At 72.5% G+C, this 113538-nt stretch carries 103 protein-coding genes, 1 tRNA gene and 1 pseudogene (2 of these 105 running past the window's edge); 48 read left to right on the forward strand and 57 right to left on the reverse strand.

Going from position 1 to position 113538, the window contains the following annotated elements; translation table 11 throughout:
* Positions 1 to 577, forward strand: partial view of a hypothetical protein gene (locus tag CXR44_RS00740; protein ID WP_101782876.1) — the 3' portion only. Its footprint begins 86 nt before the window's first position; the window shows 577 of its 663 coding nt (coding positions 87-663); its start codon lies off the left edge, out of view; it ends in the stop codon at positions 575 to 577.
* On the opposite strand, the gene CXR44_RS00745 is transcribed toward CXR44_RS00740, so the two are convergent.
* Positions 574 to 1638, reverse strand: a complete 1065-nt coding sequence (locus CXR44_RS00745; protein WP_101782877.1) for a PucR family transcriptional regulator — start codon at positions 1636 to 1638, stop codon at positions 574 to 576. The two genes, CXR44_RS00740 and CXR44_RS00745, sit on opposite strands and share 4 nt — an antisense overlap.
* Before the next feature lie 75 nt (positions 1639 to 1713).
* On the opposite strand from CXR44_RS00745, the gene CXR44_RS00750 reads away from it, so the two are divergent.
* Both CXR44_RS00750 and pruA read left to right on the forward strand, forming a co-directional pair.
* Positions 1714 to 2631, forward strand: coding sequence for a proline dehydrogenase family protein (locus CXR44_RS00750; RefSeq protein WP_101782878.1), 918 nt, complete (start codon positions 1714 to 1716; stop codon positions 2629 to 2631).
* 1 nt (position 2632) lies between these two features.
* Positions 2633 to 4306, forward strand: a complete 1674-nt coding sequence (gene pruA / locus CXR44_RS00755) for an L-glutamate gamma-semialdehyde dehydrogenase (protein WP_101782879.1) — start codon at positions 2633 to 2635, stop codon at positions 4304 to 4306.
* Between the two features lie 290 nt (positions 4307 to 4596).
* On the opposite strand, the gene CXR44_RS00760 is transcribed toward pruA, so the two are convergent.
* On the reverse strand, positions 4597 to 5025 hold the full coding sequence (locus tag CXR44_RS00760) for a YybH family protein (protein WP_101782880.1): 429 nt from the start codon (positions 5023 to 5025) through the stop codon (positions 4597 to 4599).
* A 211-nt stretch (positions 5026 to 5236) separates the two neighbouring features.
* On the opposite strand from CXR44_RS00760, the gene CXR44_RS00765 reads away from it, so the two are divergent.
* Entirely contained in the window at positions 5237 to 5731 is a 495-nt protein-coding gene (locus tag CXR44_RS00765) for a cupin domain-containing protein (protein WP_101782881.1), read from the forward strand.
* 78 nt (positions 5732 to 5809) lie between these two features.
* Here CXR44_RS00765 and CXR44_RS00770 read toward each other — a convergent pair whose 3' ends face one another.
* The 7 genes from CXR44_RS00770 to CXR44_RS00800 all read right to left on the reverse strand — a co-directional run bounded on the left by CXR44_RS00770 (position 5810) and on the right by CXR44_RS00800 (position 10508).
* Positions 5810 to 6232 carry a hypothetical protein gene (locus tag CXR44_RS00770; RefSeq protein ID WP_101782882.1) on the reverse strand — a complete coding sequence of 141 codons (423 nt, stop codon included), beginning with the start codon at positions 6230 to 6232 and terminating at the stop codon, positions 5810 to 5812.
* Between the two features lie 372 nt (positions 6233 to 6604).
* Positions 6605 to 7852, reverse strand: coding sequence for a formamidase (fmdA, locus tag CXR44_RS00775; RefSeq protein ID WP_101782883.1), 1248 nt, complete (start codon positions 7850 to 7852; stop codon positions 6605 to 6607).
* An 81-nt stretch (positions 7853 to 7933) separates the two neighbouring features.
* Positions 7934 to 8602 (reverse strand): AmiS/UreI family transporter, encoded by a 669-nt coding sequence (locus CXR44_RS00780; protein WP_101782884.1) that lies wholly within the window; start codon positions 8600 to 8602, stop codon positions 7934 to 7936.
* Positions 8603 to 8761: 159 nt separating this feature from the next.
* Positions 8762 to 9037, reverse strand: coding sequence for an FmdB family zinc ribbon protein (locus CXR44_RS00785; RefSeq protein WP_101782885.1), 276 nt, complete (start codon positions 9035 to 9037; stop codon positions 8762 to 8764).
* 291 nt (positions 9038 to 9328) lie between these two features.
* A complete protein-coding gene (gene crcB / locus CXR44_RS00790; RefSeq protein WP_101782886.1) occupies positions 9329 to 9703 on the reverse strand; it encodes a fluoride efflux transporter CrcB in 375 nt (124 codons plus the stop codon).
* Positions 9700 to 10044, reverse strand: coding sequence for a DUF190 domain-containing protein (locus tag CXR44_RS00795; protein WP_101782887.1), 345 nt, complete (start codon positions 10042 to 10044; stop codon positions 9700 to 9702). The genes crcB and CXR44_RS00795 overlap by 4 nt, the downstream gene beginning before the upstream one ends.
* Positions 10041 to 10508, reverse strand: coding sequence for a FluC/FEX family fluoride channel (locus CXR44_RS00800; RefSeq protein WP_101782888.1), 468 nt, complete (start codon positions 10506 to 10508; stop codon positions 10041 to 10043). Before CXR44_RS00800 ends, CXR44_RS00795 begins: the two co-directional genes overlap by 4 nt.
* Positions 10509 to 10744: 236 nt before the next feature.
* Between CXR44_RS00800 and CXR44_RS00805 the strand changes: the two genes are divergently transcribed.
* Entirely contained in the window at positions 10745 to 11890 is a 1146-nt protein-coding gene (locus CXR44_RS00805; protein ID WP_101782889.1) for a DUF418 domain-containing protein, read from the forward strand.
* Between the two features lie 53 nt (positions 11891 to 11943).
* Here the strand turns inward: CXR44_RS00805 and bla are convergent, their stop codons facing one another.
* Together bla and CXR44_RS00815 are read right to left on the reverse strand one after the other, a co-directional pair.
* Positions 11944 to 12933 (reverse strand): class A beta-lactamase, encoded by a 990-nt coding sequence (gene bla, locus CXR44_RS00810; protein ID WP_101782890.1) that lies wholly within the window; start codon positions 12931 to 12933, stop codon positions 11944 to 11946.
* 103 nt (positions 12934 to 13036) lie between these two features.
* A complete protein-coding gene (locus CXR44_RS00815) occupies positions 13037 to 13648 on the reverse strand; it encodes a TetR/AcrR family transcriptional regulator (RefSeq protein ID WP_101782891.1) in 612 nt (203 codons plus the stop codon).
* Between the two features lie 89 nt (positions 13649 to 13737).
* On the opposite strand from CXR44_RS00815, the gene CXR44_RS00820 reads away from it, so the two are divergent.
* On the forward strand, positions 13738 to 14691 hold the full coding sequence (locus CXR44_RS00820) for an oxidoreductase (RefSeq protein WP_101782892.1): 954 nt from the start codon (positions 13738 to 13740) through the stop codon (positions 14689 to 14691).
* On the opposite strand, the gene CXR44_RS00825 is transcribed toward CXR44_RS00820, so the two are convergent.
* On the reverse strand, positions 14657 to 15280 hold the full coding sequence (locus CXR44_RS00825) for an ArsR/SmtB family transcription factor (RefSeq protein ID WP_101782893.1): 624 nt from the start codon (positions 15278 to 15280) through the stop codon (positions 14657 to 14659). The genes CXR44_RS00820 and CXR44_RS00825 overlap by 35 nt on opposite strands.
* Before the next feature lie 74 nt (positions 15281 to 15354).
* Between CXR44_RS00825 and CXR44_RS00830 the strand changes: the two genes are divergently transcribed.
* Entirely contained in the window at positions 15355 to 16623 is a 1269-nt protein-coding gene (locus tag CXR44_RS00830) for an MFS transporter (RefSeq protein WP_101782894.1), read from the forward strand.
* Between the two features lie 46 nt (positions 16624 to 16669).
* The gene (locus CXR44_RS00835; RefSeq protein ID WP_101782895.1) at positions 16670 to 17476 is read left to right on the forward strand and encodes a serine/threonine-protein kinase; all 807 of its coding nucleotides are present in this window, start codon (positions 16670 to 16672) and stop codon (positions 17474 to 17476) included.
* Positions 17477 to 17481: 5 nt separating this feature from the next.
* Here the strand turns inward: CXR44_RS00835 and CXR44_RS00840 are convergent, their stop codons facing one another.
* The gene (locus CXR44_RS00840) at positions 17482 to 18246 is read right to left on the reverse strand and encodes a lysophospholipid acyltransferase family protein (RefSeq protein ID WP_101782896.1); all 765 of its coding nucleotides are present in this window, start codon (positions 18244 to 18246) and stop codon (positions 17482 to 17484) included.
* A 115-nt stretch (positions 18247 to 18361) separates the two neighbouring features.
* Here CXR44_RS00840 and dhaK point away from each other — a divergent pair, with 115 nt between their 5' ends.
* From dhaK to dhaM, 3 genes are read left to right on the forward strand one after another with little or no spacing between them, the layout of a single operon-like run.
* Positions 18362 to 19342, forward strand: coding sequence for a dihydroxyacetone kinase subunit DhaK (gene dhaK, locus CXR44_RS00845; protein ID WP_101783451.1), 981 nt, complete (start codon positions 18362 to 18364; stop codon positions 19340 to 19342).
* The gene (gene dhaL / locus CXR44_RS00850; protein ID WP_180903137.1) at positions 19342 to 19983 is read left to right on the forward strand and encodes a dihydroxyacetone kinase subunit DhaL; all 642 of its coding nucleotides are present in this window, start codon (positions 19342 to 19344) and stop codon (positions 19981 to 19983) included. Before dhaK ends, dhaL begins: the two co-directional genes overlap by 1 nt.
* Positions 19983 to 20360, forward strand: a complete 378-nt coding sequence (gene dhaM / locus CXR44_RS00855) for a dihydroxyacetone kinase phosphoryl donor subunit DhaM (protein WP_101782897.1) — start codon at positions 19983 to 19985, stop codon at positions 20358 to 20360. The genes dhaL and dhaM overlap by 1 nt, the downstream gene beginning before the upstream one ends.
* A 6-nt stretch (positions 20361 to 20366) precedes the next feature.
* Here dhaM and CXR44_RS00860 read toward each other — a convergent pair whose 3' ends face one another.
* From CXR44_RS00860 to CXR44_RS00880, 5 genes are all read right to left on the reverse strand, one after another.
* Positions 20367 to 22028, reverse strand: a complete 1662-nt coding sequence (locus CXR44_RS00860; protein WP_101782898.1) for a thiamine pyrophosphate-binding protein — start codon at positions 22026 to 22028, stop codon at positions 20367 to 20369.
* A gap of 16 nt (positions 22029 to 22044) precedes the next feature.
* Positions 22045 to 22818, reverse strand: coding sequence for a cyclase family protein (locus CXR44_RS00865; protein WP_101782899.1), 774 nt, complete (start codon positions 22816 to 22818; stop codon positions 22045 to 22047).
* 69 nt (positions 22819 to 22887) lie between these two features.
* The gene (locus CXR44_RS00870; protein ID WP_219601621.1) at positions 22888 to 23808 is read right to left on the reverse strand and encodes an endo alpha-1,4 polygalactosaminidase; all 921 of its coding nucleotides are present in this window, start codon (positions 23806 to 23808) and stop codon (positions 22888 to 22890) included.
* Positions 23809 to 23863: 55 nt separating this feature from the next.
* A complete protein-coding gene (locus CXR44_RS00875) occupies positions 23864 to 24475 on the reverse strand; it encodes an Rv1352/Rv1906c domain-containing protein (RefSeq protein ID WP_101782900.1) in 612 nt (203 codons plus the stop codon).
* 57 nt (positions 24476 to 24532) lie between these two features.
* Positions 24533 to 24961 carry a CBS domain-containing protein gene (locus CXR44_RS00880; RefSeq protein WP_101783454.1) on the reverse strand — a complete coding sequence of 143 codons (429 nt, stop codon included), beginning with the start codon at positions 24959 to 24961 and terminating at the stop codon, positions 24533 to 24535.
* Positions 24962 to 25117: 156 nt separating this feature from the next.
* Here CXR44_RS00880 and CXR44_RS00885 point away from each other — a divergent pair, with 156 nt between their 5' ends.
* From CXR44_RS00885 to CXR44_RS00905, 6 genes are all read left to right on the forward strand, one after another.
* Entirely contained in the window at positions 25118 to 26512 is a 1395-nt protein-coding gene (locus CXR44_RS00885; protein WP_101782901.1) for an aminopeptidase P family protein, read from the forward strand.
* A 101-nt stretch (positions 26513 to 26613) separates the two neighbouring features.
* Positions 26614 to 27216, forward strand: a complete 603-nt coding sequence (locus tag CXR44_RS00890; protein WP_101782902.1) for a 4'-phosphopantetheinyl transferase family protein — start codon at positions 26614 to 26616, stop codon at positions 27214 to 27216.
* A gap of 9 nt (positions 27217 to 27225) precedes the next feature.
* Positions 27226 to 27402, forward strand: coding sequence for a hypothetical protein (locus tag CXR44_RS39215; protein ID WP_180903138.1), 177 nt, complete (start codon positions 27226 to 27228; stop codon positions 27400 to 27402).
* 35 nt (positions 27403 to 27437) lie between these two features.
* Positions 27438 to 27896 carry a MarR family winged helix-turn-helix transcriptional regulator gene (locus CXR44_RS00895; RefSeq protein WP_180903139.1) on the forward strand — a complete coding sequence of 153 codons (459 nt, stop codon included), beginning with the start codon at positions 27438 to 27440 and terminating at the stop codon, positions 27894 to 27896.
* A gap of 59 nt (positions 27897 to 27955) precedes the next feature.
* Positions 27956 to 28606, forward strand: a complete 651-nt coding sequence (locus CXR44_RS00900; RefSeq protein ID WP_101782904.1) for an LppX_LprAFG lipoprotein — start codon at positions 27956 to 27958, stop codon at positions 28604 to 28606.
* Positions 28603 to 30129 (forward strand): MFS transporter, encoded by a 1527-nt coding sequence (locus CXR44_RS00905; RefSeq protein ID WP_101782905.1) that lies wholly within the window; start codon positions 28603 to 28605, stop codon positions 30127 to 30129. The genes CXR44_RS00900 and CXR44_RS00905 overlap by 4 nt, the downstream gene beginning before the upstream one ends.
* Here CXR44_RS00905 and aspS read toward each other — a convergent pair.
* Positions 30126 to 31388 (reverse strand): aspartate--tRNA(Asn) ligase, encoded by a 1263-nt coding sequence (gene aspS, locus CXR44_RS00910; RefSeq protein WP_101782906.1) that lies wholly within the window; start codon positions 31386 to 31388, stop codon positions 30126 to 30128. The genes CXR44_RS00905 and aspS overlap by 4 nt on opposite strands.
* 435 nt (positions 31389 to 31823) lie before the next feature.
* Here aspS and CXR44_RS00915 point away from each other — a divergent pair, with 435 nt between their 5' ends.
* Both CXR44_RS00915 and CXR44_RS00920 read left to right on the forward strand, forming a co-directional pair.
* Positions 31824 to 32549: an ABC transporter ATP-binding protein gene (locus CXR44_RS00915; RefSeq protein WP_101782907.1), complete on the forward strand. Its 726-nt coding sequence runs from the start codon at positions 31824 to 31826 to the stop codon at positions 32547 to 32549.
* Complete coding sequence (locus CXR44_RS00920; RefSeq protein ID WP_101782908.1) at positions 32546 to 33862, forward strand: ABC transporter permease; 1317 nt, start codon at positions 32546 to 32548, stop codon at positions 33860 to 33862. Before CXR44_RS00915 ends, CXR44_RS00920 begins: the two co-directional genes overlap by 4 nt.
* A 60-nt stretch (positions 33863 to 33922) precedes the next feature.
* Here the strand turns inward: CXR44_RS00920 and der are convergent, their stop codons facing one another.
* Positions 33923 to 35329: a ribosome biogenesis GTPase Der gene (gene der / locus CXR44_RS00925; RefSeq protein WP_101782909.1), complete on the reverse strand. Its 1407-nt coding sequence runs from the start codon at positions 35327 to 35329 to the stop codon at positions 33923 to 33925.
* A 33-nt stretch (positions 35330 to 35362) separates the two neighbouring features.
* Positions 35363 to 35998 (reverse strand): (d)CMP kinase, encoded by a 636-nt coding sequence (gene cmk, locus CXR44_RS00930; protein ID WP_101783455.1) that lies wholly within the window; start codon positions 35996 to 35998, stop codon positions 35363 to 35365.
* Between the two features lie 183 nt (positions 35999 to 36181).
* On the opposite strand from cmk, the gene CXR44_RS00935 reads away from it, so the two are divergent.
* Positions 36182 to 37024 carry a glycosyltransferase family 2 protein gene (locus CXR44_RS00935; RefSeq protein WP_219601622.1) on the forward strand — a complete coding sequence of 281 codons (843 nt, stop codon included), beginning with the start codon at positions 36182 to 36184 and terminating at the stop codon, positions 37022 to 37024.
* A gap of 4 nt (positions 37025 to 37028) precedes the next feature.
* Positions 37029 to 37949 (forward strand): glycosyltransferase family 2 protein, encoded by a 921-nt coding sequence (locus tag CXR44_RS00940; RefSeq protein ID WP_101782910.1) that lies wholly within the window; start codon positions 37029 to 37031, stop codon positions 37947 to 37949.
* Between the two features lie 53 nt (positions 37950 to 38002).
* Here CXR44_RS00940 and CXR44_RS00945 read toward each other — a convergent pair whose 3' ends face one another.
* The 9 genes from CXR44_RS00945 to CXR44_RS00985 form a co-directional block, all read right to left on the reverse strand.
* Positions 38003 to 39118 carry a prephenate dehydrogenase gene (locus CXR44_RS00945; protein ID WP_101782911.1) on the reverse strand — a complete coding sequence of 372 codons (1116 nt, stop codon included), beginning with the start codon at positions 39116 to 39118 and terminating at the stop codon, positions 38003 to 38005.
* A 61-nt stretch (positions 39119 to 39179) separates the two neighbouring features.
* Positions 39180 to 39539 (reverse strand): chorismate mutase, encoded by a 360-nt coding sequence (gene aroH / locus CXR44_RS00950; protein ID WP_101782912.1) that lies wholly within the window; start codon positions 39537 to 39539, stop codon positions 39180 to 39182.
* A 71-nt stretch (positions 39540 to 39610) separates the two neighbouring features.
* Entirely contained in the window at positions 39611 to 41629 is a 2019-nt protein-coding gene (locus CXR44_RS00955) for a pseudouridine synthase (RefSeq protein WP_245898716.1), read from the reverse strand.
* Entirely contained in the window at positions 41626 to 42240 is a 615-nt protein-coding gene (gene scpB, locus CXR44_RS00960; protein WP_397021931.1) for an SMC-Scp complex subunit ScpB, read from the reverse strand. Before scpB ends, CXR44_RS00955 begins: the two co-directional genes overlap by 4 nt.
* A 268-nt stretch (positions 42241 to 42508) precedes the next feature.
* Positions 42509 to 43330, reverse strand: a complete 822-nt coding sequence (locus tag CXR44_RS00965) for a segregation and condensation protein A (RefSeq protein ID WP_101782913.1) — start codon at positions 43328 to 43330, stop codon at positions 42509 to 42511.
* Complete coding sequence (locus CXR44_RS00970) at positions 43327 to 44268, reverse strand: ParA family protein (protein ID WP_101782914.1); 942 nt, start codon at positions 44266 to 44268, stop codon at positions 43327 to 43329. The genes CXR44_RS00965 and CXR44_RS00970 overlap by 4 nt, the downstream gene beginning before the upstream one ends.
* A gap of 117 nt (positions 44269 to 44385) precedes the next feature.
* Positions 44386 to 45291, reverse strand: coding sequence for a site-specific tyrosine recombinase XerD (locus CXR44_RS00975; protein ID WP_101782915.1), 906 nt, complete (start codon positions 45289 to 45291; stop codon positions 44386 to 44388).
* A 15-nt stretch (positions 45292 to 45306) separates the two neighbouring features.
* Positions 45307 to 45918 carry an NUDIX domain-containing protein gene (locus CXR44_RS00980; protein WP_101782916.1) on the reverse strand — a complete coding sequence of 204 codons (612 nt, stop codon included), beginning with the start codon at positions 45916 to 45918 and terminating at the stop codon, positions 45307 to 45309.
* Positions 45915 to 47618: a CTP synthase gene (locus CXR44_RS00985; protein WP_101782917.1), complete on the reverse strand. Its 1704-nt coding sequence runs from the start codon at positions 47616 to 47618 to the stop codon at positions 45915 to 45917. The genes CXR44_RS00980 and CXR44_RS00985 overlap by 4 nt, the downstream gene beginning before the upstream one ends.
* A 110-nt stretch (positions 47619 to 47728) precedes the next feature.
* On the opposite strand from CXR44_RS00985, the gene CXR44_RS00990 reads away from it, so the two are divergent.
* The 5 genes from CXR44_RS00990 to CXR44_RS01010 all read left to right on the forward strand — a co-directional run bounded on the left by CXR44_RS00990 (position 47729) and on the right by CXR44_RS01010 (position 52085).
* Positions 47729 to 48394 (forward strand): acyltransferase, encoded by a 666-nt coding sequence (locus CXR44_RS00990; RefSeq protein WP_245898718.1) that lies wholly within the window; start codon positions 47729 to 47731, stop codon positions 48392 to 48394.
* A gap of 55 nt (positions 48395 to 48449) precedes the next feature.
* Entirely contained in the window at positions 48450 to 49691 is a 1242-nt protein-coding gene (locus tag CXR44_RS40480) for an NAD(P)H-dependent flavin oxidoreductase (protein ID WP_101782919.1), read from the forward strand.
* Between the two features lie 155 nt (positions 49692 to 49846).
* Entirely contained in the window at positions 49847 to 50467 is a 621-nt protein-coding gene (locus CXR44_RS01000; RefSeq protein ID WP_101783459.1) for a DUF4126 domain-containing protein, read from the forward strand.
* 381 nt (positions 50468 to 50848) lie between these two features.
* Complete coding sequence (locus tag CXR44_RS01005) at positions 50849 to 51454, forward strand: hypothetical protein (RefSeq protein WP_101782920.1); 606 nt, start codon at positions 50849 to 50851, stop codon at positions 51452 to 51454.
* Positions 51455 to 51512: 58 nt separating this feature from the next.
* Positions 51513 to 52085 carry a Uma2 family endonuclease gene (locus CXR44_RS01010; RefSeq protein WP_101782921.1) on the forward strand — a complete coding sequence of 191 codons (573 nt, stop codon included), beginning with the start codon at positions 51513 to 51515 and terminating at the stop codon, positions 52083 to 52085.
* Here CXR44_RS01010 and CXR44_RS01015 read toward each other — a convergent pair whose 3' ends face one another.
* The 3 genes from CXR44_RS01015 to uvrB form a co-directional block, all read right to left on the reverse strand.
* A complete protein-coding gene (locus CXR44_RS01015) occupies positions 52086 to 52574 on the reverse strand; it encodes a hypothetical protein (protein WP_101783460.1) in 489 nt (162 codons plus the stop codon).
* A 215-nt stretch (positions 52575 to 52789) separates the two neighbouring features.
* Positions 52790 to 53524 (reverse strand): phosphotransferase, encoded by a 735-nt coding sequence (locus CXR44_RS01020; RefSeq protein WP_101782922.1) that lies wholly within the window; start codon positions 53522 to 53524, stop codon positions 52790 to 52792.
* Between the two features lie 32 nt (positions 53525 to 53556).
* Positions 53557 to 55665, reverse strand: a complete 2109-nt coding sequence (uvrB, locus tag CXR44_RS01025) for an excinuclease ABC subunit UvrB (protein ID WP_101782923.1) — start codon at positions 55663 to 55665, stop codon at positions 53557 to 53559.
* A 160-nt stretch (positions 55666 to 55825) separates the two neighbouring features.
* Here uvrB and CXR44_RS01030 point away from each other — a divergent pair, with 160 nt between their 5' ends.
* From CXR44_RS01030 to CXR44_RS01055, 6 genes are all read left to right on the forward strand, one after another.
* The gene (locus CXR44_RS01030; RefSeq protein WP_245898720.1) at positions 55826 to 57541 is read left to right on the forward strand and encodes an SPFH domain-containing protein; all 1716 of its coding nucleotides are present in this window, start codon (positions 55826 to 55828) and stop codon (positions 57539 to 57541) included.
* Positions 57538 to 58785 carry an SPFH domain-containing protein gene (locus CXR44_RS01035; protein WP_101782924.1) on the forward strand — a complete coding sequence of 416 codons (1248 nt, stop codon included), beginning with the start codon at positions 57538 to 57540 and terminating at the stop codon, positions 58783 to 58785. The genes CXR44_RS01030 and CXR44_RS01035 overlap by 4 nt, the downstream gene beginning before the upstream one ends.
* Positions 58786 to 58799: 14 nt before the next feature.
* Complete coding sequence (locus CXR44_RS01040; protein ID WP_101782925.1) at positions 58800 to 59573, forward strand: sporulation protein; 774 nt, start codon at positions 58800 to 58802, stop codon at positions 59571 to 59573.
* Positions 59574 to 59781: 208 nt separating this feature from the next.
* Positions 59782 to 60822 (forward strand): hypothetical protein, encoded by a 1041-nt coding sequence (locus tag CXR44_RS01045; RefSeq protein ID WP_245898721.1) that lies wholly within the window; start codon positions 59782 to 59784, stop codon positions 60820 to 60822.
* Complete coding sequence (locus tag CXR44_RS01050; protein WP_101782926.1) at positions 60819 to 61433, forward strand: hypothetical protein; 615 nt, start codon at positions 60819 to 60821, stop codon at positions 61431 to 61433. The genes CXR44_RS01045 and CXR44_RS01050 overlap by 4 nt, the downstream gene beginning before the upstream one ends.
* 14 nt (positions 61434 to 61447) lie before the next feature.
* Positions 61448 to 62248 carry an inositol monophosphatase family protein gene (locus CXR44_RS01055; RefSeq protein WP_101782927.1) on the forward strand — a complete coding sequence of 267 codons (801 nt, stop codon included), beginning with the start codon at positions 61448 to 61450 and terminating at the stop codon, positions 62246 to 62248.
* On the opposite strand, the gene CXR44_RS39220 is transcribed toward CXR44_RS01055, so the two are convergent.
* Positions 62249 to 62722 carry a hypothetical protein gene (locus CXR44_RS39220; protein WP_180903140.1) on the reverse strand — a complete coding sequence of 158 codons (474 nt, stop codon included), beginning with the start codon at positions 62720 to 62722 and terminating at the stop codon, positions 62249 to 62251.
* A gap of 31 nt (positions 62723 to 62753) precedes the next feature.
* A complete protein-coding gene (locus CXR44_RS40485) occupies positions 62754 to 64793 on the reverse strand; it encodes an RNA-guided endonuclease TnpB family protein (RefSeq protein ID WP_245898723.1) in 2040 nt (679 codons plus the stop codon).
* A 395-nt stretch (positions 64794 to 65188) separates the two neighbouring features.
* On the opposite strand from CXR44_RS40485, the gene CXR44_RS01075 reads away from it, so the two are divergent.
* Positions 65189 to 70804, forward strand: a complete 5616-nt coding sequence (locus CXR44_RS01075; RefSeq protein WP_245898724.1) for a WD40 domain-containing protein — start codon at positions 65189 to 65191, stop codon at positions 70802 to 70804.
* Here the strand turns inward: CXR44_RS01075 and CXR44_RS01080 are convergent.
* The 7 genes from CXR44_RS01080 to polA all read right to left on the reverse strand — a co-directional run bounded on the left by CXR44_RS01080 (position 70756) and on the right by polA (position 80333).
* Positions 70756 to 71835, reverse strand: a complete 1080-nt coding sequence (locus tag CXR44_RS01080; RefSeq protein ID WP_101783463.1) for a pentapeptide repeat-containing protein — start codon at positions 71833 to 71835, stop codon at positions 70756 to 70758. The two genes, CXR44_RS01075 and CXR44_RS01080, sit on opposite strands and share 49 nt — an antisense overlap.
* A gap of 115 nt (positions 71836 to 71950) precedes the next feature.
* Entirely contained in the window at positions 71951 to 72553 is a 603-nt protein-coding gene (gene coaE, locus CXR44_RS01085; RefSeq protein WP_101782930.1) for a dephospho-CoA kinase, read from the reverse strand.
* Positions 72554 to 72562: 9 nt separating this feature from the next.
* Positions 72563 to 73030, reverse strand: coding sequence for a GNAT family N-acetyltransferase (locus CXR44_RS01090; protein WP_397021959.1), 468 nt, complete (start codon positions 73028 to 73030; stop codon positions 72563 to 72565).
* A gap of 78 nt (positions 73031 to 73108) precedes the next feature.
* Positions 73109 to 74245 carry an epoxide hydrolase family protein gene (locus tag CXR44_RS01095; protein WP_245898726.1) on the reverse strand — a complete coding sequence of 379 codons (1137 nt, stop codon included), beginning with the start codon at positions 74243 to 74245 and terminating at the stop codon, positions 73109 to 73111.
* 133 nt (positions 74246 to 74378) lie between these two features.
* Complete coding sequence (rpsA, locus tag CXR44_RS01100) at positions 74379 to 75863, reverse strand: 30S ribosomal protein S1 (protein WP_101782932.1); 1485 nt, start codon at positions 75861 to 75863, stop codon at positions 74379 to 74381.
* 212 nt (positions 75864 to 76075) lie between these two features.
* Positions 76076 to 77185, reverse strand: coding sequence for a polysaccharide deacetylase family protein (locus CXR44_RS01105; RefSeq protein ID WP_101782933.1), 1110 nt, complete (start codon positions 77183 to 77185; stop codon positions 76076 to 76078).
* Positions 77186 to 77642: 457 nt separating this feature from the next.
* Positions 77643 to 80333 (reverse strand): DNA polymerase I, encoded by a 2691-nt coding sequence (polA, locus tag CXR44_RS01110; RefSeq protein ID WP_101782934.1) that lies wholly within the window; start codon positions 80331 to 80333, stop codon positions 77643 to 77645.
* A gap of 104 nt (positions 80334 to 80437) precedes the next feature.
* Here polA and CXR44_RS01115 point away from each other — a divergent pair, with 104 nt between their 5' ends.
* The 5 genes from CXR44_RS01115 (at position 80438) to CXR44_RS01135 (ending at position 85469) form a co-directional block, all read left to right on the forward strand.
* Positions 80438 to 80809 (forward strand): PaaI family thioesterase, encoded by a 372-nt coding sequence (locus CXR44_RS01115; RefSeq protein WP_101783465.1) that lies wholly within the window; start codon positions 80438 to 80440, stop codon positions 80807 to 80809.
* Between the two features lie 650 nt (positions 80810 to 81459).
* Positions 81460 to 82734 carry a branched-chain amino acid ABC transporter permease gene (locus CXR44_RS01120; protein WP_245898727.1) on the forward strand — a complete coding sequence of 425 codons (1275 nt, stop codon included), beginning with the start codon at positions 81460 to 81462 and terminating at the stop codon, positions 82732 to 82734.
* An 11-nt stretch (positions 82735 to 82745) separates the two neighbouring features.
* On the forward strand, positions 82746 to 83732 hold the full coding sequence (locus tag CXR44_RS01125; protein WP_101782936.1) for a branched-chain amino acid ABC transporter permease: 987 nt from the start codon (positions 82746 to 82748) through the stop codon (positions 83730 to 83732).
* A complete protein-coding gene (locus CXR44_RS01130) occupies positions 83722 to 84660 on the forward strand; it encodes an ABC transporter ATP-binding protein (protein ID WP_101782937.1) in 939 nt (312 codons plus the stop codon). Before CXR44_RS01125 ends, CXR44_RS01130 begins: the two co-directional genes overlap by 11 nt.
* A complete protein-coding gene (locus tag CXR44_RS01135; RefSeq protein ID WP_101782938.1) occupies positions 84657 to 85469 on the forward strand; it encodes an ABC transporter ATP-binding protein in 813 nt (270 codons plus the stop codon). The genes CXR44_RS01130 and CXR44_RS01135 overlap by 4 nt, the downstream gene beginning before the upstream one ends.
* A 364-nt stretch (positions 85470 to 85833) precedes the next feature.
* On the opposite strand, the gene CXR44_RS01140 is transcribed toward CXR44_RS01135, so the two are convergent.
* Positions 85834 to 87126 carry an ABC transporter substrate-binding protein gene (locus tag CXR44_RS01140; RefSeq protein ID WP_101782939.1) on the reverse strand — a complete coding sequence of 431 codons (1293 nt, stop codon included), beginning with the start codon at positions 87124 to 87126 and terminating at the stop codon, positions 85834 to 85836.
* A gap of 185 nt (positions 87127 to 87311) precedes the next feature.
* Between CXR44_RS01140 and CXR44_RS01145 the strand changes: the two genes are divergently transcribed.
* Complete coding sequence (locus CXR44_RS01145) at positions 87312 to 88172, forward strand: hypothetical protein (protein WP_144069825.1); 861 nt, start codon at positions 87312 to 87314, stop codon at positions 88170 to 88172.
* A 132-nt stretch (positions 88173 to 88304) separates the two neighbouring features.
* Here CXR44_RS01145 and CXR44_RS01150 read toward each other — a convergent pair whose 3' ends face one another.
* Positions 88305 to 88889, reverse strand: a complete 585-nt coding sequence (locus tag CXR44_RS01150; protein ID WP_281260230.1) for an ANTAR domain-containing response regulator — start codon at positions 88887 to 88889, stop codon at positions 88305 to 88307.
* A gap of 90 nt (positions 88890 to 88979) precedes the next feature.
* On the opposite strand from CXR44_RS01150, the gene CXR44_RS01155 reads away from it, so the two are divergent.
* From CXR44_RS01155 to dapD, 5 genes and pseudogenes are all read left to right on the forward strand, one after another.
* A tRNA-Leu gene (locus CXR44_RS01155) sits at positions 88980 to 89053 on the forward strand.
* A 62-nt stretch (positions 89054 to 89115) separates the two neighbouring features.
* Positions 89116 to 89184, forward strand: a pseudogene (locus CXR44_RS40490) (hypothetical protein); the annotation flags it as partial.
* A gap of 10 nt (positions 89185 to 89194) precedes the next feature.
* Positions 89195 to 89869: a transcriptional regulator gene (locus CXR44_RS01160; RefSeq protein ID WP_245898730.1), complete on the forward strand. Its 675-nt coding sequence runs from the start codon at positions 89195 to 89197 to the stop codon at positions 89867 to 89869.
* 104 nt (positions 89870 to 89973) lie between these two features.
* Entirely contained in the window at positions 89974 to 90393 is a 420-nt protein-coding gene (locus CXR44_RS01165; protein WP_101782942.1) for a pyridoxamine 5'-phosphate oxidase family protein, read from the forward strand.
* Between the two features lie 181 nt (positions 90394 to 90574).
* Positions 90575 to 91537, forward strand: a complete 963-nt coding sequence (gene dapD / locus CXR44_RS01170; RefSeq protein WP_101782943.1) for a 2,3,4,5-tetrahydropyridine-2,6-dicarboxylate N-succinyltransferase — start codon at positions 90575 to 90577, stop codon at positions 91535 to 91537.
* 198 nt (positions 91538 to 91735) lie between these two features.
* On the opposite strand, the gene CXR44_RS01175 is transcribed toward dapD, so the two are convergent.
* Together CXR44_RS01175 and CXR44_RS01180 are read right to left on the reverse strand one after the other, a co-directional pair.
* On the reverse strand, positions 91736 to 92962 hold the full coding sequence (locus CXR44_RS01175) for a globin domain-containing protein (RefSeq protein ID WP_101782944.1): 1227 nt from the start codon (positions 92960 to 92962) through the stop codon (positions 91736 to 91738).
* 65 nt (positions 92963 to 93027) lie between these two features.
* Positions 93028 to 93510 (reverse strand): RrF2 family transcriptional regulator, encoded by a 483-nt coding sequence (locus CXR44_RS01180; RefSeq protein WP_101782945.1) that lies wholly within the window; start codon positions 93508 to 93510, stop codon positions 93028 to 93030.
* A gap of 173 nt (positions 93511 to 93683) precedes the next feature.
* On the opposite strand from CXR44_RS01180, the gene CXR44_RS01185 reads away from it, so the two are divergent.
* Positions 93684 to 95147, forward strand: a complete 1464-nt coding sequence (locus CXR44_RS01185; protein WP_245898731.1) for a nitronate monooxygenase — start codon at positions 93684 to 93686, stop codon at positions 95145 to 95147.
* A 296-nt stretch (positions 95148 to 95443) separates the two neighbouring features.
* Here the strand turns inward: CXR44_RS01185 and CXR44_RS39225 are convergent, their stop codons facing one another.
* From CXR44_RS39225 to gltB, 7 genes are all read right to left on the reverse strand, one after another.
* A complete protein-coding gene (locus tag CXR44_RS39225) occupies positions 95444 to 95596 on the reverse strand; it encodes a hypothetical protein (RefSeq protein WP_180903141.1) in 153 nt (50 codons plus the stop codon).
* 59 nt (positions 95597 to 95655) lie between these two features.
* Positions 95656 to 97086 (reverse strand): pyruvate kinase, encoded by a 1431-nt coding sequence (pyk, locus tag CXR44_RS01190; RefSeq protein WP_101782946.1) that lies wholly within the window; start codon positions 97084 to 97086, stop codon positions 95656 to 95658.
* Between the two features lie 155 nt (positions 97087 to 97241).
* Complete coding sequence (locus CXR44_RS01195; protein ID WP_101782947.1) at positions 97242 to 98927, reverse strand: S8 family peptidase; 1686 nt, start codon at positions 98925 to 98927, stop codon at positions 97242 to 97244.
* 66 nt (positions 98928 to 98993) lie between these two features.
* Entirely contained in the window at positions 98994 to 100205 is a 1212-nt protein-coding gene (locus tag CXR44_RS01200; RefSeq protein ID WP_245898733.1) for a cytochrome P450, read from the reverse strand.
* 240 nt (positions 100206 to 100445) lie between these two features.
* Complete coding sequence (locus CXR44_RS01205) at positions 100446 to 101459, reverse strand: DUF8094 domain-containing protein (RefSeq protein WP_101782948.1); 1014 nt, start codon at positions 101457 to 101459, stop codon at positions 100446 to 100448.
* Between the two features lie 136 nt (positions 101460 to 101595).
* Positions 101596 to 103074 (reverse strand): glutamate synthase subunit beta, encoded by a 1479-nt coding sequence (locus CXR44_RS01210; RefSeq protein ID WP_101782949.1) that lies wholly within the window; start codon positions 103072 to 103074, stop codon positions 101596 to 101598.
* 14 nt (positions 103075 to 103088) lie between these two features.
* The gene (gltB, locus tag CXR44_RS01215) at positions 103089 to 107603 is read right to left on the reverse strand and encodes a glutamate synthase large subunit (RefSeq protein ID WP_101782950.1); all 4515 of its coding nucleotides are present in this window, start codon (positions 107601 to 107603) and stop codon (positions 103089 to 103091) included.
* A 277-nt stretch (positions 107604 to 107880) separates the two neighbouring features.
* Between gltB and CXR44_RS01220 the strand changes: the two genes are divergently transcribed.
* The 3 genes from CXR44_RS01220 to CXR44_RS01230 are packed head-to-tail and all read left to right on the forward strand — an operon-like array spanning position 107881 to position 111064.
* Positions 107881 to 108435 (forward strand): ABC transporter ATP-binding protein, encoded by a 555-nt coding sequence (locus CXR44_RS01220; protein ID WP_219601624.1) that lies wholly within the window; start codon positions 107881 to 107883, stop codon positions 108433 to 108435.
* 8 nt (positions 108436 to 108443) lie between these two features.
* A complete protein-coding gene (locus tag CXR44_RS01225) occupies positions 108444 to 110501 on the forward strand; it encodes a YhgE/Pip family protein (RefSeq protein ID WP_245898735.1) in 2058 nt (685 codons plus the stop codon).
* Entirely contained in the window at positions 110498 to 111064 is a 567-nt protein-coding gene (locus CXR44_RS01230; protein WP_101782953.1) for a TetR/AcrR family transcriptional regulator, read from the forward strand. The genes CXR44_RS01225 and CXR44_RS01230 overlap by 4 nt, the downstream gene beginning before the upstream one ends.
* 100 nt (positions 111065 to 111164) lie before the next feature.
* Here the strand turns inward: CXR44_RS01230 and CXR44_RS01235 are convergent, their stop codons facing one another.
* The 4 genes in view from CXR44_RS01235 to lgt are tightly spaced (each overlapping or abutting the next) and all read right to left on the reverse strand, a layout consistent with a single transcriptional unit that may run on beyond the window.
* Entirely contained in the window at positions 111165 to 111758 is a 594-nt protein-coding gene (locus CXR44_RS01235) for a hypothetical protein (RefSeq protein ID WP_101782954.1), read from the reverse strand.
* A complete protein-coding gene (locus tag CXR44_RS01240; RefSeq protein WP_101782955.1) occupies positions 111758 to 112594 on the reverse strand; it encodes a hypothetical protein in 837 nt (278 codons plus the stop codon). Before CXR44_RS01240 ends, CXR44_RS01235 begins: the two co-directional genes overlap by 1 nt.
* Positions 112591 to 113295 carry a VIT1/CCC1 transporter family protein gene (locus tag CXR44_RS01245; RefSeq protein ID WP_101782956.1) on the reverse strand — a complete coding sequence of 235 codons (705 nt, stop codon included), beginning with the start codon at positions 113293 to 113295 and terminating at the stop codon, positions 112591 to 112593. The genes CXR44_RS01240 and CXR44_RS01245 overlap by 4 nt, the downstream gene beginning before the upstream one ends.
* Positions 113292 to 113538: the end of a prolipoprotein diacylglyceryl transferase gene (gene lgt, locus CXR44_RS01250; protein WP_101782957.1), read on the reverse strand. Its footprint extends 881 nt past the window's final position; only the last 247 of its 1128 coding nucleotides appear in the window; its start codon lies beyond the right edge, outside the window; the stop codon is at positions 113292 to 113294. Before lgt ends, CXR44_RS01245 begins: the two co-directional genes overlap by 4 nt.

Genomic DNA, 113538 nt, shown 5'->3' on the forward strand with positions numbered 1-113538 from the left:
CGCCCTGCTGCTGTTGTCGCTGCTCCCCAGCGTGCCGTCCGAGGCGGTCGCGATGGCGGCGTGGGTCGAACGCGGGTACCCGCTCCTGTCGTGGAGCGACGAGCTGCTGTTCTTCGCGGTCGTCTGCTGGGGAGCCGGTGCCCGGGGCCTCTTCGGCGCGCGCCAGGCCGAACCGTCGGTGCGGGTCAACGTGGGGGTGGCCGCTCTCGCGGTCGCCCTCGTCGCCCTCGTCGTCCTGCTGCTCGCGGTGGGACGTCTGGTCTATCCGGTGTTCGAGATCCAGCTGTCGGCCGAGGGTCTGGCACTGCTCGTCAGCTCGTCGTTCGGCGCCCTGCATCTGGCGTTCCTGGGCTTCGCCGTCGCCGCGGTCGCGCTCAGCTGGTCGACACGCGCCGGACTGGCCGGGCGGGCGGGCGGCATCCTCGCCGCGGCCGCGTTCGTCGTCGGCTCCTTCCCCTGGCTGACACCGAACTGGTGGAACTCCCTGGTCGCGGTGCTGGTCGCCGTGTGGGGCGTGCTCCTCGCCCTCGCCACCGTGACCCGCACCGGCAGTCCCGGCGACAAGGGCGGGATCTAGCGCAGCCGGGCCGCCTTGAGTCCCAGGTGGACGGCGAGGCGGGCGTCGCCGTCGGACAGGTCGCGGCCCAGCAGCCGCTCGGCCTTGCCGAGCCGGTAGTAGAGCGTCTGGCGGTGGATGCCCAGCTCGGCCGCCGCCTTCTGGGCGTGGCCGCCGAGGTCGAGGTAGGTCTCCACGGTGTGGGCCAGCTCGGCGTCGAGCGCGGCCGTCTCGTCGGCCAGCTCCCGCAGGTCGGCCTGGCCGAGCCTGGCCAGCAGGCGGTGCACGCCGAGGTCGTCCCAGCGGGCCACGGGCGCGAAGCGGGGGAAGTGCTCGGCGATGCGCAGCGCCTGGCGCGCCTCCCGCCAGCTCTGCCACGCCTCGCCGGGGTCGTCGCGGGCGGCGCCGAGGCCGGCCGCGGTGCCGTACGCTCCCTGCACGCTCCGCGCGACCTCGGCGGCCAGGTGGGCGGGGGCGAGCAGGGCGACCGGCGAGCCGGAGCGGGCGAGCACGCCGCGCGGCAGCGTCCACAGGGCGGCGACGCGGTCGTGCGCCTCCCGCACGGCGATGGCGACGACGGGACCCCGCAGCTCGCCGTACAGCTCCTGGGAGACCTCGGCGCGCTCGTCGGGGTCGGCCGACAGCAGCGCCCGCAGGCCGTGTCCGACGTCGCGGCGCGAGCGCGCCTCGCGGGCGAGCGCGGCGGCGGCGCGCGCGACGAGCGGCTCGGCCCGCCGCAGCGCGTCGTCGGTGAGGCTGCCGGAGTCGAGCAGCCACAGGTAGCCGTAGGTCACGTCCTGGTGCCGCAGCGGCCAGCAGACGCGGGCCAGCACCTTCAGGTCGGCGTCGGCCGGGATGCGCACGGGATGGCCGGCGCGGGCGATGCCGTAGCGCTCGAAGTAGTCGCGCACCTCGGGGGTGGCGCGGCGGCGCAGGATCGACTCCTGGCGCACGGTGTCGATGTCGCCGTGCTGGGCGCCGTACGCGAGCAGCCGGAAGGTACGGTCCTCCAGCGTCGCGGACGCCCCGAGCACGCGGGCGATCTCGTCGACGGTCTCCTGCAGATCAGCGGAATTGTCCATGTGTATGACAGCCTGCCACACCGGGCGTTACGCGCGTCGATGGCCCGGTCTGAGCTGCGGTTTTAGGCTGGACGCATGCTGGGTCAACTGCTACTCGCCACATCCCGGAGCGCCCTGGTGCGCCGCTCCGTGACGGGGTTCCCGCTCACCCGCAAGGTGGTCGACCGGTTCGTCGCCGGTGAGACCGCCGGGCAGGCGCGCGACGCCGTCGAACGGCTCAGCGACATGAAGCTGGCCGTCACCGTCGACCATCTCGGTGAGGAGACGCTCGACGCCGGCGCCGCCGCGGCCACCGCGAAGGCGTACGTGACACTGCTGGAGGAGCTGCGCCCGCTGCGCCTGGGCGACCGGGCCGAGGTGTCGGTGAAGCTGTCGGCCGTCGGCCAGCGGCTCGACGAGGCGATGGCGCTCGGGCACGCCCGCGAGATCTGCGCGGCCGCCGCGGCGGGCGGCTCGTCGGTGACGCTCGACATGGAGGACCACACGACGGTCGACTCGACGCTGCGCATCCTGCGCGCGCTGCGCGAGGACCACCCGTCGACCGGCGTGGCGATCCAGGCGTACCTGCTGCGCAGCGAGGACGACTGCCGCGAGCTGGCCGGCGAGGGCAGCCGGGTACGGCTGGTGAAGGGCGCCTACCGCGAGCCCGCCTCGGTCGCCCACCAGAGCAAGGCGGCCGTCGACCGGGCGTACGTGCGATGCCTGCGGATCCTCATGGCGGGGAAGGGGTATCCCATGGTGGCGACGCACGACGACCGGCTCATCGCGGTCACCGAACTCCTCGCCGACCGCTTCGGCCGCGCGATCGGCGACTACGAGTACCAGATGCTGTACGGCATCCGGACCGACCGGCAGCAGGCCCTGGCCGGGGCCGGCCACACGGTCCGCGTCTACGTTCCCTACGGCGACGACTGGTACGGCTACTTCATGCGCCGGCTGGCCGAGCGCCCCGCCAACGTCGCCTTCTTCCTTCGTGCCCTTGGGGGTAAGTGAAATGGACGCCATCAGCAACGTGCCCGCCCCCGCCAACGAGCGGGTGTACTCCTACGGGCCGGGCAGCCCCGAACGAGCCGCGCTGGAGGGCCGGATCAAGGAGCTGGCCGGGGCCTCGATCGACCTCACCATGACCATCGGGGGCCGGCAGCGGATGGGTGGCGGCACGCCCATCGACGTGGTGCAGCCGCACAACAAGGCGGCCGTGCTCGGCCGCACGCACGACGCCTCCGCCCAGGACGTCCAGGAGGCGATCGACGCGGCGCTGGCGGCGGCTCCGGCCTGGCGGGCGCTGTCCTTCGACGAGCGGGCCGCGGTCTTCCTCAAGGCGGCGGAGCTGCTGGCCGGGCCGTGGCGGGCGACGCTGAACGCCGCGACCATGCTGGGGCAGTCGAAGACCGCGCAGCAGGCGGAGATCGACTCGGCGTGCGAGCTGATCGACTTCTTCCGGTTCAACGTGGCGTACGCGCGCCAGCTCTACGCCGACCAGCCGATGTCGTCGCCCGGGGTGTGGAACCGGATGGAGTACCGGCCCCTGGAGGGGTTCGTGCTGGCGATCACGCCGTTCAACTTCACCGCCATCGCCGGAAATCTGCCGACATCTGCCGCTCTCATGGGCAATGTCGTCGTCTGGAAGCCGTCGCCGACCCAGCAGTTCGCCGCGCACTTCACGATGCGGCTGCTGGAGGAGGCCGGCCTGCCGCCGGGCGTCATCAACATGGTCACGGGCAGCGGGCAGGCCGTCTCCGAGGTGGCCCTGGCCCACCCCGAGCTGGCGGGGATCCACTTCACCGGTTCGACGGCGACGTTCCAGCACCTGTGGCGCACCGTCGGCACCAACATCGCCTCCTACCGCGGCTACCCGCGTCTGGTCGGCGAGACCGGCGGCAAGGACTTCGTGCTCGCCCACCCGTCGGCCGACGCCGGCGTGCTGTCCACGGCGCTGCTGCGGGGCGCCTTCGAGTACCAGGGCCAGAAGTGCTCGGCCGCCTCGCGCGCCTACGTGCCGCGGTCGATCTGGTCGCGCATGCGCGACGACTTCGTGTCGACGGCCGAGTCGCTGACCGTGGGCGACGTGACCGCCGACCTGTCGACGTTCATGGGCGCCGTCATCGACGGGCGGGCGTTCGCCAAGCACAAGGAGGCCATCGACCGGGCCCGGCAGGCGCCGGGCGTGGATCTCCTCACCGGTTCCTACGACGACTCGGCGGGCTACTTCGTCCGGCCGACCGTCCTGGAGGTGGCGGACCCGGCCGACGAGGTGTTCGTCAAGGAGTACTTCGGGCCGATCCTGGCGGTGCACGTCTACGACGACGGCGACTTCGACGCGGTGCTGGACCAGATGGAGGGCATCGCGCCGTACGCGCTGACCGGCTCCATCATCGCCCAGGACCGTTACGCCATCGCCTCGGCCTCCGACCGGCTGCGCTTCGCGGCGGGCAACTTCTACGTCAACGACAAGCCGACGGGAGCGGTCGTGGGCCAGCAGCCGTTCGGCGGCGCCCGCGCCTCGGGCACCAACGACAAGGCCGGCTCGATCTACAACCTGATCCGCTGGGTGAACGCCCGCACGATCAAGGAGACGTTCGCGCCCCCGGTCGTCACGCCCCCGTACAGGGGCGACATTCCCCAGGCCGGGTTCGAGCAGCCGGACCTGAAGAAGCTCGGCTACTAGCAGAACCCCGCACCGGACGAGACACCCCGGGGCTCCTCATGAGCCCCGGGGTGTCTCGTCCGTCCGGCGTCGTCCGTCCGGCGAGGAGGTGCCGCCGATGTTCTCGCCGGTCCCGCCGGCGCGAGCGTCCGGGACCCGCCGCCCGGCCCGCCTCAGGGCGGGATGAACACCTGGCCGGTCGAGCCCAGCGTGAGGCGGAACAGCTCCTGCTGGCCGGGCGCGAGCCGCGACTCGCGTTCGGGGCCGTGCCGGTGGCGGGCGCGCGGATCGCCGTCAGCGGGCCGTACGGCTCACGCCACCGGCGCGAACCAGGCCTGCATGGTCCGGGGGTCGATCGGCACGGAGATGTGCTCGTGCGTGATCAGCCACCTGTCACCTGACCGCCGGCAACAAACGGTGGACCGTACCCAGATCGCGGCATGGACGCCGTTCTTACGCGTTCCGCTGTCCAGATGCAGCATGTGCGCGTACGCGACGTCTCCACTCGTCACCAGGGTGAGGTGGTGCGTTTCGAGGCCGATGGGGCCCTCGTACTCGTCGAACCACCGCACGAAGTTGCCGCGGACCTCGTCGAGTCCCGCGAACTGGAGAGGGGGGACGACATCGTCGTACACGATGTCGGGAGAGTAGTGGGACATGAGGCGATCGATGTCCTTGGCCCGGCAGGCCTCGACTCGGCTGTCCAAGAGCGCCCTGACCTCGGCGTCGTGCGACGTCATCGCATCCTCCGTTCAGTGTTCGACCGCGGCCGGCTCACCCGGCGGCGGCCTCTCCGGTTCCGGTGGTCCGACGACGCGGCCCGCGGGAATGTGAGGTGCCGCAGGGGCATTGGCTCCATCGAACAGGCAGGAATTGGATCTCCCCACGCGACCGCCGCCGCCCGTAGGGTCATGCCGCCCCGCAACGACCCACTCCGAGGAGCGACCCACGATGTCCTACCCGCCGCCGCGATACGTGCAGGATCACGGGATCGTCAGCGCGACCTACCGGCCGGCCGACACGCCGCCCGACCTCACGATCGGAGTCAAGTCCCGGGTCGGCTACCTGGCGACCGGCGCGAGCACCGACGGCCGGTTCGGTCTCTACCGCTGGGACATGGCCGCGATCCCGAACGGTCCCGGCGCCCACTTCCACCGGACCTTCTCCGAGTCGTTCTTCGTCCTGGAGGGCACCGTCTCGCTGTACGACGGCGAGCGATGGCGGGACGCGACCCCGGGCGACTTCCTGTACGTGCCGCCGGGCGGCGTCCACGCCTTCAGCAACGACTCCGACGCGCCGGCTTCCATGCTGGTGCTGTTCGCGCCGGGGGCGCCCCGGGAGGCGTACTTCGAGGAGCTCGCCGAGATCGTCGCCTCCGGCCGCCGGCTCACCGACGAGGAATGGACGGAGCTGTACGCCAGGCACGACCAGTACGCCGCACCGTGAACCACGGGCGACCCCCGAGCCCGGCGGGGAACGGAGACGCCCCGGGGCACGAGGAGAGCCCCGGGGCGTGCGCGCCGCTCAGCCGCCGATGGCGCACGCCTGGCACGGGGGCTGTCCGCACGTGCACTGCATGATGGCGTCGAGGACGTCGTGATCGTGGTACAGGCACTGGTCCTTGCAGGTGTGGCGCGGGACGAACCCCGGCTGGATCTCGTCGGGCCACGGCTCCCGTCCGTCACGGCACCGGACGAACTGCGCGGGGTCCGTCGAGTGCAGGTCGCGCATGCGGGCGCGTGCCTGGTCCTCCAGGGTCCGCGCCTCGGTCGTCATGGCCTTCAGCTGAGCGGCGAGATCGGAATACTGGTCGTTGCCGGTTCGCACGTGTGCGGCGCGGAGCGCCATCATCGCGTTGCTCAGGAATCGGACAGCGTCCTGGAGGTCTGTCGTGTGGTGCATCTGGATGCCGGTCACGCCTCGGACCCACACGGCGTCGTTGTACATTGAATGATCAACCTTTCGAAGCGGCGGGGGTTTCACGCCGGTCCCGGGCACGGCTCGGCGGAGACGTCTGCATTCGGGGTTACAACAAATATAACGCTATATTTACGGTATGGGCATGAGGTCGAGGTTGCCGCCCGACGGTCGGCGCTCAGCCGAAACCGGCCCTTGACCTGGGCATGGGACGGGAAGCGGCGCGCCCGCCCACGCCGTCTCCCCCATGGCGGCCCCCGCCGATTTTGCCGAAAAATTAATCGGCGGCCTCTTTCGTCCGTCGGCAGAGAAATCCTCTCTTCGCGAACTGCCGAGGTCGCCGGGACGCTTTGTCCCGGAAACCCCGGCAGTCACTTCGGTGTTCGACTATGTCCTTTCGGCTCAGCTCGTCACGGCGCACCGGCCGCGGTCCTCGCTGACGGGCCCCTGCATGTTCGGGCGTACGTCGAAGTCGAAGATCGCGGTGGGCAGGTAGAGCGAGCAGCACGCGTTCGGGATGTCGACGATCCCGCTGACCCGCCCTTCGATGGGCGCCGAACCGAGGAGCAGGTACGCCTGCTCACCGCTGTAGCCCCACCTCTTGAGATACTCCACGGCGTTCAGGCAGGCCCTGCGGTAGGCCACCGTCGCGTCGAGGTAGTAGTTGGTGTCGGTGTCGTGATCGACCGAGATCCCGATGAAGGTGAGGAACTCGGAGTAGCGCGGCTCGACGTTGCCCGGCATGAAGATCGGGTTGGTGGTGACGCCGTACTTCTCCATGCCTCCCTTGATGAGGTCGACATGGAAGTCGATGAAACCGCCCATCTCGATCGCGCCGCAGAAGGTGATCTCGCCGTCACCCTGGCTGAAGTGCAGGTCGCCCCCCGACAGTTTGGCGTCGTTGACGTGGACCGGGTAGAAGACCCGGGACCCTCGGGTGAAGTTCTTGATGTCGTGGTTGCCGCCGTTCTCCCTCGCGGGCACCGTTCGCGCCCCCTCGGCGGCGATCCGCTGCGCCAGGTCGCCGGTCGCCGTGCCGGCGAGGGCCCTGTCGGACAGCGGCGGCAGGCCGAGCGGCGGGACGCGTTGCGGGTCGGTGTCGATGAGCGCCTGTTCCCGGCGGTTCCAGGAGCTGAGCAGCTCGGCCGAGGGCGCTGTCCCGAAGAGGCCGGGGTGGGTGATGCCCGTGTACCGGACTCCCGGCAGGTGACGTGACGTCGCCACCTGGCCGTGGAAATCCCAGATCGCCTTGTAGGAATCGGGGAAGTAGTCGGTCAGGAACCCGCCGCCGTTCTCCTTGGCGAAGATTCCGGTGTATCCCCATCCCTGGCCGGGCGCGTCCCCGACCTCCTGGGGAACCGGCCCCAGGTCGAGGATGTCGACGACGAGGAGGTCTCCGGGCTCGGCGCCTTCGACCCCGATGGGCCCGCTCAGCACGTGGGCGACGGTCAGGTCGACATCCCGTACGTCGTTCGCCGAGTCGTTGTTACCGATCTGGGCGTCCGTCCATTCGCGGCATTCGACGCGGAACTCGTCTCCTGGCCTTACCATCTCGGCAACCGGAATATCCGGGTGCCACCGGTTGTGTCCTGGGGTCGCCTGATCGCTCATCGACTTCGACTGGTCGATACTGAATACCACTTTCGGCATGACATATGCCTTTCTTTGATAGATGACTCCCTTCGTGGACAACCGTTGCCCCTCACCTCTTTTCCAGCTCGGCCTGGCACGTCACGTCCAGCGGGGGCGGTGACGCGTGCCTTCTCCCGCCCTCCGGGGTTCCTCGCTCGTGCTCGGCGTCGCGCCGGCGGGTTCCCTGCCCCGGGTGAGCGGCCACAGGGCGACGAACGCCACCACGCCGAACACCGCGAGGACGATCGCGATGAGGCCGGTGTTGCGCCAGAAGCCGGCAAGGATCATGAATGCCGGGATCGCGGCCGTCACCCACCCCTGGATCGCCGTGACCCAGCCGGTGTACCTGGTGATCTGGGCGCGCTTCAGCCCCAGCAGCACGAAGAACAGACCCCACAGGAACGACCAGTAGAGCCAGATGACCCCGAAGGCCGGATCGCCGAGGATCTGGAAGTTGGCGTAGGAGTATCCGAGCGCCATGACGGCCACGAAGAGCGAGAAGTAGCCGACCCCTGTCGTGTCGAAACCGCCGAGCAGGTTGATCCCCACGTAGAGATAGGTGAACCCGAACAGGTAGATCCCCGAAGCGCCGAGGATCGTGGCCGTGTCGTCCAGAGCGGAGATGATCAGCACCGTGGGCGTGACCACCTGCAGGGCCCCGACGAAGAGATTGAAGACCCCTGCCGCGCGGGCTTCGACCTTTCCCAGCAGCATCAGACCGTTGAGGAAGAGCACCGCACCCACGTACAGCAGTCCAACGGCTCCCATCAACGACACACCTCCTCATGCCCGGGACGGGCGGTGTGGTCCGCGGTACGCACGTGGTGCAGGCGGTGAAGTGGTCACCGTGGCCGGCGGCCCGCAGGCTGCCTCGCCGGTCACGGGCCGAGACCGGTCCGAGTGCCCGCGAACGCGATGTTATGTTGATCAAGGCCGAGGCAGGCGCGACAGCGCCGGATGGGGCGGGCTCTGCCGCCTCCTGGGAAGCGCGCTCGTGACCACCTCGGGTGCTTCCCGGCTCTTCTCCTCGCGGGTGAGTGCCGCGGACATCGCCGGGGACAGCCGGCTGAGGTGCGGCGCGGTGAACAGCCGTCGTGACGCGCCCCGGCACACCGGACAGTCGCGCACCGCCTCGGCGGTCCCGATGGGCAGGCGCACCTCGAACTCCCCGCAGTCCTGACAGCGGTACGCGTAGGTGGCCATCGGCATCCCCCGTGAACGTCGAGCGACATTCCCCGCGCCACAACACCGCACTCATCCTGATATGCGGCGATATGAGCCTTACTTTCAAGGCAACGCCTCAGGCAATCATCATGTCAAGACAAGAGCGCGGAACGTGCGCGGCGGGTAAAGGCCGCCGAACAGGGCATGCGGAAACAACGCCAAAGCTCTCCATGAGTCAATATCCGCGTTCTTTACGGTGGCGGCTCGGGACATGCGACGGAGCGTGACAGCTTGCCCAAGGCTTGATGCGCCGGCAGCCAGGAGAATCCCTTATCCGAAGACGGCCTGGGAGATCGTCAGGCCGACGAACACCGCGCCGAGTCCGGCGACGACCGAGGCGACGACGTTCGCCGCGGCGAGGAAGACCGCCCCCGTCTCGGCCAGCCGCAGAGTCTCGTACGAGAACGTCGAGTACGTGGTCAGCGCCCCGCAGAGACCGGTGCCCACCAGCAGTTGCAGGCCGCCGCCGGCCGCCTGGGCGAGCGCCGCCCCGGTCAGCGCCCCCAGCACCAGCGAACCGATCATGTTGGCGGCGAAGGTTCCCCAGGGGAAGACCGTGTCGTGGCGGGCCTGCACGGCCCGGTCGGTCAGATACCGCAACGGCGCGCCGATCGCGCCCCCGGCCAGCACCAGCAGCCAGTTCATCCCGTCACCTGCCGGCCGCGGCAGGGCACGACCTCCACCTGGTCGAGGACGGCCAGACCCTCGATGGACAGCTCCTCGAGCCGGGGCAGGAACGCGCGGATCTTCTCCTCGGCGTCGACGATGACGACGGCGACCGGAAGGTCGTCGGCCATCGACAGCAGGCGGGTGGTGTGCACGACCTGACCGGCGCCGAAGCCCTCCATCCCGCGGAAGACCGACGCCCCCGCCAGACCGGCGGCGTGGGCCCGGTGCACGATCTCGGTGAACATGGGGCGGTGGTGCCAGGTGTCGGTGTCGTCGACGAGGATCGTCAGGCGCACGGCCCGCCCGGACAACGTCATCTCGTGCCCCTTTCCGTCGTCGTCCGCAGCAGCCGGCGGGTGACCCACACGCCGGCCGTCACCGCGGCCAGCGCCGCGACGACCGTCGCCGCCAGGTAGGCCAGTGCCGGACCGGCCCGGCCGGCGGACACCAGGCGTTCGATGTCCGCGCAGTAGGTGGAGAAGGTGGTGAACCCGCCCAGCACGCCGGTGGCGAAGAACGGCCGCACCCACGCCGGCGCGGTCCACGCCTCGGTCAGCACCACGAGAAGGATCCCGATCAGCAGGCACCCGGAGGCGTTGACGTACAGCGTGGTCCACGGGAAGGCGGTGGCCGGGACGGGCCACACCAGGGCCGCCCCGTAGCGGGCGCCCGTGCCGATCGCGCCACCGGCGGCGATGACGGCGAGCACACCGTAGTGCCCGCGGCGTGCTTCCCGGCGCGCGCCGGCGCCGGTCGCGGACCTCGTCTGACCCGGACGCATCTCTCCCCTTGCGCGCCCATGCCCGACAGGCGTGGGCGTGGGCCGTCATGGGCGTCACCTCTCACCTTAACGTGACGCCGGTCCGCGTGACGTCGGGAGGCGCCGGGGCCGGGCGGCCGACGGGAGCGCTCGTCCGGTGGGAGCGCGCGTCCGGTGGGACGGACCGTCTTTGGTCGCGGGAACGCAGACCAAGGGGCGATGCCGGCGGACGGCCGCCACGCCTAGCGTCGGGCGTCATGACGCACGTCCAGACACCGCAGGCAGCCCGGGTGCACGAGATCGACGCGTTGCGCGGCTTCGCGCTGGCGGGCATCCTCGTCGCGAACATCGGCTTCTTCGCCCACCCGGGGTACGCCCTGGCCGGCGGCCTCCCCATGCACGACGGCCCGGTGGCGTACGCGATCTCCGCCCTGGTCCTGACGAAGTTCTACATCCTGTTCTCGTTCCTGTTCGGCTACTCGTTCACGCTCCAGATGCGGGCGGCGGAGCGGGCCGGCGCCAGCGTCCGGGCACGGACGGCACGGCGCTGTCTGGGGCTGTTCGCGCTCGGGCTGGCGCAGGGGCTGCTGCTGTGGATCGGCGACATCCTCACCCTGTACGCCGCGCTGGGGCTGATCCTGCTGGCCTTACGCGGGATCCGCCCCCGCACGGCGGTGATCGTCGCGGCGGCCGTCATCGGCACGCTGACCCTCGTGTGGCTCGCCCTGGCCGCGCTGGCGACCCTCGACCCCGGCGCCGGCGCCGCGGCGGCGGACCCCGCGGAGGCCGCCCGGATCATGTCCCTGGCCACCGGCGGGCCGCTCGACGTGCTGCGCATGCAGCTGGAGCTCTATCCGCCGCTCGCCGCCTCCATCTGGCTCTTCCAGGGCCCGACGGCGCTGGCCATGTTCCTGCTCGGGCTGGCCGCGGGCAAGAGGAGGCTGCTGGAGGAGCCCGGCCGATGGTGGCACCTGCTCGGCCGGGTCCAGTGGGCCGGTTTCGGCGTCGGCCTGCCCGGCGGGGTCTTCTTCGCCCTGACGAGCGGCTCCGGCGGCCCTGCCGAGGTGCTGGGGCTGGCGGTGAACACGGTCACCTCGCCGTTGCTCACCGCCGCGTACGTGGCGACGCTGCTGCGGGCGGTGCGGCGCCACCCGGCGGTGGGACGCGCGCTGGCCCCGGCGGGGCGGATGGCCGCCTCGAACTACATCGGGCAGTCGCTGGTCGCCTGTCTGGTCTTCACCGGGTACGGGCTCGCCCTCGCCGGGCGGCTGGAGCCGATCGCCGTCATGGGGGTCGCGGCGGCCGTCTACACGGCCCTGCTGGCGCTGAGCGCGTGGTGGCTGCGCTCGCACCGGTGGGGGCCCGTGGAGTACGGCCTGCGCCGCCTGACGAACTGGACCTGATGCGGGCCGCGGCCCGGCGCGTGGCCGCGGGTCGCACCGTGGGCCGGCAGGGGTCAGGAGGTGTGGCCCAGCCCGCGCACCAGCAGGGACGTGGCCTTGGCGATGGTGCCGTTGTCGACCTGGGCGTCCGCGACGCCGCGCCGGACGTAGACGGCGATGATCACCGGCGCGCCGGACGGCGGCCAGGCGATCGCGAGGTCGCTGGCGGTGCCGTAGACGCCCCCGGTCCCCGTCTTGTCGCCGACGGTCCAGCCCTTGGGCAGGCCCGCGAGGATGCGCTCGCGGCCGGTGGTGCTGTCCTTCATCCAGCCGATCAGCCGGCTCCGGTCCTCGGGGACGAGGGCCTTGCCCACGGTCAGCTTCTGCAGGTCACGGGCCATGAACGCGGGCATGATGGTGTCGCGCCGCTCCCCCGGCTTCCAGTCGTTGAGCTCGGTCTCGTAGCGGTCCAGCCGGCCGACCGGGTCGCCGAGCGAGCGGTAGTAACGGGTCATCCCGGCCGGGCCGCCGATCTGCTTGAGCAGCACGTTGGCGGCGGTGTTGTCGCTGGTGGTGATGGTCGCGTGGCAGAGCCGCTCCGGGGTCAGCCCGTTCTCGATGTTCTCCTTGACCCCGGTCACCGGGGAGTGGGCCACCACGTCCGTGGCCTTCCACTTCAGGGTCCGCTCCATCAGGCCGGGGTCGGTGGTGCGGGCCTTGTGCAGGATGGCGCCGCACAGGATCGCCTTGAAGGTGGAGTTGCTGGGGAAGCGCTCGTGGGCGCGGTTGCCGACGGTCCTGCCGGTGCCGGTGTCGATCGCGTACGCGCCGATGTGGCCCTGGTAGGCGGTCTCCAGCTTGCGGAACTCCGCCCGGATGTCGATCTTCGCGTCGGGCGCGGCCTTCGTGACGGCGGCCGTGCCGGCCACGCCGGCCACGCCGGCGACACCGGCCGAGGCCGGGGTGGCGGTCCAGGCGGCTCCGGTGATCGCGGTGGAGACAGCGAGTACGGAGGCCCCCAGCTTGCTGGCGATGCTCCGCGTCCTACGGGGGTGGTGCTGCATGACGGACTCCCTGTTCGCGTTGATGATCGGCGACGGGAGACGAGGAGATCAGAGAGCTCCGGGTCATGTCCAATAGTGATATCGGGATGCGGATTATCGCGGATCAGGTATGGACGCAGGTGAGGGCGCCCGAGCGGGCGGCGGCGAGCGTGACGCGGACCGCCTGGTCGGCCGTCGTCCCGTCCACGGGCTCGGCCGTCATGAGCAGCCGGAAGTAGATCGGAGCGGCGAGGGTCCGCAGGAGTTCGTCGGGGTCGGTGCCGGCGGGCAGCTCGCCCCGCTCGATCGCGCGGGTCACCACGGGACGGGCGCGCCGGAGCCGGTCGCCGAAGACGTGGTGCCGCGCCTCGGCGATCTCCGGAAGCGCCGCGCCGCCGGAGAACATCGCGGCCAGGAGCGCGGGCCCGCTCCCGGCCGTCACCATGGCCACCAGGGAGCGCGCCAGCGCCCGCAGGTCGTCCTCGACGGAGCCGGTGTCGGGCACGGGGACGTCGGCCGCGGCCTGGCCGGTGAGCGCGTCCACGACGAGGCTCTCCCGGTCCTTCCAGCGCCGGTAGACGGTCGTCTTGTGCACGCCGGCGCGGGCGGCGACGGCCTCGACGGTCAGCGCGGCGTACCCCTTGTCCACCAGCTCGGCGAGCGTGGCGGCGTGGACCGCGGCGCTGACCTTCGCGCCGCGGCCCACCGGCCGGTCGGGTGAGGAGGCGGACTTCATTGCAACTCCAAGTTGCGATATCGGCGGATCGGATGCCACGATCGTATCGCAACTTGAAGTTGCGATACGTCTTTCCGAAAGGCACCGCCATGCGTTCCTGGACCTTCGACTCGATCCCCGACCAGTCCGGCCGGCTCGTGGTCGTGACCGGCGCCAACAGCGGCATCGGCTACGTGACCGCCCGCGAGCTGGCCCACCGTGGCGCCCACGTCGTGCTGGCCTGCCGCAGCGCCGAGCGCGGCCGGGCGGCGCTGGCGCGCCTGCGCGCCGAGACCCCCGGCGCGCGGGCCGAGCTGCGCCCGCTGAACCTCGCCTCGCTGGAGTCGATCCGCGCCTTCGCCGCCGGGTGGGATCACGACCGGCTCGACCTGCTGGTGAACAACGCGGGCGTGGCGATGGTGCCCTTCGCGCGCACCGCCGACGGGTTCGAGTCGCACATCGGCGTCAACCATCTGGGCACGTTCGCGCTGACCGGGCTGCTGCTGCCCGCCCTGGCCTCGGCGCCGGCCGCCCGGGTGGTGACCGTCAGCAGCGAGGGGCAGCGCTTCGCCCGGTTCGACCTCGCCCGGTTCGACCGGGACCGGCTCGGCACCGACCGGGGCTACAGCGCGCCGTTCGCGTACGTGGCCTCCAAGCGGGCCAACCTGTACTTCGCCGCGGAGCTGCACCGCCGGGCCGCGGCGGCCGGGCTGCCGCTGCGCAGCGTGGCGGTGGCGCCCGGGCTCACCCGCACCAACGTGCTCACCGGCGGCGCCAACGCGGCCCGCGGGCCGCTCTACCGGTCGGCGACGGCGCTGCTGGTGCGGCTCGCCTTCCGGCCGACGGCCGAGGGCGCCAAGACGTCCCTGTACGCCGCGACGGCGGACGACGCGCCCGGCGGCGGCTACGTGGCCCCGGACGGCTTCCTGGAGCTGCGGGGCGAGCCCACGACCGGGCGCCGGCCCCGCGCCCTGACCGACACCGTCACCGCCCGCCGCCTGTGGGAGCTGTCGGAGGAGCTGACGGGCGTCAGTCTCGCGCTGCCGGCCGCCCGTCCCCGGTGACGCCCACGGGCAGGACGTCGAAGTGGACGACCACGCGCCCCAGGGAGGGGTCCGGCTCGCGGCGCGGCTCGCGGGCCCGCCGGTCGGCCAGGGCGCGATAACGTTCCAGCACCTCGAAGACCTCGTCGCGCATCCGCTCGGTCTCCTGCGCGGTGAGCAGCAGGGACCGGCGGCCGAGCCCACTGGCCCGGATCCACTCCTCGGGCGTGCTCGCCTCCTCCTCCCTCCAGCGCGCCAGCTCCGCTCCGCGCCGCCGGAGGAGGTCGTCCATCAGGGTCTCCAGGGCGCTCGCCGCCTCCTCGTCCCCCGGCGGCGTCTCGCCGTAGGAGAAGCCGCCCGACACGATCCGCCAGTACTTCTCCTTGCCCCGGCCCAGCTCCGGAGCCTCCTCGATCATGCCGTGCCTGGCCAGCTCCCTGAGGTGGTAGCTGGTCGCCCCGGTGTTGTGCCCGAGCAGCCCGGCCAGCCTGGTGGCCGTGGAGGGGCCGTGCTCCTCCAGCAGCTCGTACAGGCTCAGCCGCAGCGGATGGGCGAACGACTTCAGGGCGTGCGTGTCGAGGGTGCGGGCGGAAAAGGGCTTGCGTGGCATTCTGTGCACACCTATCTTTGCAAAGGAATCTATGCACACTTTTCTTTACATATCCTAACCGGAAGGCGGCGACCATGGCAGGTCTCGGACGGTCGTTCACGTACCTGTGGTCCTCGGCCGCGCTGTCCAACCTCGGCGACGGCGTGCTCAAGGTCGGCGCACCGCTGCTGGCCGTCACGATGACGCGCTCCCCCGCCCAGGTCGCGATGGTGGGGGCGGCGGCGACACTGCCGTGGCTGCTGCTCGCCCTGCCGGCGGGCGCGGTCGCCGACCGGATGGACCGCCGACGCGTCATGGCGCTGGCGAACGCCGGCCGCGCCGGCGGGCTCGCGGCGGCCGGCGCCCTGGCCGCGTCCGGCGTGCTCAACCTCTGGCTCATGCTGCTCGCCGTGCTGGTCGCCGGCGTGGCGGAGGTGTTCGCCGACACGGCCGCGCAGGCGGTCCTGCCGATGACGGTGCCCCCCGACCGCCTGGCGGCGGCCAACGGCCGCGTGGTGGGCGCGCAGACGGTCGGCAACGACTTCGCCGGCGCCCCGCTCGCCGGGGTCCTGGTCACGCTCCTGCCCGCCGCCGTCCTCGCCGGCCCCGCCCTGCTGTACGGCGCCGCCGCGCTGTCCCTGGCGGGCATGCGCGGCCGGTTCCGGGCCACCCGGCCCCCCTCGGCCGGGCGGGGGGCGGGCGCCATGCGGCGGGAGATCGGCGAGGCGCTGCGCTACCTGTGGGGGCACCGGTTCCTGCGCACGCTGGCGGTGTCCGCCGGCGTGCTCAACGCCGCCAGCGCGGCCTACTTCGGCGTGCTCGTGCTGTGGCTGGTCGGCGAGGGGTCGCGGGTCGGCCTGGAGCCCGGCGGCTACGGGCTGATGATGACGGCGCTGGCCGCCGGCGCCGTCGCCGGCTCGCTGGTCTCGGAGCGCGCCGTCCGCCTGCTCGGCGAGGGCAGGACCCTGGTGGTCATGTGGATGATCAGTGCCCTGCTGTACCTCGTCCCCGTGCTGCTGCCCGTCGCCTGGCTGCTCTACCCCACCGCCGTCGTGTGGGGCGTGGCCGGCGCCACCGCGAACGTACTCGTGATCTCCACCCGGCAGCGGCTGATCCCGGCCGAGCTGCTGGGCCGGGTCAACTCCGCCTACCGGCTGATCGGGATGGGCGGGATGCCCGTGGGCGCGGCGCTCGGGGGCGTCGTCGCCGAGGTGGCCGGGCTGCCCGTCGTGTTCCTGGGCTCCGCGGCGGCCGCCGTCGCCGCCGTCTGCCTCATCTGGCGTGTCGCACCTGTGCGAATTTCGGGGCCCTTGACCAGCGATCATACAGTTGATCCCACACCCGGATCACTTTCGGCACACTAGATCTGTGGTGAGATGACATGATTACCCCGGGCGACGAGGGGATGGCATGCGGGAGATCGGCGGACGGTACCTTCTCAACGAGGAGGCCGGTCGTGGGGGTATGGGAGTCGTCTGGCGCGCGTTCGACCAGCTGCTCCACCGTGAGGTCGCGCTCAAGGAGCTGACGCTCACCGGCGAGGCCGAGATGGTGCGGCGCCGGGTGCTCCGCGAGGCGCGGATGGCCGCCCGGCTCACACATCCCAACATCATCACGGTCCACGACCTCATCGAGGAGGGCGGCAAGCTCTGGATCGTGATGGAGTACCTCGACGGGCTGTCCCTGCACCAGCTGCTGTCGCAGGTGGGCACCCTGCCCGCGCAGTCGGTCGCCGCGATCGGCCAGCACCTGCTGGCCGCGCTGCGCACCGCCCACCAGGCCGGGGTGCTGCACCGCGACGTGAAGCCCGCCAACGTCATGCTCACCGGCGACCGCGTCGTGCTCACCGACTTCGGCATCGCCACCGCCGAGGGCGACATCCGGATGACCACCTCGCGCCGGCTGCGCGGCACGCCCGCGTTCATGGCCCCCGAACGCCTGCACGGCGGCCCCGCCAGCAAGGAAGCCGACATGTGGTCGTTCGGCGCCACCCTCTACAGCGCCGTGGAAGGCCAGCCGCCCTACCCCGGCCAGGACGCGGCGACCGTGCTCGCCATGGCCCGCAGCGGCGGCTACCCGACGCCGCGCCGCGCCGGGGTGATGCGCCCGCTCATCGAGGGCCTGCTGCACCCCGACCCGGTGCGCCGCTTCACCCTGGAGCAGACCGCGGGGCTGCTGGCGGGCATGCGCGCCAGCAGCTACCAGGCCGCGATCTAGCCCCCTTACAGGTCGCCGGCCCCGGCCTGCCGCTTCGCGCGGGCCTCGGCCTCGGCGGCGTCCATGGCGGCGGCCTCCTCCGGTGTCGGCGCCGTGCCGCCCAGGTGGGCGGGCTGCCACCAGACGCCGGGCGGGATCTCCGGGTAGGTCCGCTGCGCCCGGTCCACCAGCGCCGTCAGCCGCTCGTGCAGGTCGGTCGTGTGCTTGTCGACGTCCTCGCCGCGCTTGGGATGCATGGGCTCGCCCACGATGATCGTGATGGGCACGTGCCGCTGCGTCAGCGCCTTCGGCCTGCCCTTGGTCCACAGCCGCTGGCTGCCCCACAGCGCCACCGGGATGATCGGGGTGTTGGTGGCCTGCGCCATGCGGATGGCGCCGTTCTTGATCTCCTTGACCGTGAAGGACCGGCTGATCGTGGCCTCGGCGAAGACGCCCACCACCTCGCCGGCCTTCAGCATCCGCAGCGCCGTCGCGTACGAGCCCGCCCCGGCGCCCCGGTCGACCGGGATGTGCTTCATGCCGCGCATCAGCGGCCCCGAGACGCGGTGGTCGAAGACGTCCTGCTTGGCCATGAAGCGCACCAGGCGCCGGGCGGGCAGCGCGGCGAACCCCGCGAAGATGAAGTCGAGGTAGCTGATGTGGTTGCTCACCAGCACCGCTCCCCCGGTCCGCGGCACGTGCTCGGTCCCCTCGAGATGGAAGCGGTAGTCGAGCACGCGAAAGAGGGTCCGCGCGGCGGCGATCACCGGCGGGTACACGATCTCAGCCATGTGCTGAAGGTAGCCTAGGTCGCGCCGTGCTGGGCAGTCCGGCCGTTCCGCCGACCTCGCCTTCCCTGTCCGGACGAGGCTTGCGAACCGGCCGGAAGGGGCAGATGTTGTGACCATGAAGAAGCTCATCAACACGGCGCAGTCCGTGGTCGAGGACGCCTTGAGCGGCATGGCGGCGGCCCACCCGTCGCTGCGGGTGCGTGAGCGGGTCGTCTACCGCGCGTCGGGGCCGCGCGCGGGCAAGGTCGGGCTGGTCTCCGGCGGCGGGTCCGGGCACGAGCCGCTGCACGCCGGGTTCGTCGGGTACGGCATGCTGGACGCCGCGTGTCCCGGTGAGGTCTTCACCTCTCCCGTGCCCGACCAGATCATCGAGGCCACCCGGGCGGTCGACGGCGGCGCGGGGGTGCTGCACATCGTCAAGAACTACACCGGCGACGTGCTCAACTTCGAGCTGGCCGCCGAGCTGTGCGACGACGTCCAGGTGGCGAGCGTGCTGGTCGACGACGACGTGGCCGTCGAGGACTCCCTCTACACCGCGGGCCGGCGCGGCACCGGCGCGACCCTGTTCGTGGAGAAGATCGCCGGCGCGCTCGCCGAGCAGGGGGCGCCGCTGGCCGAGGTGGCGCGCGTGGCGGCCGACGTGGACGAGCGCAGCCGCTCCTTCGGCATCGCGCTGACCTCGTGCACGACTCCGGCGGCCGGCAAGCCGACGTTCGAGTTGCCGGACACTCAGGTGGAGCTGGGGATCGGCATCCACGGTGAGCCGGGACGCAGGCGGGTGCCGATGGCCTCGGCGCGTGAGCTGGCCGCGGTCGCCATGGAGGCCGTCCACGGCGACCTGCCGCTCACGGGCGACCTGCTCGTGATGGTCAACGGCATGGGCGGCACCCCGCTGATGGAGCTGTACGTGGTGTTCGCCGAGGTGGAGGCGTTCATCCGCGGCAAGGGGGCGCGGGTGAGCCGGTCGCTGGTGGGCAACTACGTGACGAGCCTCGACATGCAGGGCTTCTCCGTCACGGTGTGCCGGCTGGACGGCGAGCTGACCCGCCTGTGGGACGCGCCCGTCGACACGCCCGGACTGCGCTGGGGGCGCTGATGGACACCGGTTTCTTCGTCACCTGGCTGAGGGACGCGGCCACGCGGATCAGGCTGCAGCGCGACCGGCTGACCGAGCTGGACGCCGCCATCGGCGACGCCGACCACGGGGCCAACCTCGACCGCGGCTTCACCGAGGTGTGCAAGGCGCTGGAGGACTGGCCGCCCACGGCCCCCGCGCAGGCGCTGCTGACGGCGGGCACGACGCTGATCCGCCGCGTCGGCGGCGCCTCGGGCCCCCTGTACGGCTCGGCGTTCCGGGCGATGGGCAAGGCGCTGCAGGACCCGGTGACGCTGCCCGGGTTCGCCGCGGCGTTCGAGGCGGGCGTGGTCGCGGTCGAACGGCTCGGCAAGGCCGCGCCGGGCGACAAGACCATGATCGACGCGCTGGCTCCGGCGTCGCGGGCGCTGACGGCGGCCGTGGAGAAGGGGCTGACCCCGTACGAGGCGTTCCACCGGGCGGCGGTCGCGGCCGAGGAGGGGTCGAGGGCGACGATCCCGATGCGCGCCCGCAAGGGCCGCGCCAGCTACCTCGGCGAGCGGAGCGTCGGCCATGAGGACCCCGGGGCGGCGTCGTCGGCGCTCATCCTCGGGGCGCTGGCCGGGGTGGCGGTCAAGGAGGCGACGAAGGAGGTGGACTGATGGTCGGGATCGTGCTGGTGTCGCACAGCGCCGGGCTGGCCGCGGAGACCGCCGCGCTGGCCCGGAGCATCGCCGGCGACGACGTGCCCGTCGCGGCGGCCGGCGGCACCGGGGACGGCGGGCTCGGCGCCAGCGTCGACCTCGTCGAGCAGGCGATCCGCGCGGCCGACCAGGGCGACGGCGTGCTGCTCGTGGCCGACCTCGGCAGCTCGGTGCTGACGGCCCGGCTGGTGGAGGAGCCGGGCCGGGTCGTGCTGGCCGACGTGCCGTTCGTGGAGGGCACGATCGCCGCCGCGGTGACGGCGGGCGCGGGAGCGCCGCTGGGCCAGGTGCTCGCCGCCGCCGACGAGGCCCGGGGCTTCCGCAAGTGCACCTGACGCCCCTCAGTGGCCCTTGAACGCCTCCTCCAGCCACCAGGACGGGCGGTCACGGGTGACCTTGGCGTGCACCAGCAGGGGCCGGTCACGCGGACCCCTGAGCCAGGCGGCGACCCCGGCCACCTCCTCCGGGCGCGTGACGGTCACCGCGTCGAAGCCGTGGCCGCGGGCGATGGCCGCGAGGTCCGCCGGCGGGAAGCGCACCAGGTCGAGCGGGTGCCCGTGCGGGCCGAAGTGGTGCACCTCCGCGCCGTACGCCTCGTCGTCGTAGACCACGACCACCATCGGCAGGCCCAGCCGGACGACGGTCTCCAGCTCCGCGGCGCTCATCAGCGCCCCGCCGTCGCCGAGGGCGGCCACCGGCAGCCGGTCGGGGCGGGCCACGGCCGCGCCGATCGCGGTGGCCAGGCCGAGGCCGATCGACTGGAACGCCTGGGTGAAGCAGAAGCCCTGCTCGTCGGGCACGTCGAGGAACATCGACGGGTAGCCCATGAAGTTGCCCGAGTCGACGGCCACGATCCGCTCGACGGGCAGCAGGTCGTCCAGGGCGATGGTGAGGGTTCTCGGGTCGATCCGCCCGCCGCCGCTCTCGTCGGCGTACGGCACGTCGCGCCACCGGCCCTCCGCCGAGATCCGCCGGGCCAGCTCGGGTGTCCGCCGGCCGGGCCGGGGGCCTGCCTCCAGGGCGCCGGCGACCGCGCGGGCCGTGGCGGCGCTGTCGCCCACGACCCCCAGCGCGACCTGCCGGTGCGCCCCGATGGCCGGCTCCTCCAGGTCCACCTGGACGACCGTGGCCCGCTCGCCGATCAGGGTGCCGTGGCGGGTGGTCCACATGTTCAGCGCGCAGCCCCAGCCGACCACCAGGTCGGCGGCGCGGATCAGCTCGGCGGCCAGCGGCGTGGCGAACCCGCCGCTCACGTCGAGGTCCCACGGGCTGCCGCGGAACAGGCCGCGCGCGACGGCCGAGGTGGCGAGCAGCGCGCCGGTGCGGCCGGCCAGGTCCTCCAGCTCGCGGCGCGCGTGCCGGGCGCCGCGCCCCGCGACGAACACCGGGCTGCGCGCGCCGTCCAGCAGCCGCGCCAGCCGGGCGACGTCCGCCTCCGCCGGCGGCGCCTGGCCGGACGCTGCGTCGACCGGGTGCTCCTCGACGCGGCCGAGGTCGTCGCCGGGCTCCTCGCGCGGCTCGACCGGGGCGGCCTGGACGTCGAGGGGCAGGTTGAGCAGCACCGTGCGCCGCTCGTGCCGGGCGGTGCGGAACGCGGCTGCGGTGTCCTCGGCCGCGTCGGCGGCCGAGGTGACGCGCATGGGCACCGCCCCGACCGCGCGGGCCAGGGCGTCCTGGTCCACGTGGAAGTTGGAGCGGGCGTCGGTCGCCTCCCCGGCGAGGACGACGAGCGGCGTACGGCTCTTGGCCGCCTCGGCGAGTCCGGTCATGGCGTTGGTGAGTCCGGGCCCCTGGTGCACCGACAGGACGGCCACCGTGCCGCTGACCCTGGCGTACGCGTCGGCCATGGTCGCCGCGCCGCCCTCGTGCCGCGCGGCGACGAAGCGTGCGCCGTGCGCCACGAGGGCGTTGGTGACGTGGAAGTTGCCGCTGCCCACCACGCCGAACACGCCCCGCACGCCCAGCGCGGCCAGGGTCCGCCCGACGGTCTCGGCCACGTTCATCGCGACGCCCCCGCTCCTACCGCTCCACCAGGGCGAGCACGCGGACCGGGCTGCCGGAGCCGCCGACGATGGGCAGCGGCGGGGCGAGCACCACCGCGCCGGACGCCGGCAGGCGGTCGAGGTTGCGCAGCTGGGTCAGGCCGTACTTGCCGGCGCCCAGCAGGAACGAGTGACACGGGAAGGCCGGCTCGAAGGAGTGCGCGGCGCCCGCGTCCGTGCCGACCGTCTCGACGCCGAGCCCGATGATGGGCGTCTCCTCGGCCAGCCAGCGGGCGCACTCGACGGAGACCCCCGGCGTGTGCGGGCCGGTCTCGTCGGCGTTCAGGAACGCCTCCTGGTCGCCCGACCTGGTGTCCCAGCCGGTGCGGTAGAGCAGCCAGCCGCCGTCGGGCAGCGGCCCGTGGGTCCGCTCCCACTCCTTGACGTGGTCGATCTGGAGGAGGAAGTCGGCATCCTTGCCCGCCTCGGCCGCGAAGTCGAGCACGACGGCCGGGGCGAGCAGGCTGGCGGGCGGCACCTGCGAGACGTCCTGGCCGTCGCGGGCCGTCACCCAGTGGACGGGGGCGTCGAAGTGGGTGCCGGTGTGCTCGCCGGTGTGGATGTCGTTCCAGTACCAGGCGGGGCCGCGGTCGTCGTAACGGCTGATCTCCTCCAGCCGGAACGGGATCGTGTTGCCGAACGGCTCCGGCAGCCGGAGGATCGGGGTCCGCGACGACAGGGGCGCCGTCAGGTCGATCACCTCGATCGCGCCGTCACGCACGCTCTGGACGAGGCTCCGCAGCACCGACATGTCATCCTCCTCGATGGCCCTGGACGCATCCTCCTACGCCGGCGCCGGGCGCCGCCAGACGTCAGGCGTTCACTTGCCCCGGCACGGCGTCCGCTTGGCGTCGAGGTCCCAGTTCTTCACCAGCGAGTTGAAGTTCTGGGCGTTCGAGCGGGCGCAGAAGCGGGAGGCGGGCAGCTCGTACTCCACCTGGAACACCGCCTTGCCGGCCTTGACGAACTGGTCGTAGCCGTAGTCCTCGTTCTGCGCGGTGGTGCACTCGTCGTGGGACCAGCACTCCTCGTTCAGCGCGAAGTCGTAGTACGGCAGGAGCTGGGGGATCTGCTCGACGTCGTTCTTCAGCGCGATCGACATGCCGCGCTCGTGCGCCTCGTTGGCCAGCCAGACGTTGTAGGCGAGCTGGTCGGCCCCGGTCAGCGGGAAGCCCGTGTCGTTGGTGAAGCCGTCGATGAGGTCCGGCTCCACCGCGTCGAACCCGGCCTTGTCGCACATGTCGAGCCGGGCTTCCATGATCTTGCCGAGCTGGCCCTTGTACTGCCTGATGTCGAGCCAGCGCTCGCCCGGCCAGCCCTCCACCTTCTTGCCGAGGACGGAGGCGGGGAAGCTCTTGGCGTCCGGGCGCCAGTCCTCGTAGGAGCCCGCGCTGATGTAGCAGACCACGCCCCGGCCGGGCTTGGCGGCCTTGAGCGCCTTGACGACGGCGCCGTCCCGCGCCTCGAAGCCGTCGATGTCGTACATCTGCACGTCGAGGAACGGCTTGGTGGGCGGGGCGGCGAGCTGCCACTGCCAGCTGGTGTTGAGCGCGGGCCGCCAGCAGCCCTTGCACGGCACCGGGGCGGGCAACGCGGCTGCCGCGCTGTTCGCGGCAGTTTGTACCGCTTCTGCTGCTCTGAGGGTCTGTGTCGATTCGGCCTGCGCGGCCTGGGCCGGTGCGGGCACGAGGGCGGTGAGAAGGGCGGCGGCCGTGACCGCCGCCGAGAAGATCTTGTACACGAGGGGCAACCTTCCCGCGTCCCCCGGCCCGTTTCAAGCGATTCGGGAAGATCTGTCAGACCTTGGTCCACTCGGCGCAGCCGCCGGTCTGGAACGCCTTGTCCGTCGGGGCGATGGTGACGGTGGCGGCGCCCCTCGGCATGTCGGCCGCGATGATGTCGGCGGCCTGCGGGACCGTGCTCTTCAGCCGGGCCCAGTAGCACATCGGCTGCCCGGTGGCGGGCCCGGCGGTCCGGTAGGTGCCCGGGTGGATGTCGACGCCGACCACCAGCGTGCGGTTGCCGGCGGGCGCCGTGACGCCGTTCGTGCCGCCCGTCGTGGTGACGCCGGGAGCGGTGGCGGCGGGGGCGGTCCCTGCCGGAGCGGTGGCGGCGGGGGCCGTGGCGGCCGGAGCGGTCCCGGCCGGGTCCCCCGGGCCGGGCGGCGTCGCGGCCGGGTCCCCTCCGGCCGACGGGGTGACGGCCGGGCCCGAGGACTCCGGATCGACCGGCTCCTCCATCGTCACCGTGATGCGAGGGGCCGCGGGCGCGGCGACCGACTCACCCGAGCCGAGCCCGATCACGTACCCCAGCAGGAACCCCACCGCGCACGTCAGCCCCGACACGAGCACGATGACGCTCGCGCTGCCGGTCGCCCGAGGCCGCTCGGGCGAAGGTCCGTAGATCACGTGACCAGCGTCCCACCCCTGTCAACGGCGCCGTCTACGGCCCGGTCAACGGCGTCGTCAACGGTGCAGGTAGTCGACCAGCGACGCCTTCTCCGTCTCCAGCTCCTCGATGGCGCTCTTGACCACGTCGCCGATGCTGACGATGCCGACGAGCCGGCCGTCCTCGACCACGGGCATGTGCCGCACCCGGTGCGTGGTCATCATCTTGCGCAACTCGTCGACGCGGTCGCCCAGGCCGACGGTGCGCACCTCGGCCGTCATGATCGCCGAGACCGGCCCGTCGAGCACCCCGGCGCCGTGCTCGTGCAGGTGCCGCACGACGTCACGCTCGGAGACGATGCCGGTGATCGTGGTCCCGTCGGAGGAGACGACCACGGCTCCGATGTTGTGCTCCGCCAGCCGGGCCAGCAGCTCGCGCACCGTCGCCTCGGGCGGCACGGTCGTCACGTCGCTGCCCTTGGCCCGCAGGATCGTCCCGATGAGCATGTGCACCACCTCGGCTTTCAGGTACCCGGGGCGCGGACCGGCCAATCGCCGCCGCCGGGTGCTCTCCAGGCAAGCAACCGGCGGGCCGGACGTCAACCCTCGGGGGCGTAGGCTGCTCGCCGTACCCCACCGCCGACCCACCCAGGACGCGCCACGATGACCGAGCGGCTCAACACCGGAAGCCACGACCTGCCCATCACCGACGAGCTGGCCGCGTTCATGCGGACAGGCTGGGCCGACACGCGGCGTGCCGACGTGTCGGCGTTGCCGATCGCCCCGTGGGCGGCCAAGCGGCGCGCCACGCTGGCGGCGCGGTTCCCCGGCGAGCGGCTGGTCGTCCCGTCCGGCACGCTGAAGGTGCGCAGCAACGACTGGGACTACCCGTTCCGGCCGCACAGCGCCTTCTCCTACCTGACGGGCGCGGGCGAGCCGGGCGAGGTGCTGGTCATCGAGCCGTCCGGCGAGGCCAGGCTGTACGTCCGGCCGCGCTCGCCACGCGAGGAGGGCCAGGAGTTCTACCGCGACCGGCGCTACGGCGAGTTCTGGGTGGGCCGCAGGCCCGACCTGGCCGAGGCCGCCGAGCTGTACCAGGTGGAGGTCGCGCACCTGCGCGACCTGCGTCTGAAGGGTCCCGCCCGGGTGCTGCGCGGTGTCGACCCCGAGGTGGACGCCATGGTCGAGCCGGGCGGCGGCGACGCGGAGCTGGAGTGCTTCCTGTCGGAGACGCGCCTGGTCAAGGACGAGTGGGAGGTCGCCGAGCTGCAGTCGGCCGTCGACTCGACGGTGCGCGGCTTCGAGGACGTGGTGCGCGCCATCCCGGCCGCGCTCGGCCACCCGCGCGGCGAACGCCACCTGGAGGGCGTCTTCGGGCTGCGGTCGCGGCTGGAGGGCAACACGGTCGGCTACGACAGCATCGTCGCCTCCGGCGCCCACGCCTGCGTACTGCACTGGATCCGCAACGACGGGGCGCTGCGCCCCGGCGACCTGGTGCTGCTCGACGCGGGCGTCGAGACCGACACCCTCTACACGGCCGACGTCACGCGCACGCTGCCGCTGTCCGGCCGCTTCGGCTCCGTGCAGCGGCAGGTCTACGAGCTGGTGTACGAGGCGCAGACGGCCGCCATCGCGACCCTGCGGCCGGGCGCCCGCTTCCGCGACTTCCACCGGGCGGCGATGCGGGTCATCTGCGAGGGCCTGCACGCGTGGGGACTGCTGAAGGACTCACCCGACGCGCTGATGGAGTCGGGCCTCTACCGCCGCTACACACTGTGCAGCAGCGGCCACATGCTGGGCCTGGACGTGCACGACTGCGCCCGCTCGCGCGCCGAGGTCTACCTCGACGGCGTGCTGGAGGAGGGCCAGGTGCTGACGGTCGAGCCGGGCCTGTACCTGCAGCCGGACGACCTGACGCTGCCGGAGGAGTTCCGCGGCCTGGGCGTGCGCATCGAGGACGACCTGGTGATCACGGCGGACGGGGCGCGGCTGATGTCCGGCGCCCTCCCCCGCCACCCGGACGAGGTGGAGTCCTGGATGGCCGGCCTGCTGCGCTGACCGTCCCGGGTGGGACGGCTGCTGCGCCGGCCGTCCCGCTCGCCTAAGATCGCGGCGAACGTCCGTGCCGAGCGAGAGGACCGACGATCGGACCCGTGGCGATGGGCGGGCGCCCCGACGAGGTGCGCGCCCCCGAGGAGTGGCTCACCCCCGCCGAGCGGGAGCGCGCGGCCCGGTTCGTCTTCGACGCCGACCGGCACGCGTTCGTCGCGGCCCACCTGCTGGCCCGGCTGTGCGCTGCGGCCGTCCTCGGCGCCGAGCCGTGGGAGCTCACCCTGCTGCAGCACTGCGAGGTGCACGGCCCCGGCCACGGCCGGCCGTACCTCGAACAGGCCCCGCTGCTCGGCGTCAGCTTCAGCCACACGCGCGGCTACGTGTGCGCGGCGGCCGGTCACGGGCTGGTCGGAGCCGACGCCGAGCGGGTCCCCTCCGGCCCGCTGGACCGGGGGCTGGCCGAACGCGCGCTCACCCCGCGCGAGCGGGCGGTGGTGACCGGCAACGACGCGCTGATCCGGCACTGGACGCGCAAGGAGGCGCTGATCAAGCGCGGCGAGCTGACCCTCGACCGGCTGGACACGCACGACCCCGACTGGACGGGCCGCCACCTGCTCGAATGGACCGAGCCGGGCACCGGCGGGCAGGGCCCCGTCATGGTGGCCGTTGTCACGGACACCCCAGCGGTGAGGCGACCGGTCCCCGGATAGACTGAAAACATGTTCTACCGCAAGCCGCTGGAAGAGCGCATCGCCGATCGTGTCGCCGCGCGCAAGCCGCTCGAAGAGGGCAAGACCTTCGAGCACGGCCCCGCCAAGTTCGTGTTCGTCTCGCTCATCGTCGCGGTCGTCCTCATGCACGTCGTGGGGGTCGCCATCGTCATGGCGTTCGCCTGACGCCGGCCCACATCGCGTGCACTAGATTGGAGATCATGAGCGCGCCTCGCTGGCTGTCCCCTGCTGAGCAGCGTGCCTGGCGAACCCACCTGGCGCTGCACAAGCTCCTCATGCACCGGCTCGACCGTGAGCTGCAGGAGCATTCGCTCTCCGTGAACGACTACGAGATCCTGGTCAACCTCTCGGAGAGCCCCGGGCGCCGGATGCGCATGAGCGACCTGGCCGACGCGACGATCCAGTCACGCAGCCGCCTGTCCCACCAGATCTCCCGTATGGAGGCCAAGGGCCTGGTCATCCGGGAGGACTGCCCCGACGACCGGCGCGGCACGTTCGCGGTGCTCACCGGCGAGGGCTGGGACACCATCCAGCGGGTGGCTCCCGACCACGTGACCAGCGTGCGCGAGCACTTCATCGACCGGCTCACCGACGAGCAGCTCCACACGATCGAGGCCGCCTACCAGCCGATCGTCGACCACCTGAAGAAGCTGCGCTGACACCCAACCGATATCGGCGACCGCTCACGACGGCCCCCGGCGCTGGCTACGATCCCCGCATGGTCCGAAAGATCCTGGTGGTGCTCCTCGCCACGCTCGTCACGGCCTGCTCGTCGGGCGGCGGCGCCGAGCTGCCCGACGGTCCCGGCCTCATGAAGAAGGCGGCCGAGGCGATGAGGACGGTCAAGTCCGCCGCCTTCTCCATCTCCACCGACGGCAAGCCGAAGGTCCCGGTGCACAAGGCCGACGGCAGGCTGACCGCCGCGGGCGACGCCGACGGCACGATCACGCTCGACGTGCTCGGCAGCCTCCAGGAGATCACCTTCGCGCTGGTCGGCGACACCGTCCACTTCAAGGGCCCGACGGGCGGCTTCCAGAAGCTCACCCGCAAGGACCTGGCGCAGTTCTACGACCCCTCGGCCATCCTCGACCCCGCCCGTGGCATCCCGGCGTTGCTGGCCGGCGCCACGGACCCGCGCGTCGAGGCCGTCGAGGGCGAGGCCTACCGGGTCGCGACGACGTTCTCCGGCCAGTCGCTGACCTCGCTGCTGCCCGGCGTGACGCAGGGCGTCAACGGCAAGGTCTGGATCGACCGGGCGTCGAGCAGGCTGGCCAAGGTGGAGCTGCCGCTGCAGGACGGCACGGTGACGGTGTCGTTCGCCGACTACGACGCGCCGGTCACGATCACGCCGCCGCCCGCGGCCGGATGAGCCGCCCCGCGCGCGCGGGCGGCGCCCGGCGGGTCGCGCTCGGCGTGGGCGGCGCGGTGGTGCTGCTCGCGGCGCTCGACGCCTACGTGGTGGTGACCGTCCTCATCGACATCGCCGAGGACGTGGGCATCCCGGTCAACCGGCTCGAACGGGCCACGCCCATGGTGACCGGGTTCCTGCTCGGCTACGTCGCGGCGATGCCGCTGCTCGGCCAGCTCTCCGACCGCTACGGCCGCCGCCCGCTGATCCACGCCTGCCTGGCGGCGTTCGCGCTCGGGTCCGTGCTGACGGCGCTGGCGGCCGGTGAGGCCATGGTGGTGGCGGGGCGCGCCGTCCAGGGCGTCGCCGGGGGCGCGCTGCTGCCCATCACGATGGCGCTCATCGGCGACCTGTGGGACGAGCGGGAGCGGCCGGTGGCCCTCGGCGCCGTCGGCGCGGCGCAGGAGCTGGGCAGCGCGCTCGGCCCGCTGTACGGGGGCATGCTGGTGCTGGTGCCGGCCACCACGGTGCTGGGGGTGGAGCTGGGCGGCTGGCACGCGATCTTCTGGCTCAACGTCCCGCTGGCCGCGCTGGCCGCCGTCGCCGTCCACTTCACCGTGCCCGGAGGGCCGGCCGCCCGGCCGGGGGCGCGTGGTCGCGTCCGCGTGGACGGGGTGGGGGGCGCGCTGCTGGCCCTGGCCCTGGCGCTCCTGGTGGCCGGCCTGTACAACCCCGAGCCGGCCGCGTCCGTGCTGCCGCCGTGGGGGCTGCCGCTGATCGGCGCCGGCGTGCTGGCCGGGGCGGCGTTCGTGTGGTGGGAGATCCGTTCCCCCGTGCGCCTGCTCGACCTGTCCACCACCCGCAAGGGCCCCCTGCTCGCCACCCTGGCCGTCAGCTTCCTGACCGGGGCGGCCCTCCTGGTCACCATGGTCTTCGTGCAGATCGCCGCGCAGACCCTGCTCGAACTGGAGGCGCGGGAGGCGGCGCTGGTGCTCGGCCGGTTCCTCGTCGCCCTGGTCGCGGGCGCCGTGCTGGGCGGCCTGCTGGCCCGCCGCGCGGGCGACCGGGCCGTCTCCGTGGCGGGGATGGCCGTCGCCGCGGCCGGTTACGGGCTGATGAGCCGGTGGCCGCAGGACCTGGCGGGGGCGCGGCTGGAGATGGACCTGACCCTGGCCGTGGCGGGGCTCGGGCTCGGGCTGGTCGTCGCGCCCGTGTCGGCCGCGGTGCTGCGGGTGACGCCCGCAGCCCAGCACGGGGTGGCCTCCGCGGCGGTCGTCGTGGCCCGCATGATGGGCATGCTGATCGGCATCGCGGGCGTGTCGGCGTGGGGCTTCTACCGCTTCCAGTCGCTGACCGCGCACCTCGACACGCCCCTGCCGTTCGGCGTCGACCCGGCCGAGCACGCCCGCAGGCTGGCCCGCTACCTGGCCGAGGTCGACGCCGCCCTGCACACCGAGTACACCGAGATGTTCCTCGTCACCGCGGTGCTGTGCGCGATCGGCGCGGCCGCCGCGCTCCTCATGCCGCGGCGGGCCGCCCCCTAGGGTGAGAGCCGGTGCAGGTCGCGGGGGAACAGCGCGGCCTCACGGATGTTGGCCGCTCCCGTGAGGCGGGCGGTCCAGCGTTCGAGGCCGATCGCGAACCCGCCGTGCGGCGGCATGCCGTGCGCGAACGCCCGCAGATAGCCCTCGTACGGCCCGACGGGCTCGCCCCGCGCGGCCAGCGCCGCCAGGTAGTCGCCGTGGCGGTGCAGCCGCTGCCCGCCGGTCACCAGCTCCAGCCCCCGGAACAGCAGGTCGAACCCGTTGGAGCAGTCCGGCCTGGCGGGGTCGGGATGGGTGTAGAAGGGCCGCTTGGCCATGGGGTAGCCGGTCACGAACAGGAACTCCGAGCCGTGCTCCCGCAACGCCCACTCCGACAGCCACCGCTCCTGCGCCGGCGACAGGTCCGGCTCGTCCTCGCCGGTCATCCGCTGCGCCTCGGTGAAGTGGACGGCCGGGATCTCGGCCGGCACCCCGGGCAGCGTGAGGCCGAGGGTCTCGACGGCGGTCGCGGCGCGGCGCCGTACCGACTCCAGCATCCCGGCCAGGACCTCGCGCAGCACGGCCATCACGTCACGGTGGTCGCGCACGAAACCCAGCTCGGCGTCGAGGCTGGTGTACTGGGCGAGGTGGCGCGCGGTGTCGTGCGGCTCGGCCCGGAACGCCGGCCCCACCTCGTAGACCCGCTCGAACACGCCGACCATCGCCTGCTTGAAGAACTGCGGCGACTGGGCGAGGTAGGCCGGGCGGCCGAAGTAGTCGAGGGCGAAGACGTTCGCGCCCGACTCGGTGGCCGATTCGACGATCTTCGGCGTGTGGATCTCGGTGAAGCCGAGCCGGTCGAGCGTCTCGCGGAACCCGGCGACGCTCGCCGCCGAGATCTCCAGCGGCGCCCTGAGCCGCGGGTGCCGCAGCGCGACGGGCGCGTGGTCGAGAATCGTCGGCAGGGTGGCGGGCACGACGGGCCGGTAGAGGTCGAACGGCGGCGCCTCGACCGGCTCCGACAGCACCTCGACGCGCGGCTCGGTGATCTCGGCGCCGCCTGGCGCCTGCGGGTTGGCCCTCACGAGGCCGGTGACCCGGACGACGCTCTCCTCGGCCGGCAGCGGCGCCGACGTGACCGCCTGGGCCAGCCCCGCACGGTCGCGGACGACGAGGAAGGACACGGATTTCAGCCGCCGGCGGCGATGGACCCAGCCGGCGATCGTCACTCTCCGGCCGACGTGCTCCGCGAGCTCCGCCGACATGACACGAGAGATCATCACAGCTCCTGGTGGGACGTGCGTGATCCCTTGGGAGTGCGGGGGAGAAGGGAGCTCCCGGTGCCACCGCACTTTCGCCACCCCGGACGGGGCGGCCTCGAGGACCCGTTGACGGGGGTCGGACCGGCGGGGCATTTCCTCCCCGCACTCGGGAGTGTCTTCGCCAGGAGGCGCGAGGCCGCCTTCGCAGCTGCCGGCGGCTCTCTTGACCCGCGCGGGTCTCCTGGGTACTCGTCTCCGTCTGCGTTTGGTGGTGGATCGTAGCCTCCGGAACCGGAGGAGGCAACCGAGATTCCCACCGGCGCTTCGGCCCGGAACGGGACGACGGCGGCGGCCTCTCAGGGGCGTGGCGTCAGGGTGAGGTCAAGATCGTCAGGGACCGGTCAGGGAGGTGCCCGATGGCGGCGCCGGGCGCGTTTCGCCACGCTGCTCCTCATGAACGATCATGCGGTCCTGATGGAGAACGTGACCAGGACCTACGGAAAGGGCGCCACCGAGGTGGCCGCGCTGCGGCAGGTCAGCGTCGCCTTCCCCCGAGGTGGCTTCACCGCCGTGATGGGCCCGTCGGGATCGGGCAAGAGCACGCTGCTGCAGTGCGCGTCGGGGCTGGACCGGCCGGATTCGGGGACGGTCCGTGTCGCCGGGCAGGACATCACCCGCCTCGGCGAGAAGGAGCTGGCGGTGCTGCGCCGCGACCGGGTCGGCGTCATCTTCCAGTCGTTCAACCTGGTGGCGTCGCTGACCGCCTGGCAGAACGTGATCCTGCCCAGCAGGCTGGCCCGGCGGCGGCCGGACCCGCGACGGGTGCGTGAGGTGCTGCACCGGGTCGGCCTGGCCGGGCGGGAGGGGCATCGCCCGGCGCAGCTGTCCGGCGGGCAGCAGCAGCGGGTGGCCGTCGCCCGTGCCCTGCTCGACAGGCCGGAGGTGCTGTTCGCCGACGAGCCGACCGGGGCGCTGGATCGCCGCGCGGGGCGCGAGGTGCTGGCGCTGCTGCGGGAGGCGGCCGACGCGTTCGGGCAGACGGTGGTGATGGTCACGCACGACCCGGAGGCGGCGGCCCTGGCGGACAGGGTGCTGTTCCTGGTCGACGGCCGCATCGCGGACGTCCTGGAGCGGCCCGCGGCCGAGCGGATCGCCCTGCGGCTGGGTGGCCTCCGGTGACGCTCGTCCTCGCCTGGAACAACGTCCGGGCCAACCGGACGAGCTTCGCCGCCTCGTTCGCGGCGGTACTCCTCGCCGTGACGCTGGTGGCCGGCAGCGGCCTGGTCGTCGTCGGCGCGGGCGCGCGCGACGAGCTGAACGGCGTCATGGGGCTGCTGGTGCTGTCGGCCGCGGTGTCGGCGTTCGTGTCGATCTTCACGGTCGCCGGCCTGCTGAGCTTGCACGTGCTGCGTCAGCGCAGGACCTGGGCGCTGCTGCGGTCGGTCGGCATGACGCCGCGGCAGGTGAGCCGGCTGATCACGGCGGAGGCGATGGTCGTGTCCGTGACGGCGAGCCTGGCGGGCTGCGCGCTGGCCGTGCCGTACGCCACGCTGATGGCGGCGCTCGTGCGGCTGGCCGGGCTGGCTCCTGCGGGCGTCCCGGTGCAGGTCACACCCGCCCCGTTCGTCGTGGCGCTGGTGGTCGGTCCGGCGGTGACGCTGCTGGCCGCCAGGGCCGCGGCACGCAAGGCGGCCGGCGTGGGCCCGCTGGAGGTCCTGCGGGAGAGCGCGGCGCAGCGGCGGTCGCTGCCCTGGCCCCGGGCGGTCGTCGGGGCGGCGGCCCTGGCCGGCGGCATCGCGCTGTTGTCGCTGGTGCCGCGGGTCGAGGCGAAGTCTGCGGTACCGGCCGGGCTGGGGGCGACGATGGCGCTCTGCGTGGCCGCGTCGGCGCTCGGGCCCGTCGCGCTGAGCGTGATCGGCCGGCTGCTCGGCGCGGTGGTGACGCGGCTCGACCCCGGCTCCGGAACGCCCGCCATGGCCTCGCTGGTCACCCAGCCCCGCCGGGCGATGTCGGCCGCGTCCCCCGTGATGCTGACCGTGGCGCTCGGGTGCACCTTCCTGTTCGCGGTCGCGACCGGCGACGCCGCGGCGGGCGTCGCCCGTACCGGGGCGGCCGCGTGGGTCGCCCCGCTGCTGGTGGGGTCGGCGATGATCCACACCGTGATCTCGGTGCTGAACGCGACGGCCATGACGATGTCCGAGCGCGCCGGGGAGATCCGGCTGTTGCGCACCCTGGGGGCCGCTCCGCGGCAGCTCACCAGGGCGGTGTGCTACGAGACGCTGATCGTGACGGGCGCCGGGGCCCTGCTCGGCACGGCCATCGCCGCCGCCTCGCTCACCGCGCTCGGCACCGCCTTGACCGGCCGGCCGTGGTTCGCCTACTCCCTGCCGCAGTACGCGGGGCTGGTGCTGGTCTGCGCGGCGAGCGGACTCGCCGCCGGACTGGCCGCCACCCGCCGGGCACGGCGAGGCTCGCTGCTGCCCGACCGCTGACGCCGCGGCACGTGAGCGAGGTGCCCCTCGCCCACGTGCCGGCCGCTCCGGGAGGCGGCGTCACTTCTTCGGCTGGGCGCCGCCCTTGCGCTTCTCGCGGATCTTCATGGTGACCTCGATCGGCGAGCCGGCGAAGCCGAACTCCTCCCGGATGCGCCGCTCGATGAAGCGCCGGTAGGTCTCCTCCAGCCACCCGGAGGTGAACAGCACGAACTTCGGCGGCTCCACCGACGCCTGCGTGGCGAAGAGGATCTTCGGCTGCTTGCCGCCCCGGACCGGCGGGGGCGTCTGCTGCACCAGCTCGGTCAGGAACGCGTTGAGCCGCGACGTCGGCACCCGCGTCGACCAGGAGTCGAGCGCCTTCTCCAGGGCCGGGACGAGCCGGTCCATGTGGCGGCCGGTCCTGGCGGAGATGTTGACCCGCAGCGCCCACGGGGTGCGGACGAGCTGCCGGTCGATCTCCTTCTCCAGGTAGTAGCGGCGGTCCTCGTCGACCAGGTCCCACTTGTTGAACGCCACCACCATGGCCCGGCCCGACTCGGTGACCAGACCGATGATGCGCAGGTCCTGCTCGGTGAGCGGCTCGCTGGCGTCGATCAGCACGATCGCCACCTCCGAACGCTCCAGCGCCGCGCGGGTGCGCATGGCCGCGTAGAAGTCGGCGCCCTGCAGCTCGCGGTCGCGGCGCCGGATGCCGGCCGTGTCGACGAATCGCCAGGTGCGCCCGCCCAGCTCGATCAGCTCGTCCACCGGGTCGCGGGTGGTGCCCGCCATCGGGTCGACGAGCACGCGCTCCTCGCCCGCCAGCTTGTTGAGCAGCGACGACTTGCCGACGTTGGGCTTGCCGAGCAGCGCCACCCGGGCCGGGCCGCGCTCGGTGCCGAACGTCTGCTGCGGCGTCTCGGGCAGCGCGGCGAGCATCTCGTCGAGCAGGTCGCCGCTGGAGCGGCCGTGCAGGGCGGACACCGGGTGCGGCTCACCCAGGCCGAGCGACCACAGCGCGGCGGCCTCCAGCTCCAGCTGCTGGTTGTCGACCTTGTTGGCGGCCAGGATGACCGGCTTGCCCGACTGGCGCAGCACCGCGCCGACGACCTCGTCGGAGTCGGTCGCGCCCACGGTCGCGTCGACCACGAACACGATCACGTCGGCCAGCTCGACGGCCACCTGCGCCTGCTCGGCGATGCGCAGTCCCATGCCGGTGGCGTCGGGGTCCCAGCCGCCGGTGTCGACGACGGTGAAGCGCCGGCCGCGCCAGTTGGCCTCGTAGGTGACCCGGTCGCGCGTCACGCCGGGGACGTCTTCGACGACCGCCTCACGGCGGCCGATGATGCGGTTGACCAGCGTGGACTTGCCCACGTTGGGCCGGCCGACGATGGCCACGACGGGCAGCGGGACGCTGTCGTCGCCGTGGTCGCCGGGCACTTCGAGGTCGTCGAGTTCAGCCTCGACCCAGTCCCCCGTTGTCACGATTTTTCATCCTTAATGAGTCCCGCACCTTGGTCAGGTGCGCTCCTTGACCAGTCTCAGCACCTCCGCGATGACCTCGTCGAGGTTCAGCGCGGTGGTGTCGAGCTCGACGGCGCCAGCCGCCATCGAGAGTGGATCGGTCTTGCGTGTCGAGTCGAGCCTGTCACGCCGGGCCAGCGCGGCCTGCTGCGCCTCCACCGTGCTGCCGGCCACCTCGGCGTTGCGCCGGGCGGCGCGGGCCTCGGCGCTGGCCGTCAGGTAGACCTTGAGCGTCGCGTCGGGCGCGACCACGGTGCCGATGTCGCGGCCCTCGACGACGATGTCGCCGTCGCCGATGATCTGACGCTGCATCGCCACCAGGCGGGCCCGCACCTCGGCGACCGCCGCGACGGCCGAGACGGCGCCGGTGACGGCGTCACCCCTGATCGGCCCGGCCACGTCGACGCCGTCGACGTGGATGGAAGGGCTGTCCGGGTCGGTGCCGGAGGAGATCTCGGGCTCGGCGGCGCGGGCAGCGACGGTGCCGGCGTCCGCCGGGTCGACGCCGTGCTCCAGCATCCACCAGGTCATCGCGCGGTACATCGCCCCGGTGTCCAGGTAGCGCAGCCCGAGAGCCTTGGCCACCCCACGCGAAGCGCTCGACTTGCCCGACCCCGAGGGGCCGTCCATCGCGACGACCAGACCGGTCACAGCCTCTCCCTCTGCACGTTCCACACCCAACCTGAAGAGGCTACCGCCTCGCGGGCGCCCCTCCGCCGCCGAACTCCGCCTCGCGGGCGCCCCTCCGCCGCCGAACTCCGCCCGCGTCGCGCCCGAGGAGTAAGGCCGCCCCCTCCGGAAAGGGACACCACCGTGGTGGAACAGGTGACGGTGGTCGTGGCCACCAGGAACCGGCGGCGCGCGCTGGCGGGTTCGCTCCCGCGGCACCCGCACCCGGTCATCCTCGTGGACAACGGCTCCACCGACGGGACCGTCGGCTTCGTCCGGCGGCACTTCCCGGACGTCGAGGTCGTGGAGGCGGGCCGCAACCTGGGCGCGCCCGCCCGCAACGTCGGCGTGCGGATGGCCCGGACCCCCTACGTGGCGTTCGCCGACGACGACTCGTGGTGGGCGCCGGGGGCGCTGGAGCGGGCCGCCGCCGTGCTGGACGCGCACCCCCGGCTGGCGGTGCTGGCCGCCCGCGTGCTGGTCGGCCCCGAGGAGCGGCCCGACCCCGTGTGCGGCGAGATGGCCGCCTCCCCTCTGGGACGCGAGGGCGACCTGCCCGGCCCGAGCGTGCTGGGCTTCCTGGCGTGCGGGGCGGTGGTGCGCAGGGACGCGTTCCTGGGGGCGGGCGGGTTCGACGACGTCGTCTTCTTCTTCGGCGAGGAGGAGCGCCTGGCGGTGGACCTCGCGGCCCAGGGCTGGGGGCTGGCCTACGTCGAGGACGTGGTGGCCCACCACCATCCCTCGCCGGCGCGCGACCCGGCGGGCCGGCGCGGCCTGGCCACGCGCAACTCCGTGCTCACCGCCGTGCTGCGCCGGCCGTGGAGCGTGGTGGCACGCCGTTCGCTGGCCGCCCTGCGCGAGGGACGGCACGGCTGGCGGGGGCTGCGCACCGCCGTACCGAGGCTGCCGCGCGCGCTGGCGAACCGTCGTGGGCTCCCCCCTGCGGTGGAGCGGGCCCGGCGGACGCTGGAGCGGACCCGTGGATGAGCCGATGAGCCGGCCGTCCGGGGAACCGGCGGGCGACCCGCGCCTGGGCGCCGTCGTGATCACCTGGAACCGGCGCGAGGAGGCCCTCGCCTCCGTCGGCAGGCTCCTGGACCTGCCCGAACGCCCACGGGTGGTGCTGGTGGACAACGGCTCCACCGACGGCACCGCGGAGGCCGTCTCGGCAGCCTGCCCGGAGGCGGACGTGGTCTCCCTGCCCGCGAACCTGGGCGCCGTCGGCCGCAACGTCGGCGTCCGGCGGCTGGACACCCCGTACGTGGCCTTCGCCGACGACGACACCTGGTGGGAGCCCGGCTCGCTGGCGCGCGCGGCCGACGTGCTCGACGCGCACCCGCGTCTGGCCGTGGTGACGGCCCGCATCGTGGCCGGACCGGGCGGACGGGAGGACCCCATCGTCGACGAGCTGCGCCACTCCCCCGTGCGCGGGCCCGGCTGGCTGCCCGGCCCCGCCCTGGGCAGCTTCCTGGCGGGGGCGTCGGTGGTCCGCAGGAGCGCCTTCCTGGGCTGCGGCGGCTTCTCGTCGCGGCTGTGGCTGGGCGGCGAGGAGGAACTGCTGGCAGTGGACCTGGCCACGGCCGGATGGGAGCTGTGCTACCTGGAGGAGCTGACCGTCCATCACGCGGCCTCCCCCCGCCGCGACGCGCACGCCCGCCGGCGGGTGGGGCTCCGCAACACGCTGTGGTTCACCTGGCTGCGCCGCCCGGTGCGGGCCGCGCTGCGTCGCACCCTGCACCTGGCCAGGACGGTGCCGCGCGACCGGGTGTCGGCGCTGGCGGCGCTCGACGCGCTGCGCGGCCTGCCGTGGGTGCTCGCCGAACGCCGCCGGGTGCCCGAGCACGTGGAGGAGCGTCTGATGAGCCTGGAGGCCTCCCAGAACACCTCGCGTGCCCGCCGTTACGTCTCCTGACCGCCGGCCCGTGCCGTGCCCGTGCCGTGGCGTCCGGCGGCCCGGACGGGCCGTCAGGGGACCTGCCAGCCCCTCTCGTGCAGCGCCCGGGTCAGCACCGGCGCCGCCTCGGGCTGGACGGCCACCTCGGCGACGCCCAGCGGCAGGCCGGGCGCGTGCTCCAGCCGTACGTCCTCGACGTTGACCCCGACCTCGTCGCACACCTGGAACAACTTGGCGAGCTGGCCGGGACGGTCGCCGATGATCACCTGGACGACCACGTAGGCGGGCGCCGGGCCGCCGTGCTTGCCCGGGATGCGGCCATGACCGGCGACACCGCGCTTGAGCAGCTGGGTGATGTCCTCGCCCGCCGTGCCGTCGCCGCCGGACAGGGCCCGCAGCGCGGACGCGGCCTCGGCCAGGTCGCGCGAGACCGCCTCCAGCACCTCGGCGACCGGGTCGGCGTTGCCGGACAGGATGCCCAGCCACAGGCCGGGGTCGCCGCCGGCGATCCTGGTGACGTCCCTGACGCCCTGACCGGCCAGGCCGAGGGCGACGTCGGGCGCGTCGGCCAGCCGGGCGGCCACGGCGGAGGCCGCCACGTGCGGGGCGTGGGAGACGACGGCGACCGCCCGGTCGTGCTCGGCGGCGTCGACCTCGACGGGGTTGGCCCCGCACAGCTCGACCAGCCGCAGCACGGCGGCCCTGGCCTCCGGCGAGCTCTCCTCGGTGGGGCACAGCGCCCACGGCCGCCCCAGGAACAGCTCGGCCCGCGCCGCCCCCGGGCCGGACCGCTCGCGCCCGGCCAGCGGATGGGAGGCCACGTAGGTGGTCAGGTCGCAGCCGAGCCGTGCGGCCTGCGCGATGGGCTCGGCCTTCACGCTGGCCACGTCGGTGTAGCAGGCGGCGGCGTCCAGCCGTTGCAGGTCGAGCAGCTCGGTGGCGACGTGCCCGGGCGGGACCGCGATCACCGCCAGGTCGGCCCGCTGCCCCGACGGCCCGTCCGGCCCGGTGCCCGGCTGTCCGGGCCGCCACTCCTCGCCCGCGCCGAGCTCCCGCGCCAGCCGTACCGCACCCTGGTCGCGGTCGGCGAGCAGCACGCGCACCCCGTGCCGGCGCAGCGCCAACGCCACGGAGGTGCCGATGAGACCGGTGCCGACGACCAGCACGGTGCGGAGTTCGGAGGCCATGTCGGAGTCCTGGATCGTCTGGGTGCGGAGGTTGGTGGCGGGCGGCGCCGCTACGCGCGGCTCACTGCGCGATGTCCTGGCGCAGGGCGACGGCGCCGCGAAGGTAGACGTGCTGGATCTCCGACCGCGGCCGGTCGGTCTCCACGTGCGCCATCAGCCGCACCACCCGGGGCAGCGCCCCGGGCACGTCGATCTCCGAGCAGCAGATCAACGGCACCTCGTGGAAGCCCAGCTTGCGCGCGGCCAGCGCCGGGAACTCGGCCGTCAGGTCGGGTGTCGCGGTGAAGAGCACGCTGATCACGTCGTCCGTGGTCAGCTCGTTGCGCTCCATCAGCGTGGAGACGAGCTCGGTCGTCGCCTCGATGATCGCGTCGCGGTCATCGGCGTCCACCTGGATCGCCCCGCGGATCGCCCGCACCATGTGCTTTCGTTCCCTCCATAAGCCCCGGAGCCCGTGCGAACCTCCGCACGGGCTCCTGCGTTCTGGCCAGATTACAGCTTGACGGCGGCGTAGAGCTCGCCGACCTCCTTGAGGCTCAGCGCCCGGACCGTACCCGGCTTGGTGCGGCCCAGCTTGACCGGCCCGAACTCGATCCGCGCCAGGTCGATGACCCGGTGGCCGGCCTCTTCGAGCATGCGCCGGACGACGTGCTTGCGGCCCTCGTGCAGCACGACCTCGACGAGCGCCTGCTGACCGTGCTCCTGGACGATCTGGAAGGAGTCGGCCCTGGCCAGGCCGTCCTCCAGCTCGATGCCCTGCTTGAGCCGGCGGCCCAGGTCACGCGGGATCGGGCCCGGCACCTTGGCCCAGTACTTCTTCTGCACGCCGTAGCTGGGGTGGGTCAGCCGGTTGGCCAGCTCGCCGTCGTTGGTGAGCAGCAGCAGGCCCTCGGTCTCGGTGTCGAGCCTGCCGACGTGGAACAGCCGGGGCGCCAGCTCCTGGACGTAGTCGGCCAGGCAGGGGCGGCCCTGCGGGTCGTCCATGGTCGACACGACGCCGATGGGCTTGTTCAGTGCGTAGTAGACCAGGTCGGGAGCGGTCGGGATGCGCTTGCCGTCCACGTGGATGATCTGCGTGGCCGGGTCGACCTTCGCGCCGAAGCGGCGGACCACCTGGCCGTTCACGGTGACACGGCCGTCGCCGATCATCTCCTCGCAGGCGCGGCGGCTGGCCACGCCCGCCTGGGCGAGCACCTTCTGCAGCCGCACGCCGCCGGGCACCTCGGTGGTGTCGCGCTCGTCGGTGTAGCCCTCGGGGAAGATGTCGCGGTCGCGCATCGGCTGGCGGGCGGTCTTGAACCGGTCGCGCGGCGGCGCCTCCCCGCGTCCGCGGTCGTCGCCGTACCCGTCGCGCCGGAAACCGCCGCCGCGCGGGGGCCGGCCGCCGATCGTCTGCACGTCGTCACGCCTGGGGGCACGGCCCGCGCCGGGCGCACGCCCGCCGGAACGGGGACGACCGCCCTCGTCACGGCGCGGCCGCCCGTCGTCGCGGCCCGAGCCGCGCCGGCCGAAGCCACCCTCGTCACGACGCGAGCCCCGCTCGTCGGAACGGAAACCGCCCGCCTCACCGCGAGGACGACGCTCCTCGGAACGGAACCCGCCCTCGTCACGGCGGGGGCCACGCTCGTCGGAACGGAAGCGGGCCTCGTCGCGGCGGGAATCGGTGGCGTCGCGACGGGGGGCCGGCGAGCGGCGGTCGTCCGGGCGGCCGTCGGCGTCGCGCCTGCCGTAGCGGGCGCGGGCGGGACCCGCCGAGTCGTCGCGGCGTCCGCTGCGGTCGGCGCGGAAGGCGGGGCGCTCGGCACGGAACGTGGGCCGCTCGGCACGCCGGTCACCGGCGTCGCGGTCCTGGAAGCCGCCACGCTCACCGCGGCCCTGGAAGCCGCCGCGGTCGCCGCGCCCCTCCGACCGGAAACCGCCGCGGTCACCGCGGTCGTCGCGGCCCTGGAAGCCGCCGCGGTCGCCGCGCCCCTCCGACCGGAAACCGCCGCGGTCACCGCGGTCGTCACGGCTCTGGGAACCGCCGCGGTCGTCACGGCCCTGGAAGCCACCGCGGTCGTCGCGGCCCTGGAAGCCGCCGCGGTCGCCGCGCCCCTCCGACCGGAAACCGCCGCGGTCACCGCGGTCGTCACGGCTCTGGGAACCGCCGCGGTCGTCACGGCCCTGGAAGCCACCGCGGTCGTCACGGCCCTGGAAGCCACCGCGGTCGTCGCGGCGCTGGGGCCGGGAGCCGGGGCGGTCGTCGCGGGAGTCGGGCCGGCCGTAGCGGGCGCGGGCGCCGCCCCGGTCGGCGCGGAAGGAGTCACGGGCGGAGCCGTACTCCCTGCCGGAGTCGGTCCGGCCGTACTCGCTCCTGGAGTCGCGGCCGTGGCCGCGTCCTCCGTCGTCGCGGCGGGAACCGCCGCGGGTGTCGTCGGAGCGGTAGGCGGGACGCCCGTCGCGGCCGCTGGAGCCGCCGGTGCGTCCACGACCGCGTCCATCACCGGACGGGGTGCTGCGCCTGTTGATCACTTTGTCGTCTCCTCGAGATTCTCCACGTCGTCGGGGAGGAAGGGGGCGAGCTCGGGGAGCTCGCTGAGGTCCTTCAGTCCCAGACGTTCAAGGAAGTATGAGCTTGTCCGGTAGAGCACTGCCTGGCTCTCCGGGTCGGTGCCGGCCTCCTCGACCAGCCCCCTCGCCACGAGCGTCCGCATGACGCCGTCGCTGTTGACGCCGCGCACCGCGGCGACGCGGGCACGGCTCACCGGCTGCCGGTAGGCCACCACCGCGAGGGTTTCGAGCGCGGCCTGGGTGAGCCGCGTCTGCTGGCCGTCACGGACGAACCGTTCGACCAGCGGTGCGCAGTCGGGACGCGTGTAGTAGCGCCAGCCGCCCGCGACCTCCCTCAGATCGAAACCCCGTCCGGCCGCCGTGTATTCCGCGGCCAGCGCGCGCAGGGCGGCGGCCACCTCGTGGGTGGGCCGTTCCAGCACCTGCGCGAGCGTCACCTCGGCGACGGGGACGTCCACGACCATGAGGATCGCCTCCAGCGCGGCGGCGAGCCCCGGCCCGCCGTCCTGCCGGTCCTGTGCGGCGTCCTCGACGGGCGTGCTCGGCTCGGCAGCGGGCCGCGTCTCCGTCACGGCCGGCTCCGTCCGCGCGGCCGGCGGGTCCACGACATGCGGCCGCTTCCCGGCAGGCGCCGGGTCCACGGGAGGCGTTGGGTCCTCGGGCGGCGGCGGGGCGGCGGGCGGCGCCGGGGTCTCGTCCCGCGGCTCCTCGACAGTGTCCGGGGACGGCGTGTCGTCACGGGGTCGCGGCGGGCCGGCCAGGGAGCCCGGAAGTGTCATCCATGCCGGCAGCGCCGTGTCGGAGGGTGTGCGGGGCTGCGGCGGGACGTCGCCGGGACGGTCAGTCATCAGTGGTCTTCTCCGCGCTCTCCTCGTAGTCGTCGCCCACCGCGACGTCGCCGTCGTCGCTCCCCGTCCAGGTGACGTGCAGATCGCCCAGGGGCTCGACCTGCTCGAACGTGACCGCCGACTCCCGGAAGAGCTCCAGGACGGCCAGGAACCGGGCGATGACCTCGAAGGTGCCCTCGCAGTCGGCCACCAGGGCGCGGAAGGTGGCTCTGCGCATGCGCCGCAAGTGCTGGACAAGGATAGCGGCTTGCTCGCGGACGCTGGCCAGCGGTTGGTAGATGTGGCCGACGCTGACCGTGGGCGGCGCCTTGGGCGTGAAGGCGCGGGCGGCGATCCTGGCGAGCTGCTCGGGCCCGATGCCGAGGATCAGCTCGGGCAGCAGGTCGGCGAACTGCGGCTCCATCGGCACGGCACGCGGGAAGCGCAGCGCCTCGTCGGCCATCCGGCCCGCGAAGACCTTCGCGACCTCCTTGTACGCCTTGTACTGCAGCAGCCGGGCGAACAGCAGGTCACGGGCTTCGAGCAGGGCGAGGTCCTCCTCGTCCTCGACCTCGCCGGACGGCAGCAGCCGGGCCGCCTTGAGGTCCAGCAGCGTGGCCGCGACCAGCAGGAAGTGGCTGGTCTGGTCGAGGTCCCACTCGGGCCCCCGCGAGCGGATGTAGGAGATGAACTCGTCGGTGACCTTCGACAGGGACACCTCGGTGATGTCCAGCTTGTGCTTGGCGATCAGCCCGAGGAGCAGGTCGAACGGGCCCTCGAAGACGTCGAGGTGGACCTGGAACCCCGTGGCCTGCTGCTCTGCCTCCGCCGTCACCTGGCCATTGTGGCAGGCGCCGGCCAGCGGGAGAGCACTTCGCGGGCCAGCTCGCGGTAGGCGTTGGCGCCGAGCGAGGACGGGTCGAACGTCGTGATCGGCTCGCCGGCCACCGTGGCGTCGGGGAAGCGGACCGTACGGTTGATCACGGTGTGGAAGACCTTGTCGCCGAACGCCTCGACGACGCGGGCCAGCACCTCGCGGCCGTGCAGGGTGCGCGCGTCGTACATGGTGGCGAGCAGGCCCTCGATCTCGAGCTGGTCGTTGAGCCGCTCCTGCACCTTGGAGATGGTGTCCATGAGCAGCGCGACGCCGCGCAGCGCGAAGAACTCGCACTCCAGCGGCACCATGACACCGTGGGCGCAGGTGAGGGCGTTGATCGTGAGCAGGCCCAGGGAGGGCTGGCAGTCGATGAGGCAGACGTCGTAGTGCGGCAGCAGCGGCTTGAGCACGCGGCCGAGCACCTGCTCGCGGGCCACCTCGGTGACGAGCTGGACTTCGGCGGCGGACAGGTCGATGTTGCTGGGCAGCAGGTCGAGGCCCTCGACGCCGGTCTCCAGCAGCACGTCCTCGGCGGTGACGCCCCGGTCCATCAGCAGGTTGTAGACCGTGAGGTCGAGCTGGAGCGGGTTGATGCCGAGGCCGACGGACAGCGCGCCCTGCGGGTCGAAGTCGACGAGCAGCACCTTCAGGCCGCACTCGACGAGGGCGGCGCCGAGGTTGATGGTCGTGGTGGTCTTGCCCACCCCGCCCTTCTGGTTGACCATCGCGACCACCCGCGCCGGACCGTGCTCCCGCGGGGGCACCGGGTCGGGGAACACCGGGCGGGGGCGCCGGGTGGGCCCCAGATTCACGCCGGTGGAGGGCGCGTCGGTCTTGGTGTCACCCCAGGGGTTGTCGGGGGTCCCCGGGGTCGAACCGTTGGTCGTCACAGTCACCAGCTCGAACCTCCCTGACGATCCCGAACCGGACCGTCCGGACGGACACTATGGCGTCATCACTTAACGCGGCAAGGCGGCACGCCGGGGGCGCCGCACGTCGCAAACGACTATAGATCACTGCCGGGCGCGGGGGTGCGCGGCGGCGTACACCTCGCGGAGCTTGTCGACCGTCACCAGCGTGTAGACCTGGGTCGTCGTCACGGAGGCGTGGCCGAGCAGCTCCTGGACCACCCTAACGTCGGCGCCTCCGTCGAGGAGGTGGGTGGCGAAGGAATGGCGGAGAACGTGCGGGGATATCCCGTCGAGTCCGGCTCGTTCGGCGGCGGCCTGGAGCACCTCCCAGGCGCCCTGCCGGGTCAGCCGGCCGCCGCGGGCGTTCAGGAACACCGCCGGGGTGCCGCGGCCGTGGGCCAGCAGGCCGGGCCTGGCGCGGACCAGGTAGGCGTCGAGCGCGGACCGGGCGTAGCGGCCGAGCGGCACGACGCGGGCGCGCCCGCCCTTGCCGCGCAGCCGGACCTGGTCGTCCTCCAGGTCGTCCACGGCCAGGCCGACGGCCTCGGAGATGCGGGCGCCGGTGCCGTACAGGACCTCCAGCAGGGCGCGGTTGCGCAGGGTGAGCGGGGCGCCCTCGGGGCCGGAGGCGGCGATGAGCCGTTCGACGGCGTCGACGGCGATCGCCTTGGGCAGCCTGCGGAGCTGGCGCGGCGGGCGGACCTCGTGGGCGGGGTCGTGCGCGGTGACGCCCTCCCGCAGCGCGAAACGATGCAGCCCGCGCACCGCCGAGACCGCCCGCGCGGCCGAGCTGGCCACGAGGGCGGGGTGCTCGCCGTCGCCCTCGCGCAGGGCGGCGAGATAGTCCCGGACGTCGGCCTCGCCCACCTCGCCCAGCGTGGCGCGGCCACGTGAGCGCAGGTGGTCGAGATAACGGCGCAGGTCACGGCGGTAGGAGGCCAGCGTGTTGGCGGCCAGCCCCCGCTCCACCGCCAGATGGGCGAGGTAGCTGGACAGCACCGGCTCCACGAGTGGGTCCTTCCGTCACGCCTCTGGGGCGTCGGCGGGGCGCAGCGTGGCGTAGCCCTCGGCCGAGGCCGCGTACGCCGCGAGGATACCGGCCACGGCAGGGGAATTGTGGATCATTCCCGCGAGTGCCCGCCGCACGGCGTCGTCCAGCGGCACCCATTCGACCGGCATGCCGATCTCCTCGTGCCGGTGGACGAAGTCGCGCTCGGCGTCGGGGATCGGCGTCAGGTCGCGGGCGAGGAAGACGCGGATCCGCTCGTTCGTCATGCCGGGCGAGGTGAGCAGGTCGGTGAGCGTGTGCCAGGTGGCGGCCCGGTAGCCCGCCTCCTCGGCGAGCTCCCGCGCGGCCCCCTCGACCAGCGACTCACCCTCCACGTCGCGCAGGCCGGCGGGCAGCTCCCACAGCAGCCGGCGCGCCGGGTGACGGTACTGGCGGATCAGCAGGACGCGGTCGCGGTCGTCCAGGGCGACCACCGCGACCGACCCGGGGTGGACGACGTAGTCGCGGTCGGCCGGCTCGTCGCCGGGCATCCGCACGGTGTCGGTGACCACCTCGAACACGTGACCCTTGAACCGCTGCTGCGAGGCGGTGACCTCCCACGAGTCGGGGACGTCCTCGATGTTCACTTGGCCGCCTTGGCGACGGTCGGCTGGGCCGGCTGGGCGCCCGGCTGCTTGGCGGCCACCCGGCCGTCGGCGTAGGCGAGGGCCGCGCCGATGAGCCCCTTGAACATCGGGTTGGCACGGGTCGGCCGCGAGCGGAACTCGGGGTGGGCCTGCGTGCCGATGAAGAAGGGGTGCGCGTCCACGGGCAGCTCGGTGTACTCGACGAGGCGGCCGTCGGGCGACAGCCCGGAGAAGACGAGGCCGACCTTCTCCAGCCGCTCGCGGTAGGCGTTGTTGACCTCGTAGCGGTGGCGGTGCCGCTCGTCGGCCTTGGCCTTGCCGCCGTAGAGCTGCCGGGCCAGCGTGCCCTCGCCGAGCTTGGCGGTGTAGAGGCCGAGCCGCATGGTGCCGCCCATGTCGCGTTCGCCGGCGACGACGTCCTCCTGGTCGGCCATGGTGGAGATGACCGGGTGCTTGGTGTCGGGGTCGAACTCGGCGGAGTTGGCCTCGGCGATGCCGGCCAGGTGGCGGGCCGCCTCGATGACCATTCCCTGCATGCCGAGGCAGATGCCGAGCAGCGGGATGCGCTGCTCGCGGGCGTGGCGGATGGCGCCGATCTTGCCTTCGATGCCGCGCACGCCGAACCCGCCGGGGATGAGCACGCCGTCCACGCCGTCGAGCTCGCGCTCGGCGCCCTCGGGCGTCTCGCAGTCGTCGCTCTTGACCCAGCGGATGTTGACCCGCGCGTCGTTGGCGAACCCGCCGGCGCGCAGCGCCTCGGTGACCGACAGGTAGGCGTCGGGCAGGTCGATGTACTTGCCGACCAGGGCGATGGTGACCTCCTTGGCGGGGCGGTGCACGCGCCGCAGGAGCTGGTCCCACTCCTTCCAGTCGACGTCGCGGAACGGCAGGCCGAGCCGGCGCACCACGTACGCGTCGAGCCCCTCGGCGTGGAGCACCTTGGGGATGTCGTAGATGGAGGCGGCGTCGACGGCGGAGACGACGGCGTCCTCGTCCACGTCGCACATCAGGCTGATCTTGCGCTTGATCGCGGCCTGCACCGGCCGGTCGGAGCGGAGCACGATCGCGTCGGGCTGGATGCCGATGCTGCGCAGCGCGGCCACGCTGTGCTGGGTCGGCTTGGTCTTGAGCTCGCCGGACGGGCCGATGTACGGCAGCAGCGACACGTGCAGGAAGAAGACGTTGTCGCGGCCGACCTCGTGCCTGATCTGGCGGACGGCCTCCAGGAACGGCAGCGACTCGATGTCGCCGACCGTGCCGCCCACCTCGGTGATCACCACGTCGACGTCGGGACCCGCCATGCCCCGGATGCGGTCCTTGATCTCGTTGGTGATGTGCGGGATGACCTGGACGGTGTCGCCCAGGTACTCGCCGCGGCGTTCCTTGGCGATGACGTTGGAGTAGACCTGGCCGGTGGTGACGTTGGCCGAGCCGTGCAGGTCGGTGTCGAGGAAACGCTCGTAGTGGCCGACGTCGAGGTCGGTCTCGGACCCGTCGTCGGTGACGAACACCTCACCGTGCTGGAACGGGTTCATCGTGCCGGGGTCGACGTTGAGGTAGGGGTCGAGCTTCTGCATGGTGACCCGTAGCCCGCGTCCTCTGAGGAGGCGGCCGAGGCTGGACGCCGTAAGCCCCTTGCCGAGACTGGAGGCGACACCGCCGGTGACGAACAGATGCTTGGTTTGCGATGCGCTGCGCAAAGGGGCTCCCGTGGCTCGAGGCGTGGTCGAAGTGTCCACGGGCTCTCAGGATATCAAACAACGTCCCCGACATGCCGGAACGGTATGACCTAGCGGTAACTTTGGGCGCTATGTCAGTAGTACGGCGGGCCATGGGCATGCTGATTCACCGAGCCTACGCGGCGATCCGGGAAGCCGGCGCCATCACGCCGGACAGTCCGGCGGGCCACGAGTTCCGCCGGATGGGCGACGGCGTCAAGATCGCCTTCCCGCCGGGCGCGATCTTCGGCGAGCGGTGGATCGAGATCGGCGACCACACGCTGATCGGCGAGCGGGTGTCGATCTCCTGCGGCATGATGCCGGGCCCTGATCTCGGCCCCGACGCGATCCTGCGCATCGGCCGCAGCTGCTCGATCGGCCGCGGCTCGCACATCGTGGCCCACCAGTCGATCGAGATCGGCGACGACGTCTTCACCGGCCCGTACGTCTACATCACCGACCAGAACCACGTCTACGACGACCCCGACGTGCCGATCGGCAGGCAGTGGCCGCGCAACACCCCGGTCTCGATCGGCGCGGGCTCGTGGCTGGGCGCGGGCGCGATCATCCTGCCGGGCACGCGGCTGGGGCGGCAGTGCGTGGTGGCGGGCGGCGCGGTGGTGCGCGGGGAGTTCCCGGACCACAGCGTGGTCGCGGGCGTGCCGGCCAAGGTGGTCCGGAACTACGATCCCGAGCTCGGCTGGCACGCGCCGGGGATGCACTCCCTGGCGGCCGACCGGCAGGCCACGGCGCTCTGAAGGTCGCGGGGCCCGAGGCTGGACCGAACGATATTCGGACCGTTAGCGTCAGGTCATGCGGACCGCTATCTGTGAGCGCCTGGGCATCGAGTTCCCACTGTTCGCCTTCAGCCACTGCCGTGACGTGGTGGCCGCGGTGACGAACGCGGGCGGCTTCGGGGTGCTGGGCGCCATCGCCTACTCGCCCGAGCAGCTCGACACGGAGCTCACCTGGATCGACGAGCGGGTGGGCGGCCGGCCCTACGGGGTCGACGTGCTCGTGCCGGGCAAGATCGACGCTTCGGCGCTGGACGCGAACGTCCGGCTGGCCGACGCCGTCCCCGAACGGCACCGCGACTTCGTCGCGCACCTCTTCGCGAAGTACGGCCTCACCGGGTCGCCCCCGGACGCCCCGCTCGGTTCCGGGCCCGTGCCGGGCCCGGCCGCCGGGCTGGGCCCGCTGGAGGAGCCGGTCGCCCCAGGAGCGGTCGGGCCAGGATCGGTCGGGCCAGGATCGGTCGGTGGACGGGGTGGGGCGGCGGACGAGGTGGGGCGGCGCGTCACGGCCGCCGGCGCGACGGGCCTGATCGACGTGGCGCTGAAGCACCCCATCGGGCTGATCGCCAGCGCGCTGGGCCCGCCGCCGCCCGAGATGGCGGCCAAGGCGCGCGAGGCGGGCGTCCCGGTCGCGGCGCTGGTCGGCACGGTCGAGCACGCGCGCAGGCAGGTGGCCGCGGGCGCCGACATCATCGTCGCCCAGGGCACCGAGGCCGGCGGCCACACCGGCGACATCTCCACGATGGTGCTGGTCCCCCAGGTGGTGGACGCCGTCGCCCCGGTCCCGGTCCTGGCGGCCGGCGGCATCGCGTCCGGGCGGCAGATGGCGGCGGCGCTCGCCCTCGGCGCGGAAGGCGTGTGGTGCGGGTCGGTCTGGCTGACCACCGAGGAGGCCGAGACGGCGCCCGCGGTGAAGCGCAAGATGCTGGCCGCGTCGTCGCTCGACACCGTCCGGTCGCGGTCGCGCACCGGCAAGCCGGCCCGTCAGCTCAGATCGGCCTGGACCGAGGAGTGGGACTCCGCCCAGGAGAGCCCCGGACCGCTGGGCATGCCGCTGCAGCTGCTGATGGCCGAGGAGGCGATGGCCCGCATCGGCGCCGCCGCCGAACGGGGCGAGCCCGGGGCCGTGGAGCTGGCCAACTACTTCGTCGGCCAGGTCGTGGGCCAGCTCGACCAGGTCAAACCGGCCCGTGAGGTGGTGTACGAGATGGTCAGCGAGTTCGCCGACGCGGTGGAACGCCTGCGCCGCCTGTCCGGCTGACGTCCCGGCGGGCGCTCACGCTGATGTCCCGGCGGACGCTCGCGCCGACGTTCCGGCTGACGTTCCGGCGGACGCTCGCGCTGCGTCCCGGCGGGCGCTCGCGCCGACGTCCCGGCGAGCGCTCGCGCCGCGGGGCGGGCGGGCAGACTGGGGTCATGCTCGCTGCGCTGACGGGGCTCGGTTTGTCGACGGCCGCCGGACTGAACGCCTACATCCCGTTGCTCGTCGTGGGTGTGCTCGCCAACGTCACGGACGCGGTCAGGCTGCCCGACGGCTACGGCTGGCTGTCCAACTGGGGCGTGCTCGCCGTGATCGCCGTGCTGCTGGCAGCCGAGATGGTGCTGGACAAGGTGCCCGCCGTCGACTCGGTCAACGACGCCATCCAGACGGTGGTGCGCCCCGCGTCCGGCGGCGTGGTGTTCAGCGCCACGAGCGCCGCCGCCGAGCTGGATCGGTCGACGTGGATGACCGAGCACCCGTGGGCGGGCTGGCTGCTGGGCATCGTGCTCGCCCTGGCCGTACACGCGCTGAAGGCGGCGGCCCGTCCGGCGATCAACGCGGGCACGGCCGGCGTGGGCGCGCCCGTGGCGAGCACCGTGGAGGACGCCGGGTCGCTCGGCATGAGCCTGGTGGCGGTGTTCGCGCCGCTGCTGGTGGTCGTGGCGCTGGTGCCGCTCGTGCTGTTTGGCTGGTGGGCGGTCAGGAAGGCTCGCCGCATCCGCGCGCGCCGCAGGGGACGTACCGCGCCACCCTCGGGTCACCCCGCCGAACGCTGACCGCCGCCGTCCCCAGGGCCGCGGGTGGCGCTGCGGCGGCCCGCCGTCGCCGGGGGCCGCGGCTCATCCGTGAGGCTGACGACGTCTCCCTCCCCGGGCTGACGCGCCACGGCGAGTCCGTCCGTACGATCGGCGGCACGGCCGGTGTCCGACGCCGGCGGCGTAGGCCGCGTGTGGGCGTTCCACGGCCCCCGCCCAGACGCCCACACGCCCTACCTCCCCACGTCCCCGAAAGCCCTCCCGGCACCCCGTCCGGCCCGCGAGCTCCCGCAGACCGCGTCGCGCCCGCACCCACGCTGTTCCGCACGCCATGCATCCGCGTAGCAAGGTCCACCGGCGCGCCCGGCGCACTATCCTCTAGGGCAGTGACCCGATCAGGAGGTGGACGCGATCAGCGAGTTGCTGCTCATCGTGCTGGTGGTTCTGGCGTTCCTTCTGCTGCTGACCGGGGTGGGCGTCTACTTCCTCGTCAAGGTGGGCCGGAAGGCGGCGACCAAGGCCAAGCAGGCGACGACCCGGCTGACCACCCACGTCAACGCCATGGGCACCGGCGACGCCGCCGAGGTCGAACGGCTCCGGCTCGACCTGCGGCGTGAGGTTTCGCTGACCCGCCAGGCCGTCGAGCAGGCGGAGCGGCAGGGCTGGGGCCTCGGCGATCTGCCTCACCTGCTCGCCGACCTGACCCGCCAGGCCGACGTGCACGACGCGCAGCTCGGCATGTACGCCCAGCAGCGCCGCGTGTCCCCGTACGTGGACCACGCCACCCTCGGCAAGCTCCGGGAGCACCAGGCGAAGCTCACGGCGATGTGCGCCCGCCTGCGCGCCGACCTGCTGGGCCACCAGGTGCACCACGCGGGCTCGGGCATCGACGAACTGCACGCCCGCACCGACCTGGAGCTGGAGGCCCGCCGGGGCACGCCCGATCCGCTGGACGAGATCGACGAGCTCTACCGCAAGACCATGGAAGAGCGCAGAGACCGCCCCTGACAGCTACAGCATGTGACATTATAGGTGCACGGCGTGATGTCTCCGAGGAGGCCGACCGATGAGCACAGCCCTTCCGGAGTGGTTCTACCCCGGCCCTGAGGGTGGGTGGACCGCCGACATGCTCGACCACCTCCCCCCCGACGCGCCCCCGCACGTCGAGCTGATCGATGGGTCACTCGTCATGATGTCACCGCAGACCGCGTTCCACATGCTCACGCTCCGCCTACTGGAGCAGTCACTCAGACCGCCACAGGAGTTCGTCGTCGCTCGTGAGATGGCCATCACGCTTGGCGTGCGCCAGCGTCCCGAGCCCGACATCCTGCTGGTGAGGCGGTCAGCGCTGGAGTCGCAGGTGACGACGTTCAAGCCCCAGGACGTCCATCTGGTCGTCGAGGTCGTGTCCGAGGAGTCGGTGGATCGGGACCGCACCACCAAACCGATCAAGTACTCAGACGCCGGCATTCGGCATTTCTGGCGCGTGGAGCAGGAGGACGGACACCCCGTGGCCTACACGTTCGAGCTGGAGCCGGCCGTACGCGCGTACGTGCCCACCGGCATCCACCGCAAGCGGCTGGTCACGAACATCGGCTTCGACGTGGACATCGATCTCGACCTCGACCGCGTCATCTGATCAGCCGCGTCCCCACTCCTCGTAGATCACGGCGGCGATCGTCTCCAGGTCGACCCCCTTGTTCGCCATCGCGCGGATGGCCTGCGCCTGCGCCGTGGTCGGCACCACCCCCTCCAGCAGCACCGGCAGCGCCAGCGCGCGCAGCCGCACCTCGGTCGGCGCGATGCCCGACGGCCGCCGCACCACCGACACGTTGACCCGCAGCGCGTGCTCGTTGTACGGGTGAGTTCCGGGCCGGGGCGTCTCGACGGCCACGTAGCGGAAGCCGTTGGCCAGGTCGCAGGGCGCGCACCCGGCGGGGCCGCGGCTCAGCCGCTCCCCGCACTCGCCGCAGGTCAGCCGGTCGTAGGCGGCGTCGACGACCCGCCAGTCGTGCCGGTCGGGCTCGTCGACGACCATCTCGGCGACGGCCACCTCGTCGTCCGGCCGCATCACGCCGAACTCCCGCTCCAGGAACGCCCGCCACCCGTCCTCCACGATGGCGTCCACCAGCCGGGCACACCGGGGACAGCCAGGGGCGCCGGCCGGCTCTGGATGGGAGCATTCATCACATCGCCGCATACGGGCACCGTACAAGCCGGCGGGCGGGTACCTCACGTGATTATCCGCCGCCCGATCCCTGGCTGCGCGGCCTTGCGCCGCAGCCCGCCAGGGGCGGTGGCGGGAGCCCGTACACGGTGGCCGTCCACGGCGGGCGGCCGGCATCACAGCCGGCGTTCCAGCTCTCGGCGGTGGTCGGAGACCCAGGCGTGCGCGGCTTCCAGCGATCGGGGCACGCCCGCGTGCGCCAGCCGGCGCATCACGGGGTCTCCCGCCGCCGCGCCCGCCTCGATGCCGTGCCGGCAGCGGTCCTGCCACCACAGGATCGTCTCGACGAGTCCGTCGCGGCCGGTCAGCCCGTAGGCGTCGCAGAGCAACCGGAGCGACCGGCCGGCACCGGCGAGGTCGGTCACCGAGGGGCCCAGATCGAGGTACTGCCAGCACACGTGGGCGACGTCATGGATGCGGGAGCCCGGCGCGGCCAGGTCCCAGTCGATGAACGCGACCGGCAGCATGCCGTCGTCCTGGACCTGGTACACCGTGTTCTTCGGCGACAGGTCGTTGTGGCAGACCACCTCCGCCGCACCGGTGAGGGCGGTGCCCGCCGTCAGGTCGTGGAACTCGCGGACCAGTTCCGCGACACGGACCAGGGCCCGGCGCGAGGTCACGCCGGGCGGCCTGCGCTCCTGCCACGGGACGTGGCCGGGGATGTGGCTCAGCGTCTCGCGGCCACGCTCGTCCACGCCGAGGAACCGCGGGGCTCCGCGCCAGCCTCGTTCGTGCAGGAGGCGCAGCAGCTCGTGGACGAAGCCGCTGCGAGACCGCAACGGTCGGCGCACGGTGTCGCCGACCCGGACGACCTCGTTGACCCGACCTCCGGGTAAGCGGACCTCCGCCATGCACGAGCGACCTTCTCCTTGGCCCCCGCCTCCTACTTGACCCCCGCCTCCTTCATGTCGCGCAGCTCGCGCTTGAGCTCCTTGATCTCGTCGCGCAGCCGGGCCGCCACCTCGAACTGCAGGTCGGCCGCCGCCTGGTGCATCTGCTCCGTCAGCGACTCGATCAGGGACTCCATCTGGGCGCGCGGCATCTCGCCGGCGATGGCCTTGGCGTGCTGGCCCGCCTGCTTGGTGGCGAACCCGGGCACCGGGGCCTTGCCGCGCGACTGCTGGCGACCGCCGCCGAGGAGCTTGTCGGTGTCGGCGTCCTCACGCTGCAGAGAGTCGAGGATGTCGGCGATCTTCTTGCGCAGCGGCTGCGGGTCGATGCCGTTGGCCTCGTTGTAGGCGATCTGCTTGGCGCGGCGGCGGTTGGTCTCGTCGATGGCCCGCTCCATCGACGGCGTGACCTTGTCGGCGTACATGTGGACCTGACCCGAGACGTTTCGGGCCGCGCGGCCGATCGTCTGGATGAGGGAGGTCTCGGAACGGAGGAAGCCCTCCTTGTCGGCGTCGAGGATGGCCACCAGCGACACCTCCGGCAGGTCGAGGCCCTCACGCAGGAGGTTGATGCCGACCAGCACGTCGTACTCGCCGACGCGCAGCTCACGCAGCAGCTCGATGCGGCGCAGCGTGTCGACCTCGCTGTGCAGGTAGCGGACCCGGATGCCGAGCTCCAGGAGGTAGTCGGTCAGGTCCTCGGCCATCTTCTTGGTCAGCGTGGTGACGAGGACCCGCTCGTCGCGGTCGGCGCGCTCGCGGATCTCGTGGACCAGGTCGTCGATCTGGCCCTTGGTCGGCTTGACGACGATCTCGGGGTCGACGAGGCCGGTCGGGCGGATGACCTGCTCGACCACCTCGCCCTTGACCCGGCCCAGCTCGTAGGGGCCGGGCGTGGCCGACAGGTAGACGGTCTGGCCGATGCGCTCCAGGAACTCCTCCCACCTCAGCGGCCGGTTGTCCAGGGCCGACGGCAGGCGGAAGCCGTGGTCGACCAGGGTGCGCTTGCGGGAGGCGTCGCCTTCGTACATGGCGCCGATCTGCGGCACGGTCTGGTGGGACTCGTCGAGGACCAGCAGGAAGTCCTCGGGGAAGTAGTCGAGCAGCGTGTTGGGCGCGCTGCCCGGCTCGCGGCCGTCCATGTGGCGCGAGTAGTTCTCGATGCCGGAGCAGGTGCCGATCTGGCGCATCATCTCGATGTCGTAGGTGGTGCGCATGCGCAGCCGCTGGGCCTCCAGCAGCTTGCCCTGGCGCTCCAGCTCCTCCAGCCGCGCGGCCAGCTCCGCCTCGATGCCGCGCACGGCCGCCGCCATCCGCTCCTCCCCCGCCACGTAGTGGGAGGCGGGGAAGATGTAGAGCTCCTCGTCCTCGGTGATGACCTCGCCGGTCAGCGGGTGCATGGTCGAGAGCTTCTCGATCTCGTCGCCGAACATCTCGATGCGCACGGCGAGCTCTTCGTACTTCGGGATGATCTCGATCGTGTCGCCGCGGACCCGGAACGTGCCGCGGGTGAAGGCGAGGTCGTTGCGGGTGTACTGCATGTCGACGAGGCGGCGCAGCAACTGGTCGCGGTCGATGTCCATGCCGACGCGGAGCCTGGCCATCCGGTCGACGTATTCCTGCGGCGTGCCCAGGCCGTAGATGCACGACACCGACGCGACCACGATCGTGTCGCGGCGGGTGAGCAGCGAGTTGGTGGCCGAATGGCGCAGCCGCTCCACCTCGTCGTTGATCGACGAGTCCTTCTCGATGTAGGTGTCGCTCTGCGGGACGTAGGCCTCGGGCTGGTAGTAGTCGTAGTAGGAGACGAAGTATTCGACCGCGTTGTTGGGCAGCATCTCGCGCAGCTCGTTGGCGAACTGGGCGGCGAGCGTCTTGTTGGGCTGCATGACCAGGGCGGGCCGCTGCAGCCGCTCGATCAGCCAGGCGATGGTGGCGGTCTTGCCCGTGCCGGTGGCGCCCAGCAGCACGCTGTCCTTGGCCCCGGCCTTGACCCGGCGCTCCAGCTCGGCGATGGCCGTCGGCTGGTCGCCGGAGGGAGTCATCTCGGTGACGACCTCGAAGGGCGCCACCTTACGCTGCAAGTCAGTGACCGGTCGCATACGTGCCACTGTAGGCGGCGCCACCGACAGAAAGCGCCCGCGGCCCCGTGGGCGGGACCGGGTCAGGCGGGGCCGACAAACCTGTGATGCGCGGTGCAAGCGAACAGCAAGTCGCACCCGATACGGTCGAAACCGGCCTGTAGCGGAAAAGGAAGGTGCGATGTCACGACCCAGAGAGGCGCTCCGACAAGCAGGTCAGGGCATAGCCCAGGCCGTCGTGCAGGGCGGTGACCTCCGGCAGGCGGTGGGTCAGGCCGTCGGCCAGGCGGCGCAGTTCGCCGGCCACGACGGGCAACCCGGGTTCACGCTGAACCCCCACGACTTCGCCGCGGCGCGTGACGGAGGGGTGTCCGTCGGCACCCTGATCGAGGCCAGGTCCGCGTCGCTCAACGAGGCCGGCGAGATCGTCAACCGCAGCTTCGCCGAGAACGGCATGCACGTCATCTCGCCGGTGGTGATCCCCAAGAGCGGCACCGCCAAGGTGCTCGTGCCGCTCGGCGTCCTCGTGGCCCTCGGCCTGATCGGCGCGCTCGGCAACGTCATCCCCCGCACCGAGCTGTTCTTCGGCCCGCACTACTGGGCCGTCCTGGTGCTGGCCGCCGCGTTCCTGTGGTGGCGGCGCAGCGTGGTGATGGTGCCGGAGGGCTGCAAGGCGCTGATCACCAAGTTCGGCAAGCTGATGCACATCGCCGACCCCGGCCGGGTGACGCTGTTCAACCCGTGGAAGCGGGTCAGCTACATCGTCAACACCACGCGCGAGTACCCGTTCAACGCCCCCATCCGCGAGGCGCCGACCCAGCAGGGCGTCAAGGCGAGCGTCGACCTGTTCCTGCAGTTCAGGATCGAGAACCCGGCCGAGTTCATCTTCGTGCTCGGCTCGGTCAGCGGCTTCCAGTCCAAGCTGCAGAACGCCATCAGCGAGGTCACCCGCTCCCTCATCTACGCCCAGCGGGCCGAGGACATCTACGACCTGGTGGGTGAGAGCACGCTCGGCATGCTGGAGAGCCTCAACCAGCAGTTCCTGCCGGCCGTCCGGCTGACCGACGTCAACATCACGCACGCCGAGCCGTCCAGCCAGGAGTACCGGATGGACCTGGCGGCGCCCGAGATGGTGCGGGTCGCCAAGGAGGCCTACACCTACGAGTACGAGCTGCAGCTGCGCAAGGAGCAGAACGAGGGCGACCTGGTCAAGGAACTGGCCGGGCTGCAGGAGACGCTGAGCGCCATCCAGGCGGAGATCGCTGGTTACCAGGCGCGCATGGACACCGCGCTCGAACGCGCCTCCCACCAGGCCAAGGCGCAGGCCAGGCAGCGTCTGGTCGAGGCCGAGTCGACGGCCAACGCCAACTCGGCGCTGCTGCAGGCGCAGGCGCTCGACATCAGGGCGCTCAGCGCCGCCGAGGCTCCGGAGATCCTCGACTACCGCTTCCAGCAGGACCTGCTGGACAAGCTGGAGTCGGTCGCGACGCGGCTGCCGCAGGTGGTGCAGGTGGGCGAGCAGACCGACATCGACTTCCTGGCACTGGCCCAGCAGCTCGTCGGCGGAAAGGCGGCCGCGCTGTTCTCGGCCGAGGACATGGCCGCCATCCGCTCCAGGCTCGGCGAGATCGGCAGGCGCGTGCAGGGCCGGGAGGCCGAGATCGCCGCGCTGCTCAGGAAGGTGGCAGAGGACGTCTCCGAGGCCCCCGTCGGCGAGGCCGGCGCCAACCGGCCCCGCGCCGCCGAGACGCCCGCCGCCGCTCCACCCGCCCCGGCCACCGCCGTCCCCGCCGCCGTCCCCGCCGCCGGACCTGCGCCCGGCGAGACGCCCGCCGAGACGCCCGCCGAGACCACCGCCCCCATCCCCGTATCGAAGCTGGAGCGTGAGGCCCGATGAGCGGGCGCGAGTTCTCGAAGATCAAGGAGTCGCTGGCGTCCTGGTCGGAGATCCGCCAGCTGCTGCGCGGCGGCGAGCAGGGCCAGCTCGTGCCCGTCGTCATCCCCAAGGACCGGCGCGGCCTGTCGTGGATGACCCTGGTGTTCGCCGCGCTGTACTTCGCCGGCATGGCGGCGGTGACCGACTTCAGGACCGTGCCCGCGCTCGTCGCGGTGCTCCTGCTGGCGCTGGCGGCCATCCTGATGTGGCGCAAGGCGATCATCGAGATCGAGGAGGGCACCACCGGCGTGCGCAGCCGGTGGGGCGCGATCACCGGCACGCTGCCGCCGGGCCGCCACTACCTGTGGCTGCCGTGGGACCGGGTGGACGCGGTGGTCGACACCTCCACCGAGATCCCCTACTCGGCGCCCATCGTGGCCTGCCCGACGGCCGAGAACGTGCCGCTGAAGTCGATCGAGTTCTTCCTGAAGTTCCGCATCGTAGACCCGGTGGCGTTCGTCCGCACGATCGGCGCCGGCAACTTCGACCTGGTGCTGTCGAGCGCCGTGCAGGACGCGATCAGGCAGCGCAGCCGCAGGGTGCACACCGAGCGCGCCTACGACCTGCGCGGCTCCGACGTGGGCGACATGCAGGAGGCGCTCAACCGCCAGCTCGGCAGGTACGGCGTGCGCGTGACGGGCGCCAACATCCCCGACGTGCAGCTGCCCGACCAGTACCAGCAGCACCTGGCCACCCGCGAGAAGGTCGCCAAGGAGCTGTCGGCCTACGAGCGCGAGTGGGAGCTGACCCGCAAGCGCCGGATCGACACGCTGCTCATGGAGATCGAGCGGTCCAAGAAGACCCGCGACGCCCGCGTCGTCGAGGTCAAGGCCGCCTACAACAAGGCGCGCAAGGACGTGGCCCGCATGCTGGAGGAGCAGGAGACCGAGGCGCAGCGGGTGCGCTGGGAGATCGAGGCGCGCGGCCGGGCCGAGCTGACCTCCGCCGAGAACGAGGCCAAGGCGCTGCGCCGGCTGGCCGACTCCTACCGTGACAACCGGGCCGTGCTCCAGTACGAGCTGGCCCGGCGGCGCCTCGACGTGGGCGCCAAGCTGGCGGAGAGCGCCCCCCAGCCGCTGGTCGTGCGCACCCAGCAGGGCTCCGGCGACTCGGCGCTGTCCACGCTGCTGCTGGCCCAGCTGCTCCCCCGCATCTCGGCCGGCCAGATCTCCGCGAACCACAACGGTGACGCGTCCCACGCGTAGAAGGGAAGAACCCCATGGTGTTCCGCAAGCTGATGGCCGCGTTCGGCGCCGGTGTCGAGGTCGACACGGTGCTGACCGGCACGACCGTCCGGCCCGGTGAGACGCTGCGCGGCGTCGTCAACTTCCGCGGCGGCGGCTCCGACTACAAGGTCGAGGGCATCTTCATCGACCTGACCGCCGTGGTCGAGGTGGAGAGCGGCGACAACGAGTACAAGACGACCTACAGCTTCCTGCGCCAGCAGGTGGCCGGGCCGTTCCAGCTCGCCGCGGGCGCGCAGCACGGCCAGCCGTTCGAGATCCCGATGCCGTGGGAGACGCCCGTCAGCGCCGTCGCCGGCCACCCGCTGCCCGGCATGAAACTGGGCGTGCGGACCGAGCTGGCGCTGGCCGGCGCGATCGACAAGGGCGACCTCGACCCGCTGTTCGTCAGCCCGCTGCCGGCGCAGGAGCAGGTGCTCGGCGCGCTCGGCCGGATGGGCTTCCACTTCAAGAAGGCCGACCTGGAGCGCGGCACGCTGTACGGCTCGACGATGCCGTTCTTCCAGGAGATCGAGTACTTCGCGGGCGGTCAGTGGCGGCGCCACTTCAACGAGCTGGAGCTGACGTTCATCGCCGGTCCGCGGCAGATGGACGTCATCCTGGAGGCCGACAAGCGGGGCGGCTTCCTGACCTCCAGCCACGACACCTACAACAGGTTCACGGTCCGCTACGACGCCAGCCCGGCCGCCGCCGAGGAGGCGCTGCAGCGCGGCCTGGAGCAGATGGCCCGGCACCGCGGCTGGTTCTGACCGTCCGTGACTGACCGTCCGTGACTGACCGTCCGTGACCTGGGCGCACGCCCGCGGGCGGCGGCGAGCCACGGCTCGGCGCCGCCCGCCGTCGTGGTGGACCTTTCCGCGCGGTGCGGCGAGCGTATCTTCCTCGTGCTGGCCCTCGCCTGGGCCGATCGTTACCATGACCTCGGGGACTGACTGATCGTCGGATGCGGGGCCAGCGATGTCACGGTTCATGGCGGCGTGGAGACGGGCCGCACCATGGGCCGCCAAGAACGCCGACGGCGCGATCGCCCTGGTGCTGGCCATCGTGGTCGGCGTGCTGGGCGTCATCCCCGAGGACGTCTTCGGCAAGGACGGCGCCGACGTCCAGCAGCAGCTCGTCAGCGCCGCCACCCTGCTGATCCTCGCCCTCGTGGCCACGGCGCTGCTGCGCGACCGGCAGCGGCAGGCGCCCGTCGAACGGACCATCACCTCGGGGGCGCTGGCCGACCTGCCCGCCCGCCTGCACCGGCTCGACCAGATCGACACCCTGGTGACCGGCACCCGTAAGGCCCTCGACGCCCTGCAGCTCGTCCGCGTCCTCGGCAGCAGGCAGGAGATCGCGCAGGCGCACGCCGAGGCCCGCAAGGACACCACCCGGTGGAGCTTCAAGGGCGGCACCGGCACCTACCTGAGGGCCGTCACCCTGCCCGAGTGCGTGGCCGCCGCGCGCCGGGTCAAACGCCACCTGACGGTCCGCGTCGAGGTGATCGACCCGACCAACGCCGAGGTGTGCGAGACGTACGCCCACTACCGGCGCTCGCTGTCCGACACGCCCGACGGCACCGGCGAGACGTGGACGACCGACCGGGTGCGCAAGGAGTCGTACGCCACGATCCTGGCGGCGTTCTGGCACCGGCAGCGCTACGGGCTGCTCGACATCGGCGTGGGCCTGTCGGAGACGATGACGACGTTCCGCTGGGACCTGTCGGCCACCCGGCTCATCATGACGGTCGAGGACCCCAACCGGGCGATGACCGCCCTGGCCGGCACCTTCTACTACGAGAACTGCGACACCGAGTTGCGGCTCAGCTTCGAGCAGGCGCGCCGGGTGCCGCTGGAGATGTACAAGAAAGTGCCGCTCAGCGACGAGCCGACCGTCGAGGAGGTGCAGGAGCTGTTCGAACGCACCGGCGTGGCCCTGCCCAGGTCGTACAACGAGCACGACGTCGTCGACATCGCCCGCAAGGCACTGCGGGCCCTCAACCCGTACGCGCCATGAGCTACCAACGGGTCCGTCAGGAGATCACCGAGGGCCGCGCGCGGGCCTGGGCGCTCGCGGCCCTGTCGGGTAGCGTCACGGCCGTGCGTCATCCGCTCGGCTTCGTCTGCCTGCCGCTGGAGCGGCAGGGCGGCGAGGGCGTGTGCCTGCACCTGTGGTCGGGCGCGCTCGCGCCCGCCGAGATCACCACGTCGCAGATCCACTGCCACAGCTGGGACCTGTTCAGCCACGTGCTGTACGGCCAGGTGCGCAACGTGCACGCGGTGGTCGCCGACGCGGGCGCGGAGGCCACGCACCGGGTGTTCGAGGTGGTCAGCACCGCCGACGGCGACCACATCTCGCCGACCCGCCGCACCGTGCGCCACGCGACCGGCCGGGTGGAGGTGTTCGGGCCGGGTGACACGTACACGCTGCCGGCCGACAGCTTCCACAGCAGCGTGGTGCCCGAGGGCGGCGAGGCCGCCACGATCGCGCTCGGCAGGAGCCGGCCGGGTGGCCGCGACCTGTCGCTCGGCCCGCTCCGGGCTGGCGCCCACCGGGTCCGCCGGCGGCCGCTGGACGCCGGCGAGACCGCACGCGTGGTGAGCCTGATAACCGCCCGCCTGACCTGATCTGAGGGGTGCCCATGGACCTGCAACACGCTCGCGCGGTCGCGGTCGAGGCCGCCGAGGCGGCGGGGGCGCTGCTGCAGTCCCGCGTCGGCGGGGCGCTCGGGGTGCGCGGCAAGGGCGACGACGGCGACGTGGTGACCGATCTGGACCTGGCCTCGGAGAAGCTGCTGGTCGAGCGCATCCTGGCCGCCTTCCCGTCGCACGCGGTCATCGCGGAGGAGTCGGGGCTGCTGGGCGCCGCGGACGGGGAGTGGACGTGGCTGGTCGACCCCCTCGACGGCACCAACAACGTGGCGATCGGGCTGCCGGCCTACGTCGTCGGCATCGCGCTGTGCCACTGCGGGCGCCCCGTGCTCGGCGTGGTGCACGACCCGGTCTCGTGCCAGACGTGGTCGGCCGTCCGCGGCGCGGGCGCCGTCGCCTCCTCGGGGGCGACGCTCGCCCCGCCGTACCAGTCGTCGCCGCACGGGCCGCTGCTGGCGTGGACGCAGGGGTACGGCGTGGCGCGTGACGATCCCGCCGCGTGCGGGTTGAAGGCCCGGCTGGAGCTGCGGGCCAGGCGCGTCCTGCAGCTGTGGGCGCCGCTGCTGTCGTGGGCGATGCTCGCCAGGGGCGACATCGACGGGATCGTCGGCTACCGGGCGGAGGCCGTGGACCTGCCCGCCGGCGCGCTGCTCGCGCGGGAGGCCGGGATCGAGATCAGGGCGCTGGACGGCGGCCCGTTCGAGGACCGGTTCGACGGCACGGCCGACGACCGCAGCTTCGTCGCCGCCCACCCGCGCGCCCTGCCCGGCCTCCTCGCCCTGCTCGGCTGATCAGCCGGCGGCCTTGTCCTTGATGGTGAACTTGCACATGCCCTCGCCGTCGGCCACCTTCGTGCCGTCGAGCGTGATGCGGCACCGGGCCGCCTCCAGCATGCCGTTGCCTGCCTGCACCGAGCCGGCCACGATCGACACCAGGCGGCCGACCCGCTGCTCGGCCGGCGTCATCTCGATCTTCTCCGTCTTCGACCACGGCAGGGCGGCGTCGGTGACGCTGCCGCTGGAGCCGGCCACGTAGACGATCGGCTGCATGCTCCTGCCCTTGCCGAGCACCTCCAGCTTGACCGTGTGCACCGCTCCCTGCGGGGCCGGCGCGGTGGACGCCTCGGCCGCGCTCGACGGGGAGGTGGCCGGGGCGGTGGGCCGGGCCGTGGGCTGGGCGGATCCGCAGCCGGCCAGGGCTGCGGCGGCCAGGGTCGCGGACAGGGCCGCGGACATGGCCGGCCCGAGGGCTCTGCTTGATCTCATGCGCATCATTGTCCCGGAACATGACTACTCGTCAGGACGTCGCGACGAGCGCCCACACCGTGAGCGGCAGCCCCACGACGGCCAGACCGGCGCCGGTGAGCAGGAAACGGCCCATGGGCACCGCGACGTCGTGGCGCCGGCACGACTCGAACCACAGCAGCGTCGCCAGCGAGGCCCACGGCGTGACGACCGGGCCCACGTTGGTGCCGACGAGCAGGGCGAGGAGCTGGTCCTGCCGCGCCCCGGGGATCACCGCCTCGACCGCCGTGTACGCGGGCAGGTTGTTGATCGCGTTGGCCAGCCCGGCGCCGACGGCGGCCGTCCGGTACGGGTCGTGGCCGTCACCGAGGAGCCCGCTCATCAGGTCGGCCAGGCCCCACCTGCTGAGGGTGGGCACCACGAGGAACAGCCCGGTGACGAAGATCAGGAGCTGCCAGGGCACCAGGTTCCAGGTGAGCCGCGCGCGGTCGCGCACGGCGAACGCCGCCACGACGATCAGGGCGGCGGCCGCGGCGGCGACCCCCACCTCCACCTCGGCCAGCAACGCGCCGATGAACAGCAGGCAGGCCGCGGACGCGGCGGCGAACAGCACCCGGTCGCCGACCGGTTCGAGCACGGGCGGCGTGTAACGCAGGTCGCGCCGCTCGCCCCGCCGCCAGTAGAACGTCCACAGGAACGCCATCGTGACCAGGATCGCCACGAGCTGCGGCGCCCACATGCGCCCGGCGAACGCCTGGGCGTCCAGGCCGATCTTCTCCATGCCCAGCAGGTTGGTCAGGTTGGAGACCGGCAGCAGCAGGCTCGCGGTGTTGGCCAGCCAGATGGTGGTCATCGCCAGCGGCAGGGCGGCGATGCGGGCCTTGGGCGCGAGGGCCAGCATGACGGGGGTGAGCAGGACCGCGGTCGTGTCGAGGTTCAGAAATATCGTGACGAATGAGGCGAAGGCCGTGCACAGCACGAACAGCGCGGTGTAGTTCCCGCGCCCGAACACCGCCATCCTGGCCGCGATGGCGTCGAAGACCTGCGCCTCCTTGGTCAGCTCGGCCAGCACGATGATGCCCACCAGGAACACCAGCAGCGGCGCGATGTCGCCCAGGCTCTCCTCGGCCTCGCGCAACGGCAGCAGCCCGGTCGCCACGAAGACCAGCCCGAGCAGCAGCAGCCCGATCCTGATCCCGTCGAGCACGCCCAGTCGACGCCACACGCGACGATGATCGCACATCACCTCCGCAACGCCGATGTCTCGGGGGATACTGAACAGGTGACTCCTCCGCTCCCTGCGGGGTGCGGCTTCTCGCCAGGCCGCTTCCGCAGCAGCGTCGCGAAGGGCAAGCCCTGCCCTGAGGATGTTGACCGCCGCGTTGACGTCGGCGTGCGCGGTGTGTCCGCACGCCGTACATGCGAACGTGGCCTGGGTGACGCGGTTCTCCTTCGCGCAATGCCCGCATCGCGAGCAGGTGCGGGAGGTGTTGGCGGGGTTCACCGCGATCAGCTCTCGACCGGCGCTTTCAGCCTTGTGCGACAGGATCGTCAGGAACACCCCCCAACCCGCGTCCAGGATGCTCCTGTTCAGGCCGGACTTGGCGGCTGCCCCGTTGGGCAGCCACCCGCCCGCACCGTCCAGTCGGGGTGCCGCCCGCCGGGTCATGCCGGTGACGTCGAGTACTTCGTGCGCGATCACGTCGTAGCCGGGCACCAGCGCGAGCGCGGCCTTGTGCGCGCCGTCGAGGCGCTGCCTGCGCACTTTGGCGTGCAACGCGGCCACTCGCGCCGCGGCCTTGCGGCGCCGCTTCGACCCGCGCTTCTTACGGGCCAGGTCCTGCTGGGCCGCCGCGAGCCGGTCGGCGGACGCGGCCAGGTGGCGCTGGTTGGCGATGTGGTCGCCGCCGCTGGTGGTCACCAGCGACACCACCCCCAGGTCGATGCCGACGGCCGTACCCGTGGCCGGGAGCGGCTGGGCGGGCACCTGGTCGCAGGACAGGATCACGTACCAGCGGCGGCCCTTCCGCTTGACGCTGATCGTCTTCACGATGCCGGACACGCGGCGGTGCTCCAACGCCGCGTTGTACACCTGCCGATGATCCTCAATGCATGCGGCGAGCGCGGCCGCCTGCCGGGCGGTGGGGCGCGACAGGAACTTCAACGACCTACGCACGGCCACCCGCGTTGGCAGGTGATTGGTCCCGCGCCTCGACGACCGGATCGACCCCTGGCGCGTCTTCACCCGCCCGCCCGACGACCGGGCGGCGATACGACGGGCACCCCACGAGGTGGTACCCCAGGTCACACACCGCGGCCGGGGAGGCGCGCACCTGGCGAGTCACACGAGCAGTATCACAGCGTCACCCATCTCATACGCGACGAACGGACATCTCCGATGCCCCGAACCGGCGGGTCACCGCACACTCGGGCCCTGGCGGCCCTTCCCCTCCCCCCATCGCCCCAGGGCGACAGTCCCCTCGGGAGATGGTGATGGCACGTGACGGCAGGCCGACCGACATCTTCGTCAGCTACTCCCCGGCCGACACGGCGTGGGCGACCTGGATCGCCTGGGAGCTCGAGGCCGCGGGCTACAAGACCATGATCCAGGCGTGGGACTTCGTCCCCGGCACCAACTTCATCGACTTCATGGACCGGGGCGTCAGCGAGGCGCAGCTCGTCGTGGCGGTGCTCTCGCGCAACTACCTGACCTCCCGCTACGGCCGCCTGGAGTGGCAGGCCGCGCTGCGGGCCGACCCCGACGACCCCTCCAACAAGCTGGTGACGATCCGGCTGGAGGACGTGCACCTGGAAGGGCTGCTGTCCACGATCACCTGGGTCGACCTGGTGGGCGTGGCCGACGCCGGCCAGGCCCGCGACCTGCTGCTGGACCGGGTGAAGGAGGCGATGGCCGGGCGCGCCAAACCCGCCGCCGCGCCCGCCTTCCCGGCGGGCGGCCCGCACGGGGCGCCGGCCGGGAAGGCGGCCACGCCGCCGCCGGCGCCCGCGCTCGACCGCCCCGCCGACCGCTCGCGCACCCGGCGCGGGCCGGGCACGGCGCCGAAGTTCCCGCCCGCGGCCACGGCCGAGCGGGGCCGCGAGTCGCTGACGGTGCTGCACATCGGCGGCCCCCGGTTCGGCCGGGCGCTGCCCGACCCCGGCGAGCCGTTCACGCCCGAGGACATGCAGGCCCGCATCTGGGCCGACCTGACCTCCATGTACGACCGGGGCATGCCGCGGCCCGACCTCATGGTGATCAGCGGAGACCTGACCGAGTCCGGCAGCCTCGGGCAGTTCGGGCAGGCGACGCGGTTCCTCACCGGCCTGCGCCTGCTGCTCGGGCTGGAGCCGCACCGGCTGGTGGTCGTGCCCGGCCCGCGCGACGTCACCAAGGCGGCCGCCAGCGCCTACTTCCTGACCTGCGAGGCCGACGACGTCAGCCCGCAGCCGCCCTACTGGCCCAAGTGGCGGCACTTCGCCGGCCTGTTCGGCGAGGTCTACCAGGGGCTCGACGACCGGGTGTTCGACGGCGGGCAGCCGTGGACCCTGTTCGAGGTGCCCGACCTGCGGGTGGCGGTGGCCGGGCTCAACTCCACCATGGCCATGAGCCATCTGGAGCGCGACGCCTACCCGATGCTCGGCGAGACGCAGGCCGCGTGGTTCGCCGAGCGGCTGCGGCCGTACGAGGAGCGGGCCTGGCTGCGGCTCGGCGTGATGGGGCACCCACCGGCGGCGCTGCGCGACGCCACCGCCTACGAACGGCTGCTGGCCCGCCGCGTCAACCTGCTCTTCCACGGCAACCCCGGCACGTCGGGCGAGGCGGACGGCGCGTACGTGGCCGCGCCCCGCGCCGGCCGGCACCACGTGGTAGAGATCGGGTCCGGCGGCGTGCGCACCTGGCTGCCCGACGAGCAGCCGAAGCGCGTCCCGCGCACCTGGCAGGCGGCGCGCTCCACGTTCACCGGCGAGACGCGGCCGGTCCCGCCGCCCCATCCCGAGGAGACCGGGCGCGAGCCGAGCCCGGTGGAGCTGCTGCTCGACCGGATCGTGGAGGTGTGCGAGGCCCGGCACGAGCGCGCCCGGATCCGCCGCTTCCCCGCCCACCTGGTGGTGACCCACCCCGACGACGGGTTCGTCCGCCAGGCGATGATCGGCGCCCACGTGGGCGAGGTGACCGGCGGCGACGCCGACGCGTTCGTCCGGCGGGCGCACGCGTCCGGCCTCGCCGCGGAGCTGGTCTACCAGGGTCCGCCGCCGGCCCGCCCGATCCGCGACGACCTCATGCGCAGGGGCGTGCGGCTGCGCAGCTTCACCGAGTTCCAGGGGTTGCTCGACCTGTCCAGCTACGTGGCCGAGCAGACCGCCAGGCTGACCGCCGACCGCCGCTACCCGCCCAGCCTGTACGTGCCGCAGCGCTACCGCGAGCTCGACCGCCCCGGCAGCCACATCAAGGAGGGCCTGACCGACGATCTGGTGCGGCTGCTGTCGGCCGACCACGGCAGGTTCCTGCTGCTGCTCGGCGACTTCGGCCACGGCAAGACGTTCGCGCTGCGCGAGCTGGCCCGGCGCATCCCGGCCGAGCTGCCCCACCTGACGCCGATCCTCATCGAGCTGCGCGCCCTGGACAAGGCGCACTCGGTGGACGCGCTGGTGGCCGCGCACCTGGCGAGCCACGGCGAGGAGTTCATCGACCTCAAGGCGTTCCGCTACCTGCTGCGCCAGGGCCGCATCGTGCTGCTGTTCGACGGGTTCGACGAGCTGGTCACCCGGCTGACCTACGACCGGGCGGCCGACCACCTGACGACGTTACTCGCCGCCGCCGAGGACAAGGCGAAGATCGTGGTGGCCAGCCGCACCCAGCACTTCAAGTCGCACAGCCAGGTCCTCACCTCGCTCGGCGAGATGGTCGGGGTGCTGCCGCAGCGCAGGGTCCTCGCCGTGGAGAACTTCTCCCGCTCCCAGATCGGCTCCTACCTCGCCAACCGCTTCGACGACCACGGCGAGGCGAGCGCCCGCATGGCGCTCCTGGAGAGCCTGGAGGGCCTGTTCGACCTGGCGCAGAACCCGCGCATGCTCAGCTTCATCGCCGACCTCGACCCGGAACGGCTGCGCACCGCCGTCCTGGCCCGCCACACGATCAGCCCCGCCCTGCTGTACGAGGAGATCCTCGGCTCCTGGCTCGCCTACGAGGAGCGGCGGGCCGCGATACCCGGCTCGGCCACGGCGCTGACCGCCGCCGAGCTGTGGGAGGCGGTGACGGCGCTGGCGCTGCGGCTGTGGGACGCGGGTGAGGCGCTGCTCGGCGTGGAGGAGCTGACCGAGTTCGGCGAGACGCTGACCGACCTCGCCGGCGGCCAGCTCTCGCCCGCGCACGCCGCGTACGCGATGGGGTCGGGCAGCCTGCTGGTGCGCACCGAGGAGGGGATGTTCGGGTTCATCCACTCCTCGGTGGGCGAGTGGCTCATCGCCCGGCACATCGCGGCCACCATGGCCAACCCCGTCGTGCTGGCCCGGCGGCCGCTGTCGGCGCTGACCGTCGAGTTCCTGTGCGACCTGGCCGACGTGCGCGCGCTGCGGGCCTGGGTGGCCGACCCGCCCGCCGACGACGTGGCCCGCGCCAACGCCGTCAAGATCGCTGCCAGGCTGCGCACCCCCGCGCGGGCCGACCTGCGCGGCGCCGACCTGAAGGGCGAGGACCTGTCGGCGCGCGACCTGCAGGAGGTCGACCTGACGGGCGCCGACCTGAGCGACACCACGCTCGCCGGCACCAACCTGTCCCGGGCGGTCCTGCGCGACGCCAAGCTGGTGGGCGCGCGGCTCGACGGGGCCCGCCTGACCGGCGCCGACCTGACCGGCGCCGACCTGTCGGGAGCGCGGCTGGCCGAGACCGACCTCAGCGACGTGACCGTCGAGGGCGCCCGCTGGCACCGGGCCACGCTGATCAACGTGACCGGCACCCTGCCCCACCTGCCGGGCGCGGCCGTGGTGCCCGGACGGCCGGTCGAGGTGCAGCTCGCGCCCGCCGCCATCGGCGTCCCGTACGGCTACCACTTCCAGACCAGCCGCCTGCCCGAACCTCTCGCCTACAGCCCCGACGGGGCCACGATCGCGATCGGCAGCGAGGACGGCGGCGTGCTGCTGTGCGTCGGCGGCTCGCCGGTACGCACCCTGCAGGGACACCGGGGCCGCGTCTACGCCGTCTCCTTCGCCGGCGACCTGCTCGCCACCGGCGCCAGCGACGGCAGCGTCCTGCTGTGGAACGCCGCGACCGGCGAGCGGCTGCGCGAGCTGACCGGCCGTCCCGACGGCGTCTGGCCGCTGCGGCTCAGCCCCGGCGGCGACCTGGTGGCCGCCGGCGGCGGCGACGGCGTGGTACGCCTGTGGGAGACCCCCACCGGACGGCCGGTCCACCAGCTCGCCGGCCACCAGGCACCCGTCTACACCGCCTCGTTCGGCCACGCGACGCTGGTGACCGGCGACTCGGCGGGCGTGGTGCGGGTGTGGGACCTCGCCTCCGGCGCGGTCGTGGCCACCCTCGGCGGGCACCGCGGCGCCGTCTACCGCGCGGTGCACAGCCCCGACGGGTCGCTGCTGGCCACCGGCGACGAGGCGGGCACCGTACGGGTGTGGGAGACCGCGTCGTGGACGCTGCGGCACGCGCTAGCCGGCCACACGGGCAGCGTCTACTGCGTCACCTTCTCCCCCGACGGCTCGCTGCTGGCCACCGGCGACACGGCCGGCGCCGTGCGGCTGTGGAACCCCGTCGCGGGTGAGCCGCGCGGCGTGCACACCACCCACGCGGCGGCGGTCTACCAGGTGCGCTTCAGCCCCGACGGGCGCACCCTGGCCAGCGGCGACTCCGGCGGCATCGTCCGGCTGCAGGCGCCGGGCGGCTCCACCCGGATCGAGCTGAGCGGCCACCGCAGCTCGGTGTGGCCGTTCGCGTTCCGGCCCGACGGCGGGCAGCTCGCCACCAGCAGCAACGACGGCACGATCAGGCTGTGGGACCCGGCCTCCGGCACCTGCCAGCGGGTGCTGCGCGGCCACGGCAGGCGCATCTCGTCCGTACGGTTCAGCGCCGACGGCTCGATGCTCGCCACCAGCGGCAACGACGGCGTCGTCCGGGTGTGGGAGCCGCGCTCCGCGCGGCGGCTGCGCGAGGTCACCGGCACCTCCGACCGGCTGCTGTCCGCCCTGTTCTCCCCGGCCGGGCCGGTGCTCGCCACCTCCAGCAACGACGGCGGCGTGCACTTCTGGAACGCCACCACCGGCGACTACGAGCGCGAGCTGAACGTCGAGACCGACCACGTGTGGGCCGAGGCGTTCAGCCCCGACGGCACGCTGCTGGCCACCGCCAACGACGACGACAGCGTACGCATCTGGTACCGGGCGACCGGCCGGCAGGTCAGCGTCCTGGCCGACCACCGCGGCCGGGTCCGCTCGATCGCCTTCAGCCCCGACGGCCGCTACGTGGCGACCGGCTGCGACGACCGGCTGGTGCGCATCTGGCACGTCGAGTCCGGCGGCCGGATCGCCACGCTCGACGGGCACACGGACCGGGTCTACTCGGTGGTGTTCTCGCCGTCGGGCCGCCACCTGGCCAGCGCCGCCAACGACGGGCTGGCCAAGGTGTGGGAGCTGCGGCCCGGCCAGCCGTGGCAGCCGGTGCTGCGGCACACGCTCGACCGGCACACCGGGCGGCTGTGGTCGGTGGCGTTCGACTCCACCGGCACCCGGCTGGCCACGGGAGGCGACGACCTGACCGTGCGGGTGTGGGACGCGGCCACGGGCGCGGAGCTGCACACGCTCACCGGCCACGCACGGCGGGTGTGGTCGGTCGCCTACAGCCCCGCCTCGGACCTGCTGGCGAGCGCGGGAGACGACGGCGTGGTCATCCTGTGGGAGGGCGGCGAGCGCCGGGCGACGCTGCTGGGTCTGCCCGAGGGGTGGGCGGCGCTCGCCCCCGACGGCAGGTACAAGGTGCAGGGCGAGGTCGCCGGGCAGTTCTGGCACGTCATCGGGATGTCGAGGTTCGAGCTGGGCGAGCTCGACCCCTACCTGCCCGGAGTCCGCCAGGTGCCCCTGGACGCGCCCTTCTTCTGACGGCCGCCCCTGGCCGCCTTGCGCGACCCCGCCTTGGCCTGCGGCCGCTCCCCCGCCGCCCGCGCGGCGGGCCAGTGGCCGGGGCGGGTGAACGAGGGCGGCAGCCTGGTCGCACCGTCGCCCTTGGCGGAGTCGAGCTGCGGCTGGGTGAGGAAGACGCTGCCGGTCAGGTCGGCGCCGGACAGGTCGGCGCCGCGCAGGTCGGCCCCGATGAGGTCGGCGTCCCTGAGGTCCGCGCCCGTCAGGTCGGCCCCGATCAGGTAGGCGCCGCGCAGGTCGGCGCCCCGCAGGTCGGCCTTCCTGAGGCGGGCGCCGATGAGGTCGGCGCCGCGGCGGCTCCTGGCCCGGTGCGGGGCCCGCACCAGCTCGCTGGCGCGCAGCAGCAGCGGGTTGACGGCCTGCCGCCGGGCGGCCACGTCCAGCTCGGCGAGGGCCGCCGGGTCGCGGCGGGTGAGCGCCTCCGTCTCGTCGAGCGCGCGGCGCGCCTCGGCGTGGACCGGCCGGGCCTCGGGCCGGGCGAGGACCTCCGTGAGGTACCACAGCAGCTCGTGGAGCTGCCGCACGACCGGGAACACCGCGAACATGCTGCGCGCCGTCTCGCGGTCCTGCCGCCAGTCACGGCCGCCGAACGTCACCTGGGAGACCTTCTGCCCGGCGCCGAAGCAGTCGTAGACGGTGCACCCGGGGAAGCCCTCGGGGCGGAGGCGGTCGTGGATGCCGCACCGGAAGTCGGCCCGGAGGTTGTGGCACGGGCTGCCGGCGGCCTTGTCGACGGCGAAGTCGGCCGAGGCCGAGAAGGGCAGTGCCACGCAGCACAGGCCGAAGCAGCTCGCACAGTCGCCCCGCAGATCGCGCCGCGGGTCGCGCGACAGGTCACCTCGCGCGCCCTGCGACAGGTCACCCTGCGGGCCGTGCCGCGGGTCGCGCGACAGGTCACCCCGCGGATCCTGCGGCAGGTCGTCCTGCGGGTCGCGTCGGCCGGCGGCGCTGCCTGCCTCGCTCGGCCGGCTGCCAGGCCGCTCCTCGGTCATGCGTCGAACCGCCACCATCCGCTCGCCCATCAGAACCGCCGCCCATCGTACCGCCGGGCCGGACGCCGGACCGTCGCGGTGCTCTTCGTGGTGCTCGTCGTGGTGCTCGTCGTGGTCAGCCGCGGGCGGCGCGGGCGAGCAGGTCCTGCCACACCTCGCCGACCCGGGCTTCGAGCTCCTCCAGCGTGCCCTCGTTGGGAATCACGATGTGGGCGGCCCTGAGCCGTTCGTCCCGGCCGGCCTGCGCGGCGATGCGGGCCCGGGCGTCGGACTCGGGCATGCCGCGGTGCTCGGCGAGCCGGGCGACCCGCACCTCGTCGGAGGCGTCGACGACGATGACGGCGTCGTACATGGGGGCGAGGTTGTTCTCCACCAGCAGCGGAACGTCGTAGACCACGATCGCGTCGGCGGGCGCGCGCGCCTGCAGCTCGGCCACCCGCTCCCCGACGAGCGGGTGGACGATCGAGTTGAGCACGGCGAGCCGCTCGGAGTCGGCGAAGACGACGGCGCCGAGGCGCTCCCGGTCGAGCGAACCGTCAGCCCGCAGCACCTCGTCCCCGAACGCCGCCACCACGCGGGCCAGGCCCACCGTGCCGGGCTCCACCACCTCGCGGGCGATCCGGTCGGCGTCGATGACCACGGCGCCCCTGGCGGCGAGCCTGCGGGACACCTCGCTCTTGCCCGAGCCGATGCCGCCGGTGAGTCCGATCTTCAGCACCCGGCAAGCCTATCCAGTGGCGGGCTCGGCCGGACGGCGCAGGTGGACGAGCGTCAGGTGGTCGTCCATCCGCTCGCGGTGGGTCTCCCGGTAGCCGAGGCGCCGGTAGAGCCGCAGGTTGCCCTCCGACAGGTGGCCGGTGAACAGGTCGAACGCCGCCGCCTGCGGGACCGTCTCGTGCAGCGCCGCGAGCAGCGCCGCGCCGAGGCCGCGCCGCTGCCGGTCGGGGGCCACCACGAGCCGTCCCACCAGGCAGGTCGTGCCGGCCAGCCGGCCGCGCACGGCGCCGACGATCCGCCCGGCGTCGGTCGCCTTGAGCACGACGGCGTCGCCGATGGTGGCGCGGACCTGCTCCATCGACTCCACCAGGGGCGGCAGGAAGGGGTCGCCGTAGAGCTGGGCCTCGGTGACGTACGCGGCGCGCTGCACGGTGAGAATCTCGCCCGCGTCCGCCGGCACGGCCCGCTCGATCTCCACGGCCAGCACCCTACTGCAGGCGGGGGACGTGCCGTCCAGCCCCCGCCGGACCCGCCCGGCGGGGGCGAGGGTCCGGATTCAGCGCACCAGGGCGAAGAACTCGCGGATGCCGGTTACCACCGACTGCGGCGCCGCCATGGCGACCATGTGGCTGGGGCTGTGCCCGTCCCCCCAGCTGACGATGCGGTTGCGGCGCTCGGCGAGGCGGCGGAACAGGTCCGGGCCGCCGTGCGACACCCCGGTCGGCACGCGGTCCTGGTCGATCGGCATGCCGGCCGCCCCCTCGTAGTAGGTCCAGGAGGACGACCCGCCCGTGCCCGTCAGCCAGTAGATCGTCGCGTTGGTGAGCACGAGGTCGCGAGCCACGGGCTCGGCCACCTCGCCCTTCCCGCCGGGCCAGCCGTCGAACTCCTTGAACCGTTCGACCAGGTAGGCGAGCTGCATGACCGGGGAGTCGGCGAAGCCGAAGGCGAGCGTCTGCGGCCGGTTGGACAGGTAGAGGCCGTAGCCGCTGCCGCCCGCCCACATCTGCCCGATGTGGGCGGCCATGGCCCGCTCCTCCTCGTCGGCGTCCGCCAGCTCCGCCGGGTCCCCGGTGGGCATGCCCAGCCCGCCGGTGATGTGGGAGCCGATCACGTGGTCGCTGTCGAGGGCGGCCAGTTGGGGGGTGACGAGGGCTCCGGCGTCGTTGCCGTGCGCGCCGTACCGGTCGTAGCCGAGCCGGCGCATCAGTTCAGCCCAGGTGCGGGCGACCCGCTCGATGCTCCACGGGCGTTCGTCGGCGGGCTCGGGGAACGGCGAGAAGCCGAAGCCCGGCAACGAGGGCGCCACGACGTGGAAGGCGATGGCGGGGTCGAGCCCGTGGGCGCGCGGGTCGGTGAGGGGGCCGATGACGTCGAGGAACTCGGCGAAGGAGTTGGGCCAGCTGTGGGTGAGGATCAGCGGGACCGCGTCCGGTTCGGGCGAGCGGACGTGCGCGAAGTGGACGGTCTGGCCGTCGATCTCGGTCGTGTACTGGGGGAAGGCGTTGAGCCTGGCCTCCTGGGCCCGCCAGTCGAATCCGTCGGCCCAGTACGCGGCCAGCTCGCGCAGGTACTCGACGGTCACTCCTCTGCTCCACCCGCCCGGGAGCTGCCGGGCCCAGCGGGTGCGGCGCAGCCGCTGCCGGAGGTCGTCGAGGTCGGGCTGGGGAATGGCGATGTGGAAGGACTTCATGCCGACGACAGTAGACATGATCGCGGAAAGGTTCGTTCCGCGATTGCACCGCCGGCCGGACCGGATCAACGAAGAAGGCCCCGCACGATGATCGTGCGGGGCCTTCTCACGGACGTTCGGCTACAGCCTCAGGTCAGCTCTGACCGCCGGCGAGCTTCTCGCGCAGAGCCGCGAGAGCCTCGTCGGAGGCGAGGGCGCCGCTGGCCGGAGCGGACGAGGACGAGCTGCTGGCCTGGGCCTGCGACTCGCCGCTGTAGGACGAGGGAGCGGCCTCGCCGGCCTCCGCCTCGGCCTTGCGGGCCTCCTCGATCTGCTTGCGGTGCGCCTCGAAGCGCTGCTGGGCCTCGGCGTACTGCCGCTCCCACTCCTCGCGCTGCTTGTCGAAGCCCTCGAGCCACTCGCCGGTCTCCGGGTCGAAGCCCTCGGGGTAGATGTAGTTGCCCTGGTCGTCGTAGGTCGCCGCCATGCCGTAGAGCGTGGGGTCGAACTCGACCTCGGTGCCGACACCCTCGTTGGCCTGCTTCAGCGAGAGGCTGATGCGACGGCGGTCGAGGTCGATGTCGATGATCTTGACGAAGATCTCGTCGCCGACCTGGACGACCTGCTCCGGGATCTCCACGTGGCGCTCGGCCAGCTCGGAGATGTGGACCAGGCCCTCGATGCCCTCCTCGACCCGGACGAACGCGCCGAACGGCACCAGCTTGGTGACGCGGCCCGGCACGACCTGGCCGATCTGGTGGGTGCGGGCGAACTGCTGCCACGGGTCTTCCTGGGTGGCCTTGAGCGACAGGGAGACGCGCTCGCGCTCCATGTCGACGTCGAGGACCTCGACCGTGACCTCCTGGCCGACCTCGACGACCTCGGAGGGGTGGTCGATGTGCTTCCAGGACAGCTCGGACACGTGGACCAGGCCGTCGACGCCGCCGAGGTCCACGAACGCGCCGAAGTTGACGATCGAGGAGACGACGCCCTTGCGGACCTGACCCTTCTGGAGGGTGTTGAGGAACGTCTGGCGAACCTCGGACTGCGTCTGCTCGAGCCAGGCGCGACGCGACAGGACCACGTTGTTGCGGTTCTTGTCGAGTTCGATGATCTTCGCCTCGAGCTCGCGGCCGACGTACGGCTGCAGGTCGCGGACACGGCGCATCTCGACCAGGGACGCGGGGAGGAAGCCACGGAGGCCGATGTCGAGGATGAGACCACCCTTGACGACCTCGATGACGGTACCGGTGACGATGCCGTCCTCGTCCTTGATCTTTTCGATCGTGCCCCAGGCGCGCTCGTACTGAGCCCGCTTCTTGGACAGGATCAGGCGGCCCTCCTTGTCCTCCTTCTGGAGAACCAGGGCTTCGACGTGCTCGCCGACCTCCACGACGTCAGCAGGGTCGACATCGTGCTTGATCGAAAGCTCGCGCGAGGGGATGACACCCTCGGTCTTGTAGCCGATATCGAGAAGGACCTCGTCTCGATCGACCTTGACGACGGTGCCCTCGACGATGTCGCCGTCGTTGAAGTACTTGATGGTCTCGTCGATCGCGGCGAGGAAGGCTTCCTCGGACCCGATGTCGTTGACCGCTACCTGCGGGGTGCTCGAGGTGGCCTCAGTGCTGGACGTCATGTGTGGAATTGCTCCGAACGCGGACAGGATGTCGATGTGGCGGATGCGCGGCAGGCCCTCTTCCGCATCAAGCCGAGGAGTTACGACATCGACGTGACCGAGCGCGAGCCCGCTCCGTCTGAGGCGCGCGCGAGCCCACAGCGCAGCGATCAGGATATGAGACAAGGAGCACGGGGTCAATCCATGATGCGCGTCAACCGCCGATCGACTGATCAGTAAGCGTTGACCTGGGCCCCCCGCCGCGCCTCGATATTACCCCGAAGTCGCTCCGGGACGGAGATCCGCTCCGGGTCGCCGTCGGAGACGAATCGCTCCCGCGGGTGCCTGTCCAGCCATTCGAGCCAGTACTGCGAGCACCACTTGCGGCACTCGCCCTTCTTGCCGTTGCTCTGGATCCGCTGGATCGCGCCGCGGTCGAATTTTTTCGCGTAGGGCGAAACCGACGGCTCGGCGCCCGCCAGGAACACCCCGGCGAAGTCGTAGCGGGTGCCCTCCCAGCCTCCGGAGCGGGCCGCCTTCTTCACGCGCGGCAGGTTCCCGTACGGCAGCGCCATGGTCCTCGACGGGCCGGCTCCCAGCTTCGCCAGCAGGCGCTCCAGCCTGACGATCTGCCGGCGCACCTGAGAGGTCGGCACCGCGCGCAGGTTGGCGTGCCCCCAGGTGTGGTTGGCGACCTCGAACCCGTGACCGGTCAGCCACCGCACGGCCGCCTCCTGCTGGGCCTGGTCGCGCAGCCCGAACGGCTCCCGGTTGACCCAGAGCGTGGCGACGGGCCTAAACGACGGGTACTTCCTGGCCACGTCGAGGATGATGCCGACCGCCGTGTCCGGACGCGGCCGGCCCGCGGCGTCGAGGCCGAAGTGGGTCGGGTGCCCGTCGTCGAACGTCAGCACCACGGGGAACTTCCCCGCGGGCACCCGGATGTCGCCGGTGGCGAACTCCGTCGCGGTGATCGGCACGTACCCCTGCCGGGCGAGCCGCTCCAGCTCCTGCCTGAACTGCTTGGGCGTGCGGTCGATGGCGGCGTGCCGCCTGGTGACGATCCGGTGGTACATCAGCACCGGCACCAGGCCGGCCTCGTTCGCCTTCACCTGCCGGGCGAACTCGGGGGTCGCCACCACGCCGGGCGGCTCCCCGGTCCCCTGCGAGGGCGAGGGGCGCGACTCCGGCCGCTGCGGGGTCTGCTGCTTCGCTGCGGCGCCGGCCCGTTGCGCCGGGGTCTCCCCGGCGGAGGGGACCACCATGAGGCCGACCGCGGCCACGGCCAGCACCACGGCGTTCGCGATGCCGATGATCGTCGTGAGGGACGCTGCGGACCGCACAGAACTCCAGTGCCATTCGGGGAGATGACCTGATCAAGGTTAGTGCAGAACCACCATGTGGCGATCCTTCACAAGATGCCGGAACTGCCCCGACACCTGGCCCCATAACCACCCAGGCACCGACGAACGGGAAATCGTACGCCCTCACCCCACGACGGCGGCTCAGGCCCACCTGCCGCGCCGACGCCCTCCCGCGAGCCGCGATCGGACCCCGCCCCGCCACGTCCCCCGCCAGGCCCACCCGCGCCCCGCGACTCGCCGCACGGCACCGCGCGCTCCGCGACTCGCCGCACGGCACCGCGCGCTCCGCACGGCCCCTGCGAGCCGCCCGCAGCCGTACCAGCCGTGTAGCCTCGTACGGCCGCCTGGCGTCCTGCGGGGCAGGCCGGCACCGTTTGCCGGCCGGGCGCACCGTGCGGGCGGGTGGCAGGGCGCTGCTGAGGTCCTCGGCGGGCCTCTAGTGGCCGGCGTCCTCCCAGGTGCGGCCGACGCCGACCGAGACCTCCAGCGGAACGCGCAGGTGGTAGGCGGCGTTCATCTGGTCGCACACCACCTGCCGCAACCGCTCCAGCTCGCCGGGCGCCACCTCGAAGACCAGCTCGTCGTGCACCTGCAGCAGCATCCGGGAGGCCAGGCCCTCCTCCCGCAGCGCCTGGCGGACGTGGAGCATGGCGACCTTGATGATGTCGGCCGCCGACCCCTGGATGGGCGCGTTGAGCGCCATCCGCTCGGCCATCTCCCGGCGCTGGCGGTTGTCACTGGTCAGGTCGGGCAGGTAGCGGCGACGACCCATGATCGTCTCGGTGTAGCCGTCGTTGCGCGCCTGCCGGACGATGTCGTGCAGGAAGTCGCGGACGCCGCCGAACTCCTGGAAGTACTCCTCCTTCAGCGCCCGCGCCTCGGCCACCGGGATGTTGAGCTGGCCGGACAGCCCGAAGTCGGACAGACCGTAGGCCAGACCGTAGTTCATCGCCTTGATGCGGGCCCGCAGCTCGCCGTCGACCTGCTCGGGCGGCAGGTCGAACACCCGGGCGGCCGTGGCCTGGTGGAAGTCGTGACCCGACTCGAACGCCGCGATCAGCGACTCGTCACCCGACAGGTGGGCCATGATGCGCAGCTCGATCTGGCTGTAGTCGGCGGTCAGCAGCGTCTCGTAGCCCTCGCCCACCACGAAGCCCTGGCGGATGCGGCGGCCCTCGGCGGTGCGGATCGGGATGTTCTGGAGGTTGGGCTTCTCCGACGACAGGCGGCCCGTCGCGGCGATGATCTGGTTGAAGGTGGTGTGGATGCGCCCGTCGTCGGCGATCTCCTTGATGAGGCCCTCGACCGTGGTGCGGAGCTTCTGCTGGTCACGGTGCCGCAACATGATCGTCGGCAGCTCGTGCTCGGTCTGCGTGGCGAGCCAGGCGAGCTGGTCGGCGTCGGTGCTGTAGCCGGTCTTGATCTTCTTGGTCTTGGGCAGGTTGAGCCGGACGAAGAGGATCTCCTGCAGCTGCTTGGGCGAGCCGAGGTTGAACTGCTCGCCGACGACCCGGTGGGCCTCCTCGGTGGCGTGCTTGACCGCCGCGCCGAACTCGGCCTCCAGAGCCGCGAAGTATTCGCCGTCGACGGCGATGCCGGCCCGCTCCAGCTCGGCCAGCACGGTCAGCAGCGGCAGCTCCACGTCGGTCATCAGCTGCGTGCCGCCCCGGCCCGCCAGGAAACCCTCCAGGGCGTCGGCCAGCTCGCGCACGGCGTGGGCGCGCAGCGCCAGCTCCTTGGCCGGGGCGTCCTCGTCGTCGCCGAACAGCGCGGCCTGGCCGTTGGGCGCCTCCTCGGCGCGCAGGTCGCGGTTGAGGTAGCGGCGGGCGAGGTCCTCCAGCGCGAACGTGCGCTGCCCCGGCATCGCGAGGTAGGCGGCCAGGGCCGTGTCGCAGGACAGGCCCCTGAGCTCCATGCCCTGCTGCCACAGCGCCAGGATGGGCCCCTTGGCGTCGTGCGCGGCCTTGGGCCTGCTCTCGTCGGCCAGCCAGGCGCTCAGCGCCGCCTCGTCGGCCTCGGTGAGCTTGACCGGGTCGATGTGGGCCGCCGTGCCGTCGGGCGAGGCCACGGCGAGGGCGTCGATGCGCCCGGTGCCGCTGCCGTAGACACCGCGGAACGCCAGCCCGGCGCGGCCGGCGGGCATCGCCGCCAGCCAGCCGGCGACCCGGTCGGGCCCGAGGATGACGGTCTCGACCTCGAAGCCCTGGTCGGGCTCCTGCTCGCCGGTGCCGAGCACCTTGAAGACACGCTCGCGCAGCTCGCCGCGGATCTGCAGCGTGTCGAACAGCTTGTTGATCTCCTCGCGGTCCCACGCCCCCTGCCTGAGGTCGCCCAGCTCCACCTCGACGGGGACGTCGCGCAGTAGCTCGGTGAGCCGGCGGTTCATCAGCACCTGGGCGACGTGCTCGCGCAGCTTGTCGCCGACCTTGCCCTTGACCTCGTCGACCCGGTCGACCAGCGCGGTCAGCGAGCCGAACTCGCGCACCCACTTGGCCGCGGTCTTCTCGCCGACGCCGGGGATGCTCAGCAGGTTGTCGCTGGGGTCGCCGCGCAGCGCGGCGAAGTCGGGATACTGGACCGGGGTGAGGCCGTACTTCTCCTGCACCGTCTCCGGCGTGAAACGCGTCATGTCGCTGATGCCGCGGCGCGTCATGAGCACGGTGACGTGCTCGTCGACGAGCTGCAGCGCGTCACGGTCGCCGGTGACGATCAGCACGCTCATGCCCTCGGCGGCGGCGCGGGTGGCCAGCGTGGCGATCAGGTCGTCGGCCTCGAAGCCCGCCTTGGACAGGCGCGGGACACGCAGCGTGTCGAGCAGCTCGTAGATGAGCTGCATCTGACCTCGGAAGTCCTCGGGCGTCTCGCTCCGGTTGGCCTTGTAGGCGGCGTATTCCTCGTGCCGGAACGTCGGCTCCGACCGGTCGAAGGCGACGGCCACGTGCGACGGCTGCTCGTCGCGCAGGATGTTGGTCAGCATCGAGGTGAACCCGTAGACCGCCTCGGTGTGCTGACCGTCGGTGGTCATGAGGTTGGCGTCCTTGAGCGCGTAGAACGCGCGATAGGCCAGCGAATGCCCGTCGAGCAGCAGCAGGCACGGGCGGCTGGGGGTCACTTCACTCTTCGGCACACCCGCAGCCTAGTCTGCGGATGCGACAGAAAACCCGAGCCCGGAAGAGTGGAGGCGTCCCCTTGACGCAGACCAACCCTGACGAACTCGCCCTCTTCGACGGCATGTACGAGGGCACGCTGCCGCACCGGATGGGGATCGAGTTCCTCGAGGCCAGCGCCGAGCGCGTCGTGGCCAGGATGCCGGTGGCGGGCAACACGCAGCCGTACGGCCTGCTGCACGGCGGCGCCTCGGTCGTGCTGGCCGAGACGATCGGCTCGACGGGCGCGGCCATCCACGCCGGTCCCGAGCGCATCGCGGTCGGCATCGAGATCAACGCGACCCACCACCGCTCCGCCACCTCCGGCCACGTGACCGGCGTCGCCACCCGGCTGCACGGCGGCCGGACGCTGGCCTCGTACGACATCGAGATCACCGACGACCAGGGCCGGCGCGTCTGCACGTCGCGGCTCACCTGCATGCTGCGCGACCGCTGACCCCTGCCCGCCCCGGCACGCGAGCCGCGCGGTCCGAACGCGAGCCGCGCGGACCGAACGCGAGCCGCGCGGACCGAACGCGGGCCGCGCGGACCACCTCCGCGAGCCTGGCGACTCCCCAGCGAGCCGCGCGGGCTGCCCGCGAGCCCGGCGACTCCCTCCGCGAGCCACCCGGGCTGCCACCGCGAGCCTGGCGACCCGACGCGGGCGGGGCGACGCGGCACGCGACTCACGTCTCCCTTTGCACAGGGCCCCCGCGGGTCGCTACGGTGGTCCGAGCAGAGCCCGCGGGGGGCGACCGAGTAGATAACGTGTGCGGCCGGGGAAGCCCCGCACGGCCCCAAAGGTCACCCCTCGGGCTCGTCTCCCTTCCGGCGACCCGCCCCTTCGGGGCCGGCGCCCGTATGTCACCGGGTCATGACACGCAAGCTCCGCGCCGTTCGGCAATGTAGGCCTTGACCTGCTGACTTGGTTGCTCACGCAAGTGACACGCCGATGTCACTAATTGGTGACGAACGATAGTGAACCGGTCGTTCGAGGAATAAGCTCCCGCCGACAGCATCCCAGTTGTGCCTGCGATGCCCGCGTGTCGAGATGGAGGGGCACAACCCCGCCTTGACCTATCTGAGGGAGCACCATTGCGCAGAGCCGTGATCGCGTTCACGGCCTTCCTGAGTGGACTCGTCCTCTTGCTCACGTCGCCCGCCCATGCGGCAGCGCCGGAACAGGGCTTGAGAGGGACACTCACATTCCAAGGCCAGCCAGTGAACGGCGTGAAAATCGTCGTGACCACCGAAAGCGGACAACCCGTTGCGGAGGTTACTAGTAACGCCCAAGGCACGTGGCAGGTCCCGGTCGAGAAGCCGGGCAAATACAAGGTCACACTCGATGCCAACACGCTGCCGCAGAACGTCGCGGTCCGGGGCGGCAACAACGTCCGCACACCCACGGTCTACGACGGCAACATGTCGACCGTGCTCTTCGCGCTCCAGGCCAAGGGAGCACCCGGCCAGCCAGCGGAGGAGGAGGCCGGGCAGAGCAGCTTCTGGACACAGGCGGCGCAGCTCGCCTTCGAAGGCCTCAACCTGGGCCTCATCATCGCCCTGGCCGCGCTCGGCCTGTCGCTCATCTACGGCACCACGGGCCTGACCAACTTCGCCCACGGCGAGCTGGTCACGCTGGGGGCCATCCTCGCCTACGCCTTCAACGCCGGCGTCGGGCTGCATCTCATCCCCGCCGCCGTCATCGCGGTGATCCTCGCAGGCGGCTTCGGATACGCCCAGGACAGATTCTTCTGGGGCCAGCTGCGCAAACGCGGCACCGGCATCATCGCCATGATGATCGTGTCGATCGGCGTGGCGCTCTTCCTGCGCTACCTCTTCCTCATCATCTTCGGCGGCCAGACCGAGGTCTACACCCAGTACACCGGCCAGGCCGGCATCCAGGTCGGCCCCATCACCGCCGCCCCGAAGAACTTCGTCGCCATGGCCATCGAGCTGCTGGTCCTGGTCGTGGTCAGCCTGGCGCTGCTGCGCACCCGCACCGGCAAGGCCGCCCGCGCCGTGGCCGACAACCCGGCGCTCGCCGCGTCCTCCGGCATCAACGTCGACCGGGTCATCCGCATCATCTGGACCATGGGCGGCGCCATCGCCGCGCTGGCCGGCATCATGCTCGGCCTCTCGCAGAGCCTGAAGTTCAACATGGGCCAGGACATCCTGCTGCTCATCTTCGCCGGCGTCACGCTCGGCGGGCTCGGCACCGCGTGGGGCGCGCTCGTCGGCTCACTCATCGTCGGCCTGTTCATCCAGTTGTCCACCCTCTGGGTGCCGCCGGAGCTCAAGAGCGTCGGCGCACTGGCCGTACTCATCATCGTGCTCCTCTTCCGGCCGCAGGGCATCCTCGGCCGCCGCGAGCGGATCGGCTGACGGGGGGAACCATGGACTGGAACACGATCATCTCGACCACCGTCAAGGCCGCCATCGGCGTCGAGACGGTGCTCTACGCGCTCGCCGCGATCGGGCTGAACGTCCACTTCGGCTACACCGGCCTGCTCAACTTCGGCCAGGCGGCGTTCATGGCCGTCGCCGGCTACGGCCTCGCCGTCACCGTCACCGTGCTGGGCCTGCCGTTCTGGGCCGGCATCGTGGTCGGCCTGCTCGCCGCGGCGCTCCTGGCACTGCTGCTGGGCATCCCGACGCTGCGGCTGCGCGCCGACTACCTGGCCATCGTCACCATCGCCGCAGCCGAGATCATCCGGCTGATCTTCCGGTCGGTGGCGTTCAAGGACGTCTTCGGCGGCTCCGACGGGCGGCGCGGCTTCTCCGACGGCTTCTACGCGCTCAACCCCTTCCCCGCGGGCGAGTACGGCTTCGGCTGGTTCACCTTCAACCACCGGCTGCTGTGGGTGCTGCTCGTCGGCTGGGTCCTCGTCGGCCTGTCGTGCCTGCTCGTCTACATGCTCATGAAGAGCCCGTGGGGCCGCGTGCTGAAGGCCATCCGCGAGGACGAGGACGCCGTGCGCAGCCTCGGCAAGAACGTCTTCTCATACAAGATGCAGTCGCTGGTCCTGGGCGGCGTCATCGGCTCGCTGGGCGGGTTCGTGTACGGCCTGGCCTTCGCCTCGGTGCAGCCCGACATCTTCGGCACCGAGACGACCTTCTTCGCCTACACCATCCTCATCCTCGGCGGCGCGGCCCGCGTGTTCGGCCCGGTCGTCGGCTCGATGATCTTCTGGGTGCTGCTGGTCCTCGTCTACGGCGTGCTGAGCGGAGCGGTCGAAGCCGGGTACATCACCTTCATGACCTCCACTCAGGTCGGCCAGTTCCGTTTCCTTCTCGTCGGGCTGGGACTCATCCTCTTGGTCGTCTTCCGGCCACAGGGCATCTTCGGTGACAAGAGGGAGATAGCGATCGATGCACGCTGAGACCACGGCCACGGACCGCAAGGCCGCGGCGCTGGCCGCCTTCAAGGACCTGGACCGCGACCCCGGCGTGGCCAAGCCCGACCCGATCCTGGTGGTCGACGGCGTCGTCCGGCGCTTCGGCGGCCTCACCGCGGTCGACGTCGACCACGTCGAGGTGCAGCGCGGCTCCATCACCGCGCTGATCGGCCCCAACGGCGCCGGCAAGACCACCTTCTTCAACCAGCTGACCGGCTTCGACACGGCCGACGCCGGCCAGTGGACGTTCAACGGCCGCAACATGCACGGCGTGCCCCCGCACAAGGTGGCCCGCGCCGGCATGGTGCGGACCTTCCAGCTCACCAAGGCGCTGTCCAAGCTGACCGTCATCGAGAACATGCGGCTCGGCGCCCAGGCCCAGAAGGGCGAGAGCTTCTGGCGCGCCCTCGTGCCCGGCTTCTGGCGCGACCAGGAGGCCGAGATCACCGAACGGGCCGAGGAGCTGCTGGTCCGCTTCAAGCTCGACAAGAAGCGCGACGACTTCGCCGGGTCGCTGTCCGGCGGCCAGCGCAAGCTGCTCGAGATGGCCCGCGCGCTCATGGTGCAGCCGGAGCTCGTCATGCTCGACGAGCCGATGGCCGGCGTCAACCCGGCGCTCACCCAGTCACTGCTCGGCCACGTCAAGGACCTGCGCGAGCAGGGCATGACCGTGCTGTTCGTCGAGCACGACATGGACATGGTCCGCGACATCAGCGACTGGGTCATCGTCATGGCCCAGGGCGCCGTCATCTCCGAGGGCCCGCCGGACACGATCATGTCCGACCCGCGCGTCATCGACGCCTACCTCGGCGCCCACCACGACGCTCCCCTCTCGGAGAGCGAGCTCGAGAAGCAGCTGCATGAGGCGGAGGCGGCGCTGGAGGAAGAGATCGTAGAGGAGACGCAGAAGTGAACGCCGTCCCCGAGTCCACTCCCGCCGCGGCGCAGGACGGCTCCGAGCGGGCCGTCACCGACCGCAGCGAGCACCTGGCCGGCGCCGAGAACGCCGTGCTGCGGTGCGACGAGCTGATCGCCGGCTACCTGCCGGGGGTCAACATCCTCAACGGCTCCGACCTGTACGTCCAGCAGGGCGAGCTGATCGGCATCATCGGGCCCAACGGCGCGGGCAAGTCGACGCTGCTCAAGGCCATGTTCGGGCTGGTCAACATCCGTAGCGGCACAGTGCGGCTCAAGGGTGAGGACATCACGAACATGAAGGCGCACGAGCTGGTCTCCCGCGGCGTCGGGTACGTCCCGCAGACCAACAACGTCTTCCCCAGCCTCACCATCGAGGAGAACCTCGAGATGGGCGCCTTCCAGGTGCCCGGCAAGTTCAAGGAGCGCTTCGAGTTCGTCGCCGAGCTGTTCCCCGCCCTGAAGGAGCGGCGCAAGCAGCGCGCCGGCTCCCTGTCGGGCGGTGAGCGCCAGATGGTGGCGATGGCCCGGGCGCTCATGACCGAGCCGTCGGTGCTGCTGCTGGACGAGCCGTCGGCCGGCCTGTCGCCCAAGCTGCAGGACCTGGTCTTCATCCAGGCCCAGCAGATCAACAAGGCGGGCGTCACGGTCATCATGGTCGAGCAGAACGCCCGGCGCTGCCTGCAGATCTGCCACCGCGGCTACGTGCTGGACCAGGGCCGCAACGCCTACACCGGCACCGGCCGCCAGCTCGCCAACGACCCGAAGGTGATCGAGCTCTACCTCGGCACCCTGGCCAAGGCGTAGCACCCCTCCCGAAACGGCGAAGGGGCCTCTCCGGAGGCTCCTTCGCCGTTTCGCATGCGCGGCGGGCTCCGCGGTACGGCGCCGACCGGCGCCCCGGGACGACGAAGGACGCCCGTAAGCGCCGGAGCGCGCCCTGGAGGGCCGCCAGGCGGCGTACGGGCCCCTCAGGTCCTCCCCCCGCCCGCTCCCCCGGCTCCGGCCGCGTGAGAGCCGCCGCACAGGACCGGCCGCGCACGACCACACCACCGGACCCGCCGCACGGGACCGAACCGGCGCAGGACACGACGGACACGCCGGGCACACGAAAGGGCCCGGTCCGATGGACCGGGCCCTTCTCGTCGCTGTCAGGTCAGGGAGCGGATCGTCAGCCGGCGATGTTGCCGGTGCGGTACTCCAGGGCCTTCGTCGGGTACTTGTTGTCGTCGCCGTACTGGTAGATGCCGATGGTGGCCACGGCGGGGTCACCGGCCTCGTTGAACTCGACCGGGCCGCTCACGCCCTCGTAGTCGATGTCCTTGCCGGCCTTGAGCAGCTCGACGCAGGTCTTGAAGTCGTTGCACTTCTCACCGGTCTTGCTGACCTCGGCCAGCTTGGCGGCGATGTCGGCGCCCGCGTCGCTCTTGGCGGCCTCGGCGGCCAGCGCGATCAGGTTGGCGGCGTCGTAGGACTCGGGCGCGTAGCTGAAGTCCTCCAGCTTCGGGTTGACCGCCAGCAGCTTCTTCTGGAACTCCTCCGGCGAGGCGGCGCCGGGGATGGTGCCCTTGACGCCCGTCAGGGTGCCCTTGGGCAGCTTTACGTAGTTGGTGTTGGAGGTGTTGCCGTCGACCATGTACCACTTGTGCTTGCTGGCCGGCAGGCCCTGCTTGATCAGCTCCTGGATGACCTTGGAGGTCTCCTCGAAGCCGATCAGCACGATGCCCTTCGGGTTCTTGGCCTTGAGCTTCGCCACGTCGGCGGAGAAGTCGGCGGCCTTCGGGTCGTAGTCGACCCGCTCGACGACCGTGCCGCCGCCGTCGGTGACGGTCTTGGCGACCTGGTCGGCGAGGCCCGTGCCGTACGAGTCCTGCATCGCCAGGATGCCGACCGTGTCGTTGCCGTCGGCCACGATCAGGTCGCCGAGCACGCGGCCCTGCAGCTTGTCCGGCGGCGAGGTGCGGAAGTAGAGACCCTTGTCCTCGATCGTGGTGAACTTGTCGGAGGTGTTGGCCGGCGAGAAGTGGATCACACCGGCGCCCGTGATCTTGTCGATCACGGATTCCGACACCGACGAGGACGCGGCGCCGATGATGGCGTCGGCCTTCTGCGCGAGAAGCTTGTCCACCGACTGCGAGGCGATGTTCGTGGTGGTGTCACCGGAGTCGGTGTCGAACTTCGTCACCGGCTTGCCGAGCACGCCGCCGGCCTCGTTGATCTCCTTGAGCGCCGCGTCGACGCCCGCGAACTCGGGCGGGCCGAGGAACGCGAGGGAGCCCGTCTGCGGCAGCAGCGTGCCGAGCGTCAGGGTGCCGTCACCCTTCGCCGCGGGAGCCGCGGAGGATGGCGCGGCCGATTCGGACGGCTGGGTAGCGGTATCGCTGCCACCACCGCAAGCTGTCAGGGCGAGGCTGGTGACAGCCGCGACAGCCAGCGCCCGCCCCACGGGAGCAATGCGGACCATGAAGTGTCTCCTTCATCTCCAGGCCGGGACCGGTCAGCGCCGACGTTCCCGATCGAATGACGGAAAGGTACAAAACCACCGCGGGTCGCAACCAGATGCAACGATGAACTGTCGGCACTTGGATGCGGAGTCGTAATCAGTCCTCAACTTACGAGAGGGCCTCTAGCTTGCCTAATGTGCCAGAAGTGAAGCGATTTAGGGTCCCCCTGGCTCTCTCGGCCGCCGTCGCGGTCGCGCTCGCCGGTTGCGGTGCCGCCGACAAGGGCGCCGAGCCTGCGGCGCCCCCGCCGGACGGCGTCTCCGTGTCCCTGGCTCAATGGCGTTCGGACGAACCCGTGCACGCGCTGCAGATCGCCGTACGCAATACCACCACCACGCCCGTGTATTTCGCCGACGTCCAACTGGTCACGGCCTCTTTCAAAACGCTACCGCCGCAGAGCGCCGACGCCACGATCCGCCGCACCGAGCGCACCGATCTCCCCATCACCTACGGCGAGGCCAATTGCTCGCCGTCCGGCCTTCCCCAGGCCCAGCCGGCCACGGTCGTGGCCCGCGTCCGCACCGGCGACGGGCCGCTGCGGAAGGTCGTCTTCCCCGTGCCGCACCCCGACCCGCTGCTGTCGCGGCTGCTGCGCGACGAGTGCTCGGCGTTCCTCGTCAAGCAGGCCGCCACCCTGTCGTTCGGGCCGGACTGGAAGCAGGACGGCGAGGTGATGCGCGGCTCGCTGGTGCTCACCCGGCGAGGCACGGGCGCGGTGAGCGTGGCCTCCGTGGAGGGCACCACCCACTACATGGTCACGCCCGGCGTCAAGCGCCGGCCGCTGGTGACGCTGGAGGCAGGCGAGCAGCGGGCCGAGGCGCCCATCGCCCTGTCTCCTGGCCGCTGCGACCCGCACGCGTTCGCGGAGGCCAAGAAGGCGTTCCTGTTTCCCGTACGGGCCTCGGTCGACGGGGGCGAGGAGCGGGTCGTCATCGTCGAGCCGCCCAAGCCCCTGCAGGAACGCCTGATCGACTACGCCCTGCGGATCTGCGGCCTGGGCGGGTGAGCGCGCACGGGGCTTCGTCCGGATGCGCGACCCGCCTTGCGCCCGCCCACCTCGTACGGGCCGAGCCCGCTTGGACGCCCAGTCGTGACCGGATCAACACCCGAGACGACGCATGCGGTGACGCAGGACCTCTCAGCCGGACTTCTCCGCGTCGTCGACCACGATCTGGGCGACCTCACGCATGCTCAGCCGGCGGTCCATGGACGCCTTCTGGATCCACCGGAACGCCTGCGGCTCGCTCCAGCCGTGCGCGGCCATCAGCAGGCCCTTGGCCCGCTCGACCAGCTTGCGCGTCTCCAACCGGTCGGACAGGTTGGAGACCTCCTTGCTGAGCGCCACCATCTCCTCGTGCCTGCTGACCGCCATCTCGATCGCCGGCACCAGGTCGGCCTTCGTGAACGGCTTGACCAGGTAGGCCATGGCGCCCGCGTCCCTGGCCCGCTCGACCAGGTCGCGCTGGGAGAACGCGGTCAGGATGAGGCACGGGGCGATCCGGTCGGCCACGATCCGCTCGGCGGCGGAGATGCCGTCGAGCACCGGCATCTTGACGTCGAGGATGACCAGGTCGGGCTTCAGCTCGGCGGCCAGGCGGATCGCCTGCTCACCGTCACCGGCCTCGCCCACGACGACGTAGCCGTCCTCCTCGAGCATCTCCTTGAGGTCGAGGCGGATCAGCGCCTCGTCTTCCGCGATCACCACTCGCCGCTGCGTACTCACGAGCAGAAGAGTACCGATGTCCGCTAGATTAGAGCCACGTCGGCACTGTCCCGCTGCACCAGCTGCGGGTTCGAGCAGTGCGCCGACGCCGCCCCGATAGACCAACCGGCAGAGTCGATGGCCTCAAAATCCATTCAGTGTGGGTTCGAATCCCACTCGGGGCACCTGGAGACGCCCGGCCTTCCGGCCGGGCGTTTTTGTCGCACCCTCCTGCCACATTCTCCGCATGTACGATCTCACGGTACGTCACCATGTCCTGCGCCTGCTGCGATCAGGGCTCAGCGTCAGCGAGGCAAGCCGCCAGAGTGGCGTCAGCCGGTCCACGATCCGCGAGTGGCGCGACCGCGGGACGCGCGGCTCCCCCATGGCCTCGACGTGCCCGCGCTGCGCCGACCCCCCAGCACTCCTACGCCTATCTGCTGGGCCTCTATCTGGGCGACGGCTGCCTCAGCCGTGTCGGCGACCCGGCCAAGGGCGTCTGGTCGCTGCGCATCATGTGCGCCGACGCCTGGCCTGGGCTGATCCGCGAATGCGTCGACGCGCAACGGGCCATCCGCCCGGCCAACAAAGTGCGCATCGTGCCCAAGCAGGGCTGCCGCGAGGTCAACTCCTACTCCAAACACTGGCCGCACCTTCTCCCCCAGCACGGGCCGGGCCGCAAACACCACCGCGCGATCGCGCTCCACGACTGGCAGCGGGAGATCGTCGCCGCGCATCCTGGATGGTTCGTGCGGGGTCTGATCCACTCCGACGGTTACCGGGGCGTCAACCACGTCCGCCGGACGCTGCCCGGTGGCGTGCGCTACTACTCCTATCCGCGCTACCTGTTCAAGAACGAGTCGGCCGACATCCTGGCGCTGTGCGGTGAGGCGCTCGATCTGCTCGGGGTGGCCTGGCGGCACAACAAACGCAACGAGATCTCCGTCGCCCGCCGGGAGGCCGTGGCGCTGCTGGACGTGTTCGTCGGCCCCAAATACTGACGTGGGGGTCGTGCGCTGTCGTCGCCAAAGCTGGGCAAAGAAACCGCATCCGCGTCTGCTGCCGGTCTCGGACGGGTGATGTACCCGTTGAGGGGGTGCGGTTGATGTCATTGAGCGTGGCCGAGCGGGAGGCGTTCCTCGCCGATGCGCACATCGCGGCGGTCGCCGTGGACGCCGGCGCGGAGCGGGCGCCGCTGAACGTGCCCGTCTGGTACGACTATCGGCCTGGTGGCGAAGTGCGGTTCCTGACGGGTGGCGACTCGCTGAAGGCGCGGCTGATCGTCAAGGCGGGGCGCTTCTCGCTGCTCGTCCAGCGGGTGAGCCCGACGTACCGGTACGTCAGCGTCGAGGGGCCCGTGGTCGCCGCCACGCCGACCACGCTGGAGGAGCTGGCCCGGATCGCGGCGCGCTACCTGCCGGCGGACGCCGTGCCCGGTTACGTGGACAGCTCGGACGCGCGGGCTCTGGTGACGTTCCGGATGCGGCCGGAGCGGTGGCTGTCGGCCGACCTGGGCGCGCTGTGACCCGGCGGACCCGGAAACCGGGACCGGCTGACCGGAAACCGGTCCCGGCGGGCCGGGAGCCGGGCGATGCGCGGTCGATGGGCGGTGCACTCCCGGTGCACTCGCGGTGGGCGGCCGGTGGGCGGTGCGCGGTCGTGGGCGGTGGGCGGGCGGTGGGCGGGGTGACGGTATTTTGAGGGCCGTGACTGCTACAGATCCCACCGTGACCGGCGCGCACGGCATCGGCCTGGCCACCGTCGCAGCCGACGGCACCGTTCTCGACACCTGGTTCCCCGCTCCGGAGCTGGGCGACCCGCCTGCCACGGGCACCGAGCGGATCGACGCCGCCGAGGCCGGCGAGCTGGCCGCGCTCGTCGGTCCCGACGAGGCGCGGGGCGTCGAGGTGGTCGCGGTGCGCACCGGCATCGCCAAGCTCTCCGAGCCGCCGGTGGACGCGCACGACGCCTACCTGCGGCTGCACCTGCTCTCGTCCCGCCTGGTCAGGCCGCACGGCCTGAACCTGGACGGACTGTTCGGCCTGCTGGCGAACGTGGTGTGGACCAGCCACGGCCCGTGCGCCGTGGAGGGCTTCGAGCGGACGCGCCTGCGGCTGCGCGCCCGGGGCCCGGTGGCCGTGTACGGGGTGGACAAGTTCCCGAGGATGGCCGACTACGTGATGCCGTCGGGGGTGCGCATCGCCGACGCCGACCGGGTGCGGCTGGGCGCCCACCTGGCGCCCGGCACCACGGTGATGCACGAGGGCTTCGTGAACTTCAACGCCGGCACCCTGGGCGCCTCCATGGTGGAGGGCCGCATTTCGGCGGGGGTCCTGGTGGGCGACGGCTCCGACGTGGGCGGCGGGGCCTCGATCATGGGCACCCTGTCGGGCGGCGGCAAGGAGGTCATCTCCATCGGCGAGCGCTGCCTGCTTGGGGCCAACGCCGGGATCGGCATCTCGCTGGGCGACGACTGCGTCGTGGAGGCGGGTCTGTACGTGACGGCCGGCACGAAGGTGGCCCTGCCCGACGGGCGCACGGTGAAGGCCAGGGAGCTGTCGGGCGGCGACGGCCTGCTGTTCCGCCGCAACTCCCAGACGGGCGCCGTGGAGGTCTCGCCTCGCACGGGCAGCGGCATCGAGCTCAACTCGGCTCTGCACCAGAACTGAGCCCGTTTCCGGGGCCCGGCGGGAGCCCGTTCGGGGCCTGTCGCCGGGCGGACGGAGCCTCGCGGTGGGGGCGGGTGCGCGCCACGGCCGAAGCAGGTGAACGGCCGCGGTTCAGGCGCCGGGCCTGGCGGGCCCCGGCCACCCGCCGCGCGGGGTGTGGCCGGGGCCGGGCGAGGTCCGTCGTGGGAGGGGGTGGGGTCAGTTGTGGGCCAGCCACAGGTCGGGGCCGAAGACCTCGTAGTGGATGTCGCGCGGCGCCACGCCCGCCTCGATGAGCTGTTCGCGCACGTGCCGCATGAACGGCAGCGGCCCGCACAGGTAGGCCGCCGCGCCCTCGGGGATGTCGACGCCGGTGAGGTCCATCGTGCCGGCCCGGACGGTGCCCGGGGCCGTGGCGGTGCCGCCCTCCGGCTGCTCCTCGTACCAGAACACCCGTGATCCGCCCGGCAGCGCGTCGGCCAGTGCGGTCATGTCGGCGCGCAGGGCGTGGGCGGGCTCGGAGGTGTCGGCGTGCAGGAGCAGGACGCGGCGGTCGGAGCCGGTGTCGGCCAGGTGCTGGAGCATCGCGGTGATGGGCGTGCAGCCGATGCCGGCGGAGGCCAGTACGACGGGCGCGCCCTTCCCGGCGGTGTGGACGTCGTCGAGGGTCACGTCGCCGAACGGCGCCGACAGGGTCAGCTCGTCGCCTTCCTTGACGGTGGCGTACAGCAGGTTGGACACCTCGCCTTCGGGCTGGTCGCCGCCGTGCACGCGCTTGACGGTGATGCGGCGCAGCCCGTCCTCGCCGAAGCCGGACAGCGTGTACTGGCGCAGCTGGCTCACCCCGTCGGGCATCCGGACGCGGACGCTGACGTACTGGCCGGGCCGGGCGGCCGGTGCGGGCCCGCCGTCGGCCGGCCGCAGCACGAAGGACACCACGTCGGCCGTCTCCGCACGCCGTTCGACGACCCGCCACTGCCGCCAGGTGTCGCCTCCGTGGGCGCCGGCCTCGGCGTAGAGGCGGGCCTCGGCGGCGATGAGGGCGCCGGCCATCAGCCAGTAGACCTCGTCCCACGCGGCTGCCACCTCGGGCGTCACGGCCTCGCCCAGCACCTCGACGATCGCGGCGAACAGGTACTTGTGCACGATGACGTACTGGTCGTCGGTGATGCCGACCGCGGCGTGCTTGTGCGCGATGCGGCCGAGCAGCTCGTCGGGCCGCTCGTCGGGGCGGTCCAGCAGCATGCCGGCGAAGGCGGCGATCGAGCCCGCCAGGGCCCTGCGCTGCTCGCCGCTGCGCTGGTTGCCCCGGTTGAAGAGACCGTCGAGCAGTTCGGGCCGTTCGGCGAACATCGTCTCGTAGAACCGCGTGGTGATGGCGTCCAGCGCGGCGCCGACGGCGGGAAGCGTGGCTCGGACGATGGCGGCGCTCTCCGCGGACAGCATGTGTACCTCCTGCTCCAGGGCAGCCCAAGACCGGCCCAAAGAAAAATTGGAATCTGAGATACATATTAGGGAGCCGTTCGGGTGGTCTCCCCACCGGGAGGGGCCAACGCCTCGGGACGGCCGGCCAGCGACAGCAGGGCGGGGCCGGTGGGCGCGGCCACGAGCGAGCCGACCGTGACCGTGTCGAGCGAGGCGTAGAAGGCCTCGTGGGCCTCGCGCAGCGCCGCGCGGAGCCTGCACGCCGCCCGCAGCGGGCACGGCGGGTCGTCGTCGCAGCCGACCACGTCGCCGCCGCCCTCCAGGCTGCGCACGATGCCGCCGACCGAGGCCTGCCGGCCGGCCTCGGTGAGCTGCAGCCCACCGCCCCGGCCGCGTCTGGTCTCCACCAGCCCCAGCTCGCTGAGCCGCGCCACCGCCTTGGCGGCGTGGGTGTAGGGCACGACGAGCAGCTCGGCGACCGCGCGGGTGGTCACCAGCTCGTCGCGACCGGACACGGCCAGCCGCATGACGATGCGCAACGAGATGTCGGTGAAGGCGGTCAGCCGCATAACCCTACGGTAGGCCCTCCAGGTCACCGGCCGGGATCGGTGAAAAAGGGCCGGGCGCCCCTGCGATCAGGGACCTTCGTCACTACGGCCGCGCGGTGCCGCGGTGATGGACTCCTCCGGGGCCGGCCCGGACCCCAGGCACCACCGGGCCGGCCGGAAACGGAGGTCTTCTTTTGTCCACCGCCGAGTCGATCAGCGAACCTCTGGCCGGCGGCCACCGCCACCTGCCCGGGCCGCCCGCCCTCATCCAGGGCGGGATGGGCGTCGGGGTGTCCGGGTGGCGCCTGGCGCGGGCCGTCGCCCGCGCCGGGCAGCTCGGCGTGGTGTCCGGGACGGCTCTGGACGCCACCCTGGCCCGGCGGCTGCAGCTCGGCGACCCGGACGGCCGGCTGCGCCACGCGCTGGCGCACTTCCCGGTGCCCGAGGTCGCCGAGCGGATCCTGCGGCGTTACTACGTGGCGGGCGGGACGGCCCCCGGCGTCCCGTACCGGCCCGTGCCGCGACTGGGGCTGCGGCCGAACCGGGCCCGCGACGAGCTGACGGTGGTCGCGAACTTCGCGGAGGTGTTCCTGGCCAAGGAGGGCCATGACGGCCTGGTCGGCGTCAACTACCTGGAGAAGATCCAGCTGGCCACGCCGGCCGCGGCCTACGGGGCGATGCTGGCCGGGGTGGACTACGTCCTGGTCGGCGCCGGCATCCCGGCCGAGATCCCGCGGCTGCTCGACGACCTGGCGGCGGGCCGGGCGGCGGAGCTGACGGTCACGGTGGCGGGCGGCGACGACTCGGCGCAGGGTCACCAGGTCCGCCTGGACCCGGTGGCGCTGCTCGGGCCGGAGCTGCCGCCGCCGCCGCGGCCGCGGTTCCTGGCGATCGTCTCCTCGCACATTCTGGCCGCGTACCTGGCCCGGTCGCCGGCGACGCGGCCGGACGGGTTCGTGGTGGAGTCGCCGGTGGCGGGCGGGCACAGCGCGCCGCCGCGCGGGCGGCTGCAACTGGACGACGCCGGCGACCCCGTGTACGGGCCGCGGGACGAGGCCGACACCGCGAAGCTGACGGCGATCGGGCTGCCGTTCTGGCTGGCCGGCGGCTACGGCACGCCCGGCGGGCTGGCGCGGGCCCGGGCGGCCGGGGCCGCGGGGATCCAGGTGGGTTCGGCGTTCGCGCTGTGCCGGGAGTCGGGGCTGGACGGCGAGCTGCGGGAGCGGATGCTGCGGCGTGCCCGGGCGGGCACGCTGCGGGTCCGCAACGATCCGCGGGCCTCCCCCACCGGCTTCCCGTTCAAGATCGCGGACGTGCCGGGGACGATATCCGACCCGGCCGTGTACGCCGCGCGGCCGCGGCTGTGCGATGTGGGCTACCTTCGTACGCCGTTCGTCAAGCCGGACGGCGCGATCGGGTACCGCTGCCCGGCGGAGCCGGTCGACACCTTCGTCCGCAAGGGGCGCCCGGAGGAGGAGGCCGCCGAACGGCACTGCCTGTGCAACGGGCTGCTCTCCGCGATCGGGCTCGGCCAGACCCGGCCGGACGGCTACCAGGAGCCGCCGCTGCTCACCCTGGGGCAGGACACGGGGTTCCTCGCCGGGCTGCCTGACGACCACTCGGCCGCCGACGTGGTCGCGCACCTCCTCGGCGGCTGAGCCCGCCCGCACAGCGGCGCGGGCCGCGCGCCTGGCGCGATCTGACGGAGGCATGCCCCGACACGGGCGGCGTGGGGGGTCGTCGGCGGGTCCGGCTTCGGTGAGCGGGGCGGCGCCGAGGGCGGTAACGGACCCGCGCGGTCTTCTCGGGCACGGGAATGGTTCCAGCCGGTCGCGGCGGTGCCGGCGCCGCCGGTCAGGGTCAGGGGCGGATGGCCGGGGGGTACAGCCCAGTGCCGCAGACCTTCGCCTGCGTCTCGTCAGGTGATTCGCGATCTGAATGGCTCGGTCGGTGATCAGCTCGTTCGGTTCGGCCCCGATGACGGGCAGCGGGCGGACAGCTTGGCGACGCCGCGCCAGATGTCAATGGGGTTGACGCCTTGGCGGAGCCGCCTCTCCTGCTGGGCGGTGCGGGTGAGCTGCTCCATCTGCCTGAAGAGCTGGTTCATGCCGAAACGCCCGGCCGCGGGCGCGACCGGGCGGAAGGTGTCGAGGGTGTGGAAGGTGGTCAGTTGCCGTGGGAGACGGCGGAGCCGATCGTGTGGACGCGCAGGGCGTTGGTGGAGCCGGGGGTGCCGGGCGGGGAACCCGCCACGATGACCACCTTGTCGCCCTTCTCCAGGCGGCCGAGCGACAGCAGCGACGCCTCCACCTGGCGCACCATGTCGTCGGTGTGGTGCACGAACGGCACCTGGAACGTCTCCACCCCCCACGTCAGCGAGAGCTGCCCGCGCACGTGCGGGGCGGAGGTGAAGGCCAGCAGCGGGATGGGCGAGCGGTAGCGGGCCAGCCGTCGGGCGGTCTCGCCGGACATGGTGAACGCCACCAGCGCCTTGGCGCCGACGATGGCGCCCACCTCGGCGGCGGCGCGGGCGATGGCGCCGCCCGTGGTCTCCGGCATGCGCTCCAGCGTGTGGGTGGCCTGGAGCGAGGACTTCTCCGCCGCGCAGGCGATGCGGTCCATCGTGGAGACGGCCTCGATCGGGTAGTTGCCCACCGAGGTCTCGCCGGACAGCATGACCGCGTCGGCGCCGTCCATGACGGCGTAGGCGACGTCGGAAGCCTCGGCGCGGGTGGGGCGGGGGGCGCTCATCATCGAGTCGAGCATCTGGGTGGCGACGATGACCGGGCGGGCCTTCTCGCGGCACAGCTCGATGATGCGCCGCTGCACGATGGGCACCTGCTCCAGCGGCAGCTCCACGCCGAGGTCGCCGCGGGCGACCATGATGCCGTCGAACGCCTCGACGATCTCGGGGAGCCGCTCGACCGCCTGCGGCTTCTCGATCTTGGCGAGCAGCGGGAGGCGGACGGCCTCCTGCTCCATGATGTTGCGGACCACGTCGGCGTCGGAGGGGCGGCGGACGAAGGACAGGGCGATCATGTCGAAGCCGGTGCGCAGCGCCCAGCGCAGGTCGGACTCGTCCTTGTCGGTGAGCGCGGGGGCGCTGACGTTGACGCCGGGCAGGTTGAGGCCCTTGTTGTCGGAGATCATGCCGCCGATGACGACGCGGGTGGTGACGCGCTGGCCGTCGACGCGGGTGACCTCCAGCACGAGGCGGCCGTCGTCGACCAGGATGGTGTCGCCGGGGCGGACGTCGCCGGGCAGGCCCTTGTAGGTGGTGGAGACCTGGTCGCGGTCGCCGGGCACGTCCTCGGTGGTGATGGTGAAGACGTCGCCGAAGCCGAGCCGCACCGGGCCCTCCTCGAACCGGCCGACGCGGATCTTGGGGCCCTGCAGGTCGGCGAGCACGCCTACGCCGCGGCCGAGGTCGGCCGCCACCTCCCTGACCCGGTCGTAGACCTCTTTGTGCAGGTCATGGTCGCCATGGCTGAGGTTGAACCGGGCAACGTCCATGCCGGCGGAGATCAACTCGCGCAGGCGTTCGGGGGAGGACGTGGCGGGGCCGAGAGTGCAGACGATTTTCGCGCGACGAGTCACGAGTCCTACCTTAATTGGTACAGACCACTTGGCGTCACCGACGACGGAGAACAGCGTTGCGGCGCCCCCGTGCCCGGCCGCTGCCGGCGGGCGTTCGACGCGGTGACGCCGGACGGCTCTGCCCAGCCTACGACGGGCGGCGCGGCCGGGGCACGTCACCGGGCGACGGTGGCGGCCTTCCAGGCGTTCACGATGCCGTGGCCGTAGAAGCCGTTCTTCTCCTTGCCGCCCTCGCAGACGTGCCGTTCGGTATCGCCGTAGATCTTGTAGACGTACGCGCGGGGCTTGGGGCAGGCGGTGGGCGTGGCGGTGCGGTGGAGGAGGCGTTCGACGGTGCCGGGATCGAGCGTGACGCCGCCCTTGCCGGGCTTGCCGAACCTGCTGATCAGGAGGGCGGCCACGCCGGTGGCGTGCGGGGCGGCCATGGAGGTGCCCTCGAGGTACTGGTAGTAGGAGCAGGCGTCGCCGCGGCAGTCGCGGACGACGTCGGCCGTCTTGGGCTTGCCCGACGCGTCGAGCTTGCCGGTGCGACGCAGCGCGTCCCGCGGGGCGGGGGCCAGGATGGCGCGGGTGGCGGAGGTGCCCTTGCCGTCGAGCAGGTCGCCGCCAGGGGCCGCCAGGTCGGTCTGCTCGACGCCGTAGTCGCTGTAGAGGGCCTTGCGGCCGGACGGGCCGACGGCGGAGACGGAGATGACGCCCTTGGACTCGGCGGGGACGTTCAGGCAGGCGTTGGTCACCTTGCGGACCTTCTCCTGGCCGCGCGGGTAGCCGGGGCTGGCGTTGTCGACCGCGGGCCGGCCGAGGTCGGTGGCGCCGTTGCCGAGCGCGGAGACGAGTGTGACGCCCTTCTTGCGCGCGTAGTCGAGCGCGCGCTGCATGCCGGTGATGACGGCGCGCTGTTCGAGCCGCTGCTTCTTGCTGTCGGCCGGGTTGTCGGCGCAGTTGAACAGCCACGGGTCGACGTAGTAGCTCATGTTCACCACGTCGACGCCGATGTCGGCGGCGTAGGTGAGGGCGTCGAGGCTGGGCTTGAGGAAGAAGAACCCGGAGTCCTGCCCGGCCCTGAGGTTGACGAGCTGGACCTGGGGGGCGACGCCCGCGATGCCGATGCCGTTGACGGGTGAGGCGATGGTGCCGGCCACGTGGGTGCCGTGGCCGTCGTCGTCCCGGTCGACGGGGTCCTTGCAGCCGCTGACCTCGCAGGGGCCGTCGAGCGTGTCACCGTCGGGGTCCTTCGGCCGGTCGGTGACGAAGTTGCGGCTCAGTTCGCGGTTGAAGTTGGGGGCGATGTCGGGGTGCCTGCCGTCGATGCCGGTGTCGATGACGCCGACGAGCACCTTGCGGGTGCCGGGCGCCTTGGCGCGGGCGCGGTCGGCGCCGATCATGCGCATGTCCCACTGGCGGCCAGCGAGCGGCTCGCCCTGCTCGGCGGCGAGCGCCGTCGCGTCGGGGTGGGTGGCGCGGCCTGTCGCCGGGTGCGCGCCGCCGGGGCCGCTGCCGTCCCGGCCCGCGGAGCGGGCGGAGGCGAAGCCGATCCGCCGGTCGGTGGAGACGCCCACCACGGACGGGGAGGAGCCGAGCGCGTTCACGAAGGCGTCTCCGCCGCCCTTGGCGAGGGCGTAGCCGAGCCTGGGGTCGGTGGCGACCGTGGTGCCGCCGGCCCGTTCGATGGCGGCCAGCGCCTCGCCGCGTCCGCCGTCGGCGTAGAAGACGAGGTACTCGGCGGTGGCCGTCCCGGCGGCGGGCCGGGTGGGAGGCTCGCCGGTGGGGGCGGTGAGCCCGCACGCGGCCAGGGCGGCTGCCGTGGTCAGGGCTGCCAGGCCGGCCGCGACTCGCCGCATTCTTCCCCCGTCCACCACATTTGCGCAGATTCTGCATCTTCCCGGCAGTTCGCCGATGATGCAACTTCACCCCCGTACGGGAGCGTGGACGGGAGGGGCCGGGGTGAAGCGCACCGGCAGCGACTCGTACCCGGAGACGAAGTTGGCCGGCCGGCAGGCGGGCTCGCGGTCGTCCACCGGCTCCATGTCGGGCAGGCGGGCCAGCAGCCGCTCCATCATGGTGCGCAGTTCCAGCCGGGCCAGGCTGTTGCCGAGGCAGAAGTGGCTGCCGAAGCCGAAGGCGAGGTGGTCGTTGGGGGTGCGCGCCACGTCGAAGCGGTGCGGGTCGGCGAAGACGGACTCGTCGCGGTTGGCGGAGGGGTAGAGCAGCAGCACCTGCTCGCCCTCACGCAGCCGCTGCCCGCCGAGCACGGTGTCGGCGGTGACGGTGCGGGCCATGTTCTTGATGGGCGAGACCCAGCGCAGCATCTCCTCGACCGCCGCCGGGATGCCGGCCGGGTCCTCGATGAGCGCGCGGCGCTGGGCGGGATGGGTGAAGAGCTGGTACGCGCCGCCGGACAGGACGTGCCGGGTGGTCTCGTCGCCGCCGATGAGGATGAGCAGCGACTCGTAGACGAGGGAGGCGTGGTCGAGGCGCTCCCCGGCGACCTCGGCGTGCACGAGCGTGCTGATGAGGTCGTCGCGGGGGCATCCGCGCCGGTCGGCGATGACCCGACCGGCGTAGGCCTCGTACTGCTCGAACGCCTCGGCGGCGCGGACCAGCAGGTCGCTGTCGGACTGGCCGACGAGGCCGCGCAGCATGTCGTCGGACCAGCGCATCAGCGCGTCCCGGTCCTCGGGCGCCACGCCGAGGGCGTCGCCGATGACGATCAGCGGGAGCGGCGCGGCGATGTCCCAGACGAAGTCGCACGCGCCGCGCTCGCAGACCCGGTCGAGGATCCGGTCGCACAGCAGGCGGATGCGCCCGGCCTGCGCGGCGACCCGGCGCGGCGTGAACCCGCGGCTGACGAGCCTGCGCCGGAGCAGGTGCGCGGGGTCGTCCATGTCGATCATCATGGGCAGCGCTGCGGCGTCCGGCCGGATGCCGCGCGCGCTGGAGAACGTCCGGGGGTTCAGGGAGACGTGGCGGACGTCGTGGTGGGAGGCGACGCCCCACACGCGGCCGTCCCAGTAGACGGGGGCGTTCTCGCGCATCCACCGCAGCTCCTCCTGCGGGTCGCGGCCCCAGAAGGTCCCGCTCACCAGGTCGATGGCGTCGTTGACCGGATGCTCTGTCACGGATCCATCGAACCAAGCAAGCGATAGCTTAACAAGCGTCGACCTGAAAGTTTCACGCGACCGCCCCGGCGGCCCGCCCGCCCGTCCGGCGGCCCTCCGGGCAACGGCCGGTCGCGACGCACCCGAACGGCCGACCACCATCCCACGGGGCTTGCCGGCCGTTCCGGCCGCCCTACCATGCGCGGGACGGATCACCACGCCCTAGCCTGGACCGCCTCCCCCGCTCGACGTGGCGTCGGGTCAGCGGCCGCTGCCGGCGACGATGCCGGTGTACGAGCCGATCACCCGCACCTGGGCGGGCTCGGCGGTCTTCGGGGGGATGTACGCCACCACCTGCAGCAATTCGCCCACTTTCATCCACATGTAGTACTTGCGGGGGAGGATGCCGTTGTTCTTCTGGAAGACGTAGTTGCGCTGCGAGCCCTGGATGACGTCGTAGCGCTTGGTCCGCTGGAGCGTGGTGAAGGCGAGCGCGCCGCCGTCGGCCGTGCGCAGGGCGTAGGAGGGGTACTCGGTCGCCGGCTTGACGCTCTCGGCGAGCCGGGCGTACCGCTTCATCGTGATCCTGTTGCCGGCGGCGCCGGTGGTGAGCGGGTCGGCCGCGAAACGGCTCTTGGCGGCGGTCGTGCCCTTGCCCGCCAGATGGACGGCGTAGCTCCTGGCGAAGTCGGCGGGCGACATCATCAGGCCGGTGGCGTCCGCCTGGTCCACTTCGGTGGCAGCGCCGGAGGCGTCGGTCCGGAGCTTCGGCAGGTCCCGAGCGGCGAGCTCCTCGAAGACGTCGGGAGAGTACACCTGCCGCCAGACATCCCCGTCGCGGGCGAACACCAGGTAGGTCGGATCCTCGGCTGTCTCGTTCCTGCCCTTCCAGTACACGCTCGCCAGGAACCACCGCTGCGTGGCCGGCACCACGAAGGTGGGCCTGACGTAGCTGAACGGCGTGTACGCGTCGTCGCCCAGCTTGCGCTGGGACAGGTAGGAGGCCTTGTCGATGGCGAGGCTGGAGCCGCCCTCGTAGGCGGCGAGCAGTTCGTCGCTCAGGGCCTCGTTGGCCGCGTTGTTGCGCTCGATGTAATCCTCGAGCACCGCGTCGGCCGCCAGGGCAGGGGCGGCCGCCGAAGGCTTCGGCGTGACGGTGGCGGCGGGCGTCGCCGGCCTCTCCTGCGCCGCCCGGTTCAGCCCCGGCAGGACCGAGCAGCCCGCCACCAGGCTTCCGGCCAGCACGCCACCGACCACGCGTCCGAACTGCCGCACCTCACACACCTCACAGAATGGTCGTTCAAAGTGCCCAAAACTACCAATAACGGCCTCGCCGGCCGGCCAGGGCCCCGCAACGCCCCGAGCGCCCGCCCGGACGAGGTCCGGACGGGCGCTCGGTGCGTCAGCGCGCTCAGACGAGCGGCCGCGCCGTGGGCAGGATGGGGTAGGGCAGCTCCGTGTCCCCCGTCAGGTAGCGGTCCACGCCCGAGGCGGCGGCACGCCCCTCGGCGATCGCCCACACGATGAGCGACTGGCCGCGGCCCATGTCACCCGCGACGAAGACCCCGTCCACCTTCGACATGTACGTCTTGTCGCGCGCGACGTTGCCCCGGGCGTCGAAGAAGCCGTCACCGGCGTCCTCGGCAAGGTCCCGCAGCAGGGCGCCCTTCTCGGGGCCGACGAAGCCCATCGACAGGGTGACCAGCTCGGCCGGGATCTCCCGCTCGCTGCCGGGGACGGGCTTGAAGCCGTTCTGCGGCCCCTCCACCTCGACCAGGCGCAGCGCGCGGACGTTGCCGGCCTCGTCGCCGACGAACTCGGTCGTCGAGACGGCGTAGACCCGCTCGCCGTCGCCGGCCGCCAGCTCCTCGTGGGCGCTCTCCATCTTGAACAGGATGGGGAACGTCGGCCACGGCTGGCTGCCGGGCCGCGACGCGGGCGGACGCGGCATGATCTCCAGCTGGGTGACGGAGGCGGCGCCCTGCCGGATCGCGGTGCCGATGCAGTCGGCGCCGGTGTCACCGCCGCCGATCACGACCACGTGCTTGCCCTCGGCCGAGATGGGCGACGCGGCGAGGTCGCCCTCCTGCACCTTGTTGGCCAGCGGGAGGTACTCCATCGCCTGGTGCACGCCGTTCAGCTCGCGGCCGGGAACCGGCAGGTCGCGCCACTGGGTGGCGCCGCCGGACAGCACGACCGCGTCGAACTGCTCGCGCAACTGGGCGGCGGTGACGTCGACTCCGACGTTCACGCCGGTGCGGAACTCGGTGCCCTCGGCCCGCATCTGGGCCAGCCGGCGGTCGATGTGCCGCTTCTCCATCTTGAACTCGGGGATGCCGTAACGCAGCAGCCCGCCGACGCGGTCGGCCCGTTCGAACACGACGACGTCGTGCCCGGTGCGGGTGAGCTGCTGGGCGGCGGCCAGCCCGGCGGGGCCGGAGCCGACGACCGCGACGCGCTTGCCCGTCTTGCGGGCGGGCGGCTGCGGGGTGACCCAGCCCTCGGCGAACGCCCGGTCGATGATCTCGACCTCGACCCGCTTGATCGCGACCGGGTCGGCGTTGATGCCGAGCACGCACGCCGCCTCACACGGAGCCGGGCAGAGCCTGCCGGTGAACTCGGGGAAGTTGTTCGTGGCGTGCAGCCGCTCGATCGCCTCCCGCCAGTCGGTGCGGAAGACCAGGTCGTTCCACTCGGGGATGAGGTTGCCGAGCGGGCAGCCGTTGTGGCAGAACGGGATGCCGCAGTCCATGCAGCGGGCCGCCTGCCTGGTCAGCTTCTCCTGGGAGAAGTCCTCGTAGACCTCGCGCCAGTCGCTGATGCGGACGTCCACCGGGCGGCGCGCCGGCAGCTCGCGGTCGTAGGTGAGAAACCCCTTCGGGTCAGCCATCGGTTACGCCTCCCTTAACCCTGAACCGCGGCCGCCATGACGGCCTCGTCGATGTCACGGCCCTCGATGCGGGCGGCCTCGGCCGCCTCCAGGACCCGCCTGTAGTCGGTGGGCATGATCTTGCTGAACCTCGCCACCGCGCCCTGCCAGTCGGCCAGCAGCTCCTTGGCCGCCGGGGAGCCGGTCTCGGCGAAGTGCTTGTCGACCGTCTCGCGCAGGAACTCCGCGTCCTGTTCGGTCAGGTCCTCGATCGCGACCATCTCCCGGTTGACCCGCTCGGCCCGCAGGTCGAGCAGGTAGGCGACGCCGCCGGACATGCCGGCCGCGAAGTTGCGCCCGGTCGGGCCGAGGACGACGACCCGGCCGCCCGTCATGTACTCGCAGCCGTGGTCGCCGACGCCCTCGACCACCGCCGTGGCGCCGGAGTTGCGCACGCAGAACCGCTCGCCGACGACGCCTCGGACGAACACCTCGCCGGAGGTCGCGCCGTACAGGGCGACGTTGCCGGCGATGATGTGCCCGTCGAGCGGCGCCTCCTCGTGCGGCCGGACGGTGATGCGGCCGCCGGACAGGCCCTTGCCGAGGTAGTCGTTGGCGTCGCCGGTCAGCCGCAGGGTGAGCCCGCGCGGGATGAACGCGCCGAACGAGTTGCCCGCCGAGCCGGTGAAGGAGATGTCGATCGTGTTGTCGGGCAGGCCGGCGCCGCCGTACCGCTTGGTCACCTGGTGGCCGAGCATGGTGCCGACCGTGCGGTTGACGTTGCGGATGGGCAGTTCCAGCGTGACCGGGGTGCCGTCCTTGAGCGCGCCCTCGGCGAGCTGGATGAGCGTGTTGTCGAGGGCGTGCTGCAGGCCGTGGTCCTGCTCGCCGACCCGGCGCAGCGGCGTGCCCTCGGGCAGCTCCGGCCGGTGCAGGATCGGCGTCAGGTCGAGGCCGCCCGCCTTCCAGTGGTGCTCGGCGGCGGTGGTGTCGAGCAGCTCGACGTGCCCGATGGCCTCGTCCAGCGAGCGGAAGCCGAGCTGGGCGAGGTACTCGCGGATCTCCTCGGCGACGAACTCGAAGAAGTTGACCACGAACTCCGGCTTGCCGCTGAAGCGCTTGCGCAGCTCGGGGTTCTGCGTGGCGACGCCCACGGGGCAGGTGTCGAGGTGGCAGACCCGCATCATGACGCAGCCGGAGACGACCAGCGGAGCGGTGGCGAAGCCGAACTCCTCGGCGCCCAGCAACGCGGCGATGATCACGTCGCGGCCGGTCTTGAGCTGGCCGTCGACCTGCACCACGATGCGGTCGCGCAGGCCGTTGAGCAGCAGCGTCTGCTGGGTCTCGGCCAGGCCGAGCTCCCAGGGGGCGCCCGCGTGCTTGAGGCTGGTCAGCGGGGAGGCGCCGGTGCCGCCGTCGTGGCCGGAGATGAGCACCACGTCGGCGTGGGCCTTGGACACGCCCGCCGCGACCGTGCCGACCCCGACCTCGGCGACGAGCTTGACGTGCACGCGCGCCTGCGGGTTGGAGTTCTTCAGGTCGTGGATGAGCTGGGCCAGGTCCTCGATCGAGTAGATGTCGTGGTGCGGCGGCGGCGAGATGAGGCCGACGCCGGGCGTGGAGTGCCGGGTCTTGGCGATCCACGGGTAGACCTTGTGGCCGGGCAGCTGGCCGCCCTCGCCGGGCTTGGCGCCCTGCGCCATCTTGATCTGCAGGTCGTCGGCGTTGACCAGGTATTCGCTGGTGACGCCGAAGCGGCCGGAGGCCACCTGCTTGATGGAGCTGCGCCGGGCCGGGTCGTAGAGGCGCTCGGGGTCCTCGCCGCCCTCGCCGGTGTTGGACTTGCCGCCGAGCCGGTTCATCGCGATGGCGAGCGTCTCGTGCGCCTCCATCGAGATCGAGCCGTACGACATGGCGCCGGTGGAGAACCGCTTGACGATCTCGGAGACCGGCTCGACCTCCTCGATCGGCACCGGGGCGCGGTCGCTCCTGAACGTGAACAGCCCGCGCAGCGTCATCAGCCGCTCGGCCTGGGAGTCCACCATGCTGGTGTACTCCTTGAAGATCTCGTAGCGGCGAGTGCGCGTGGCGTGCTGCAGCTTGAAGACGGTCTCGGGGTTGAACAGGTGCGGCTCGCCCTCGCGCCGCCACTGGTACTCGCCGCCGACCTGGAGCCTGCGGTGCGCGTTGGGCACCCGCGGGTAGGCGTGGCGGTGCCGCTCGGCGGTCTCGCGGGCCAGCACGTCGAAGCCGACGCCGCCCAGGCGCGAGGTGGTGCCGGTGAAGCAGGTGTCGATGACCTCCTGGCTCAGGCCCAGCGCCTCGAAGATCTGCGCGCCGGTGTAGGAGGCCACCGTGGAGACGCCCATCTTGGACATGACCTTGATGACGCCCTTGCCGTACGCCTTGATCAGGTTGCGTACGGCCTTGTGCTTGTCGACCTGCAGGACGCCCGTGTCGACCAGGTCCTCGACGGTCTCGATCGCGAGGTAGGGGTTGACCGCGCCGGCGCCGTAGCCGATGAGCAGCGCCATGTGGTGGCACTCGCGGGCCTCGCCCGTCTCGATGACCAGGCCGATCTTGGTGCGGGTCTTCTCCTTGATGAGGTGGTGGTGCACGGCCCCGGTGAGCAGCAGCGACGGGATCGGCGCCAGCTCCTCCGAGGAGCCGCGGTCGGACAGCACGATGATGCGGGCGCCGCCGGCGATGGCCTCGGACACCTCGGCGCGGATCTCCTCCAGGCGGTGCAGCAGCGCCTCGCCGCCGCCCGACACCTGGTAGAGGCCGGAGACCACGTGCGGGTGGAAGCCGGGCAGGTCGTGCTCGTCGTTGATGTGGATGATCTTCGCGAGCTCGTCGTTGTCGATCACCGGGTACGGCAGGACGAGCTGCCGGCACGAGGACGGGCCGGGGTCGAGGAGGTTGCCCTCGGGGCCGAGCACGCTGGCCAGGGAGGTGACCAGCTCCTCGCGGATGGCGTCCAGCGGCGGGTTGGTGACCTGCGCGAACAGCTGCGAGAAGTAGTCGAACAGCAGCCTGGGCTTCTCGCTGAGCACGGCGACGGGTGTGTCGGTGCCCATGGAGCCGATCGGCTCGATGCCGGTCCTCGCCATCGGCGACAGGATGATCCGCAGCTCTTCCTCGGTGTAGCCGAAGGTCTGCTGCCGCTTGACGAGCGCCTCGTGCGTGGGGATCTCGCGCTGGCGGGCGGGCAGCTCCTCGAAGCGGACCAGGCCGGCGTGCAGCCAGTCGGCGTACGGCAGCTCGGCGGCCAGCTCGGCCTTGATCTCGTCGTCCTCAATGATCTTGCCGCGGGCGGTGTCGATGAGGAACATCCGGCCCGGCTGCAGGCGGCCCTTGCGCACCACGTCGCCGGGGGCGAAGTCGAGCACACCGGCCTCGGAGGCGAGGACGACCAGGCCGTCGGCGGTCACCCAGAACCGGCCTGGGCGCAGGCCGTTGCGGTCGAGCACGGCTCCGGCGAGGGTGCCGTCGGTGAAGGTGATCGAGGCGGGGCCGTCCCAGGCCTCCATCATCGAGGAGTGGAACTCGTAGAAGGCCCGGCGGGCCGGGTCCATCTCGGTGTGGTTCTCCCACGCCTCCGGGATCATCATGAGGACGGCGTGCGGCAGGCTGCGGCCACCCAGGTGCAGCAGCTCCAGGACCTCGTCGAAGGAGGCGGTGTCGCTGCCGTCGGGGTCGCAGATCGGGAAGAGCCGGCTCAGGTCGCCGGGGATCAGGTCGGAGGCGAGCATCGCCTCGCGGGCCCGCATCCAGTTGCGGTTGCCCTTGACCGTGTTGATCTCGCCGTTGTGCGCGACGTAGCGGTAGGGGTGGGCGAGCGGCCAGCTCGGGAAGGTGTTGGTGGAGAAGCGCGAGTGCACCAGCGCGATAGCGGTCTCGTAGCGCTCGTCGGACAGGTCGGGGAAGAACGGCTCGACCTGCTCGGGGGTGAGCATGCCCTTGTAGACGATCGTGCGTGAGCTCAGCGAGGGGAAGTAGACCTGCGCCTCGTGCTCGGCCCGCTTGCGCAGGCAGAACGCCAGCCGGTCGAGCTCCAGCCCGGACACGGCGCCGGAGTCGGGCCCGGCGACGAACAGCTGGGCGAAGTGCGGCATCGCGGCGCGCGCGCTGGGGCCGGGCAGTGCGCGGTCGACCGGCACCTCGCGCCAGCCGAGCACGGTCAGGCCCTCCTCCGCGGCGATCTCCTCGATGCGCCGCACGGCGACCGCGCGCTCCTCCTCACCGGCCGGCAGGTAGGCGATGCCGGCGGCGTACCGTCCCGCTTGGGGCAGGTCGAAGGGCACGCTCGCGCGCAGGAAGGCGTCGGGGATCTGCGTGAGGATGCCGGCTCCGTCACCGGTGTCCGGCTCGCTACCCTTGGCCCCCCGGTGATCCAGATTGAGCAGCGCCGTCAGCGCCTTCACCACGATCCCGTGCCCGCGGCGGCCCGCGACGTCGGCGACCATGGCGACACCGCAGGCATCGTGCTCGTTGGCGGGGTGGTAGAGGCCCTGGGGCTCGGGGAACCCGAGGTGGGCAGCAGGCATTGAATCCCTCCCGTCGTCTTCGTCTGTTCAGAACTGCTCAACAGGCGGGGACGACGTTGGCCCTGCTGCATGTTGTGGGTAGAGATTACCGCACCCACATGGAGTGGTGCCCGCTCTGTCCGTATTGCGAACATTCACTGTGTCTTGACATGCGGACTCCCCCGTACCGAACAGCGGGATCACGTCCCTCATTCCCGGCCGGTACGACGTTTTTCGTCTGCTCGCCTCCTGGGCTATCTTTTGAACTGACCAGTCAGTTCAAAGAGGGAGGGTGGTCGTGATCGTCGCCAAGGGCCTGTCGGTCGAGGAGGTGTTCGCGGACGTCACGTTCACGGCCGGGCCCGGCACGCTGACCGTGGTGGCCGGCCCTTCGGGCAGCGGCCGGACGAGCCTGCTGCTCACCCTGGCCGGCCGGATGCGACCGGCCGGGGGCACGCTGAGCGTGCACGGCCACACCCGGCCCCGCGCCATCCGCCGCGTCGCCGCGCTCGCGCTGGTGGACGGGGTGACCGACCTCAACCGGTCCCTCACCGTCGGCGAGCACCTGCGCGAGCGGCGACGGGGCGCGTACGCCGACGCGCTGGAACGGGCCGGGCTCGACACCGGCGAGGCGACCCTCGTGCGCGAGCTGGACCGGGAGGACCAGGTACGGCTCGGCGTGGCGCTGGCGCTGCTCGACGACCCCGCGGTGATCGTCGCCGACAACGTGGACCAGGGACTGCCCCCCGACCGGCAGCGGGCGCTGTGGACCCTGCTCGGCGGGCTCGGCCGGACCGTCGTGGCGTCCTGCGTGCTCCCGCCCGCCCGTTACGACCACATCGTGGAGCTGTGATGCGGGGCATGCTGCGCTCCAGGCTGACCCGGCTGGCGCTGGCCGCCGTCGTGGTGCTGCCGCTGCTGTACGCCGGCCTGTACCTGTGGTCGTTCTGGGACCCGCAGGGCAACCTCGACCGGGTGCCCGTCGCCCTGGTCATGGAGGACCGGCCCGCGACCGTGTCCGGCCGGACCCTGCACGCGGGCCGCGACCTGGCGGCCGAGCTGCGCGAACGGCGGGTCTTCGGCTGGCACGAGGCCACGGCGCGGCAGGCGGCCGACGGCGTGCGGGACGGCAGCTACTACCTGGCCCTGACCATCCCCGCCGACTTCAGCGCCCGCCTGGCCTCCCCCTCCGACGACCGGGCCACACCCTCGCCCGCCCACCTCGGCCTGCGCGTCGACACCGGCCGCAGCTACGTCGTCGGCAGCATCTCCGACGCCGTGTTCAACGAGGTACGGGCGGCCGCCGAGCGCACGGTCATCCACGACTACTTCGACCGGGTCTTCGTCTCCATCGGCGACATCCACGACCAGACCTCCGAGGCCGCCGACGGGGCGGGCGAGCTGCACGACGGCACGGTGCGGGCCGGGGACGGAGTCGCCAGGCTCACCACCGGCCTCGGCACCGCCGGGGCGGGCGCCCGCAGGCTCTCGGCCGGGCTGGACAGCGCGGGCGACGCCGTCACCCGGCTGCGCGACGGCTCCGCCCAGGTCACCGGCGGCCTCACCCGGGCCGCCAAGGGCGTCGGCGAGCTGAGCGGCGGCCTGGCCAGGCTGCGCCGCGACGGCACGGCCGAGCTGCGCAGGGGCGCCCGGCAGGCCGCCGACCAGGTGCACGCCCAGACCGGCGACGTCAACCGGATCGCCGACACCTACGTCCCCGTGCTGAACGAGTGGGGCCCCCGCGTCGCGGACGCGGCCGACAGGGTCGCCGAGCAGGCCGGGCGGATCGACGACCCGCGGGCGCCGGAGCTGAGCGCCGCCGCCCGCGAACTGGCCGAGTCCGCCCGCAAGGTCTCCGCCGTGGCCCCCGAGCTGGGGCCCCGGCTCGACGAGGTCCGGCGGCAGGTGAACGCGCTGGACGCCGGCCTGGCCAAGCTCGCCGACGGCGCCGCCACCGTCGACGCCAAGCTCGGCGAGGCCGGCCAGGGGGCCAGGAAGCTGCAGCAGGGCGCCACCAGGCTGCGCGACGGCTCCGCCAAGATCACCGGCGGCCTCACCAGGCTCGGCGGCGGCCTGACCGAGCTGGGCGACGGCGCCGACCGGCTCGCCACCGGCGTCGACCGGCTGCGGGACGGCGCCGGCCGGCTCGACAGGGGCCTCACCCGGCTGGCCGAGGGCTCCAAGGACCTGGCCGACGGCCTCGGCGACGGGGCCGAGCAGATCCCCGACTACGACCGCCGGGAGCGCGAGGCCCGCGCCGGCATGATGAGCGACCCCGTGCGCCTGGCCAAGCAGGTGGACAACGAGGTGCCCGACTACGGCACCGGCTTCGCCCCGTTCTTCCTGCCCCTGGCGCTCTGGGTGGGCGCGATGATCGCGTACATGGTGCTCAGGCCGCTCAACCCGCGCCGCCTGGCGGGCACCACGGGGGCGGTGCGGATCGCGCTGGCGGGCTGGCTGCCCGCCATGGCGCTGGGCGCGGCACAGGTCGTCGCGCTGGTCGCGGTGCTGAGGTTCGGCCTCGGCATGCGGGCGGCGCACTGGGCGGGCGTCGCGGGGCTGCTCCTGCTGACGGCGGCGGCGTTCCTCGCGGTCGTGCAGGCGGTCAACGCGCTGCTCGGACCACCGGGACGGGTCGTGGCGCTGGCGCTGCTCATGCTCCAGCTCACCTCCGCCGCCGGCACCTACCCGATCGAGACCTCGCCCGGCTTCTTCCAGACCATCTCGCCGTGGCTGCCGATGAGCTGGGTGGTCGCGGCGCTGCGCCGGCTGGTCAGCGGCGGTGACCCCACCGTGGTGTGGCAGGCTTGCGGGGTGCTGATCACGTTCCTCGTCGCCGGTCTCGCGCTGACCACGCTCGCCGTGGAGCGCGGCCGTACCTGGTCGGTCAGGCGGCTGCACCCGGAGCTGGCGCTGTGAGCCGGCCGGACACCCGGGCCAGGGTGTTCGCCGCGGCGATCGACCTCATGGCCGAGCAGGGCTACACCGCCACCACCGTCGAGGCCATCGCCGAACGGGCCGGGGTGGCCAAGGGCACCGTGTTCTACAACTTCGGCAGCAAGGAGGCGTTGTTCGCCGCGCTGCTGGAGCACTCGGTCGCCAGGCTGGCCGAGGCGCTGTCGCAGGCCGCCACCGGCGACAGCCCGCTCGCCCGGCTCGACAACGTGGTGCTCGGCCAGTTGCGCTTCTTCGACGAGCACGGGCCGCTGGCGCGGGTGCTGCTGGCCGAGATGTGGCGGACGGCCTGGCAGGAGGCGGTGGCCCGGCTGCGCGAGCACGCCCTCGGCGTCTACGCCGGCGTGCTGCGCGACGCCGTGGCGGCCGGCGACATCAGGCCCGGCCTGGACGTGGAGACGGCGGCCACGGCCCTGTTCGGCATGGTGCTGACCGTCTCCATCGAACGCCGGGCCCTCTACCCCGGCCGCCCGCTGGAGCAGACCCACGCGACGCTCCTGGAGCTGATGCACGGCCGTCTCAGGTGAGCGCGAGGGGCGGCGCGGCGTCGAGGTCGATGCGGGTGGAGTCGGACACCGGCACCGGCGTCACCCCGGTCGCCGGGCGGCACCGCTCTCGTGCCGCGGCTCAGGTGGCCGCCAGGACGCGGGACTGGACGACGCGGCCGAGACCGTCGAGGGCGACGAGCGTCTTGACCGGGTCGGCGCCGGGGCCGCTCGCGCCCGCCCAGGCGACCGTGACGTAGTGTCCGAGCGCCCGCGCCGCCGCCCGGCTGCGCGAGGCGTCGAACGGGACCGCCTGCCGGACGAAGCCGTCCTCGGCGAGCGCGGCCACCAGCGCGTCGGCCGCCCGCCCGTCGGGCAGGTTGAAGATGACGAACTGGCCGGCGTCGCCCGACGCGCTCGTGTACGTGGCGCGCAGCGCCTGGGTGCAGCCCGTCGCGGTGACGCCCCACAGGGCCTCGTCGCAGTCGTCGAGCTGCTCGGCGGAGGCGCGGGCGAGCGTGCCGAGCGTCCGGCCGGCCGGCGTGAACACCTCGTCCAGCCGCAGCGGCGCCGCGTCGGCCTGCCGCGAGCCGATCAGCGCGTACAGGGCCGAGGTGGGCTCGCCGGTGAAGGCGGCGGGCCGGGGCTCGGCGCGGCCCCACCACAGCCAGGCGCCGGCGGCCAGCACCGCGAGCCCGGCCAGGGCCGCCAGCGGGACGACGAGACGGCGCGACATCAGGACGCCGGTCCCGTGATCGTGACGACCCTCCGGTAGACGGCCTTCTCGGCGCCTCGCAGGGTGATCGCCAGAGCGACGAAGTCGTCGCGGGTGGTCGGCTCGGCGCCGTCGGCCCTGCCGTACCAGACGAGCCCGACGTAGTGGCCGAGCGCGTATCCGGCCGCCTCGGTGTGCCCGCCGGCCGGGAAGGCGGCGCCCTGGGCGGTCAGCGAGCGGGTCCAGCCGCCCCGGTAACCGGTCTTCAGCCGCTCGACCAGCTCGGCGGCGGCTCGGCTGTCGCGCAGGTTGAGCAGGGTGTACTGGCCGACGTAGCGGCCGTCGGCGGTGGTGTAGAGGCCGCGGGCGGCCTGGTTGCACTCGGCGTCCGCGACCAGTTCGAGCAGGGCCTCGCCCCACAGGGCCGCCGCGCAGTCGGCGTCGACCTGCTTGGCCACGAGCCTCAGCCGCAGCTTCTTCTCCCCCGCCAGGGTCTTGCTCGCGAAGACCTCCTTCTCGGTGAGCGGCTTGGCGTCCTTGGCCCGGTCGGCGATCGGGTCGAACAGCTTGGACGCGGCCCACCCCTGGTAGGAGGAGGGGAGCCCGCTGTCGCCCTCGCCCACGGCGGCGCTGGCCGGGCGGTCGGAGACGTAGCCGCCGCCGAGCGAGAGGATGACGGCGGCCAGCCCGCAGGCTCCGGCGACCGCGCCGAGGACCGAGGCGATGATGACGAGCAGACGCTGCTGCTCCGGTCTGAGCCCCCAGTCGGTGAGCAGCGGGAACTGCCAGTCGGAGCGCGGCGTGCGGCGCCGTTTGCGCGCGGCCGTCCGGGTGGGGGGCTGTCCGCTTCCGGTCACAGGCCCGCCGCCCCGATCAGGTTGCCGAGCGCGAACGTGAGCCCGGCCGCCAGCGCGCCGACGAGCAGCTGGCGCAGGCCGGAGTACCACCAGGTGCGCGCCGTGACCGTCGAGACCAGCGCGCCCGCGCCGAACAGCGCGACGCACGACACCACGGCGGACACCCACAGCTCGGCCACGCCGAACAGGTAGGACACCAGCGGCAGGATCGCCCCCGCGGCGAACGACAGGAACGACGAGACGGCCGCCACCGTGGGCGAGGGCAGGTCGGCGGGATCGACGCCGAGCTCGTTCCGGCTGTGCACGCGCAGCGCGCGCTCGGGGTCACGCGAGATCTGGGCGGCCACCTCGGCCGCGGTGTCGGGGGCGACTCCCTGGTCGACGAGGGCCTGGGCCAGCTCGGCCTGCTCGGCTTCGGGATGCCGCTCCAGCTCACGTCGCTCGACGGCGATCTCGGCCAGGGCCAGCTCGCGCTGGCTGGCCACGGAGACGTACTCGCCGCCGGCCATGGAGAACGCGCCCGCCGCCAGCCCGGCGCCGCCGGCGAGCAGGATGATCGTGGTGTCGGAGGTGCCGCCGGCGACGCCGGCGATGAGCGCGAAGTTGGACACCAGCCCGTCCATCGCGCCGAACACCGACGGCCGCAGCCAGCCGCCGGTGACGTCACGGTGCTGGTGGTGCTGCTCCGCGCGCCCGGTCATCGCGCGTTCTTCTCCTCCGGCACTGCCACCCTGTCGGACGCCGCCGTCGCCTCGGGGCCCGCGGTGCCCTCCGTGCCGTCGAGGTCGCCCGCGGCGGCGCTCTTCGGCCCTTCGGGGCTCTTGGGGCCTTCCACGTCCTCCAGACTATCCGCGCCCTCGGGATGATCAGCGCCCGAGGACTCGCCGGGCCCGTCGCCGCCGGACGGGTCCGCCGGGCGGCGCAGCTCGTCCTCGTCGGCCTGG

It is taken from the genome of Nonomuraea indica (assembly GCF_002850745.1).
Lineage (GTDB): Bacteria > Actinomycetota > Actinomycetes > Streptosporangiales > Streptosporangiaceae > Nonomuraea > Nonomuraea indica.

What these genes read in the sequence shown, in the direction of transcription:
- CXR44_RS00745 (WP_101782877.1), bottom strand. Translation starts at nt 1,638, where the DNA reads ATGGACAATTCCGCTGATCTGCAGGAGACCGTCGACGAGATCGCCCGC.
- CXR44_RS00750 (WP_101782878.1), top strand. Translation starts at nt 1,714, where the DNA reads ATGCTGGGTCAACTGCTACTCGCCACATCCCGGAGCGCCCTGGTGCGC.
- pruA (WP_101782879.1), top strand. Translation starts at nt 2,633, where the DNA reads ATGGACGCCATCAGCAACGTGCCCGCCCCCGCCAACGAGCGGGTGTAC.
- CXR44_RS00760 (WP_101782880.1), bottom strand. Translation starts at nt 5,025, where the DNA reads ATGACGTCGCACGACGCCGAGGTCAGGGCGCTCTTGGACAGCCGAGTC.
- CXR44_RS00765 (WP_101782881.1), top strand. Translation starts at nt 5,237, where the DNA reads ATGTCCTACCCGCCGCCGCGATACGTGCAGGATCACGGGATCGTCAGC.
- CXR44_RS00770 (WP_101782882.1), bottom strand. Translation starts at nt 6,232, where the DNA reads ATGTACAACGACGCCGTGTGGGTCCGAGGCGTGACCGGCATCCAGATG.
- fmdA (WP_101782883.1), bottom strand. Translation starts at nt 7,852, where the DNA reads ATGCCGAAAGTGGTATTCAGTATCGACCAGTCGAAGTCGATGAGCGAT.
- CXR44_RS00780 (WP_101782884.1), bottom strand. Translation starts at nt 8,602, where the DNA reads ATGGGAGCCGTTGGACTGCTGTACGTGGGTGCGGTGCTCTTCCTCAAC.
- CXR44_RS00785 (WP_101782885.1), bottom strand. Translation starts at nt 9,037, where the DNA reads ATGGCCACCTACGCGTACCGCTGTCAGGACTGCGGGGAGTTCGAGGTG.
- crcB (WP_101782886.1), bottom strand. Translation starts at nt 9,703, where the DNA reads ATGAACTGGCTGCTGGTGCTGGCCGGGGGCGCGATCGGCGCGCCGTTG.
- CXR44_RS00795 (WP_101782887.1), bottom strand. Translation starts at nt 10,044, where the DNA reads ATGACGTTGTCCGGGCGGGCCGTGCGCCTGACGATCCTCGTCGACGAC.
- CXR44_RS00800 (WP_101782888.1), bottom strand. Translation starts at nt 10,508, where the DNA reads ATGCGTCCGGGTCAGACGAGGTCCGCGACCGGCGCCGGCGCGCGCCGG.
- CXR44_RS00805 (WP_101782889.1), top strand. Translation starts at nt 10,745, where the DNA reads ATGACGCACGTCCAGACACCGCAGGCAGCCCGGGTGCACGAGATCGAC.
- bla (WP_101782890.1), bottom strand. Translation starts at nt 12,933, where the DNA reads ATGCAGCACCACCCCCGTAGGACGCGGAGCATCGCCAGCAAGCTGGGG.
- CXR44_RS00815 (WP_101782891.1), bottom strand. Translation starts at nt 13,648, where the DNA reads ATGAAGTCCGCCTCCTCACCCGACCGGCCGGTGGGCCGCGGCGCGAAG.
- CXR44_RS00820 (WP_101782892.1), top strand. Translation starts at nt 13,738, where the DNA reads ATGCGTTCCTGGACCTTCGACTCGATCCCCGACCAGTCCGGCCGGCTC.
- CXR44_RS00825 (WP_101782893.1), bottom strand. Translation starts at nt 15,280, where the DNA reads ATGCCACGCAAGCCCTTTTCCGCCCGCACCCTCGACACGCACGCCCTG.
- CXR44_RS00830 (WP_101782894.1), top strand. Translation starts at nt 15,355, where the DNA reads ATGGCAGGTCTCGGACGGTCGTTCACGTACCTGTGGTCCTCGGCCGCG.
- CXR44_RS00835 (WP_101782895.1), top strand. Translation starts at nt 16,670, where the DNA reads ATGCGGGAGATCGGCGGACGGTACCTTCTCAACGAGGAGGCCGGTCGT.
- CXR44_RS00840 (WP_101782896.1), bottom strand. Translation starts at nt 18,246, where the DNA reads ATGGCTGAGATCGTGTACCCGCCGGTGATCGCCGCCGCGCGGACCCTC.
- dhaK (WP_101783451.1), top strand. Translation starts at nt 18,362, where the DNA reads ATGAAGAAGCTCATCAACACGGCGCAGTCCGTGGTCGAGGACGCCTTG.
- dhaL (WP_180903137.1), top strand. Translation starts at nt 19,342, where the DNA reads ATGGACACCGGTTTCTTCGTCACCTGGCTGAGGGACGCGGCCACGCGG.
- dhaM (WP_101782897.1), top strand. Translation starts at nt 19,983, where the DNA reads ATGGTCGGGATCGTGCTGGTGTCGCACAGCGCCGGGCTGGCCGCGGAG.
- CXR44_RS00860 (WP_101782898.1), bottom strand. Translation starts at nt 22,028, where the DNA reads ATGAACGTGGCCGAGACCGTCGGGCGGACCCTGGCCGCGCTGGGCGTG.
- CXR44_RS00865 (WP_101782899.1), bottom strand. Translation starts at nt 22,818, where the DNA reads ATGTCGGTGCTGCGGAGCCTCGTCCAGAGCGTGCGTGACGGCGCGATC.
- CXR44_RS00880 (WP_101783454.1), bottom strand. Translation starts at nt 24,961, where the DNA reads ATGCTCATCGGGACGATCCTGCGGGCCAAGGGCAGCGACGTGACGACC.
- CXR44_RS00885 (WP_101782901.1), top strand. Translation starts at nt 25,118, where the DNA reads ATGACCGAGCGGCTCAACACCGGAAGCCACGACCTGCCCATCACCGAC.
- CXR44_RS00890 (WP_101782902.1), top strand. Translation starts at nt 26,614, where the DNA reads ATGGGCGGGCGCCCCGACGAGGTGCGCGCCCCCGAGGAGTGGCTCACC.
- CXR44_RS39215 (WP_180903138.1), top strand. Translation starts at nt 27,226, where the DNA reads ATGTTCTACCGCAAGCCGCTGGAAGAGCGCATCGCCGATCGTGTCGCC.
- CXR44_RS00895 (WP_180903139.1), top strand. Translation starts at nt 27,438, where the DNA reads ATGAGCGCGCCTCGCTGGCTGTCCCCTGCTGAGCAGCGTGCCTGGCGA.
- CXR44_RS00900 (WP_101782904.1), top strand. Translation starts at nt 27,956, where the DNA reads ATGGTCCGAAAGATCCTGGTGGTGCTCCTCGCCACGCTCGTCACGGCC.
- CXR44_RS00905 (WP_101782905.1), top strand. Translation starts at nt 28,603, where the DNA reads ATGAGCCGCCCCGCGCGCGCGGGCGGCGCCCGGCGGGTCGCGCTCGGC.
- aspS (WP_101782906.1), bottom strand. Translation starts at nt 31,388, where the DNA reads ATGATCTCTCGTGTCATGTCGGCGGAGCTCGCGGAGCACGTCGGCCGG.
- CXR44_RS00915 (WP_101782907.1), top strand. Translation starts at nt 31,824, where the DNA reads ATGAACGATCATGCGGTCCTGATGGAGAACGTGACCAGGACCTACGGA.
- cmk (WP_101783455.1), bottom strand. Translation starts at nt 35,998, where the DNA reads ATGGACGGCCCCTCGGGGTCGGGCAAGTCGAGCGCTTCGCGTGGGGTG.
- CXR44_RS00940 (WP_101782910.1), top strand. Translation starts at nt 37,029, where the DNA reads ATGAGCCGGCCGTCCGGGGAACCGGCGGGCGACCCGCGCCTGGGCGCC.
- CXR44_RS00945 (WP_101782911.1), bottom strand. Translation starts at nt 39,118, where the DNA reads ATGGCCTCCGAACTCCGCACCGTGCTGGTCGTCGGCACCGGTCTCATC.
- aroH (WP_101782912.1), bottom strand. Translation starts at nt 39,539, where the DNA reads ATGGTGCGGGCGATCCGCGGGGCGATCCAGGTGGACGCCGATGACCGC.
- CXR44_RS00990 (WP_245898718.1), top strand. Translation starts at nt 47,729, where the DNA reads ATGTCAGTAGTACGGCGGGCCATGGGCATGCTGATTCACCGAGCCTAC.
- CXR44_RS40480 (WP_101782919.1), top strand. Translation starts at nt 48,450, where the DNA reads ATGCGGACCGCTATCTGTGAGCGCCTGGGCATCGAGTTCCCACTGTTC.
- CXR44_RS01000 (WP_101783459.1), top strand. Translation starts at nt 49,847, where the DNA reads ATGCTCGCTGCGCTGACGGGGCTCGGTTTGTCGACGGCCGCCGGACTG.
- CXR44_RS01010 (WP_101782921.1), top strand. Translation starts at nt 51,513, where the DNA reads ATGAGCACAGCCCTTCCGGAGTGGTTCTACCCCGGCCCTGAGGGTGGG.
- CXR44_RS01020 (WP_101782922.1), bottom strand. Translation starts at nt 53,524, where the DNA reads ATGGCGGAGGTCCGCTTACCCGGAGGTCGGGTCAACGAGGTCGTCCGG.
- uvrB (WP_101782923.1), bottom strand. Translation starts at nt 55,665, where the DNA reads ATGCGACCGGTCACTGACTTGCAGCGTAAGGTGGCGCCCTTCGAGGTC.
- CXR44_RS01030 (WP_245898720.1), top strand. Translation starts at nt 55,826, where the DNA reads ATGTCACGACCCAGAGAGGCGCTCCGACAAGCAGGTCAGGGCATAGCC.
- CXR44_RS01035 (WP_101782924.1), top strand. Translation starts at nt 57,538, where the DNA reads ATGAGCGGGCGCGAGTTCTCGAAGATCAAGGAGTCGCTGGCGTCCTGG.
- CXR44_RS01040 (WP_101782925.1), top strand. Translation starts at nt 58,800, where the DNA reads ATGGTGTTCCGCAAGCTGATGGCCGCGTTCGGCGCCGGTGTCGAGGTC.
- CXR44_RS01045 (WP_245898721.1), top strand. Translation starts at nt 59,782, where the DNA reads ATGTCACGGTTCATGGCGGCGTGGAGACGGGCCGCACCATGGGCCGCC.
- CXR44_RS01050 (WP_101782926.1), top strand. Translation starts at nt 60,819, where the DNA reads ATGAGCTACCAACGGGTCCGTCAGGAGATCACCGAGGGCCGCGCGCGG.
- CXR44_RS01055 (WP_101782927.1), top strand. Translation starts at nt 61,448, where the DNA reads ATGGACCTGCAACACGCTCGCGCGGTCGCGGTCGAGGCCGCCGAGGCG.
- CXR44_RS39220 (WP_180903140.1), bottom strand. Translation starts at nt 62,722, where the DNA reads ATGAGATCAAGCAGAGCCCTCGGGCCGGCCATGTCCGCGGCCCTGTCC.
- CXR44_RS01075 (WP_245898724.1), top strand. Translation starts at nt 65,189, where the DNA reads ATGGTGATGGCACGTGACGGCAGGCCGACCGACATCTTCGTCAGCTAC.
- CXR44_RS01080 (WP_101783463.1), bottom strand. Translation starts at nt 71,835, where the DNA reads ATGACCGAGGAGCGGCCTGGCAGCCGGCCGAGCGAGGCAGGCAGCGCC.
- CXR44_RS01095 (WP_245898726.1), bottom strand. Translation starts at nt 74,245, where the DNA reads ATGAAGTCCTTCCACATCGCCATTCCCCAGCCCGACCTCGACGACCTC.
- rpsA (WP_101782932.1), bottom strand. Translation starts at nt 75,863, where the DNA reads ATGACGTCCAGCACTGAGGCCACCTCGAGCACCCCGCAGGTAGCGGTC.
- CXR44_RS01115 (WP_101783465.1), top strand. Translation starts at nt 80,438, where the DNA reads ATGTACGAGGGCACGCTGCCGCACCGGATGGGGATCGAGTTCCTCGAG.
- CXR44_RS01125 (WP_101782936.1), top strand. Translation starts at nt 82,746, where the DNA reads ATGGACTGGAACACGATCATCTCGACCACCGTCAAGGCCGCCATCGGC.
- CXR44_RS01130 (WP_101782937.1), top strand. Translation starts at nt 83,722, where the DNA reads ATGCACGCTGAGACCACGGCCACGGACCGCAAGGCCGCGGCGCTGGCC.
- CXR44_RS01140 (WP_101782939.1), bottom strand. Translation starts at nt 87,126, where the DNA reads ATGGTCCGCATTGCTCCCGTGGGGCGGGCGCTGGCTGTCGCGGCTGTC.
- CXR44_RS01165 (WP_101782942.1), top strand. Translation starts at nt 89,974, where the DNA reads ATGTCATTGAGCGTGGCCGAGCGGGAGGCGTTCCTCGCCGATGCGCAC.
- CXR44_RS01175 (WP_101782944.1), bottom strand. Translation starts at nt 92,962, where the DNA reads ATGCTGTCCGCGGAGAGCGCCGCCATCGTCCGAGCCACGCTTCCCGCC.
- CXR44_RS01180 (WP_101782945.1), bottom strand. Translation starts at nt 93,510, where the DNA reads ATGCGGCTGACCGCCTTCACCGACATCTCGTTGCGCATCGTCATGCGG.
- CXR44_RS39225 (WP_180903141.1), bottom strand. Translation starts at nt 95,596, where the DNA reads ATGAACCAGCTCTTCAGGCAGATGGAGCAGCTCACCCGCACCGCCCAG.
- CXR44_RS01195 (WP_101782947.1), bottom strand. Translation starts at nt 98,927, where the DNA reads ATGCGGCGAGTCGCGGCCGGCCTGGCAGCCCTGACCACGGCAGCCGCC.
- CXR44_RS01210 (WP_101782949.1), bottom strand. Translation starts at nt 103,074, where the DNA reads ATGGCTGACCCGAAGGGGTTTCTCACCTACGACCGCGAGCTGCCGGCG.
- gltB (WP_101782950.1), bottom strand. Translation starts at nt 107,603, where the DNA reads ATGCCTGCTGCCCACCTCGGGTTCCCCGAGCCCCAGGGCCTCTACCAC.
- CXR44_RS01225 (WP_245898735.1), top strand. Translation starts at nt 108,444, where the DNA reads ATGCTGCGCTCCAGGCTGACCCGGCTGGCGCTGGCCGCCGTCGTGGTG.
- CXR44_RS01235 (WP_101782954.1), bottom strand. Translation starts at nt 111,758, where the DNA reads ATGTCGCGCCGTCTCGTCGTCCCGCTGGCGGCCCTGGCCGGGCTCGCG.
- CXR44_RS01245 (WP_101782956.1), bottom strand. Translation starts at nt 113,295, where the DNA reads ATGACCGGGCGCGCGGAGCAGCACCACCAGCACCGTGACGTCACCGGC.